The 114658-nt window shown below is 69.1% G+C and carries 106 protein-coding genes and 2 tRNA genes (2 of these 108 running past the window's edge); 41 read left to right on the top strand and 67 right to left on the bottom strand.

Annotated features, from left to right (window positions below; all coding sequences use genetic code 11):
* The 5 genes from DL990_RS15355 to DL990_RS15335 form a co-directional block, all read right to left on the bottom strand.
* Positions 1-2704, bottom strand: partial view of a toxin glutamine deamidase domain-containing protein gene (locus tag DL990_RS15355; RefSeq protein ID WP_125799086.1) — the 5' portion only. It extends 12083 nt beyond the left edge of the window; the window shows 2704 of its 14787 coding nt (coding positions 1-2704); its start codon is at positions 2702-2704; its stop codon lies off the left edge, out of view.
* A 15-nt stretch (positions 2705-2719) separates the two neighbouring features.
* Positions 2720-3046 (bottom strand): hypothetical protein, encoded by a 327-nt coding sequence (locus DL990_RS15350; RefSeq protein WP_125786711.1) that lies wholly within the window; start codon positions 3044-3046, stop codon positions 2720-2722.
* Complete coding sequence (locus tag DL990_RS15345; RefSeq protein ID WP_233598958.1) at positions 3043-3408, bottom strand: YbaB/EbfC family nucleoid-associated protein; 366 nt, start codon at positions 3406-3408, stop codon at positions 3043-3045. Before DL990_RS15345 ends, DL990_RS15350 begins: the two co-directional genes overlap by 4 nt.
* Positions 3409-3554: 146 nt before the next feature.
* Complete coding sequence (locus tag DL990_RS15340) at positions 3555-3857, bottom strand: hypothetical protein (RefSeq protein WP_125786712.1); 303 nt, start codon at positions 3855-3857, stop codon at positions 3555-3557.
* Positions 3858-3872: 15 nt separating this feature from the next.
* Positions 3873-4190 carry a hypothetical protein gene (locus tag DL990_RS15335; RefSeq protein WP_125786713.1) on the bottom strand — a complete coding sequence of 106 codons (318 nt, stop codon included), beginning with the start codon at positions 4188-4190 and terminating at the stop codon, positions 3873-3875.
* Positions 4191-4320: 130 nt separating this feature from the next.
* Between DL990_RS15335 and eccCa the strand changes: the two genes are divergently transcribed.
* The 6 genes from eccCa (at position 4321) to mycP (ending at position 13281) form a co-directional block, all read left to right on the top strand.
* Positions 4321-8283, top strand: a complete 3963-nt coding sequence (gene eccCa / locus DL990_RS15330; protein ID WP_125799085.1) for a type VII secretion protein EccCa — start codon at positions 4321-4323, stop codon at positions 8281-8283.
* Between the two features lie 99 nt (positions 8284-8382).
* A complete protein-coding gene (locus DL990_RS15325; protein ID WP_125799084.1) occupies positions 8383-8757 on the top strand; it encodes a hypothetical protein in 375 nt (124 codons plus the stop codon).
* Positions 8758-8798: 41 nt separating this feature from the next.
* A complete protein-coding gene (locus tag DL990_RS15320) occupies positions 8799-10178 on the top strand; it encodes a hypothetical protein (protein WP_125799083.1) in 1380 nt (459 codons plus the stop codon).
* A gap of 10 nt (positions 10179-10188) precedes the next feature.
* Entirely contained in the window at positions 10189-10623 is a 435-nt protein-coding gene (locus DL990_RS15315) for a hypothetical protein (protein ID WP_125799082.1), read from the top strand.
* A gap of 10 nt (positions 10624-10633) precedes the next feature.
* Positions 10634-11857 (top strand): hypothetical protein, encoded by a 1224-nt coding sequence (locus tag DL990_RS15310; protein ID WP_233620483.1) that lies wholly within the window; start codon positions 10634-10636, stop codon positions 11855-11857.
* 137 nt (positions 11858-11994) lie between these two features.
* On the top strand, positions 11995-13281 hold the full coding sequence (mycP, locus tag DL990_RS15305; protein ID WP_233620482.1) for a type VII secretion-associated serine protease mycosin: 1287 nt from the start codon (positions 11995-11997) through the stop codon (positions 13279-13281).
* 940 nt (positions 13282-14221) lie between these two features.
* Here mycP and eccB read toward each other — a convergent pair.
* Together eccB and eccD are read right to left on the bottom strand one after the other, a co-directional pair.
* Entirely contained in the window at positions 14222-15655 is a 1434-nt protein-coding gene (eccB, locus tag DL990_RS15300; protein ID WP_125786718.1) for a type VII secretion protein EccB, read from the bottom strand.
* Positions 15656-15659: 4 nt separating this feature from the next.
* The gene (eccD, locus tag DL990_RS15295) at positions 15660-17036 is read right to left on the bottom strand and encodes a type VII secretion integral membrane protein EccD (RefSeq protein WP_125799081.1); all 1377 of its coding nucleotides are present in this window, start codon (positions 17034-17036) and stop codon (positions 15660-15662) included.
* 101 nt (positions 17037-17137) lie between these two features.
* Between eccD and DL990_RS15290 the strand changes: the two genes are divergently transcribed.
* Positions 17138-18556, top strand: a complete 1419-nt coding sequence (locus tag DL990_RS15290; RefSeq protein WP_125799080.1) for a protein kinase — start codon at positions 17138-17140, stop codon at positions 18554-18556.
* Positions 18557-18850: 294 nt separating this feature from the next.
* Here the strand turns inward: DL990_RS15290 and DL990_RS15285 are convergent, their stop codons facing one another.
* From DL990_RS15285 to DL990_RS15270, 4 genes are read right to left on the bottom strand one after another with little or no spacing between them, the layout of a single operon-like run.
* The gene (locus DL990_RS15285; RefSeq protein WP_125799079.1) at positions 18851-21022 is read right to left on the bottom strand and encodes a transglutaminaseTgpA domain-containing protein; all 2172 of its coding nucleotides are present in this window, start codon (positions 21020-21022) and stop codon (positions 18851-18853) included.
* Entirely contained in the window at positions 21019-22146 is a 1128-nt protein-coding gene (locus DL990_RS15280; protein WP_125786722.1) for a DUF58 domain-containing protein, read from the bottom strand. Before DL990_RS15280 ends, DL990_RS15285 begins: the two co-directional genes overlap by 4 nt.
* 2 nt (positions 22147-22148) lie before the next feature.
* Positions 22149-23102, bottom strand: a complete 954-nt coding sequence (locus DL990_RS15275; protein WP_125786723.1) for a MoxR family ATPase — start codon at positions 23100-23102, stop codon at positions 22149-22151.
* The gene (locus DL990_RS15270) at positions 23099-25231 is read right to left on the bottom strand and encodes a fibronectin type III domain-containing protein (protein WP_125799078.1); all 2133 of its coding nucleotides are present in this window, start codon (positions 25229-25231) and stop codon (positions 23099-23101) included. The genes DL990_RS15275 and DL990_RS15270 overlap by 4 nt, the downstream gene beginning before the upstream one ends.
* Before the next feature lie 238 nt (positions 25232-25469).
* On the opposite strand from DL990_RS15270, the gene DL990_RS15265 reads away from it, so the two are divergent.
* Positions 25470-26786, top strand: a complete 1317-nt coding sequence (locus tag DL990_RS15265) for a type VII secretion protein EccE (protein WP_233620481.1) — start codon at positions 25470-25472, stop codon at positions 26784-26786.
* Here the strand turns inward: DL990_RS15265 and DL990_RS15260 are convergent.
* Positions 26779-27255, bottom strand: a complete 477-nt coding sequence (locus DL990_RS15260) for a TspO/MBR family protein (protein ID WP_125799077.1) — start codon at positions 27253-27255, stop codon at positions 26779-26781. The genes DL990_RS15265 and DL990_RS15260 overlap by 8 nt on opposite strands.
* A gap of 268 nt (positions 27256-27523) precedes the next feature.
* Between DL990_RS15260 and DL990_RS15255 the strand changes: the two genes are divergently transcribed.
* Positions 27524-29662, top strand: a complete 2139-nt coding sequence (locus tag DL990_RS15255) for a tetratricopeptide repeat protein (RefSeq protein WP_125799076.1) — start codon at positions 27524-27526, stop codon at positions 29660-29662.
* On the opposite strand, the gene DL990_RS15250 is transcribed toward DL990_RS15255, so the two are convergent.
* Together DL990_RS15250 and DL990_RS15245 are read right to left on the bottom strand one after the other, a co-directional pair.
* Positions 29563-29940, bottom strand: coding sequence for a hypothetical protein (locus DL990_RS15250; protein WP_125799075.1), 378 nt, complete (start codon positions 29938-29940; stop codon positions 29563-29565). The two genes, DL990_RS15255 and DL990_RS15250, sit on opposite strands and share 100 nt — an antisense overlap.
* Positions 29925-31127: a hypothetical protein gene (locus DL990_RS15245; RefSeq protein WP_125799074.1), complete on the bottom strand. Its 1203-nt coding sequence runs from the start codon at positions 31125-31127 to the stop codon at positions 29925-29927. Before DL990_RS15245 ends, DL990_RS15250 begins: the two co-directional genes overlap by 16 nt.
* Before the next feature lie 318 nt (positions 31128-31445).
* On the opposite strand from DL990_RS15245, the gene DL990_RS15240 reads away from it, so the two are divergent.
* The 4 genes from DL990_RS15240 to DL990_RS42165 all read left to right on the top strand — a co-directional run bounded on the left by DL990_RS15240 (position 31446) and on the right by DL990_RS42165 (position 36190).
* On the top strand, positions 31446-34460 hold the full coding sequence (locus tag DL990_RS15240) for a tetratricopeptide repeat protein (RefSeq protein ID WP_125799073.1): 3015 nt from the start codon (positions 31446-31448) through the stop codon (positions 34458-34460).
* Between the two features lie 347 nt (positions 34461-34807).
* On the top strand, positions 34808-35152 hold the full coding sequence (locus DL990_RS15235; protein WP_125786730.1) for a hypothetical protein: 345 nt from the start codon (positions 34808-34810) through the stop codon (positions 35150-35152).
* A gap of 59 nt (positions 35153-35211) precedes the next feature.
* Positions 35212-35973 (top strand): nucleotidyltransferase domain-containing protein, encoded by a 762-nt coding sequence (locus DL990_RS15230; RefSeq protein WP_125799072.1) that lies wholly within the window; start codon positions 35212-35214, stop codon positions 35971-35973.
* Between the two features lie 91 nt (positions 35974-36064).
* Positions 36065-36190 carry a hypothetical protein gene (locus DL990_RS42165; protein ID WP_007031507.1) on the top strand — a complete coding sequence of 42 codons (126 nt, stop codon included), beginning with the start codon at positions 36065-36067 and terminating at the stop codon, positions 36188-36190.
* 419 nt (positions 36191-36609) lie between these two features.
* On the opposite strand, the gene DL990_RS15225 is transcribed toward DL990_RS42165, so the two are convergent.
* Positions 36610-36789 (bottom strand): hypothetical protein, encoded by a 180-nt coding sequence (locus DL990_RS15225; RefSeq protein ID WP_125799071.1) that lies wholly within the window; start codon positions 36787-36789, stop codon positions 36610-36612.
* Between the two features lie 77 nt (positions 36790-36866).
* On the bottom strand, positions 36867-37472 hold the full coding sequence (locus DL990_RS15220) for an HSP18 transcriptional regulator (RefSeq protein WP_125799070.1): 606 nt from the start codon (positions 37470-37472) through the stop codon (positions 36867-36869).
* 118 nt (positions 37473-37590) lie between these two features.
* Here DL990_RS15220 and DL990_RS15215 point away from each other — a divergent pair, with 118 nt between their 5' ends.
* From DL990_RS15215 to DL990_RS15205, 3 genes are all read left to right on the top strand, one after another.
* A complete protein-coding gene (locus tag DL990_RS15215; RefSeq protein WP_125799069.1) occupies positions 37591-38031 on the top strand; it encodes an Hsp20/alpha crystallin family protein in 441 nt (146 codons plus the stop codon).
* A gap of 78 nt (positions 38032-38109) precedes the next feature.
* Positions 38110-38490 (top strand): DUF6292 family protein, encoded by a 381-nt coding sequence (locus DL990_RS15210; RefSeq protein WP_125799264.1) that lies wholly within the window; start codon positions 38110-38112, stop codon positions 38488-38490.
* 205 nt (positions 38491-38695) lie between these two features.
* Positions 38696-39097: a hypothetical protein gene (locus DL990_RS15205; protein WP_233620480.1), complete on the top strand. Its 402-nt coding sequence runs from the start codon at positions 38696-38698 to the stop codon at positions 39095-39097.
* Here the strand turns inward: DL990_RS15205 and DL990_RS15200 are convergent.
* Positions 39087-39944 carry a SigB/SigF/SigG family RNA polymerase sigma factor gene (locus tag DL990_RS15200; protein WP_125786735.1) on the bottom strand — a complete coding sequence of 286 codons (858 nt, stop codon included), beginning with the start codon at positions 39942-39944 and terminating at the stop codon, positions 39087-39089. The genes DL990_RS15205 and DL990_RS15200 overlap by 11 nt on opposite strands.
* Positions 39945-40116: 172 nt before the next feature.
* On the opposite strand from DL990_RS15200, the gene DL990_RS15195 reads away from it, so the two are divergent.
* Complete coding sequence (locus tag DL990_RS15195; RefSeq protein ID WP_125799068.1) at positions 40117-40449, top strand: plasmid stabilization protein; 333 nt, start codon at positions 40117-40119, stop codon at positions 40447-40449.
* Positions 40450-40587: 138 nt separating this feature from the next.
* On the opposite strand, the gene DL990_RS41835 is transcribed toward DL990_RS15195, so the two are convergent.
* The 3 genes from DL990_RS41835 to DL990_RS15180 form a co-directional block, all read right to left on the bottom strand.
* Positions 40588-40806 carry a hypothetical protein gene (locus tag DL990_RS41835; RefSeq protein WP_233620479.1) on the bottom strand — a complete coding sequence of 73 codons (219 nt, stop codon included), beginning with the start codon at positions 40804-40806 and terminating at the stop codon, positions 40588-40590.
* Between the two features lie 331 nt (positions 40807-41137).
* Positions 41138-41488 (bottom strand): STAS domain-containing protein, encoded by a 351-nt coding sequence (locus tag DL990_RS15185; RefSeq protein ID WP_125799067.1) that lies wholly within the window; start codon positions 41486-41488, stop codon positions 41138-41140.
* Positions 41489-41537: 49 nt separating this feature from the next.
* Positions 41538-42089: a hemerythrin domain-containing protein gene (locus DL990_RS15180; protein WP_125799066.1), complete on the bottom strand. Its 552-nt coding sequence runs from the start codon at positions 42087-42089 to the stop codon at positions 41538-41540.
* A 91-nt stretch (positions 42090-42180) separates the two neighbouring features.
* On the opposite strand from DL990_RS15180, the gene DL990_RS15175 reads away from it, so the two are divergent.
* Positions 42181-42558 carry a VOC family protein gene (locus DL990_RS15175; RefSeq protein WP_125799065.1) on the top strand — a complete coding sequence of 126 codons (378 nt, stop codon included), beginning with the start codon at positions 42181-42183 and terminating at the stop codon, positions 42556-42558.
* Between the two features lie 83 nt (positions 42559-42641).
* On the top strand, positions 42642-43424 hold the full coding sequence (locus DL990_RS15170; protein ID WP_125799064.1) for a GAF and ANTAR domain-containing protein: 783 nt from the start codon (positions 42642-42644) through the stop codon (positions 43422-43424).
* Between the two features lie 72 nt (positions 43425-43496).
* Here the strand turns inward: DL990_RS15170 and katG are convergent, their stop codons facing one another.
* Both katG and DL990_RS15160 read right to left on the bottom strand, forming a co-directional pair.
* Positions 43497-45731, bottom strand: coding sequence for a catalase/peroxidase HPI (gene katG, locus DL990_RS15165; protein ID WP_125799063.1), 2235 nt, complete (start codon positions 45729-45731; stop codon positions 43497-43499).
* Between the two features lie 25 nt (positions 45732-45756).
* Positions 45757-46182 carry a Fur family transcriptional regulator gene (locus DL990_RS15160; RefSeq protein WP_125786742.1) on the bottom strand — a complete coding sequence of 142 codons (426 nt, stop codon included), beginning with the start codon at positions 46180-46182 and terminating at the stop codon, positions 45757-45759.
* A gap of 126 nt (positions 46183-46308) precedes the next feature.
* Between DL990_RS15160 and DL990_RS15155 the strand changes: the two genes are divergently transcribed.
* On the top strand, positions 46309-47364 hold the full coding sequence (locus DL990_RS15155) for a hypothetical protein (RefSeq protein ID WP_233598964.1): 1056 nt from the start codon (positions 46309-46311) through the stop codon (positions 47362-47364).
* On the opposite strand, the gene DL990_RS15150 is transcribed toward DL990_RS15155, so the two are convergent.
* The 4 genes from DL990_RS15150 to DL990_RS15135 are packed head-to-tail and all read right to left on the bottom strand — an operon-like array spanning position 47247 to position 52004.
* Positions 47247-48629, bottom strand: coding sequence for an MATE family efflux transporter (locus tag DL990_RS15150; protein ID WP_125786743.1), 1383 nt, complete (start codon positions 48627-48629; stop codon positions 47247-47249). The two genes, DL990_RS15155 and DL990_RS15150, sit on opposite strands and share 118 nt — an antisense overlap.
* Positions 48626-49678, bottom strand: a complete 1053-nt coding sequence (locus tag DL990_RS15145) for a PLP-dependent cysteine synthase family protein (protein ID WP_125786744.1) — start codon at positions 49676-49678, stop codon at positions 48626-48628. Before DL990_RS15145 ends, DL990_RS15150 begins: the two co-directional genes overlap by 4 nt.
* Entirely contained in the window at positions 49675-51030 is a 1356-nt protein-coding gene (locus DL990_RS15140) for an alanine racemase (RefSeq protein WP_125799062.1), read from the bottom strand. Before DL990_RS15140 ends, DL990_RS15145 begins: the two co-directional genes overlap by 4 nt.
* Positions 51021-52004, bottom strand: a complete 984-nt coding sequence (locus tag DL990_RS15135; protein ID WP_125786746.1) for an ornithine cyclodeaminase — start codon at positions 52002-52004, stop codon at positions 51021-51023. The genes DL990_RS15140 and DL990_RS15135 overlap by 10 nt, the downstream gene beginning before the upstream one ends.
* Positions 52005-52295: 291 nt before the next feature.
* On the opposite strand from DL990_RS15135, the gene DL990_RS15130 reads away from it, so the two are divergent.
* On the top strand, positions 52296-53570 hold the full coding sequence (locus DL990_RS15130; RefSeq protein ID WP_125799061.1) for an amidase family protein: 1275 nt from the start codon (positions 52296-52298) through the stop codon (positions 53568-53570).
* An 829-nt stretch (positions 53571-54399) separates the two neighbouring features.
* Complete coding sequence (locus DL990_RS15115) at positions 54400-54915, top strand: DUF4188 domain-containing protein (RefSeq protein WP_199746398.1); 516 nt, start codon at positions 54400-54402, stop codon at positions 54913-54915.
* Here the strand turns inward: DL990_RS15115 and DL990_RS15110 are convergent.
* Together DL990_RS15110 and DL990_RS15105 are read right to left on the bottom strand one after the other, a co-directional pair.
* Positions 54891-55931 (bottom strand): AraC family transcriptional regulator, encoded by a 1041-nt coding sequence (locus tag DL990_RS15110; RefSeq protein WP_125799059.1) that lies wholly within the window; start codon positions 55929-55931, stop codon positions 54891-54893. The two genes, DL990_RS15115 and DL990_RS15110, sit on opposite strands and share 25 nt — an antisense overlap.
* Before the next feature lie 85 nt (positions 55932-56016).
* Positions 56017-57450: an MFS transporter gene (locus DL990_RS15105; RefSeq protein ID WP_125799058.1), complete on the bottom strand. Its 1434-nt coding sequence runs from the start codon at positions 57448-57450 to the stop codon at positions 56017-56019.
* A gap of 209 nt (positions 57451-57659) precedes the next feature.
* Between DL990_RS15105 and DL990_RS15100 the strand changes: the two genes are divergently transcribed.
* The gene (locus DL990_RS15100) at positions 57660-58568 is read left to right on the top strand and encodes a LysR family transcriptional regulator (RefSeq protein WP_158632624.1); all 909 of its coding nucleotides are present in this window, start codon (positions 57660-57662) and stop codon (positions 58566-58568) included.
* Positions 58569-58577: 9 nt separating this feature from the next.
* On the opposite strand, the gene DL990_RS15095 is transcribed toward DL990_RS15100, so the two are convergent.
* The gene (locus tag DL990_RS15095; RefSeq protein ID WP_125799057.1) at positions 58578-59189 is read right to left on the bottom strand and encodes an RNA polymerase sigma factor; all 612 of its coding nucleotides are present in this window, start codon (positions 59187-59189) and stop codon (positions 58578-58580) included.
* Positions 59190-59312: 123 nt separating this feature from the next.
* Between DL990_RS15095 and DL990_RS15090 the strand changes: the two genes are divergently transcribed.
* The 5 genes from DL990_RS15090 (at position 59313) to DL990_RS15070 (ending at position 62100) form a co-directional block, all read left to right on the top strand.
* Positions 59313-60002, top strand: a complete 690-nt coding sequence (locus DL990_RS15090; protein WP_125786753.1) for a TetR/AcrR family transcriptional regulator — start codon at positions 59313-59315, stop codon at positions 60000-60002.
* Between the two features lie 177 nt (positions 60003-60179).
* Entirely contained in the window at positions 60180-60398 is a 219-nt protein-coding gene (locus DL990_RS15085; RefSeq protein ID WP_125799056.1) for a LysR family transcriptional regulator, read from the top strand.
* Positions 60395-60751, top strand: coding sequence for a S9 family peptidase (locus tag DL990_RS15080; protein WP_125786755.1), 357 nt, complete (start codon positions 60395-60397; stop codon positions 60749-60751). The genes DL990_RS15085 and DL990_RS15080 overlap by 4 nt, the downstream gene beginning before the upstream one ends.
* On the top strand, positions 60748-61794 hold the full coding sequence (locus tag DL990_RS15075; protein WP_199746396.1) for a quercetin 2,3-dioxygenase: 1047 nt from the start codon (positions 60748-60750) through the stop codon (positions 61792-61794). Before DL990_RS15080 ends, DL990_RS15075 begins: the two co-directional genes overlap by 4 nt.
* A 90-nt stretch (positions 61795-61884) precedes the next feature.
* Complete coding sequence (locus DL990_RS15070) at positions 61885-62100, top strand: hypothetical protein (protein WP_125786756.1); 216 nt, start codon at positions 61885-61887, stop codon at positions 62098-62100.
* On the opposite strand, the gene DL990_RS15065 is transcribed toward DL990_RS15070, so the two are convergent.
* The 4 genes from DL990_RS15065 to DL990_RS15045 all read right to left on the bottom strand — a co-directional run bounded on the left by DL990_RS15065 (position 62075) and on the right by DL990_RS15045 (position 65971).
* Complete coding sequence (locus tag DL990_RS15065) at positions 62075-63979, bottom strand: P-loop NTPase fold protein (protein WP_125799055.1); 1905 nt, start codon at positions 63977-63979, stop codon at positions 62075-62077. The genes DL990_RS15070 and DL990_RS15065 overlap by 26 nt on opposite strands.
* 205 nt (positions 63980-64184) lie before the next feature.
* On the bottom strand, positions 64185-65108 hold the full coding sequence (locus DL990_RS15055) for an NADP-dependent oxidoreductase (protein WP_125786758.1): 924 nt from the start codon (positions 65106-65108) through the stop codon (positions 64185-64187).
* 106 nt (positions 65109-65214) lie between these two features.
* Positions 65215-65610 carry a MerR family transcriptional regulator gene (locus DL990_RS15050; protein WP_125799054.1) on the bottom strand — a complete coding sequence of 132 codons (396 nt, stop codon included), beginning with the start codon at positions 65608-65610 and terminating at the stop codon, positions 65215-65217.
* 22 nt (positions 65611-65632) lie between these two features.
* The gene (locus DL990_RS15045) at positions 65633-65971 is read right to left on the bottom strand and encodes a helix-turn-helix domain-containing protein (protein ID WP_125786760.1); all 339 of its coding nucleotides are present in this window, start codon (positions 65969-65971) and stop codon (positions 65633-65635) included.
* Positions 65972-66089: 118 nt separating this feature from the next.
* On the opposite strand from DL990_RS15045, the gene DL990_RS15040 reads away from it, so the two are divergent.
* Entirely contained in the window at positions 66090-66788 is a 699-nt protein-coding gene (locus DL990_RS15040; RefSeq protein WP_125786761.1) for an alpha/beta fold hydrolase, read from the top strand.
* A gap of 185 nt (positions 66789-66973) precedes the next feature.
* Here DL990_RS15040 and DL990_RS15035 read toward each other — a convergent pair whose 3' ends face one another.
* From DL990_RS15035 to DL990_RS15000, 9 genes are all read right to left on the bottom strand, one after another.
* A complete protein-coding gene (locus DL990_RS15035) occupies positions 66974-67351 on the bottom strand; it encodes a hypothetical protein (protein WP_125786762.1) in 378 nt (125 codons plus the stop codon).
* 517 nt (positions 67352-67868) lie between these two features.
* Positions 67869-69707 carry a LamG-like jellyroll fold domain-containing protein gene (locus tag DL990_RS15030; protein WP_125799053.1) on the bottom strand — a complete coding sequence of 613 codons (1839 nt, stop codon included), beginning with the start codon at positions 69705-69707 and terminating at the stop codon, positions 67869-67871.
* A gap of 164 nt (positions 69708-69871) precedes the next feature.
* Complete coding sequence (locus DL990_RS15025) at positions 69872-71260, bottom strand: serine hydrolase (protein ID WP_125799052.1); 1389 nt, start codon at positions 71258-71260, stop codon at positions 69872-69874.
* A gap of 87 nt (positions 71261-71347) precedes the next feature.
* Positions 71348-71536, bottom strand: coding sequence for a hypothetical protein (locus DL990_RS41830; RefSeq protein WP_233620495.1), 189 nt, complete (start codon positions 71534-71536; stop codon positions 71348-71350).
* On the bottom strand, positions 71451-71795 hold the full coding sequence (locus tag DL990_RS15020; protein WP_233620478.1) for a TetR/AcrR family transcriptional regulator C-terminal domain-containing protein: 345 nt from the start codon (positions 71793-71795) through the stop codon (positions 71451-71453). The genes DL990_RS41830 and DL990_RS15020 overlap by 86 nt, the downstream gene beginning before the upstream one ends.
* Positions 71796-71816: 21 nt before the next feature.
* Entirely contained in the window at positions 71817-72059 is a 243-nt protein-coding gene (locus DL990_RS41825; protein ID WP_233598965.1) for an alpha/beta hydrolase, read from the bottom strand.
* 380 nt (positions 72060-72439) lie between these two features.
* A tRNA-Glu gene (locus tag DL990_RS15010) sits at positions 72440-72512 on the bottom strand.
* Between the two features lie 131 nt (positions 72513-72643).
* A tRNA-Gln gene (locus tag DL990_RS15005) sits at positions 72644-72715 on the bottom strand.
* A 51-nt stretch (positions 72716-72766) separates the two neighbouring features.
* On the bottom strand, positions 72767-73501 hold the full coding sequence (locus tag DL990_RS15000; RefSeq protein WP_199746437.1) for an HAD family hydrolase: 735 nt from the start codon (positions 73499-73501) through the stop codon (positions 72767-72769).
* Between the two features lie 555 nt (positions 73502-74056).
* On the opposite strand from DL990_RS15000, the gene DL990_RS14995 reads away from it, so the two are divergent.
* A complete protein-coding gene (locus DL990_RS14995) occupies positions 74057-75295 on the top strand; it encodes an FAD-dependent oxidoreductase (RefSeq protein ID WP_199746394.1) in 1239 nt (412 codons plus the stop codon).
* A gap of 69 nt (positions 75296-75364) precedes the next feature.
* Here the strand turns inward: DL990_RS14995 and DL990_RS14990 are convergent, their stop codons facing one another.
* The 6 genes from DL990_RS14990 to DL990_RS14965 form a co-directional block, all read right to left on the bottom strand.
* Positions 75365-76135, bottom strand: a complete 771-nt coding sequence (locus DL990_RS14990; RefSeq protein ID WP_125786767.1) for a fumarylacetoacetate hydrolase family protein — start codon at positions 76133-76135, stop codon at positions 75365-75367.
* A 9-nt stretch (positions 76136-76144) separates the two neighbouring features.
* A complete protein-coding gene (cimA, locus tag DL990_RS14985; protein WP_125799051.1) occupies positions 76145-77779 on the bottom strand; it encodes a citramalate synthase in 1635 nt (544 codons plus the stop codon).
* 375 nt (positions 77780-78154) lie between these two features.
* Positions 78155-79198, bottom strand: coding sequence for a 3-isopropylmalate dehydrogenase (locus tag DL990_RS14980; protein WP_125786769.1), 1044 nt, complete (start codon positions 79196-79198; stop codon positions 78155-78157).
* Between the two features lie 236 nt (positions 79199-79434).
* Positions 79435-82839, bottom strand: a complete 3405-nt coding sequence (locus DL990_RS14975; RefSeq protein ID WP_125786770.1) for a S8 family serine peptidase — start codon at positions 82837-82839, stop codon at positions 79435-79437.
* Between the two features lie 306 nt (positions 82840-83145).
* Positions 83146-84744 (bottom strand): phosphoglycerate dehydrogenase, encoded by a 1599-nt coding sequence (serA, locus tag DL990_RS14970; RefSeq protein ID WP_125799050.1) that lies wholly within the window; start codon positions 84742-84744, stop codon positions 83146-83148.
* Positions 84745-84845: 101 nt separating this feature from the next.
* Positions 84846-85412, bottom strand: a complete 567-nt coding sequence (locus DL990_RS14965) for a TetR/AcrR family transcriptional regulator (protein WP_125799049.1) — start codon at positions 85410-85412, stop codon at positions 84846-84848.
* A gap of 98 nt (positions 85413-85510) precedes the next feature.
* Here DL990_RS14965 and DL990_RS14960 point away from each other — a divergent pair, with 98 nt between their 5' ends.
* The 5 genes from DL990_RS14960 to DL990_RS14940 all read left to right on the top strand — a co-directional run bounded on the left by DL990_RS14960 (position 85511) and on the right by DL990_RS14940 (position 89702).
* Complete coding sequence (locus tag DL990_RS14960; RefSeq protein WP_125799048.1) at positions 85511-86419, top strand: TIGR03620 family F420-dependent LLM class oxidoreductase; 909 nt, start codon at positions 85511-85513, stop codon at positions 86417-86419.
* A complete protein-coding gene (locus DL990_RS14955; protein WP_125799047.1) occupies positions 86416-87252 on the top strand; it encodes a TIGR03620 family F420-dependent LLM class oxidoreductase in 837 nt (278 codons plus the stop codon). The genes DL990_RS14960 and DL990_RS14955 overlap by 4 nt, the downstream gene beginning before the upstream one ends.
* Positions 87236-88192 carry an ankyrin repeat domain-containing protein gene (locus DL990_RS14950; protein WP_125799046.1) on the top strand — a complete coding sequence of 319 codons (957 nt, stop codon included), beginning with the start codon at positions 87236-87238 and terminating at the stop codon, positions 88190-88192. Before DL990_RS14955 ends, DL990_RS14950 begins: the two co-directional genes overlap by 17 nt.
* A gap of 300 nt (positions 88193-88492) precedes the next feature.
* Positions 88493-89434 carry an NADP-dependent oxidoreductase gene (locus tag DL990_RS14945; RefSeq protein WP_125786776.1) on the top strand — a complete coding sequence of 314 codons (942 nt, stop codon included), beginning with the start codon at positions 88493-88495 and terminating at the stop codon, positions 89432-89434.
* 4 nt (positions 89435-89438) lie between these two features.
* On the top strand, positions 89439-89702 hold the full coding sequence (locus tag DL990_RS14940; RefSeq protein ID WP_233598966.1) for a nuclear transport factor 2 family protein: 264 nt from the start codon (positions 89439-89441) through the stop codon (positions 89700-89702).
* Here the strand turns inward: DL990_RS14940 and DL990_RS14935 are convergent.
* Together DL990_RS14935 and DL990_RS14930 are read right to left on the bottom strand one after the other, a co-directional pair.
* Positions 89699-89989, bottom strand: a complete 291-nt coding sequence (locus DL990_RS14935) for a hypothetical protein (RefSeq protein WP_125786777.1) — start codon at positions 89987-89989, stop codon at positions 89699-89701. The two genes, DL990_RS14940 and DL990_RS14935, sit on opposite strands and share 4 nt — an antisense overlap.
* Before the next feature lie 248 nt (positions 89990-90237).
* Positions 90238-91218: a helix-turn-helix transcriptional regulator gene (locus DL990_RS14930; protein ID WP_125799045.1), complete on the bottom strand. Its 981-nt coding sequence runs from the start codon at positions 91216-91218 to the stop codon at positions 90238-90240.
* 117 nt (positions 91219-91335) lie between these two features.
* Here DL990_RS14930 and DL990_RS14925 point away from each other — a divergent pair, with 117 nt between their 5' ends.
* Positions 91336-91800, top strand: coding sequence for a hypothetical protein (locus tag DL990_RS14925; protein WP_125799044.1), 465 nt, complete (start codon positions 91336-91338; stop codon positions 91798-91800).
* A 43-nt stretch (positions 91801-91843) separates the two neighbouring features.
* The gene (locus DL990_RS14920; RefSeq protein WP_125799043.1) at positions 91844-92854 is read left to right on the top strand and encodes a hypothetical protein; all 1011 of its coding nucleotides are present in this window, start codon (positions 91844-91846) and stop codon (positions 92852-92854) included.
* On the opposite strand, the gene DL990_RS14915 is transcribed toward DL990_RS14920, so the two are convergent.
* From DL990_RS14915 to DL990_RS14900, 4 genes are all read right to left on the bottom strand, one after another.
* Complete coding sequence (locus DL990_RS14915) at positions 92848-93123, bottom strand: DUF397 domain-containing protein (protein WP_125786779.1); 276 nt, start codon at positions 93121-93123, stop codon at positions 92848-92850. The two genes, DL990_RS14920 and DL990_RS14915, sit on opposite strands and share 7 nt — an antisense overlap.
* A 75-nt stretch (positions 93124-93198) precedes the next feature.
* Positions 93199-94212 (bottom strand): ketol-acid reductoisomerase, encoded by a 1014-nt coding sequence (ilvC, locus tag DL990_RS14910; RefSeq protein ID WP_125786780.1) that lies wholly within the window; start codon positions 94210-94212, stop codon positions 93199-93201.
* A gap of 43 nt (positions 94213-94255) precedes the next feature.
* Positions 94256-94762, bottom strand: a complete 507-nt coding sequence (ilvN, locus tag DL990_RS14905) for an acetolactate synthase small subunit (RefSeq protein ID WP_076162709.1) — start codon at positions 94760-94762, stop codon at positions 94256-94258.
* Entirely contained in the window at positions 94759-96633 is a 1875-nt protein-coding gene (locus DL990_RS14900) for an acetolactate synthase large subunit (RefSeq protein ID WP_125792445.1), read from the bottom strand. The genes ilvN and DL990_RS14900 overlap by 4 nt, the downstream gene beginning before the upstream one ends.
* Before the next feature lie 321 nt (positions 96634-96954).
* Here DL990_RS14900 and DL990_RS14895 point away from each other — a divergent pair, with 321 nt between their 5' ends.
* Both DL990_RS14895 and ilvD read left to right on the top strand, forming a co-directional pair.
* A complete protein-coding gene (locus tag DL990_RS14895; RefSeq protein ID WP_125799042.1) occupies positions 96955-97425 on the top strand; it encodes a PH domain-containing protein in 471 nt (156 codons plus the stop codon).
* Between the two features lie 63 nt (positions 97426-97488).
* Positions 97489-99333 (top strand): dihydroxy-acid dehydratase, encoded by a 1845-nt coding sequence (gene ilvD, locus DL990_RS14890; RefSeq protein WP_125799041.1) that lies wholly within the window; start codon positions 97489-97491, stop codon positions 99331-99333.
* Between the two features lie 60 nt (positions 99334-99393).
* Here the strand turns inward: ilvD and DL990_RS14885 are convergent, their stop codons facing one another.
* The 3 genes from DL990_RS14885 to DL990_RS14875 form a co-directional block, all read right to left on the bottom strand.
* Complete coding sequence (locus tag DL990_RS14885) at positions 99394-99936, bottom strand: DoxX family protein (RefSeq protein WP_125786961.1); 543 nt, start codon at positions 99934-99936, stop codon at positions 99394-99396.
* 192 nt (positions 99937-100128) lie between these two features.
* Positions 100129-100953, bottom strand: coding sequence for a DUF72 domain-containing protein (locus DL990_RS14880; protein WP_125799261.1), 825 nt, complete (start codon positions 100951-100953; stop codon positions 100129-100131).
* 32 nt (positions 100954-100985) lie between these two features.
* Positions 100986-101891 (bottom strand): 2-hydroxyacid dehydrogenase, encoded by a 906-nt coding sequence (locus DL990_RS14875; protein WP_125799040.1) that lies wholly within the window; start codon positions 101889-101891, stop codon positions 100986-100988.
* 62 nt (positions 101892-101953) lie between these two features.
* On the opposite strand from DL990_RS14875, the gene DL990_RS14870 reads away from it, so the two are divergent.
* Entirely contained in the window at positions 101954-103180 is a 1227-nt protein-coding gene (locus DL990_RS14870; RefSeq protein ID WP_125799039.1) for a sorbosone dehydrogenase family protein, read from the top strand.
* A 113-nt stretch (positions 103181-103293) separates the two neighbouring features.
* Here DL990_RS14870 and DL990_RS14865 read toward each other — a convergent pair whose 3' ends face one another.
* The 6 genes from DL990_RS14865 to gatC all read right to left on the bottom strand — a co-directional run bounded on the left by DL990_RS14865 (position 103294) and on the right by gatC (position 109304).
* Positions 103294-104691, bottom strand: a complete 1398-nt coding sequence (locus DL990_RS14865) for a S9 family peptidase (protein ID WP_125799038.1) — start codon at positions 104689-104691, stop codon at positions 103294-103296.
* A gap of 25 nt (positions 104692-104716) precedes the next feature.
* Entirely contained in the window at positions 104717-105412 is a 696-nt protein-coding gene (locus DL990_RS14860; RefSeq protein ID WP_370451327.1) for a cupin, read from the bottom strand.
* Positions 105413-105486: 74 nt separating this feature from the next.
* A complete protein-coding gene (locus DL990_RS14855; protein ID WP_125799037.1) occupies positions 105487-105996 on the bottom strand; it encodes a hypothetical protein in 510 nt (169 codons plus the stop codon).
* Positions 105989-107494: an Asp-tRNA(Asn)/Glu-tRNA(Gln) amidotransferase subunit GatB gene (gatB, locus tag DL990_RS14850; RefSeq protein ID WP_125799036.1), complete on the bottom strand. Its 1506-nt coding sequence runs from the start codon at positions 107492-107494 to the stop codon at positions 105989-105991. Before gatB ends, DL990_RS14855 begins: the two co-directional genes overlap by 8 nt.
* Positions 107491-109008 carry an Asp-tRNA(Asn)/Glu-tRNA(Gln) amidotransferase subunit GatA gene (gene gatA / locus DL990_RS14845; RefSeq protein WP_125786789.1) on the bottom strand — a complete coding sequence of 506 codons (1518 nt, stop codon included), beginning with the start codon at positions 109006-109008 and terminating at the stop codon, positions 107491-107493. Before gatA ends, gatB begins: the two co-directional genes overlap by 4 nt.
* Entirely contained in the window at positions 109005-109304 is a 300-nt protein-coding gene (gene gatC / locus DL990_RS14840) for an Asp-tRNA(Asn)/Glu-tRNA(Gln) amidotransferase subunit GatC (RefSeq protein ID WP_005162012.1), read from the bottom strand. Before gatC ends, gatA begins: the two co-directional genes overlap by 4 nt.
* 244 nt (positions 109305-109548) lie before the next feature.
* Between gatC and DL990_RS14835 the strand changes: the two genes are divergently transcribed.
* Positions 109549-110202: an amino acid-binding protein gene (locus tag DL990_RS14835; RefSeq protein ID WP_125799035.1), complete on the top strand. Its 654-nt coding sequence runs from the start codon at positions 109549-109551 to the stop codon at positions 110200-110202.
* Between the two features lie 94 nt (positions 110203-110296).
* On the opposite strand, the gene DL990_RS14830 is transcribed toward DL990_RS14835, so the two are convergent.
* The 4 genes in view from DL990_RS14830 to DL990_RS14815 are tightly spaced (at most 22 nt apart) and all read right to left on the bottom strand, a layout consistent with a single transcriptional unit that may run on beyond the window.
* Positions 110297-110794, bottom strand: coding sequence for a GNAT family N-acetyltransferase (locus tag DL990_RS14830; protein ID WP_125799034.1), 498 nt, complete (start codon positions 110792-110794; stop codon positions 110297-110299).
* Complete coding sequence (ligA, locus tag DL990_RS14825) at positions 110787-112919, bottom strand: NAD-dependent DNA ligase LigA (RefSeq protein ID WP_125799033.1); 2133 nt, start codon at positions 112917-112919, stop codon at positions 110787-110789. The genes DL990_RS14830 and ligA overlap by 8 nt, the downstream gene beginning before the upstream one ends.
* A 10-nt stretch (positions 112920-112929) precedes the next feature.
* Positions 112930-113622 carry a hypothetical protein gene (locus tag DL990_RS14820; protein ID WP_125786792.1) on the bottom strand — a complete coding sequence of 231 codons (693 nt, stop codon included), beginning with the start codon at positions 113620-113622 and terminating at the stop codon, positions 112930-112932.
* A gap of 22 nt (positions 113623-113644) precedes the next feature.
* A protein-coding gene (locus tag DL990_RS14815; RefSeq protein WP_125799032.1) for a methionine synthase crosses the window boundary here: on the bottom strand, positions 113645-114658 show its 3' portion. 24 nt of this gene lie beyond the right edge of the window; the window shows 1014 of its 1038 coding nt (coding positions 25-1038); its start codon lies off the right edge, out of view; its stop codon occupies positions 113645-113647.

The raw sequence follows: 114658 nt of genomic DNA, 5'->3' as shown, positions 1-114658 counted from the left end.
CCGCGCCTTTGACCGGTTTCCTGGCAGGGATCCGGTCGGCCAGGGCCGTCACCTGTTCGGCGAACGCGGCGAGCTGGTCGGCACTCATCGCGGTGACACGCTCGCCGAGCGAACGCCCCTTCGGCCCGGCGGACACCCGCCCGGCGAGATCGGTCAGCCGCTTCACCAGCTTGTCCGGATTCATCTTGGCCGCGAGACCCGCGACCGCCTCCCGCGCCGAGGGCGACAACGCGTCCCACGCCTCGGCCAGTTCGGGCGGCCTGGCCAGCAGGGGCGCGAGGCGGGCCAGGGTGGCCGCGGCCTCCGCCGGGTGCAGACGGGCGAGCAGCTCGGACATCGCCTCCCTCGCGGCCGGAACCGCGCCCCACAGCCGGTGCACCGCGGCCTCGGCGACCAGTCGATCACCCAGCTCCTGCCCCGTGAGAGCCGACATCTCGCCGAGGATCTCGCCGAGCGAACGGTCCATCCGGCCCGGCGAAAGGCGCGCCGCGAACTCCTGCGCCTGATCGGCCAGCGCGTCCGGATCGACCGAGCTCATCAGTTCGGTGATCGCTTGCCTCGCGGTCGGCGGCAGCAGGTCCCACACGGCGGCGAGCCGCGGCGGCACGCCGTCCGGGACTTCCGGCGATTCACCGGTGCCGGGCGGCGGGCCGGGCGGCCGCCGGGGCGGGTCGGCGGGCGGGTCGCCCTGCGTGCGCTGGGGCTCGGCGGCACGGCGCATCGTCGTATGGGCGGGCGCCGGGACCGGTTTTGCGGGCTGGGCGGGATTCGGCCGACTGGGCTGCTGCGCCTGCTGGGCCGCCGCGGCGGCCGGTGCGGCGGCGGCCAGGACCTGGCCGGTCCCAGGACCGGGGCCGGTACCGGTACTCCCGCCTGCCTCTCCGACCGGACCGTCCACAGTGGATTCAGGAGCTTCCTCCGGTTCCTGCTGTCGATCCTGTTCCGGGGTTTCGGATTCGGGCGGCCTCGGGCCGTCGTCGGGCTCCGGTGCGGCTTCCGGCTCACCCTTGCCGGGCTTCGCCGCGGTGCCCCGGTTCGGGACCGCGGGCGTCGAGCCCTGGTGCTGAGCCGCACCGGACTGAGGTGCGGTGGGCTGCGCCGAACCCGGTTGTGCCGCACCGGGTTGCGCGCCGGTCTGGGCCGTTACGGAAGGCGTCGACGCGGTCGCGGCCGGAGCGCCCGCCTGTGCCGAGGCGGTCGACGAGTCGGCCGCCGCCGGTGCCGAAGTGGCCTGGGCCGCCGAAGGGGCCGGAGCCGACGTGGCGGTAGCCGACGGCGTCGCACCGGGAGCGGCTGCCGTGGCCGTGGCCGGCGCCGCACCGACGGCGGTCGCCTGCGGCACCGAACCGGCCCCCGCCTGCGATACCGAGGAACCGATCGTGTGTTGCCCCGTCGACGAACCCACTCCGGCGTGCTGTCGCGCACCGGCGACCGACTCATCCATTGTGGACGAAGTGGTCGACTTGCCGTGACCACCACCGTCCGCGCCCGACGTGCCGACCAGTTCCCCGGTGGAGCGGCCGGGTTGGCCGGAGGCTGCCCCGGACTCGCCTTGCCCCAGCCCGACGCCGCTGTCTCCTTGCCCCAATGCGGTGTCGGCGCCCTTCCCCGCGCCGACGTCGGCCGACTCCGGCGCTTTCACCTCGCCCGGCGGGTCGGTCGGTGGCGGACCGCCCGACGAGGTTCCCATATCCGTCATCGGAGCCGGCTTCTGCAGCCCGAGTTTCTCCCTGCCGAATTCCATCACCTGCTCGCCGGCGAGATGCGCGTTCCCCCGGATCGGGCCGATCGCGGCCGAGGTGAGCCAGTTCTCCTTGATGGACTGCCCATAGCCGGCGAGGTCGGTGGGGACCCCGTTCCCGTCCATGATGCTTTGCGCGGCATGGCTGGAGATCGGCGACGACACCGCGTTCGTGCTCGCCGAGCTGACCGCCGTGGTCGCGTGTTTGCCGAGCCCGCTGTCCAGCGCGTTCTTGACGCCCGGATTCTTCCTGGCGAGAGCGCCGATGGCCTTGCCAGGCGCGCCGACGATGCCGCTGACCGGGGCGCCGATGGCACCGCCGAGCGCGTTGGTGGCGCTTTCCTTCCAGCTGAACCCGTCCTGGTTGCCCTGCCAGATGTTCAGGCCTTGCTCGATGCTGTTGGTGAAGACCTCGTCGGCCGCCTCGCGCACGGGAATCGTGGCGAGCTTGCCGAGCTTGCCGAGCTTGTTCCCAGCCTGGGCGATCGACTTGGCGATCTCCACGATCCTGGCGACCCGCTTCGCCATCTTGGCGGCGAACAGCCACTGTCCGCCGGGGATCGCCGCCATGAGGGCGAAATCCAGGCTGGCGTGAATGATCTCCGACCAGATCTGGTTGCGCACCCGCCGGATCTGATCCGCGTAGTTGTGGCAGAACGTCGCCATCTTGCGCATGCTCACGACGAGATCCCGGTGGCCGGACCCGCCACCGCCGTACTCGCCGTCGTTGGCCTCCTTGATCCGCGCCTGGACGAAAGCGCCGTTCGCGTCCGGCCAGGTCTCGCGAAGCCGGTCGTGGACGGTCGACGATCGGAGGATGGCACCTTCCAGCAACGTCGCGGCTTTGTCCCACGCGTCACCGAGGTCGTCGGCCGCGTTCGGGTTGTCCGGCGGCCAGATGTCGTCGACGACGCCGCCCATCCATTCCCACGCCGCGACCGTCATGCTCCACAGATCAGCCATCGTCCGCGTACCCGCTCAGGATCCGAGCTGGTCGGTCGCCTCGGTCTGCGCGCTCTCGTAGATCTTGACGCCGCTCTCCGCGTTGGTGGCCAAGTTGCCGAAGTTGTCGTCGACCCCGTTCGCGCTCTCGACGAGGCCGGGGGTGTTGTCCGCGCAGTCCTGGAACGCCTCGCCCAGCTTCCCGAAACCCAGCAGCGGGGTGATGTCCTCGATGGCCTTGCGGCATTTCGCCCACTCGGTCTCGAAGTCGGTACCCGCGGCCCTCAGATTCGTCAGCTCCTGCCGGGTCGGCTGGAAGAAGATGTCGACCTTGCCATCGTTGTTCCCGTCCATCCCGCTCATCGGCCGTAGCCCCGCTCCGGCCGATCCAACCGGCGCAGCACCGGATCGAACCGGAGATCGACGGCGTCGGCGTCCATACCGGGCGGCAGGAAACCCGCCGCGATCGCCAGTCCCTGTTCGGTCGACGACTCGACCGCCTCGTGGATGGTGTCGGTGATGTCCTTGGCCAGCGCGGCCGAGTCGGCCGTGCGGTAGATGCGCGGATCGAGCGACAGTTCGAGAAGTTCACCGGCGCCACCGACGGTCGCGCTGATCAACCCGTCGTCGGATTCGGCGGTGGCCCGGATCTCGGCCATGCGCCGTTGCATGGTCCGCACGTCTTCGGCCAGCTGTTCGTAGTCCGCGTACATGTCCGGCTCCACGGTTCCTCCCTTGACACGTAAGGCCAGTCTCACCCGGGTGCGGGGACGCCGGGCACGCCTGGCCGCTTCCGGCCAAGCACGAACCCCGCCGCCCAAAAGGAAACCCCGGCGAGCCATGGCCCGCCGGGGTTCCGTCGTCTCGGCCGCTAGATGCCGATGATGTTGCTGACCTGCGTCTCGCACGTCTGCGCGATGTTCACGACATTGCCGTACGAACCGGCGGTACCGTGCGCGTCGTCCGCGTAAGAACCGGTGTTCTTGGCCGTCTGCGCGTACAGGAGGCTCATTTCCTCGCTGTTGCTACCGTTCCAGGCGAAACCCGCGACGTTGCGCATGGCACTCAGATCGTCCTCGGCCGCCTGGCCGAGGTCGGTGGCCATCCTGTTCATATCGTCTTGGGCCGCGCCGACGATGTGGTACACGGTCTTGTAGTGGTCGTCCATCGACATGGGGAAACCTCCTTGCTAAGACGGGTTGATGGCCTTGGCGATCATCGCCTGTTGGGCTTCGGCCGCGAACCCGCCCGAAACCTTGACGACCGAGTTCCCCGAGTCGACGAGTTGCTGGGCGAACGGCTGAACCTGATTGGTGAAGAGGTCCACGCGGCCCATGTTGCCGGTGACACCTGCCTGCTTCACCGCTCCGCCCAGCCCCTCGTTGAGGGCATCGAGATCTCGCGCGGCGTGCGCGCGATGCGCGGCGACCTGTTGCTGGATGCTGTCATCGGTCTTGTTGACCAGGTTCTGCACGACCGGTAACTGAATATCGACGAGACCGCTCATACGTCCCTCTCTTCTCTTCCGAAATGACCCTTGAGCCTCAAGCTAGCCAGCGAACCGGCGCGACCGGCGGGGTTCGGCACGTTCCTGCCATCACGCCCCGCCCGCGCCATGACCGGCGAACGATCGCGGTGTGACGACCATCGTGGTGAAGAGACCGGCCAGGAGGCCCGCCCCGGAGTTGCCGGCAGGCGAGCTGATCCTGCAAGCACCTCCGGAGATCCCGCCGCCGCCCGCGCGGCAATGGCTGCAGGTGCTGACGGTGATACCGATGGTGGCCATGATGGCCGCGATGATGCTGATGTTCTCCGGCAGCATGACCGGATCGATCCGGTTCGTCGTGTACGGCCTGATGGGCGTCGGCATGCTCGGCATGGTGGTGACCGGTTTCCTGCAGGGCGGCGGCCCGAGCAAGCGGGAGATGGGGCATGCCCGGCGCAAGTACCTTCGCCAGCTGGCCCAGCATCGGCTGCGACTGCGGCGCTCGGTGCGCGGGCAACGCGACGCGATGGAGTATCTGCACCCGGATCCGGAGTCGCTGTGGTCGCTGGCCGCCAGCTACCGGCTGTGGGAGCGGCGCAAGGACGACCCGGACTTCGGCATCGCCCGGATCGGCACCGGTCCGCAGGCCCCGGCGACCACCCTGGTCTCGCCGGACACCAAACCGCTCGAAGAGCTGGAACCGTTGTCCGCGTTGGCTTTACGCCGGTTCATCACCACGTACACGACGGTCGACGGACTGCCGCTGGGAATCGCGATCAACGGCTTCAGCCGGATCTATCTGCGTGGTGACCGGGCGCGGCATCTCGGCATGCTGCGCGCGATGCTTGCCCAGCTGTCCACCTTCCACTCGCCCGACGACCTGCGGATCGCGGTGTGCGTCGGCGAGCGGGAGCGCGAGGAGTGGGAATGGATCAAGTGGCTACCGCACGCGCTGCACCCGGAACGCACCGACGCGCTCGGTCCGCTTCGCCTTGTCGCACCGACGATTCCGGCCCTGGAGGCGATGCTCGAAGAGGAGCTGGCCAGGCGCCCGAGGTTCGACCCCGAGGTGGACACCAGGGTCTCCGGCCCGCAGCTCGTGGTCGTGCTGGACGGCGGCTCGATGGCAGGGTCGGACCACCTGATGACCGGCGGCGGCGTCGAGGGCGTGACGGTGGTCGACCTGACCACGATGCCGCCGAGGGCCCTGGACCGGACCACCGTGGTGCTGGCCGTGGCCGAGGACGGCGATCTGGTCAGCGAGACGATCGACGGCGAGATCCCGCTCGGCAAGGCGGACGCGCTCGGCGCGGTGGCCGCCGAAGGGCTCGCCCGGCAGCTCGCCCCGCTGCGGCTCACCGCGGGCGTGCGCGGTGACGCGCCGATGACCAGCGAACTCGGCCTCGCCGAGCTGCTCGAACTCGGCGACCCGTACGAGTTCGATCCGGCCGACACCTGGACGCCCCGGCCGAACCGCGACCGGCTGCGGGTCAAGATCGGGATCCACCCGGACGGGGCACCGATCGAGCTCGACCTCAAGGAATCCGCGCAGGACGGCATGGGCCCCCACGGCCTGCTGATCGGCGCGACCGGTGCGGGCAAGTCCGAACTGCTGCGGACGCTGGTGCTGGCGCTGGCCGCGACACATCCACCGAGCTCGCTGAACTTCGCGCTGGTCGACTTCAAGGGCGGCGCCACCTTCACCCGGCTGGACTCGCTGCCGCACACCAGCGCGGTGATCACCAACCTCGCCGAGGAACTGCATCTCGTCGACCGGATGACCGACGCCATCAACGGTGAACTGATCCGCAGGCAGGAACTGCTGCGCGCGGCCGGGAACTTCGACTCGCTCCGCGACTACGAGAAGGCCCGCGCGGCGGGCGCGCCGCTGCCCGAGGTGCCGACCCTGCTGGTGATCTGCGACGAGTTCTCCGAATTGCTGTCCGCCAAACCGGATTTCATCGACATGTTCGTCCAGATCGGCCGGTTGGGCCGGTCGCTCGGGGTGCATCTGCTGCTCGCCTCGCAACGACTGGACGAGGGCAGGCTGCGCGGCCTCGAAGGACATCTCTCCTACCGGATCGGGCTGCGGACCTTCTCGGAGATGGAGAGCCGGACGGTGCTCGGCATGCCGGACGCGTTCCGGCTGCCGAGGGCGCCCGGCCACGGTTTCCTCAAAGTGGGCACCGAACAGCTCGACCGGTTCCGCTCGGCCTACGTTTCCGGCGTTTACCAGCGTCAGACCGGACGCGCGGCTTCCCTTACCTCGCAAGAACAACTGGTGTTACGCGAGTACACCACGCACTATCTGGCCGCCGAGCTGGACACCGGCGACGAACCGGAGACACCCGAACCGGATCAGGACGCCGCGGTCGGCGAAACCCTGCTGGACATCCTGGTGGATCGGTTGCAGGGCCAGGGCACACCGGCACATCAGGTGTGGCTGCCGCCGCTCGACGAGTCGCCGACGCTCGACGCGATCCGGCCCGCGCTCACCACCGACCCAGTGCGCGGGCTGACCACCGAGCGGCCCGGCGGGCTGCGGCCGGTGATCGGCATCGTGGACCGGCCGTACGAGCAGCGCCGCGATCCGCTGCGGCTCGACCTGTCCGGCGCGGCCGGGCACGTGCTGGTGATCGGCGCGCCGCAGACCGGCAAGAGCACCACGCTGCGCACGCTGATCAGCAGCCTCGCGCTCACCCACACCCCGCGCGAGGTGCAGTTCTTCTGCCTCGACTTCGGCGGCGGCACGCTCGCTTCGATCGCCGGCCTTCCCCATGTCTCCGGGGTGTCCGGGCGGCTGGACACCGGCGCGGTGCGCCGTACCGTCGCCGAGGTGGCCACCGTGCTGGCGCAGCGGGAACGGCTGTTCGCCGAGCACGGGATCGACAGCATCGTCACCTATCGCAAGCTGCGTGCCGAGGGCCGGTTCGCCGACCAGCCCCACGGCGACGTGTTCCTGGTCGTCGACGGCTGGCAGACCCTGCGCAGCGAGTTCGACCAACTGGAAGAGACGGTCGGGGACATCGCCGCACGTGGCCTCTCCTACGGCGTGCACCTGTTGGTGAGCTGTGCTCGTTCGTTCGACCTCCGCATGAACGTCCGGGACCTGTTCGCCAGCAAGCTGGAACTGAAGGTCGGCGACCCGATCGACTCGCTGATCGACCGGCGCGCCGCCATGGGGGTGCCCTCGGGCGCCCCCGGCCGGGGCATTTCGATGAGCAAGCACCAGATGCTGGTGGCGCTCCCCCGGATCGACGGGTCCGCGAGTACCGAGGACCTGGTCGGTGGGATCGGCGCTCTCGTCGACGCGGTCCGGTCGGCCTGGCCTGGCGAGTCCGCGCCGCCGGTCCGGCTGCTTCCGGGAACGTTCCCGTTCGAGGAGCTGCCCGAGGCCGACGAGCTGACCGGCGCCGACGCCGGGCTCGCGGTCGGCATCCACGAGAAGGACCTTTCCCCGATGCGGCTGGACTTCACCGCCGATCCGCACTTCTTCCTGCTGGCCGACACCCAGTCCGGCAAGACGACGTTCCTGCGCGCGCTGGCGCGCCGGATCGAGGGCGCGTACACGCCGAGCGAAGCCAGGATCATCCTGATCGATCATCGACGCGCGCTGCTCGGCGAGGTCGGCGAGGACTACCTGCTCGGATACGGCACCAACGACGCGCAGAGCGGCGAACTGCTGGCCGAGGTGGCCGCGTCGATGGCGAAGCGGCTACCCGGCGCGGACGTCACGCCGGAACAGCTACGGGCGCGGAACTGGTGGCACGGACCGGAGATCTTCGTGCTCGTCGACGACTACGACATGGTGGCCACGCACGAGAAGCATCCGCTGATGCCGCTGCTGTCGCTGGCGGCGCAGGGCTCGGACATCGGCCTGCACGTGGTACTCGCCCGCCGCTCCGGCGGCGCGGGCCGAGGGCTGTTCGAACCGTTCCTTTCCCGGCTGCGGGAGGTCGGCACGCCCGGGCTGATGATGTCCGGTGACCGGGACGAGGGTCCGCTGCTCGGTGGTATGCGCGCCCAGGTACTCCCGCCCGGCCGCGGCTGGCTGGTGGATCGCCGTGGCCACAAGGGTTTGGTCCAGCTCGCCTGGCTCCCGCCCAAGGTGTAGCCGTCCGTGGCCGGAAGCTGCCGGAGCCGCCATCGCGGCCGCTGTCGCTGGTTGGCTTGGGAAAACACGAATATCCGAGGAACGGCACTGGAGGTGTTCATGGGCGGCAAGGTCGACGTGTGGATTCCCGCGCTGGAAAAGTTCGCGACCGAGGCGCAGAGAATCCTGCCCGCTCCGGCGATCGATCGGGAGCCGATCAAGGAATGCGGTGGCATGCCGGAATGTGCGGCACTGGCCGGCGCCGATCAGTTCGTCACCGACGCGCTGAAGTCCTTTCTGGAGAAGGCCGGCCCCGGCGTGCAGCTCTTCGGCGTCATGGCGGGCAAGAGCGCGAGCGCCTACCGGGCCGCGGGCGAGGCGGCACAGTCGGCGGTGCTGGCGGCCACCAGCCGCCCGCCGCAGACGGAAACGGGCCCCGCGGTGGTGCCGCCGGACATCCCGTACCTGGGGAACCCGTCGGGACCACTCGTGTGACCGGACATGCCGCCCCAAGACACCCCGACAGGACTTGACCGATGGAATACGAAAAAGTCAATTTCGACGTGCAAGTGAAAATGTTCCAAGCGGAGCTGCAGTACACCTACCCCGCGCTGATCGCGGCCAAGGCCATGTGGGAGCAGGCGCGGACGTGGGTCGACGACGCCCAAGGATTGCTCCAAACGGCCAACAACAATCTCCGGGGCCCCAACTGGGACGATGAGGTGGGGCGGTCGTTCGTCAACTGGGTGGATGAGGTCAGCAAGGCAGGGCTCGGTTCTTGGGGAGGGCTGGAACAGGCACCGGCACCGGCACCGGCGGACGCGCCGAAGAGGCCCACCGGCAGCATCACCGAATCCGCCCTCTTCCTGAAGATGGACGCGCTGCAGGCCGAGATGGATGCGACCCGGTCGATCATGAACGCGTGGATCGGGAGGGTGAACGCCAAGACCGACCCGGACGAGCGAACGAAGGAAGCCGAACTGGCCCGGGCGGAGGTAGGCGGACGGCTGAACCAGGTCGCGAAGCAATACGTGTTCACCGGGCACGCCATGCTCGCCGCCCGGGGCCGTCCCTGGAACGGGCCGACCCAGCTCGGCTCGGGACCGGGCTACAACCAGGATTCCGGGCTCGGCAACGGCTCCGGTACGCCGAACGCCGGCGACCTTCCCGGGGAGGATCCGGGAACACCGGACCCCACGACGCCCGAGCAGCCGAGCGAACAGAATCCCACCAGCAGCCCGGTGGAAGACGCCACGGAAACCCTCAGCGCGCTGAGTGACGCGTTGTCGGCGGCCGAGCAACTGCTCGGCGGATCGGGCGCCGGAACTCCCGAGCTCCCCGACCTTTCCGGCATCGACCCATCGAAACTGGGCGACTATGCGGATTACGCCGGTTACGCCGACGGCGGCACGTCCGGCCTTCCCTCGCTGGCCGGGATGCCGGACACCGCGGGGCTTTCCGGTACGGGCGGTGCCGGTGCGGGCGGCGGAACCGGTGTGGGCGGTGGTGCCGGAGCGATCCCCGGCCCGGGCAGCTCGATGCCAGGAGCCGGGCTGAACGCGGGTGCCGCACCGATGGTGTCCGGACTGGGCCGCGGTTCGGCCTCCGCCGCGGGTGCGGCAGGCGCGGGCGGGATGCCACCGCCGATGATGCCGAACAACGGGGCCGGGAAAGGTGAGAACGGCGGCATCAAACCCGGCGACGCGGAACGACCCGTCGGACGGCAACGCGGCAAACCCGCGGGAACGCCGGGGGTGCCGCTGCTCGGGCGGGCGGTCAACGGGAAACGGAAGTCGCCGCCCGCCGCGCCGCAACGCCAGTGGGACCCGGAGAGCAACACGGTGCAGCTGCTCGACGAGGAGCTGTGGCAAGTGAACCAACAGGACAACGCGGCGAAATTCCGCTCCGGACACTGAGGAGGGGCACATGCCCGGAACAGAGATCAACGGCGATCCCGTCGCGATGAGTGCGTTCTCCCAGCATCTCACCGCGCCCACGATGCCACCGTCACTGATGCAACGGCTGGGCACGATGCCCAGCCTGGCCGGTTTGTTCGAGGGCGTCGCGATGTCCTTGCTGGACAAGGCGGCGACCGCGAGCATGCTCGCGCTGCTGACCAAGATGACCGAGGAGATGGTGACCTACTCGGGAAAGGTCGGCGCGGCCGCGAGCGCCTACTCCGCCGCCGAGGTGGCCAGCGCGCTGGAACTGGCGAGCGCGACGGTCAAGGTCGCGAACCAGGGGATGTCGATCCTCAAGCAGACCGCGAGCTCGCTCAACCAGGCGGACTCCGCCGCCGGTGCCACCGATGACACCGGCGCGGCCGCGCAGCCGTCCACCGTCCAGCCCGACTCGGTCTGAGGAGCGAACCGTGATCCCCTACAACATGCTGCCCATCGAGATGCACGTGGAGATGATCAAGGCCGAAAACGGCAACATCTCGGTGCTCACCGACGCGGCACGGATGTGGACAGAAGTGCGCGGCTGGATCGACGCAGCCCAGGTGGAGTTGCACACCAGAGTGGCCGAGCTTTCTCCACAGTGGACGGACGAGAACGGCCGGGCGATGGAGGAGAAGACCCAGCGGACCCTTGCCGAGCTGAAGATGTGGGGCGAGCGGATCGACGCGGCGCAGCCCGCCGCGGCGCTGAACACGCTCGCCACCTCGATCCCGGCGACCGCCGCGGCCGTCGCCGGTTTCTACAGCAGCTACCTCGCGGCGATCGGGATCCCGGTCGGCCTCGGCGCCGCGGCCGCGGCGGGCTTCCAGCAGTTGTCGGCCACCGCGATGAACACGCTCGCCGCCGAATTCGACATGTCGATCGGACAGGTGGTCGCCGCGTCCGGCGTGCGGAACCCGGCCGAAGTGCTGCCCGCGCAGCAGGTTTCCGCGGAGGGCAACTCTCCGACCGATGTGCTCAAGGCGGCCACCGCCGGGATGACGACGCTGCAGGAGCTGCAGGACCTCAGCTCGTCGCTGACCTCAGGCGGTTCCGGCGGGGCGACGGGACTCGATTCGTCGGCGCTGGGCCAGAATATTCCCGGCTGGTCCGCGGACGGCGGCCCGTCCCTGGCAGGACTCACGTCCACCGTGCCACCGGTCAACCCCGGTCTGCCCGCCGGTCTTCCCGGCGCGGGCCTGCCGCCGGTCTCCGGCGCGCCGGTCGCTTCGGGGCTCGGCCTGCTCGGCGCCGCCGGGACGGGCGCCGGCGGCCTGCCGATGTCGAAAGCGGCCGTGTCGAAACGCGCCGCGCAGAGCATCGCCGAAGGTGCCCCCACCGCGGCCGGGACGAACACCGGCGCGACCGCCAAACCGGCCACCGGTGGCGGCACACCACCGATGATGCCGCCCGCCTCCGGTCACGCTTCCCCTCCCGGAACCCTCCAGCCCGGGGCCGCGAACCAGCCGACCGGCCGCGCCGGCTCGTCGAGGAAGACGGCCGAGGGAACCGAGGGCGTGCCTGCCGAACTCCGCGGCCGTTCCGGCAGCGGAGATCAGGCTTTCGGCCGCCGGCAACCGAAACGCCCGCGCACCGGCGAATCGGAGTCCACCTCGGTGCAACTCCTCGACAAGGAGTTGTGGCACACCACGTGATGAGCTGATCGGGATCGGCGACGGCCGAGGGACGACGGGGCACCGGAAACGCCCGTCGCCCTCGGCCGTCGTCGTTCGGGTGGCCGGTTGCGGCCACGAACCTGTCTCCGAGCGGTATCCGCCCGGACGATTGCCTCATGAGACGACTCCGGATGTCCGCCGTCGCCGCCGTGATGGCCGCGGCGGCCGTTCAGGCCCTCAGCGGCGGGGGGATGGCGCACGCGGCGCCGCCGCCCGGCGTCTGCCACGATCCGGACCCGGCGCGGCCCCCCGTACGAGCACAACCGTGGGCCCAGCAATTGCTGAGCCCACAACGGGTGTGGCCGTACAGCAAGGGTTCCGGGGTCCTGGTCGCGGTGGTCGACTCCGGCGTCGACGCCGATCACCCACAGCTCGCCAGGCCGGGCAAGGTCCGCGCCGGCCGCGACTTCCATCAGGCGGGCTCCCTTCCCGGAGCGTTCGACTGTGTGTCGCACGGCACCGGCGTCGCCGGCGTCTTCGCCGCCGATCCGGCGGCCGGTATCGGTTTCCACGGGGTGGCCCCGGACGCGGAGATCCTCCCGGTACGGATCAGTGACCGCGACTTCGACGACCGGGGCGGATCGCTCCGGATCGATCCGCAGGTCGTGGCCAACGGCATCCGCTACGCGACGGATCAGGGGGCAAAGGTGATCAATCTTTCCCTTGCCGGTCAAGACGACTTCGCCGTCATCCGGGACGCGGTCGCCTACGCGGTGTCCAGGGACGCGTTGGTGATCGCCGCGGCAGGTAACACACAGCGCGAATCGACCACCGAACTTCCGTCCTACCCGGCCGCGTACGACGGGGTCCTCGGTGTCGGCGCCATCGACATCGACGGGGCGTTGATGCCCGGTTCCCAGATCGGCCGCTACGTGGACATCGTCGCCCCTGGCGCCAAGGTGCTCGCTCCGACGCGGGCGGGCGGGCACGTGTACACCGATGGCACCAGCTACGCCGCGCCGTTCGTTTCCGGCACCGCGGCACTGGTCCGGTCGGCTTGGCCGCGGCTGACCGCTCCGGAAGTGGCGCGCCGCTTGATGGCGACCGCGAACCCGGCGCGCGGCGGTCTGCACAGTCAGGCGTTCGGGGCCGGTGTGGTCGACCCTTACCGGGCGGTGACCGACAGCATGGACACCGACGCCCCTGGAGCGTTGCCTGCCCTCGTTCCCACCCCACCGGACCAGGGACAGCTCGATCGCGCCGCGGCCCGTGAGAACAGCGCGACGGCGGCGAAATGGCTCACCGTCGTCGCGGGCGTCGCGATGGTGCTCGCGCTCCTGGTGGCGGTGCTCCGGCCGCGGGGACGCAGACGCGGCTGGCGTCCGGGCCGCGCGGCGGCGGTGGCCGCCGAACCGGCCGTCATCGAACCTCCAGAACAGATCTTCCTGCTCTCCAGGGAGTGACCGGACCGCCAGGTGTCGATGACGCCTGGCGTTTCTTGGCCGCACCCGCGGTGCGCGAGTTCCGCCTCCAAGCACGCGAGTTCGCGCGTGGGGTCGTGAGTGAGAAAAAGGGTTATCGAGGGGTAGGGCAAAAGTGTCGGGTCGCGGGGAGTCGCTCGCGGCCGTGGGCACCCAGGTGTCGCGAAAGCCACTTCCGGGACCGCAGGCGTCGCGAAAGTGGCTTTCGCGACGCGTCTCGGCCCTGAGTTCAGCGAAGGCACCGGAGTAGCGAAGGCGCCCTTCTTCACTACCGCACCCCTGCACCCGACGTTGCGAAAGCCACTTTCGCAACGTTGAACGTTGCCAAAGTGGCTTTCGCAACACAACCCAACCACGAGTTCCGCGAAGCCACCGCAGTAGCAAAGCCCCCTTCATCGCCACCGCACCCCTCCACCCGACGCTGCGAAAGCCACTTTCGCAACGTTGAACGTTGCCAAAGTGGCTTTCGCAACACAACCCAACCACGAGTTCCGCGAAGCCACCGCAGTAGCAAAGGCCCCTTCATCGCCACCGCACCCCTCCACCCGACGCTGCGAAAGCCACTTTCGCAACGTTGAACGTTGCCAAAGTGGCTTTCGCAACACAACCCAACCACGAGTTCCGCGAAGCCACCGCAGTAGCAAAGGCCCCTTCATCGCCACCGCACCCCTCCACCCGACGCTGCGAAAGCCACTTTCGCAACGTTGAACGTTGCCAAAGTGGCTTTCGCAACACAACCCAACCACGAGTTCCGCGAAGGCACCGCAGTAGCAAAGCCCCCTTCATCGCCACCGCACCCCTCCACCCGACGCTGCGAAAGCCACTTTCGCAACGTTGAACGTTGCCAAAGTGGCTTTCGCAACCCGCCACCTTCGCCTTACCCCCAGTAGACAGAAGATGTCCCTTGTGGACGCTCAGGGCCTCAGCCGCCCAGGGTCTGGCGCCGGGCGGCGGCGGGATCGAGGCTCGGGCCTTCGGGCAGTCGCGCGACCAGGCCGGCGGGGAGCCGCACCGGACGTGCCGACGGGTAGCCAAGCATCTTCAGCACGTCGGGTGAAGCCAGCGGATAGCGGCGCCCCAAGTCGGTCACGACCGTCAGCGTCCCGGCGGGAGCCTGCGCCGAAGGCATCGCCTCGACGACGATCGCGCTGCCGGGCGGCACGTGGACGCGGTCCGCGAGCGGGGTCCCGGACGCGGTCCGGCGGGCGGTGGTCGACATCGGATCCGCGGGCGGCAGCGTGGGATCGACGGTCAGCGAAGGGGCAGTGGAACCGTCGCCGAAGGTGGCGCACACGGTGGTGTCCTGGTCGCGCAGGCGCGCGATGGCCGGACGGGTGGCGGGTGCCGAGCCCGCTTCGGCCTGGACCGGGTCCAGTTGCCGGGACATGGTCGCCAGCGAAGGCGGCAGCGGCACGGTTTTCGGCTCCGTGCCGGGATAGGCGGCCATCATCTGGGCGCTCGCGCGCTGGACGTCGTACTGCAGTTCGGTGATGGGCCGCAGGGCGTCCCGTTCGGCGAGGTAGTGCTGCTGTCCGCCGCCGGAGGTCTGCACCATCAGCAGCATCCCGTTCCGGATGTCGGTCCGGCCCGGCACCGCGGTGGACACCTCGCCCGCCGCCGCCACCGGGAGCGGGCCGATCGGCGTGCCTTCCGGGAGTACGTCGAGCCACGCCCGGCCGACCCGCGCCCACGGCTCGGCGGTGAGCGCTAGTCCGGTGCCGACGGCGCCGTAGTCGTTGATCCGGTGCCGGTGCCCGCGCCATACGACGAACCGGTCGCCGGTCGACGTCGATTCCACCAGCAGCGCCTGGTCCCCCAGCGCCGCGCCGCCCGAAGGCGAGGCGCCCGCCAGCAGCACCGACTCCTCGATCCGGCTGCCCGCCAGGTCGCTCGCGGGCGCTGAGCACAGCGACCACGATCCGGTGAGCAGCTTTCCGGGGCCGGGCAAGCCGTCCGGTGCGTCGGCGATGCCGATGCGGGGCCCTCGCGGGACTCCGGCGAGCGAGTCGCGCGAAACCCGTTCCGTCGTGCCGTGTTCCCCGAGCAGCAGCAGCGCGGACGCGTAGTTGGCGACGGGATGCAGCCGTTCACCGAGGTAGACGTAGCGGGTCCCGCTCTCCTTCTCCACGATGACGGCGGCGTTCTTGCGCCAGGCGTTGTTGCCGCCGGGCACGATCATCCCGTAGACCCCGACGCAGGCCAGCGCCACGATCGCCAGCGCGACACCGGCGAAGGCGGCACCGGACGGACGGCGGAACGGCGGCTGCTCCGGGTCGGTCTCCCTGGTCACAAGCGCGGAAATGGCTCGCTGCACCAGGAATTGGTACGCCTGCAGTTGATCTCGTTTGGACGCCATGGTTTCAGCCCCCCAGTCCGCGCACGTAGCCGTACAGGCCGAGCACCGAACACGCCACCGGGACGACGGCGATCGTCACCAGGATCTCGAAGTACTCGGCGATCCTGCCGAGGTACGGGTTGGCGGCGCGGGTGCTCAACACGACGCCGGAGGCGATCACGCCCGCGGCCACCGCCAGTGACAGCGGACCGGCGAGGACGAGCAGCAGCGAGCGATCCGCCATGAGCGGCCCCGCCAGCAGGCATCCGGCGCCGAAGATCCCGGTCACCAGTAGCGGCACCCGCTGCCGCAGGATCGGGTACAACCGAGCCCGCACCAGGAACCCGGCCGCGAGCAGGGCGACGAGGACGACCGCGGCCTCGCTGTCGCTGCGGATCAGCTGCATTTGGCAGTACATGACGACGATCGCCGCACCGCCCAGCATCCCGGTGAGCAACGCGTCCGCTCTGGCCACGGCGGCGTGCACGAGTTCGAGTGGTGGCTGGGGATCGTCGCGGACGAGGTCCGCGGTCGACCGCGGCAGCACCGGCATCGGCACCCGGCCGAGCCGCAGCGCCAGCGGAGCGAACGTGGTCGAGAGCATGAGCACGCCGCCGCCGATCACCGCCGCCGACCGGTAGCCTGCCAGATCGTCGAAGGTGGCCAGCCAGCCGCCGAGCACCCCGAGCAGCCCGACGGTGGCCGCCCCGGTGAACAGTTCCGGCGCGGCGACCACCCCGAGCCGGCCGACGACGGCCGTGAGCAGCAGCGCCGCGCTTGCCAGCAGCAGATGACCGGCGGACAACGCGCCGATCGGGTCGTCGCCCGCCAGCAACAGGCCGCCGCCGGCGAAGGCGAACGGCAGCGCGACGGCGGCGACGACCGCCCCTGCCCCGGCGTCACGCAGTGCCCGCGCGAGCAGGACACCCGCGGTCAGGAGCAGCGCGGAAACCGCGAGGGCCCACGCCGCCGGCGTCGTCCACGGCGGTCCCGCGCGCACCACCGCGACCAACCCGAACAGGGCGGCCGCGGCACCGGCCGCCAGCCCCGCACGGCGCGTATGCCGCGGCCCCCAGGCCCGGCCGCCCGATCCGGTGGCGATCGCGTCCACGAGGTCGTCGTACTCGAGCTCCGGCCATTCGGCGCGGCGCGGCGTCAGATGGAGGATCTCCCCGTCCCGGACCCGGTGCGCGCCCAGCGTCCGGTCCGGATCGAAGGCGGATCCGTCGGCGCGGCGCAACTGCCAGCCGCCGCCGGCGACCCCGTCGTCGGCCATCCCCTCGCCCGCCCGCGCGAGCAGGCCGGGGAGGATTTCGGCGACGGACGCGTGTTCCGGCAGCGCCATGTCGATGCGCCGGTGCGGAGTGGTGATGGTGACCCTGACCAGGCCGGCAGTCTGCATGGGAGAAGGGTCGGCCAGCGGACGGGCCACCGGGCCCCGGCGGCAGGAACCTGCCGCCGGGAAAGTACGCCGAATCGGGCTTCTTGCGCGACAATGGGGTCATGAGCATCGAGACAGGCGTCGGCGGACCGCGGCTACTCGCCCAGGGTCCCATCGCCACCGTCTACGCGGGCCGGGATCCCGTCACGGGCAACGACTTCGCGGTCAAGATGTTCCCCGGCACCTTCGACCGCGAGACCTCCGCGTGGCTCGAGCGCGAGCGGAAGGCGCTGACCGCCGTACGGGCGACGCGTTCGGTCCTGCAGATCGACGAGGTCCTGACCCGGTCGGGCCGGTCCGGTATCCGCCGCGAACTGTGTCCCGGTTCACTCGCCGGTCTGCTGGATTCCGGTGCGCGGCTGGGTGTTCCCGACGTGCTCGCCCTCGGCGCCTCGATCGCGTCGGCACTCGCCGCGGCGCACGGAGCGGACGTCCTGCACGGCGGGGTGAGCCCGCACAACGTGCTGTATCGCGCGTCCGGCGAATTCGTGCTCGCCGACTTCGGCGTGGCTCTGCGGCGGCGATTCCCGCGCGATCCGATGTACGCGGTCGAGTACACCGCGCCGGAAACCCTGCGCGACGACACACTTTCCCCCGCGTCCGACCTTTATGGACTCGGCGCGGTGCTCTACGCCGCGCTGACCGGAACGCCGCCCTTTCCCCGGTACACCGGGCAGCAGCCCGGCGAGCGGATCCTCCAGGTGCTGCGGGAACCGGTGGCGCCGATCAAGGAGACGGGCGTCCCTAGGGAACTCTCCGCGACGATCCTCCGGTTGCTGGCCAAGGAGCCGGCCGACCGCCCGCGCGACGTCGCGTCGCTGGCACGGCTGTTCACGAAGCTGCGCTCGCCCGGCGGCGAGGTCGTCACCGGGGAATCCTTCGACGTGCCAAGCGAAGAAGAACCTGTCGACGTCGAATTCGACGACTTCGCCGAGGCGCACCGGCCCGTCGCCGCGCCGGTGCACGCGGCTCCGGCGCCGGTCCAGGTGGTGCAGGCGCCGCCGCCGGGTGGCCGCACCCTGATCCGGGAGTTCAGCGGTCCGCTCAAAACCGAACGCAAGCTCCCTTGGAAGACCGTCGCGCTGGCGGGCGCGGGCGTGCTCGCCGCCGGGCTGGCCGTGGTGCCGCTGGTCCTCGACCCGGCGGAGATCGGCGGGCAGGCCGTCCCCGTGGCGGCCGCGATCCCGCCGCCCTCACCGGTTTCCGCGCCGGCGCCGGACGTGAAGCTGGCCCTCGCGCCGCCGAAGGACCAGAGCGATCACGTGCAGCTGACCTGGACCGCGGAAGGCGAACTGGACTTCGTCGTGATCATGGCGGGCGAGCGGATCGAGACGAAACAGCTCGTCGCCCACCGCCAGCGCAGCCTCGACGTCCCGGTCGACCCCGCGCGCCGGTACTGCTTCCAGCTCAGGGCGACCGACGGCCGCCACATCTACACCACCGAACCGGTCGCGATCCGCGGCGCCCGCTGCAACCCGTGAGCGACCTGGCCGCGGCCAGTACCGAATCGACGGTTTCGCGTGATTGAACGGACGGCACACGTGATCCGACGGACGACACACGTGATTGGACGGACGACACGCGCGCGGCCGTGCTCCGCCTCGAGTCGTCCGTCCAATCACGCGTGTCGTCCGTCCCGACACGTGTGTCGTCCGTCCGATCACGCGATACCGCCATCCGCACTCGCCGGAACGACCGAACTCGCGTGATCGGAGGCGTAACTCGCGTGATCGGGGGCGTAACTCGCGTGATTGGGGGCGTAACTCGCGTGAGCGTCAGCGATCTTCGCGGGACTTGATCGGCACCAGGGTCCGCGGCTCGAGTGCCGCCAGCACCCGAGCCGCGAACGGTCTGGTGGCCAGGCCCCGGCGTACCTCGCCGACCTCCTGCCACGCCCGCCGGACGGCGCCGTCGCCCACCGGGACGCCGGACCACAGCGTCACGTCCAGCACCTTGGCCAGCCGGGCGACCGGCTCGCGGATCCCGTCCCCGGCAAGCGATCCGGCCGATTCGGCGAGGTCGCGCGGGGTCATCCCGATCCGGAACGGCACACCGTGCGCGCGCAACCGGTCGCGGATCTCGTCCCAGGCGCCGAGCACCCCTTCGGCACCGGAGCGGCGGCGTCGCCGTCGCGCACGGAAGACCTTCGCGGCCGGAACCCCGATGAGCCACATGAGTCCGAAAAGGACGACCCCCGCGGCGACGGCGATCCACCACCGGCTCGCACCCGCGTCGGCGGTCTGGTCCTCGGCGTCCTCCGACGGCGTTCCCGGCGGGAGCTGAGGCGGCCGCAGTTGCTGTTCGGCGGGCAGCTGGGCCCTCGCCTTGGCGACCGCTTTGCCGGGGCCCGCCGAACTCTGGGCGGCCTTGCCCGCCTTGGCGGTCGGGTCGAGCGCCACCCAGCCCGCCCCGGCGACCGCGACTTCCGGCCACGCAAGGACGTCGCGGTTGCGGACGACGTGCATCCCGCCGTCGATCTCGGACGGACCGCGGAACCCGACGACGAGCCTGGCCGGGATGCCGTTCATCCGCGCCAGCGCCACGTACGCGGCGGCGAACTGCTCACTCGTCCCCCGCTTGCTCTCCAGCAGGAAGTGCCGCAGCTGCGGCCAGCCGTGCCCGGTCGGCAGCTCGTCGGTACCCGCCGCGACCTGATAGTTCGTGCTGAGGAAGCGTTCCAGCTGCAACGCGGTCTGGAACGTCGGGCGCAGACCGCGTACGGCGTCCTTGGCCACCTGCTCGACGTCCGGCGGCACCGCACCGAGACCGCCGAGACCGCCAGGGGCCCGCGCGTCGACCTCGCCCGAACCGAGATCGATCTCGGGCGAAGACCAGCTCAGCCGGTAGTTCCGTTCGCGGTCCGCCGACGGCGACTCCAACATCAGGGTGCCCGCGGACTGGTCCACCAGCGGTGTCACACCGTCCACACCGGTCAGTCCCTGATGACTCGGCAGCCAAGGCCCCGAGAGTCCGCGCACCTTCAGTTCGGCGGTGCCACCCATGCCACCGGGAGCTCCGTCGAGGCCCGCGCCGAGCCGCTGGAACCGGGAATCGGGCAGCCAGTTCACACCGTCGAAACCGTTCAGCACGATCAGCCGCCACTGCTCGACCGGGGTGTCACCGCGGTAGCGGAACACCTCCTCGTCCGGCCGGACGAGTCGCTGGGCGATCTCGTTCAGCGGGTTGCCGAGCCTGCCGCGCGGCGGCGGCGCGGCCTGGGTGTCCTTGAGCGTCAACGGATCACGGCCGATCGGATCGAGCGCGGCGAACGCGACCGCTCCGGCGACGAGTGCGACCACAGTGGACAGTGCGGGCCAGATCGCCGATCCCGTCACCCGCCAGGACCGCGACACCCCCGGTGCCCGGCTTGCGGACCGGACGCGGCGACCCGACCACAACAGGAGTCCGGCGGGCAGCGCGTATCCGAGCGCCGCCGTCATCGCGACGACACCCGTCAACGCCTGGTACGCCTGCGCGAGCCCGGCGACGGCCAGGCTCGGCACGAGCGCGACCAGCGGCTTCTTGAGCCGCAGCACCAGTTCCAGCCCGAGCACCACGGCCAGCAGCACCGACAGCGGGACGAACAGCAGCTGTTCGGGGATCGGCCGCGCGGGCCAGGTGGACTGAAGGGTGAGCTGCCAGCCTTCGGTGAAGCCGCGCGCGATCCCTTGCAAAGAGGCGCCCGTGGGAAGGAACGCGAACGTGGTCGAGGTCAGCACCGTCTCGATCAACCCGAGCAGGCCGAACAGCGCGACGAGCAAAGGCCGGTAGGGCACGAGTTTCGGGAACTTCGCGGTCAGCTCGGCGCAGCCGTAGCCGACGAGGACGACCACGAGCACCGGGACGAGCAGCGGCGCCCAGCCGAACACGGGCGCGAACAGCAGTCCGGCGACGCCCGTCGCGCCGAGCAGCCCGGCGACCGCGATCCGATCGAATCCGGCGCTCATGCCTTCGCCACCAAGGAATTCCATTGAGCGGCCGCGCCGGCGGCGTCGACCGCGATGATCACGCCGCCGGACCCCGCAGACGGCCTGAGGTCACCGAGCCGGACCACGGTGTCGGGCCGCCAGCGGGCCGCGTGGCCGAGATCGGCGTCCGGGCCGGTGATCACCACCAGCACTCCGCCAGGGCGTTCGGCGGCCGCCAGCACCGAGGGCAGCAGCGGCGCGTCGTCCGCCGCGTCCTGGGTGACGAGCGCGAGTTCGTCCAGCAACGTCCTCGCCGCGCGCACGCCGCTGTCGGTCAGCGTGTCCGCGCCGGCGGCGGTGATCAGACGGCAGTGCTGTCCCGCCGACGCCGACGCGTAGAACAGGGACGCCGCCACCTCGACGGCCTCTTCGAAAACGGCCGGGCTCATCGACGCGGGCCGCGTGTCGAGCACCGCGGTGAACCGGGGCTGGGCGGGGTCGGCGTACTCGCGCACCATGAGCCGGCCGGTCCTGGCTGTCGCCTTCCAATGCAGATGCCGGACCTCGTCTCCGACCACGTACTCCCGCACCGCGCGCAGATCCGCCGAACCGCGCAGCGGCGGGTCGGTGATCGGACCTTCGTGGTGGTGGCGTGGATGACCCGCCTGCGCCGCGCGCACCGAATGCCGTCGCGGATGCACCCACAACCACGCGGTACCGCCGACGGTCTGGTCGCCGCGGGCGAGGTCGAACAGGTCGGGCCGATGCACCACGAGCGGGCCGACCCGCAGTTTCCCGCGGGTCGTCGTCGGCAGTTCGTAGTGGTACGTCGCTTCCGCGCCGGGGGCGAGCGGGCGGACCCGCAGGCGATGCGTTTCGCTCCCGATCCCGTCGCCGGCGGCGAAACCGCCGTGCCGTCGCGCACCGGTGTTGCGCACGACGAGCGAGGCCAGCGCGGGTTTCCCGCGCTCGACCCTGTCCGGCTGGACGGTGCGGCCGATCTCCACCCGAGGCCGGAATCTGGTGGTGGCCAACGCGATCAGCACCGCGCCCGCCGCGATCCCCGCGAAGGCACGGAAGAAGGTGTACCCGGCCAGTTCGCCGAGGGCGTAGAACCCGGCGGCGAAGGCCAGCACGATGACGCCGCGGCGGGTGAGCCGCACGCCTACCTCCCCATCGCGGCCATGGGAGCGGCCGTCGCGCCCAGGAGTTCGTCGACGATGTCGGCGGTCCGGCGCTGGTTGAGTTCCGCGTCGGGGCTCAGCACGAGCCGGTGGTCGAGCACCGGATGCGCGACGTCCTTGACGTCGTCCGGGGTGACGAAGTCGCGGCCGAAGGTGGCGGCGAGCCCCTGTGCGGCCCGGATCAGCGCGATGCTGCCACGCGGGCTGGCGCCGTAGCGGACGTCCGGATGCGAACGGCTCGCCGCGGCGAGGCGCACCGCGTAGTTGACGATTTCCGGTGCCAGATGGGACTTCCGGACCTCGTCGATGACGGACTGGACGTCGGCGATGGTCAGCACCGGCTTCAGTTCGTCCGGCGTCACCCCGGCGCAGTCCCCCATCACCACGCGCATCTCGGATTCCAGATCCGGGTAGCCGACCGAAATGCGCATGAGGAACCGGTCCAGCTGCGCTTCGGGCAGCCGGTAGGTGCCCTCCAGTTCGATCGGGTTCTGCGTGGCGACCACGAGGAACGGCCGCGGCACCGCCTGGCCGACCGAATCCACGGTGACGCGGCGTTCGGCCATCACTTCGAGCAGCGCGGCCTGCGTCTTCGGCGTACCCCGGTTGATCTCGTCCGCCAGCACCACGTTGGCGAAGATCCCGCCGGGGTGGAACTGGAACCGCTCGTTGTTCTGGTGGTAGACCATCACGCCGGTGATGTCGCCGGGGAGCAGGTCCGGGGTGAACTGGATGCGGTTCCACCGGCCGCCGATGCTCGCGGCGAGGCAGCGCGCGATCGTCGTCTTCCCGACGCCGGGCACGTCCTCCATCAGCAGGTGTCCTTCGGCGAACAGCGCCGCCACGGTGAGCCGGACGACCTCCGGTTTGCCGCGCACCACCGATTGCACGTTCTCGGCGATCTGCTCGAAGGCGACCCTGGGTGTGAGCGTCACAGAACTTCCTTTTCCTTTCGTCGGCGCAAGCCGACCAGTGCCAGCGGGCCGAGCCAGAGCAGTGCGCCACCGGACACCGTCGGCACTCCCCGCCAGGTGTCCGTGGCGGTGCCCGCGGACGTCTTGATGGTCGCGGTGACCGTGATGGTGCCGATCCACGTGACACTGGCGATGGTCAGGGTCGTCGCGCCGGAACACGGTACCGGCTTGGTCTCGGCGAAGAATTCGGCGGTGCAGGTCGCGGAACCGCCCTTCCCGTCGGCTATCACGGAAACCAGCAGCTTGTCGTCCTTGCCCCGCACCTGGGTGATCGTGATCGTCGGCGGTCCCGAGACGACCGGCACCGTGACCTTCCTGCTGCCGGTGGTCCCGGTGAGGTTGGCCCCGGAACCGAACTTCGTGACCGCGCGGACCGTGACGGTCGCCGTGCCGGTGACCCCGGTGAATTCCGCGGACCTTGCCGTGACCGTGCGCTCACCCTTGCCCGTCACACTCACCAGATAGTGCACCAGTGTGCCGCCGCGCAGGTCGGGCTGGGTCCAGCTGACCGAAACCTTCCCGGCCGCGGTGGCGTTCGCGGTGACGACCGGTGCCCCGGCGGGCCGGTTCGCGGGTCCCGGGATGACCACCTTGGCGCTCACGCCAGGCCCGATCCCCGCCGAGTTCTCCGCGACCACCGTGATCACGTACGGGGTTCCGTTGCGCAGCCCGGAAATCGTCGTCCCTCGTGACGATCCGCCGACCCGGGTAGACCCGCCGGTCCAGGTCAGCCGGTAGCCGGTGATCCGCGCGCCGTTGTCCGCGGCCGGGCTCCACGAGACCTTGATCGAGCCGTCCCCGGACGACGCGCTCACCTTCCTCGGCGCACCGGGCGGGGTCGCCTTCGCCACCGGCGGGGGTGCCTGCTGGGTGTTCGGAGGTGCCTGCTGTCGCTGTTCCTGCTGCGGCGGGGGCTGGTCGCCGGACGGTTCCGGTTCGGCCGACGGCGCGCCCGCGGTCTGGCTGTTCGCCGCCTTGTCGACGTCGACGTCGACCACCGAGCCGTCGTCGCCGTTGACGACCAGCACGTGCGAGCCGTCGGAACTGTCGACGTAGATCCGGTTGTCCTCGCCCTTGGCGAGCCTCGGTGCCGTTCCCTGGCCCGGCACCTTCGCGGTGGACTTGAGCTTGCCGGCGACGTCGTAGGTCAGCACCTCCCCTCGCGTCTCGTCGACCATGGCGACGACGTTCGACGAGGAGAGCGGGCCGTTGAACCGGCTGCCCTTGGTCAGCTCGACCGAAATCGGCTTCGCGGCGGGGCGGTCCTGGTCGAGTCCGCTGATGTCGATGAGGTGCAGCTGGTTGCGCTCCGGGTCGGCGATGGCCAGCCGGTCGCCGACGGCGCTGTTGGCGACCTGCGCCGACGGCGAGAGCTTGATGCCGAGGGGAAGGGCTTCGCCGAGGCCGTCCAGGCCGACGCGGTGGAGGCTGTCGCCGGTGGTGTCGAGCACGACCGGCCGGTCGCCGACCAGGGTCAGCCCGCCACCGTGCCCGGGCGGGAGCTGCGCGGGGCAGGTCATGACGGCGGCGCCCTTGGGCAGCTCGCAGATCGCGCCGTTGTCGACGCGGTGCGCCCACACCGTGCCGTCGTTCGTCGCGACCGGCCGGGACAGTGGTCCCCCTGCGGGCACTGTCGCGGCCGGGTCACCGAGCCGCACGATCTGGCCGGCGTTGCGGTAGACCAGGTACGGGCCGCCCGCGATCTCCATCACGAACGGGGTCTCCGGCGCGGGCGGCGGCGTGGACTCCTCGACGCTCAGCGTCGCCTTGTCGAACTGCGTGACGCGGTTCCGCTCGACCACGTAACCGGAATCGTCGCCCTGCACGACCTGGCTGCCGTTCGCGGCGCCGGGCACGTCCGCGCGCGCGTCGACCCGGTTCGTCGAGCCGTCGACGTGGAACGCGGACTGGGCGGCGTCGTTGTAGACCCAGTGGCCGACCTGGACGAACTCCAGCCGTTCCGGGGTCGACGCCTGTCCGGTGACGGCCAGGCCGACCAGCGCCAGGCAGCCCGCGACCACCAGCGCCACGGCCATCCTCGTTCTGGCCACCACGCTGAACCGCTTCGTGCCGCGCTCATCGGTGTTCACGCGATCAAGCTAGAGAGTGACCATGAAATTTCGATGAAACAGCCTGTCTCCGGCTCGCGGCCGCTTGTCATCGAAACCTCATGTTCACCCGGCAGGCTCGGTTGCACACGGCTATGAGTGCCGGTCGGCGGAGCCGAGATGGGATCGAAAGACACCAGACGCGTGGAAGACCAGGCCGCGCCCTGCCGACGTCGATCGCGGACGCGGGTTCACCAACGGACTCTGAGGAGGCACGACGATGACCGATCTCGGCGCGGCCAGGACGGACGGGCGTTACCAGGCGCCGCCTCCGCCGCTTCCCCAAGCGGGGCCTGCCGTATCGCGGGCGGCGACCATTCCCGACTCGCTCGCCTACGCGGCGCCTGCCGCGCGGGCGGCCGCACGTGAGGCGGCGCTGGCCGCGCTCACCGCCGCTCGCCAGGCGGAGCAGCAGCCGCGTTGGTCCGCGGCGGTACCCGTACCCGCTCCGGCGCCCGGTCCGCCGCGGCCGAATCCGCCGGTGCCCGTCACCGGCCGCCGGCCCCGCCGGTTCGGCGGGATCGGGATGACACAGATCGTCTGCTGGCAACTCGTCCTCGTCGCGCTCGTCCTGGTGGCTGGGCGGCCCTGGCCGCTGGTGGCCGCTGTGCTCACCGCCGCCGCGGTGGCCCTCGCGCTGACCTCCGTGCGGATTCGCGGACGCTGGCTCTACTCCTGGCTCGGTTCGGCGTCGGGTTACCTGACGCGCGACCGCGACCGGGATCTCCGGCACGCGGGTGAAGCGGGCCGGTCGCTGCTGCACCTGCTGTCGCCGGAAGCGACGGGGATCACCGGCGAGATCGGCGACGAGACGGTGTTCATGGTCAGCCGCGCCGACGGGATCACCGCTGTACTGCAACCGAAGTCGGCCGTCCGTGAGCGGCCGATGCCGTCACCGCTGACCTTGCTGCCGCCGTCGCGGGAACAGGCCTTGGACGTCGCCGCGCAGGTCATCCACCACGTCGGCGCGGACCGCTCACGGCCGCCGCGCGGCTGGGTCGCGCTGCAGGCGCTGCGCACCGTCGACGTCCACCGGGACGCCGACGTGCGGCAGGCACTCGGGAACACGATCCGGCGCGTACGGCGCCAGCTTCGGCGCGACGGGCTACCGGTGCGGGCGCTCGCCGAAAACGAGGTCCTCGGCGCGCTCGCGTCGCTGGCGCACGTCACGGCGGGCCGGGCGCGGATCCGGGAGGACTGGCGGTTCTGGCACAGCGGCCCGATCTGCCAGGCGACCTTCCACCTCGACGGCTGGGACGCGCTTTCACCGGCGCTCGCGGCGGATCTGACGCACCGTCTGCTCGCCGCCGCGCCCGGCACGGCGGTGACCCTCGCCGTGACCGCCCACCGCGGTGCCGCCGATTCCGAACCCCGGGTCAGCGCGTCGATCCGGATCGCCGCCGCGGGTGCCCATCCGGTGGAACACGCGGTGCGGGACCTGGAACTCGCCGCACGCCGGGGCGGAGTGACCCTGGACCGGCTCGACGGCAGGCACGCCAAAGGGGTGGCCGCCACCCTGCCGATCGGCGTCAGTTGAGCACGACGATCGCGACGGTGAGCGCGGTCGCGTACAGCGTCCAGGCGAGGTACGGCAGCAGCAATGCGGCGGCGACCCGGGAAGACCGGCGGAAGTACAGCGCGGTGACGACGATGGCGACGTCGAGCACGAGGATGTCGGCCAGTGCGAGGCCGTACGCGCCGGCCGCGAAGAACAGCGGCGTCCAGGCGGCGTTGAGGACCAATTGTGCCGCGTACCAGACCAACCCGCGCCGTTCGCCGCCGGATTTCCAGTACAGCCAGCCCGCCACCGCGATCCCGAGGTACAGGACCGTCCACACCAGACCGAACAGCCAGGCGGGCGGCGCGAACGGCGGCAAGTCCAGTCCACTGTAGACAGACCGGGCGCCGGACGCGGCCAGGCCGCCGACGAGCGCGACCGCCGCGACCGCGACCAGGAACGGAAGGAACGCCAGCGGCGCGCGGAGTCGTCCTGGCATCGTGGTCATTCCCGGCTCCTGTCTTCGGCTCGTTCGAGCGTAAGTCAGGGAGCACGTCCTCGCAGCGCCGATCCGCGCCGCACCAGTCGATTACCTACACCGTTCGGGTGGCCTGGGCACGGAGTGCAATACCCGCCGTGATCTACCCGGACGATAGCTCGACACGAGCCCGATCCGCGCCGATCAGTAAGTCGAACATCACATTCAGCTTCGCTGTGAAAGCGGTACCGCGGCGGGCCTCGTGTGACCAGACTCGGTGCAGGGGGTGCTGCTCGGAATGGACTCAGGTGACAGACGCGAGAACACGATAACCGGAGACGTCTCCGGAACCGCGGTACAGGTCGGCGCCGTTCACGGCGACATCTTCCTCCAACAGGGGGTCAAGCCGGTCATTCCGCGTCAATTGCTTCCGGTGTCCTCGTCGTTCACCGACCGGGAACGGGAACTGACCGCACTGACCCGGTTGCTCGACGACGACCAGCGGCAGGGGCCGGCGCTGGCGGTGATCACCGGATCCGGCGGAATGGGGAAGACGGCGCTCGCGTCGCGCTGGATCACGAATCACGTCGACCGTTTTCCCGATGGCCAGCTCTACGTGAATCTGGGGGCTTTCAGCGCCGACGGGCCGACGACTCCCGACGACGTGCTCGGCGGTTTTCTCCGCGCGCTCGGCGTGCCCGCGGAGCAGGTGCCCGCCGAGATGGCGGAACAGTCGGCCATGTACCGGTCGGTCACCGCCGGGAAGAGGTTCGCCGTCCTCGCCGACGACGCCGACTCCGCCGCGCAGGTCCGGCCGCTGCTGCCCGCGTCGCCGGACAGCGTCGTCGTCGTGACCAGCCGGTGGCGGCTCGGCGCACTGGCCATGGACGGCGCGCGGGCGCTCGTCGTCTCCCCGCTCGACGAAGACGCGGGTTTGCGGCTGCTCGAAAGAACCGTCGGCACGCAACGGGTAACGACCGAACCCGAACGCGCCCGGGAATTGGTCTCGCTCTGCGGTGGTATGCCGATCGCCCTGTGCGTGGCGGCAGCCCGGCTCTCGACCCGGCCCCAATGGCCGATTTCCCGGTTGGTGGGCGTGCTTTCCGACGAAAAACGCCGTCTGTCGGGCCTCAAGATCGCCGACGAAGCGGTGGTGCAGGCGAGTTTCGACCTTTCCTTCGACGGACTGGACGCGGAGACGGCGCGGGTCTACCGCCTGCTCGGTCTCCACCCTGGCCGCGAGTTCGGGCTCGGTCTCGCCGCGGCCGCGATCGACCGGCCCGCGACCGAGACCGAGGACGCGCTGGACTCCTTGGTCGTTTCGAGCCTGCTGACCGACATCGGGCCCGACCGGTTCCAGTTCCACGATCTGACGCGGGTGCACGCACGGCAGAAGGCGACCAAGACAGAAGACCAGTCGACCCGATCCGACGCGCTGCGGAGAATGCTGAACTGGTATCTCGACCACGTCGCCGAAGCCGATCTCGCCATCATCCCGCACCGCCATCGGCTCAGCCCGCGACACGAACACGCGGAGCCATCACGGTTCTCCGATTCCCGGGGCGCCTTGGACTGGGTGGAGCAGGAACTCGCGAACGTCGTCGCGACCATGCACACGGCCGTCGAAGAGGGCTGGTGGCAGGAAGTCTGGCAGTTCTGCGAAGGTTTGTGGGGTTTCTTCCTCTACCGCAAGCATTATCGCCAGTGGGAGACGACGCACAAATGGGCGGTGGACGCGGCGCGGCACTGCGCGGACCCCGCCGCGGAAGCGCGCATGCACATCCAGCTCGGCTACGCCTATCTCAACACCGAGAAGTTCGAAGACGCGCGGACACAATTCGCGGCCGCCATGGAGGCTTCTCGAACGATCGACGACCCGGCCGGTGAGGCGACCGCGTGGGAGCACCTCGGCGTCGTCGCGCAAAGCACCGGCGACCACCAGCGTGCGCTGGAGTACTTCACCCGTGCCCTGCGGCTCGCGGAGCGGGCGGGACAGCACCGCGGTGTGGTGCTGCATCTGAGACGGATAGGAGAAGCCAGCGCGGCTTTGGGGCGGACGCAGGAGGCGATCGGTCACCTGGAGCGCTCCGCCGCCGAAGCACTGGCGATCGGCGACGTCGTCCTCCACGCACGGGCACAGACGCGGCTCGGCAACGCCCACCTCACCCTGGGGCGGGCCGGCGAAGCCTCCCGGCTGCTGGAGGAAGCGGCGGCGACGTTGCACAGTTCCGGCGCCGATCCGTATTACGCCGAAGCGCTCGAAAGTCTCGCGGAATGCGGGCTGCGCGAGGGCGACACTCACGCGGCCCGCACCCATCTCCAGCTGGCGCTGGAGATCTACCGTCGTTCGAGGGATCCCAAGGCACATCGGGTGGAAGCGCGGATAGCGGCGATCGCGGACGACACCGAAAGCCCTTCCTGGCCACTGCCGGAATAGCGGGGCCAGCCATCGATACCGGACCCGGCCGGGCCAGGGACGAACCGGTGATCCCGGAAGCGGACCAAGCCCCCGGCGATGACCGCCAGCGCCCCGGGCAACGCACCCAGCACGTCGTCCGGCGCGGCGGCGCAGATCACCAGGTCCGCGCGGCGCAGCCAGGCTTCGGATGTCTTGCCCGCCCAGGCGACCAGCACGTGGTCCGGCAGCCCGCATTCGTCTGTCCACCGCACTTCGACGACGGCGCCGCGCACCCGCGCCCTCATCTCTCCGGCCATTCTCTGGTGAGCAGCGGAACCGGCGTGACCTCGGCCGGACGGTCCGGCTCGGGCATCGCGAGGATCCGGTAGATCTCCTCGCGCAGCCGCGCCGCCGCTTCCCCCGGCATCGAGGTGATCCGTTTCTCGATGGCTGTACGCCGCGGACCCCCGGCGACGAGTTCGTCCACCTGCCCTCGCAAGGACCGCGCGGGGTCGAGAACGGACGCGGACTTCCAGAGCAGGTCGGCGAGACTCCCCTTCCGGACGTCGAGTACGGAGCCGGGATTGAGCAGGACCGGCTTCCCCAGCCCCGCCGCGTACTGCGTCACCGAGCCGTGGTCGCCGATCACGCAGTCCGACGCCACCAGCGCGGCCCGCCAGCCTTCCTCCGGGGGCAGGAGCCGGATCCCGGCTTCGAGCGCCTCGGCGAGCCACGCGCGCACCTGGCGGGTCCCGTGGGCCGACCACGTCAGCGGGTGCAGGGCCACCATCACCCGGTACTCCGGACCTCGCAGCACCGAGGCCAGCCGGGTGATCAGGTCCAGGTTCCCGCCGAACAGGGAATGCGGGGACCAGGTCGAACTGATCATCACCAGCTTCCGGTGCGCCTCGATTCCGGCCGAGTCCCGATACCTCAGTCGCAGCGGCATGCTCGCCCGGATCCTGTCGTAGCAGACGTCGCCGGCGACGACGACCCGCGAAGCAGCCTCGGGAAAAGCCCGGCACATCCGCCTGGCGTCGTCCTCGTGGGCGAACACCATCGCTTCCGGGACCACCCTGCCGTCGCGGACGAGCAGATCCCTGGGATGTCCCGCGATCCCCGTCCCGTGCGGACTGACCCGCGACCGGATCCCGCCGGTGCCGTGCGGCAGCACCAGCACCGGCGCCTCCAGTTCGTCGATGCCCACATGACTGGACGCGAGGGCCAAATCGAAGCGCATCCGCGATGCCTGATGCCATGGCAGAACGAGGCCTCCCGAACGACGCAGGTACTCGTCGACCCCTGGCCACGTGTCCGGGCCGTCGGGCGTGGTGAAGGCGATCTGCACCCGGGCGTCCGCCTCCAAAAGCGGCAGTACGTCCGCCAGCCGGGTACCCGCCGTCATATGCGGCACCACCGCGAGCACCCGGCGGCACCCCGTCCTGGTCAGCCATCGCTCCGCCGTCCTGCTTCCCGGCACACGCGCCCACGAGATCCCGGTCATCGTCGCCCCCGTCCCGCCGCCGACGAAATCCGCAGTCGTCCCGCCATTCCCGCCTCCACTCGTTTCAGTGATTCATCGTCACTGCGGAAAAGAGTGGCGGCCCGATCGTTCAGCCTCCTGTTCCGGGAATAACACCGCCCTTTCACGGGATGCCAGAGACATGACAGATTCCTGTCAGGCGTGCTTTGACCTGGTCAGATCCGGATCCACCTGCGAAACTCGACCGTGGGAGCGCGGTCACTCCGGTGACACCTTGGGAGGGGAGGCGCCGTGGAGCAGCACATTTCGCTCGGCTTTCTCGGCAAGACAATCGTTCGGATGCACGGTCGTTTGACCGTGCAATGGGGAAGAGCGCAAGAACACGCGGTCCTCGCCGTCCTGCTCGCACAGGCGGGGCGGCACATTCCCATCCAGACGCTCGTCAGGCAGGCATGGCCGGAGGACCGAAGACCACGGAATCCCGCTGCCACACTGCATACCTACGCCAATCGGGTGCGCTCGATCCTTCAGGACAGCGACACGGACGCGAGACTCGACAATACCGGCGGCGGTTACCAGCTCCTTGTCGACCGTAAGTCGATCGACTACTTCCGGCTCACCGAATCGATCACTTCCGCGCACCAGGCGTTCCGCGAACACGATCACGAACGAATACGCTCGCTGCTCGAAGGCGCCCTTCCGCTCTGGCGCGACATTCCGCTCGCCGAAGTGCACACGGAATGGGCGGAGAACTGGCGGAATTCCGTCATCTTCGACGAATGGATACCTGCCAACGGCCTGCTGATCGACGCGTACATCGGCCTCGAAAAGTTCGATCCGGCGCTTCGCAGGCTCAACGATCTCCAACGCGAGCACGGTTTCATCACCGGTCTCGCCCGCCGCCGGTTGACCCTCCTGCACAAACTCCGGCGGCACAATGACGCCACCGAATACTATTTCGCCGCGCGGCGGCAGCTACTGGCCGACGGCGACGACCGAGGCGCCGAGGAACTCCGTCGTTTCCAGGATTCCCTCGCCGAAGCCGATCCGCTGCCGTCGGCCACCGGGCTCACGGCGCCCCGCCGGGAACCGAACGTCCCTCTGCTGCTGCGCCGATTGCCCCGCGACATCACCGACTTCACAGGGCGCGAAGCGATCCTGGCGTCGCTCGACCGGCTCACCGGAGCGCACGAAGGATCACCCCATCCCGCGGTGATCGCGCTCGTCGGCGCGGCCGGGGTCGGCAAGACGGCCACCGCGCTGAGATGGACCCATCGCACGAGCGCCCGGCATGCCTGGGGAACCTTCTTCATCGACCTCCACGGCGACGGCACCGCGCCGCGGGTCGAGACCACCCAGGTCATCGACGACCTCCTCGACGCCTTGGGTTACGAGATCACCTCCATCACCGGCACCGCCGGACGTGAGACGAAACTCCGCTCACTGCTCGCCGAACGCCGGATGCTGATCGTCCTCGACAACGCGGCCGACAGCGCGCACGTCCGCCCGCTGCTCACCGCGCTGGCCGACTGCGTCGTCGTCATCACCTCACGCCGCCGCCTCACCGCGCTGTCGGTCCGCCACGACGTCCCGAACCTCACCCTTGGCACCTTGCCGCCGGACGATTCGGCGGAATTCCTGGCCCGGCGCATCGGCGCCCGGACGACGCGGGAACCGGAGGCCGTGGCACAACTGGCGCGGATCGGCGCAGGACTCCCGCTCGCCCTCACCCTCATCGCCGAACGCGCCGCCAACCGGGCAGGCACCACCTTGACGACCCTCGTCGGCCAGTTGCGGGATTCCGACCTCCTGCTGCACATCGGCGATGACGGCGACAGCGCGGACGCCAGCCTCAGTTCGGCGTTCTCCTGGGTCTATCGCGCACTGCCTCCGGCCTACGCCCGCGTCTTCCGGCTGCTGGGCATCCACCCCGGCGCGGAGATCAGCGTCGAAGCACTGGGTGCGATGGCCGCCGCCGGCCACCTGGAAACCCAGCGAGCCCTGGATTCGCTCGTTTCGGCGCATCTCGTCTCCCAGCCCGCCGACATCGACCGCTACCGCGTCCACGACCTCCTGCACCGGTTCGCGGCGGTCCTCGTCCGGGACGATCACGAATTCGTGCCGGCCAGGAACCGTATGTTCTCCTATTACCTGCACAGTGCGGACGCGGCGCAGCGGACCGCTTCCCCGCATCGTCAGGCGCCGCCGATGCCGCCACTCGAACCGGGCTGCGTTCCCCACCGCTTCGACGACGTGTCCGAGGCGCTGCGCTGGACTCTCCTCGAGCGTTCGAATCTCGTGTCCATGGTCCGCCGCGCCGCGGAGGACGGCCTGCACGGCTACGCCTGGCGGCTACCGCATTGCCTGATCGACACGCTGAAGCGCTATGGGCTGTACGAAGACTGCGTCAGCACGATGACCACCGCGGTCTCGTCCGCCGCCGCGGACGGGAACATCCACGCGGAAGCGTCCTCCAGCAATGACCTTGGCGAGATCCACCTGATCACCGGCGCGTACGACCTCGCGGACCGCTACCTCGGCCGGGCGCTGGAACTGTCCCGGCGTCACGGGATCGCGGTGGGGGAATTGTCGGTGACGCTGAACCTCGCGCGCCGCCACCAGTACGCCGGGCGGCTCCCCGAGGCCGTCACCCTCTACCGGGAAGGCCTGCGGCTCGCGGAATCCCTCGGCGACCGGGAGCGGCACGCCAAGGCCGCCCACCGGCTGGGCGACGCGCTCGTCGAACTCGACCTCCATCATCACGCGCTGCCCCACTATCAGCTCGCCCTCGACCTGCGCCGAAAGGCCAACGACGTGGCCGGCACGGTGGCCACCCACACGGCGCTCGTCGACGCCTACACCAAACTCGGGAACCTGGACGCCGCGGACGCGCACCAACGTCCCGCGCACGAACTCCTCGACCAGGTCGGGCTGACGGTCGCGACACGGCTGTACACCGTGATGGCGGAACTGGCCCACGCGCGCCGCCAGGACCGCGAGGCGCTCCGTCACGCGCAGCACGCCCTCGAACTGGCCGAAAGAGCGAACCATGTCAACGGGAGGGCGCGAGCGTACGTCGCGCTTGGTTCGATACTGGCCGATCACGGGAATCGCGAAGACGCGCGGTGGGTGTGGCGAAAGGCCGCCGGGCTCTACCGGGATACGGGCAGGGACCGGAAAGCCGAGAAAATCGACGGGCTCCTCGCCGAGATCGACGAGCCCGATCCGGTCGTGCCGCCGGCGAGGTCGGGGCAAGAGGACACCGTGGCTCTCCCACCTCCTCGTCGCCCGATAGGTCCACGCACTCCTCGAAAGAGTGATCAATTGCGTCACGGCACGCCACCGACTACTTGATTTCTCCCGAATGCGCATGTCGGACGAGTATCACCCGAATGGCCGAACAACTCTGAGTAGAGCGTGAAACTTGCACACGCGGAACCGGCCTCTTTAAGATCCACTGGCCGGATGGGGCAACCGGAATAAGGCCCCGCCAACCCCGCATTCACAAGGAGCACGTTGCTTACTCCCACGATTCTCGCTGCGCTGACGGCCGTCCCTGCGCTTTTCGCAGTGGCCAAAAGCTGGTGGAACTGCTGACACACCCCGGGTAGCCCGGACTTCGGTCCGGGCACCATCAAGCTCCCGCAAAACCGGTACCGTGAGGTGACCGTGCCCTACCGGACCCGACGGGGAGCGAGCCGATGCCAGAACCGGTCCTCATTTCTCTCGCCGCCGCACTCGCGGCCCGATCCGTGGCCGGTTTGTACAAACTGGTGAAGGAAAAATTCTCCGAAGACCCCGAGGCGACGGCGGCACTCGAAGCCGCCGAAGGCGCCGCGGAGGATTCCGCCGAAGTGCGCGCGCTCGCGACGCGGCTGTCCACGGCCGAAGCCGAAGACCCCGATTTCTCGGAACGGCTTCACCGCGAGTGGGACAAGGCCGGCGGGAACAGGGCCGAGACCGGCGGCGTGGTGAACACGGTCTCGGGCACGGTATCCGGGAAGGTCGTGCAGGCCCGCGACGTCCACGGGAACATCTCGTTCTGATCCGGGGCCACGGAAAACGCGTCGCGTTCACTTTGGCGCGTCACTAAGATCATCGCGCGATGAACGACGAGACTTTCCTCGCCCACGTGGCGGACGGCCTGGCCGCGTTGCCCGCCGTGCACGCCGTCACGCTCGGCGGATCACGCGCCCAGGAAACCCACGGCCCCGGCAGCGACTGGGATTTCGCCGTCTACTACCGGGGCGGTTTCGCCCCGGCGGAGCTACGCGCCCTCGGCTGGGAGGGCGAGGTGTCCGAGATCGGCGCCTGGGGCGGCGGCGTGTTCAACGGCGGCGCCTGGCTCACGATCGACGGCAGGCAGGCCGACGTCCACTACCGCGACCTCGACGCCGTCGAGCGGCACCTCGCCGAAGCCAGGGAAGGCCGGTTCCACTGGGAGCCGCTGATGTTCCACCTCGCGGGTGTGCCCAGTTACCTGCCGGTCGCCGAACTCGCCGTCAACCGCGTGCTGCGCGGCGACCTGCCGCGGCCGGACTACCCGGAAGCGTTGCGGGAAACGGCTCCGGCGATGTGGCGGGGCCGCGCGGAACTGACCCTGCGCTACACCCGCGGTGCCTTCGTCCCGCGCGGGCAGGCCACGGAGGTCGCCGGCGCGCTGGCCACCGCCGCCATGGAGACGGCACACGCGGTCCTCGCGGCCCGCGGCGAGTGGGTCACCAACGAGAAGCGGCTGCTATGGCGGGCGGGACTGCGCGAGGTCGACGCGATCATCGCCGGTCTGCGGGCGGACGCGGACGTCCTCACCAAGGCTGTCGACGACGCGGAGACGCTGTTCCGCGCGGCGGATTCCGCCACCGGGTAGCCGCGACCGCCCCTGTGGCGCGCGTCACGGAATGACCGGCGATCTTCAGCGCTACAGAGAGATGAGACCCGTTCCGTACCAAGGGAGTGACATGTCCGCCACCGCCACGCCGGAAGAGACCGCTCTGGCCGTCCCCGCCCTCGACGACTTCGACTTCCCGCTCACCGACGGCGCGGCCTGCCGCATCGACGACCCGGACTGCGAAGCCTGCCAGTAAGCCGCCTGCCGATTCAGCGGCCGAAGGGGTCTTTCCCTTCGTCTCACGCAGTGAAGGCGCCTCCCCCGCCTGTGGCGATACTGTCGGTTCAGGCGGCGAGGGGCGCCCTGCGGCGCGGCCTTGCCGCGACGCAGGAAGCCTCTTTACTTGCGTGAGCGTGTCGCACGCTCCTGCCGGCAGACCGACCACACGTGCACCTGACCGGAAGTCACGTGCGTGAAGCCGGATCACGCGTGTCTCCAGCCGGAAGACACGGCGCGGGCCCGGCCCCAGCGTGTTCCGTCTCCAATCACGCGAGTCCCGTGTCTGAACACGCGAATCGCGCCCTTCGCCGAAGGAGGGCAAGGCAAGCAAGGTCGCCACTCGCCGAACAGACCAACAGGACGTCCGACGCGGGGAAAGCGTCCTTCGGTCCGGGCTCAGTTCACTCGCCCGTCGACGGCCGCCACGATGAGCGCCGCGCACCGCTTGACCGGCAGACGCCGTTCCCGCGCCATCGTCTCGAGGGCGACACGGGCGGCCTGCCCACGCAATCCTTGCGCGGCAAGCACTTTCAGCGCCAGGCTGATGACGTCGGCGGAAGGTGGCGCTTCAAGCATGAGGGACCTCCGGCTCGCTCTGCGGACTGGCGAACGGCGGCGGATACCCGCTCCGGACCGAGTTCACACCTCCCGTTTCACCGTGAAGACCGCCGGTCGTCGACGGCGTCCCGCCGGACCTGCTCGGCGTACACACCGATCTCCCCGAGCCGTTCGGCGAATCCGGTGTGCTCGCGGGGAAGCTGTGTGCGCAGGTCGGCCAGCGGCGCCAGCAGACCGGTGACGTCGTCCTCGCCGAGCACCGCGCTCACCCGGTCCGCGCTTTCCCTCGCCCTGGCGTTCAGCCCGTCCAGCGCGCCTGCCTGACCGGCCAGCTGCCGCAGGATCGCCGAGTTGCGCCGGGCCCAGTCCGCCACCGCGCGATCACCGGCCCGCCGATCGCGTTCCGCGTCGACCCGTGCCTCCCCGGTGTGCTCGCCGCCGATGGAGGGCCGCAACCGCAGAAATCGCCGCTCCGCCGCCTGACGGCTCGCGACCCCGAGTGCCGGGGCGAGCGCCGTCCAGCTGGTGCCGCCCTCGCGTGCGGCCGCGATCAGCTCCGGCTCCCACGCGGCCAGCTGTTCGCGCACCGTCTTCAGTGCGACCAAGGCCTCCAGGAGCCGCTCCGGTTGCGAGGCGCCGGAGCGGGCCTCGGCCACGATGTCGTGCACGGAACGCACTGTTCGAGCGGGGTCTTCGTCCATTCTTTGCCATCCCGTCCGTCATCCGATCGACGACTTGGCAGTTGTCATCGTTTCGATGACATGCTACAACAGTAGTGCGTGTTGACACCAGAGACAACGAGCCAGGAGGTGGAACCCGATGTTGATGCGCACCGACCCGTTCCGTGAGCTGGACCGGTTCACCCAGCAGATGTTCGGCGCCACGACGCCCGGAACGTGGTCCAAGCCGACCACGATGCCGATGGACGCGTACCGCGACGGTGACGAATTCGTCGTCTGCTTCGACCTTCCCGGTGTCGCGGCCGACGCCATCGAGCTGGACGTCGAGCGCAACGTCCTGACGGTCAAGGCGGAGCGTCGGCCTGCCCCGGGTAAAGACGTCCAGATGCAGGTTTCCGAACGTCCGCTGGGTGTCTTCTCCCGTCAGTTGTTCCTCGGCGACGCCCTCGACACCGACCGCATCGCCGCCGGGTACGAGGCCGGCGTGCTGACCTTGCGCATCCCGATCGCCGAGAAGGCCAAGCCGCGGCGCATCGAAATCAAGGGGGCCGAGTCCGACCGCAAGGAGATCCAGGCCTGAGTGTCCCTTCCGGTGCGGGGCCCGCTCGGGCCCCGCACCGGCTGAGACCGGGGAGAAAGGAAGTCCTCGTTGCTCACCATGCCTGTCCGGCACCCCCACACCCGCGAAGCCGTGTGGGGCTACCTCGCCGACGTCACGGATGCCCTCGGCGTCGGCCTCGAATCCTGCACCGTCGACCACGACAGCCCGGTCTCGGCCTACGTCGCGCTCGACGGACGCCTCCCCACCCATCCGGACCGCGACGTCGCCCTGCTGTGGGACGAAATCCACGGCTGGGCCGTGGCGATCGAGACCCATTCCGGCGAAGACCTCATCGTGCTCCGTTATCTGGGCGGGAAGACCGCCACCCCGGAGCCCGCCAGGGTCGCGCGCTTCGTCAAGGCCGTACGCGAAGACGACCACCGCTTCGGACAACTCACCCCGCCGGATTTCGGCATGCCGTCCGCTGTGCACGAGTGACCGCGGCGCGCGTCGAGTACCTCTGAAGGGCTTGGGCTGTGTCCGGCGAGTATCGCCGGGCGTGCTGACCTGCGGAAAGGGAGCGGGGGACCTTTGGTGTCGCGGGAGGGGTGTGTGGATATTGGGACGTTGAGTGTCCCTATATCCACACACCCCTCACTCGCTGTCAGGGCCATCGCTGACCGTGTGGATTTTGGTGCGTTGGATGACCCGAAATCCACACCGTCACCGGGAGGGGACCGCGAAACTGGATCCGGACCTCGTCGTGGACTTCGCGTACGTCCCGTGGGGAGAGAAGAGCCGCGTACTCGGCGAGCGGCTCGACCTGCCCGCGCGCAGCACTTCCTTGGCGTACCTCACCGCGCTCGCCCGTCTTGGCGCCGATCGCGTCGCGCTCGCCTCGATCTATCACCGCGACACGACCGCGACTTTCGCGGATTTCCTCGCCGAAGCGGGGGTCACCACCGTTCACTCGGTCTCCGCCGACGCCCCCTCGGACCGCGCCCCGGCCACCGCGGTCACGCTCTGGGATTCCTTGCACGCACTGGGTACCCCGCCGACCCGGCCGGGGCTCGGCAAGCTGTTCGCGGCGGCCTCTACGCCTTGAACCTGCCGCGCAACTCTTGCAGCGTCTTCGTGAGCAGACGGGAGACGTGCATTTGGGAAATCCCGACACGCTCGGCGATCTGAGACTGCGTCAGCCCCTCGAAGAACCGCATCGCGAGGATCGCCCGTTCGCGTTCCGGCAGCTTTTCGAGCAGGGGGACCACGGTGTGCCGGTCTTCGATGTGCTCGAACCGGGAATCCAGCTCCCCCACCACGTCCGACAGGGGAAGCGAGCCCTCGCCGTCGTTGACCGGCCTATCCAGTGACGAGGTCTGGTAGCTGTTCGCGGCGAGCAAGCCTTCTCGGACGGTGTCGACCGCCACGTCGAGGTGACCGGCGAGTTCGGTGGGGGTCGGCGCGCGGCCGAGGGTCTGGGTCAGTTCCGTGGTCGCCCGCGAAAGCCGGGTGCGCAGCTCCTGCATCCCGCGCGGGACGTGCACCGCCCAGCCGGTGTCGCGGAAGAACCGCCGCACCTCGCCCATGACGGTCGGCACCGCGAAGGCGAGGAAATCCCCGCCCATTCCGGGATCGAACCGGTCGACGGCCTTCATCAACCCGATCCGCGCCACCTGGACCAGGTCTTCCCTCGGCTGGCCTCGTCCGCTGAAGCGGGCGGCGATGTGCTCGGCTATCGGCAGCAGTTCGAGGATCAGACGTTCGCGCAGACGGCGCCGATCCGGGTGACCGTCGGGCAAGGAGGCCATCTCGTCGAACAAGGGGCGGCAATGCGAATAGTCGTCTTTCCGTGCCCTGCCGCTTGGGCGGTCACGCGGGGACGGCACCACCTGCTCCCGCTCTTCCCGCAGGACGGAGTGGTCGAGGTCTTCCATGAGCGACGGCGCGTTCATCAAAGTCACATTCGTCCCTGGTGAACTGGCATTGGTCCGCTCCCCTCGTCTTCACCGGATTACCCGGCAGACGGACACGACAAACATCGACCACCCTGGCCTGGACGAGTGATCTCACGATTCGTCCGTGATCCGAGGGGGTATTCGCAGGTCACGAACCCAAGGAGGAGCCGTGCCTGAACAGAGCTGGAGCGACAAACGCGAACGTCAGTACGAGCACATCAAGTCCTCCCAGAAGAAACGCGGCACGAGCACCGACCGCGCCGAGGAGATCGCCGCGCGCACGGTCAACAAGAATCGCGCGCAATCCGGTGAATCCAAGACCGCGAGCAAGAGTTCGACCAGGGACACCTCACCGCAGGAGCGCGGCGGCCAGCGGTCCGGTAACCGGAAGGGCCCCGGCGGGCCGACCAAGGACCAGCTCTACAACGAGGCGAAGAAGCGCAACATCAAGGGCCGCTCGAACATGACGAAGAAGGAACTGCAGGACGCCCTCGGCCGCTGATCGGAGCAGGATGGACCACTCGCGCGCACCGGTGCTGGAAGCCATCGACGCCGACCCGGCCTGTCCGATCACCGGCGGATCGCGGTGCAGATCACCCACGCCGACGACCAAGACACGGTCTCCGCCCTGCTGCACGGCTTACGCGGGCTGGTCGACCACGACTTCGAGCGGCGGCCGCCGGTCGACCTGCCCTCCGGCGCCGAACTGACGCTGGAAATGCGGATGCTGCCTCGCGACGCGTTCTTCGCCGAAGCCGAGCACGTGCCGCTGGACAAGGCCGAAGGGCGCGTGAGCGCGGAGATGATCAGCCCCCTGTCCGCCAGGGGGCCCGGCGATCGCTCCGGGCAAGGTGTTCACCGAGGCGATCGTGGGCTACCTCCACACCGGTGTCCGGACGGGCATGTTCGCCTACGACGCCGCGGATCCGGAGCTGGGCACGGTACGGGTCGTCACCTGAGGGCGTGGATTTGCCTCCCGTGCCCGACCTGCCCCGGCGCTGACGATGGAGGAATCGGGACGTTCAGTGTCCCGATTCCTCCATCGTCAGAGAGTTCGCCTCGGTCTCGTTCCCTCCGTCGATCACACCCAGATCAGTCGAGTTCGGTTTTCGACAGGGCCGCTGTGACCAGTCCGCCTCCGCGCCCACCGCCCACTTGACCAGCGGTTATGCGACTTCACCCCAAAACACTCACGACCCGGGCGTGACGACCTTCAGGGTCGGCAGCAGCCCGGTGAGCTCAAGGGCGCGGAGCAGGACCTTGGACGGCGCCAAACTCAGGTCGATGCCGGCCTCCACGCACTGACGGTTCGCCTGCACCAGCACGGAAAGGCCCGACGAGTCACAGAAGCTGACTCTGGTCAGGTCGAGCACCACGGCAGCGGGACGCCGCTCCAGCAACTCCTGGAGCTCGGCCCGGAGCCGGGAACTGGTCGCGATGTCGATATCACCCGCCACCTCGACGGTGATCGCGTCTTCCGAGCGCACCGTCTCGGCCATGACGAGAGGAGCGGCCTGCCCGGCTTCGGTGTCGATCGCCATGCATCGACGGTAAAAGGCCTCGGTCCGGACCGCAACCGTCGTCTCCCGCTCAGGACGATTGGGCGACCTGCCACGCGATCTCGTCCTTGCCCATCTTCGAAGCGCCCGTCACACCGGCGTTGCGCGCCTGGGTCAGGAGTTCTTCCTTCGTGGCCTCACCGGGGCGGTCGCCGAGGTGTGAAGTGCGGCTCGTCACGAAGGCTTCACCGAGCTCGCGCCGCCGTGCCTCGTTCAGTTCGCGACGCATCTTCGGCAGGATGGTGGATTCCTCCTCCTTCACGTGATGCGTGACGGCCTCGACGAGGTCGGAAAGCACCTTGTCGAACTGCTTCGATCCGGGATCGGTGTCGTTCAGCTTCACCAGCAGCTGCTCGGCCTCGGCGTGCTCCTTCTGGCCGTGCGCGACCTCGTCGGACTCGTCCGCCTCGCCTTTGGCCGCCGGGTACACCTCGGCCTCCTCGGCCCGGCTGTGCGCGGTGAGCAGCGACGAAAGCACCGGGACGAGCAGCGGTCGTTTCTCCGGATGCCGTTCGAGTTCGCCGAACAGCCGCTCCACCTCGCGATGGTCCTGCATGATCAAGTCCACTACGTCGCCCGCCACAGCCGCCTCCTCGGTCCGGGATCACTTCGACGCCACCGGATACCCGGGCGGAGCCGATTCATTCCTCTTGGCGCGGGGATATCCTCAGCGCATGGCTTGCCGTATCACCGAACTCATCCTCGACTGCGCCGATCCGGTCCGGATGGCGGCGTTCTGGTGCGAAGTGCTCGGGTACGTCGAGATCGGCAAGGATGGCGACGACATCGAGATCGGCCCGCCAGGGACCGGCTTCGGCGGTCCGCAGCCCACGTTGATCCTGAGTCGCAGCGACGATCCGAAACCCGGCAAACTCCCCCTGCACATCGACGTGAACCCCACCGACCGTGATCAGGACGCGGAACTGGAGCGGCTGCTCGCCGCCGGGGCGGTGCCCGCCGACGTCGGCCAGACGGGGAAAGAATCGTGGAAGGTGCTCGCCGACCCCGAAGGAAACGTGTTCTGCCTCCTTCGCAACCGGGTCGATCCCTGAGCACCGTCCACATCGGACTTTCGATTGGCGGATGACACCACTGGGTACCCGTGAAGGACCCGAACCCGACTGGATGGTCAGTGATGGCGGACGAACGACTGTGGCAGCGCGACAGGGCCGGTTTCGGCTCCGCCGAGGACATCTCGGCAGGTCCGCTGGCCGAGCAGTTCGTCGAGCTCACGCGCCTGTTGCTGACCGCGTCGACTCCCGCGCAGGTCCTCCAGCAGGTCGTCGACGCCGCGTACCGGGTGGTGCCGGGCGCGGATCTGGTGTCGGTCACGCTCCGTGCCCCGGACGGGACCTTCCACACGCCGGTCTCGACCGGTGAGGTGGCGTTGGAACTCGACGAGGTGCAGTATCGCGCCGGGACGGGGCCCTGCGTCGACGCCGCCGACAGCGGAAGCCCCGGTCACGTCCGAAGCGACGACCTGGCGACCGAGAAGCGGTGGCCGGACTTCTCCCGGGCCGCCGCGGGCCACGGGTACACCGCGATCCTGTCCACCGTGCTGGTTCCCCACGCGGCTCCGCCGAAGCTGCCCGGGGCGCTGAACATCTACAGCCGCCGCCCCGACGCCCTCGACGCCGTCTCGGAGGACACCGCGCTGCTGCTGGCCACTCACGGCTCACTCGCCTTGGCCAGCACCAACGCCGTGAGCCGGATCGAGCTGGAAGCACACCACCTTCGCCGGGCCGTCGAATCGCGCGACGTCATCGGGCAGGCGAAAGGGATCCTCATGCAACGACGCGGCCTGACCGCCGACGAGGCCTTCGACCTGCTGCGCCACACCTCCCAGGACCTCAACGTCAAACTCGCCGAACTCGCCCGCACCCTCGCCACCCGGCACACCGAACTCGACCTCCCCTGAAGCGCGTGAAGGCCCCTTCCCGCGGCTGAGCCGTGGGAAGGGGCCTTCACGCGCAACGGCGGACCGCGACGATCAGGCGAGGTCGAACCGGTCCAGCTCCATGACCTTGGTCCAGGCGGCGGCGAAGTCGGCGGCGAACCGCTCGCGCGCGGCCTGGCCCGCGTAGACCTCGGACAGCGCCCGCAACTGGGAGTTGGAGCCGAAGACGAGGTCGACGGCGGTGGCCGTCCACCTCACCGCGTCCGTGGCGACGTCACGGATCTCGTAGACGTTCTCCTCGGCCTCCGACACCTTCCACCGGGTGCCCGGCGAGAGCAGGTTGGTGAAGAAGTCGTTGGTGAGCACGCCGGGCCGGTCGGTGAGGACACCGTGCCGGGTGCCACCGGTGTTGATCCCGAGTGAACGCAGGCCGCCGACGAGGACGGTCATCTCGGGCGCGGTCAGGTCGAGCATGTAGGCGCGCTCGACGAGCAGGACCTCCGGCTGCAGCTTCTCCTCGGGACGCAGGTAGTTGCGGAACCCGTCGGCGCGCGGTTCGAGCAGCGCGAACGACTCGACGTCGGTGTCCTCCTGCGTGGCGTCGGTACGGCCGGGGTGGAACGCCACGCTCACCTCGGTGCCGGCGTCGCGCGCGGCCTTCTCGACGGCGGCGGTGCCCGCCAGCACGATCAGGTCGGCCAGCGAGATCTTGGCGCCGCCGGCGTCGTTGAACTCGCGCCGGATGCCTTCCAGGGTCTCCAGGACGGTCCTGAGCTGCTCCGGCTGGTTGACCTCCCAGCCACGCTGCGGTTCCAGGCGGATCCGGGCACCGTTGGCGCCACCGCGTTTGTCGGTGGACCGGAAGCTCGCGGCGGACGCCCAGGCGGTGCCGACCAGCTGACCGACCGTGAGCCCGGACTCGAGCACCGTCCGCTTGAGCGTGGCGATGTCGGTGTCCCCCACGAGTTCGTGGTCGACCTCCGGCACCGGGTCCTGCCACAGCTGCGGTTCGGGCACCCACGGTCCCAGGAAGCGGCTGACCGGGCCCATGTCACGGTGCAGCAGCTTGTACCAGGCCTTGGCGAAGGCGAGGGCGAACTCGTCCGGGTTCTCCAGGAAGCGGCGCGAGATCTTCTCGTACGTCGGGTCGACGCGCAGCGCCAGATCCGTGGTGAGCATGGTCGGCTTGTGCTTCTTGGCCGGGTCGTGGGCGTCCGGGATGATCGACTCGGCGTCCTTGGCGACGTACTGCTTCGCGCCGCCGGGGCTCGTGGTGAGCTCCCATTCATAGCCGAAGAGGATCTCGAAGAACCGGTTGCTCCACTGCGTCGGCTTGTCGGTCCAGGTGACCTCGAGACCGCTGGTGATCGCGTCGGCGCCCTTGCCGCTGCCGTGGTCGCTCAGCCAGCCGAGACCCTGCGTCTCGATCGGGGCGGCTTCGGGCTCCGGGCCCACGTGGTCGTCGGCGATGCCCGCGCCGTGGGTCTTGCCGAAGGTGTGGCCACCGGCGATGAGCGCGACGGTCTCCTCGTCGTTCATCGCCATCCGGGCGAAGGTCTCCCGGATGAAATGGGCCGCCGCGGCCGGGTCCGCGCTGCCGCGGGGTCCCTCGGGGTTGACGTAGATGAGGCCCATCTCGGTCGCGCCGACGTCGGGCACCATCTCGGTGTCGGTGGCGTAGCGCTCGTCACCCAGCCAGGTGTCTTCCGGACCCCAGAAGATCTCCTCGGGCTCCCAGGTGTCCTCGCGGCCGAAGCCGAAACCGAACGTCTTGAAGCCCATCGACTCCAGCGCGACGTTGCCCGCGAGCACGAGCAGGTCGGACCACGAGATCCGCTGGCCGTACTTCTCCTTGACCGGCCACAGCAGCCGCCGCGCCTTGTCGAGGTTGGCGTTGTCGGGCCAGCTGTTGAGCGGGGCGAAGCGCTGCGCGCCGTCACCGGCCCCGCCGCGGCCGTCGTGGATGCGGTAGGTGCCCGCGGCGTGCCAGCTCATCCGGATCATCAGGCCGCCGTAGTGGCCGAAGTCTGCGGGCCACCAGTCCTGCGAGGTGGTGAGCACCTCGACGATGTCCCGTTTGAGGGCATCGACATCGAGTGCGGCGAACTCGTCGGCGTAGCTGAAATTCGCGCCGAGCGGGTTGGATTTGGACGAGTGGGCGTGCAGCACCGAAAGGTCGAGCTGGTTGGGCCACCAGTCCTTGTTGGTGCGCGGGCGGCCGCCGGACTTCGGCGTCGGCGAGTCGATCGCCGGGTTCTCGCTCTCGCTACCGTGCGCGGTCACGGAGTCGTGGGCCACCGGGCAGCCCTTCTCCGGGGTGTCACTCATTTCTTTCCTTCCGTGGCAGGCGAATTCATCGCTGGACGGGTTCGGCCGCGCAGTCGGGGCAGACGCCCCAGTAGACGACCTCCGCCTCGTCGATCACGAAACCGTGGTCGGCGGAGGCGGTGAGGCAAGGGGTATGGCCGACGGCGCAGTCGACATCCGCGATCGCGCCACAGGACCGGCACACGACATGGTGATGGTTGTCCCCCACCCGGGTCTCGTAGCGGGCGAGTGTGCCCGCCGGCTGGATGCGGCGGATCAGGCCGGTTTCGGTCAGTGCTCGCAGCACGTCGTAGACCGCCTGGTGCGAGACCGTCGGCAGGCCGGCCCGCACCAGCGCGATCACCGTTTCGGTGTCCACGTGCGGGTGATCGCGCAGCGCGGCGAGCACGGCCAGCCGGGGCCGAGTCACGCGCAGCGAAACCGCTCGCAGCTGTGCCTCGAAGTCGGACATCACCAAGGACGATAAGAGCGTCTCTGGAACGGGTCAAATCAAGACCCCTGGGGAGTGACGTCCGGTTTCGACCGGATCGACCCCGGGTAGCCGGTGGGCGAGCCATGACTTGCGTGAGGTGAGTTCATGACAACGACCGGAAAAGGCAAGCCGCCGGACCGCATCGAGATCGCCGACGTCGAGTGCCTCGAAAACGCGGTCGACGTCTTGCGTGCGTTGGATTACCGGCAGGGTGGTGCCTTTTCCCACGACGCGGTGCACGTCGTGAAAAGGGTCAGCCTCCTGCTTCATTGGGGCGCGGTCCCCGGCGCGCTCCGGTCACGGCTGCTCACCGTGCTCGCCGATCTGCACAATCTGCTCGGCTGGACGGAATTCGACATCGGCCGCCGGATTCCGGCACGGCTCCGGTTCGACCGCGCGCTCGCTCTCGCCGGCGAGGCCGGGAACGACGGTCTCGTGGCCAACATCTGCTACCGCCTCGGCAGGCTGGAACTGCACCATGACGACGTCGAAGCCGGGCTGGGCCACTTCCGCCGGGGGCAGGCCGCCGCCCACCGGTCCGGTTCCGGGCGGGCGCGGGCGATCCTGACCGTCAACGAGGCGTGGGCCTTGGCGAAGGCCGGGGACGAGCGTGCCGCCCTCGACGGCCTCGCGCGGGCGGAGTCCCGGTTCGAGCGGGCGGACACGTGGCCTGCCGCGCGGCCATGGGAAGCCTTCTTCGGCACCACGGACATGGAAGCGATGCGAGGCACCGTCCTCACCGAACTGGCTCAGACGGTCACCGCACGGCACAGCGAGGAGGCGATCGCGCGGCTTCGCGACGCGACCGGCCACTACGGCGCGGAAATGTCCCGCAGCCTGGCGCTCACCCTGATCATGCTCGCCCAGAACCACGCACTCCAAGGTGATTTCGACGAGGCCGTCCGCATCGGCACCGAGGCGGTGGACCTCGCGCGTGGCCTCGGTTCCGCCCGCACCAAGGACCGGCTCGCGCCGCTGGCGGCACTGCTGCGAACACACGCGGCCGACCCCGCCTCCCGCGCTCTGCTCGCCAGGATCGACGCCTACCGCGCCGAACCGGTCCCGGCTCCGGCGAACCGCCGCGCGAGCAGTGCCGCGGTCGCCGCGAAACCCACGCACAATCCGGCCCAGACACCCCAGCCGCCCCAAGCGAACACGTAGGCGCACAGGACCATGGCCGGTACACCGACCGCCCAGTACCCGACGAGGGTGCAGCGGAGCCCGGAAACGGTGTCGCCGAGCCCGCGCAGCAGGCCGACGAGGATGTTCTGCGTTCCCTTGCTGTACTGCTGCGCGATGGCGAACACCAGCAGGGTCGACGCGGTGCCGAGCACCACCGCGTCGGCCTCGTCGTGCAGGAAAGGCCACAACAACACCTGCGGTATCACCAGGTACGCCAGGCTCACCACCGCCATGAAGGACCATGAAAGGGTGAGTGCCTGCCGGGCGATCACCGGCGCCCGCCGACGTTCGCCGTGGGCGACCGCTCGACTGACCAAAATGGACGATCCCTGCGACAGTCCGATGTTGACCTGGTAGACGATGTAGGCCAGCTGGTTCGCGACGTTCGACGCGGCGAGCATCGCCGGGCCGAAGGCTCCCATCAGGACCGTCGCGATCGAGGTGATCGCGGCCTCCGACCCGTAGGTGAAACAGATCGGGGTCCCGTGCCGGACGATATGCCGGACCACCGCCGGATCCGCGCGCCAGAGCGCGAGCGACACCATGGGGCGCAGCCGCGGGTCCCGCCGGACGGCCGAGGCGAACACGGCGAGGGTGAAGAACTGGACCAGTGTCGTCGCCAAACCGATCCCGGCGATGCCCAGTGCCGGCAGGCCAGCCCAGCCGTAGACGAACGCGGCGTTGAGGGCGGCGTTGACCGCGATCGACACCAGCGTGACGGCGAGCAGGGAACCCGGGCGCCGCAGCCCGACGGCGAACTGGCGCAGCACGTTAAGCCACACCATCGGGAACAGCCCACCGGCCAGCGCGAACATCATTGCCTTGGCGAGTGCGACGATCTCCGGTTTCTGGCCGAGCAAAGGCAAAGCGGCCGCGAGTCCACAAAGGACTGCCGCGCCGATCGCCGCGGTCACGGTCGCGACGAGCAGCGCGGACCGCAGGAGCGCCCGGATCTCGTCCCGCGCGCGTTCGTCGAGTTCGCCGGTGCCGGTGCGGAGTTCGCCCGCACCGGCGGCCGTGGCCACGAGGTTCCCGACGCCGGTGACCATGCCGACGCACATGGTGCGGATCTGGTTGTAGAGCAGGATCGCCAGCCCGCCCGCCGCCACCGCCGTCACCCCGAGCAGGCCCAGCATGGCCAGGTCGACGCTGGTGAGCGCCACCTGTGCCAGCTGGATTCCCGCGATCGGCGCGGCCAGCGCGACGAGTGCCCGGTATCCGCGCGTGGCCACCATCGTGGTCATACGCCCACCGCCACCGGACGAGCCGTCCTGTCGCGGATGGCCACTCGCACGGACGCGGCGTAGGCGGCGAACCAGCGATCCATCCGCCGGTGGGCGAGTTCGTCGAGCACTCCCCTGGCACGCAGCCATTCGTCGTCGTAGACCGAGTCGAGGTACTTCTCGCCCGCGTCGTTGCACAGCACCACCACGGTACTTCCGGCCGGATACGCGTAGAGCCGCCGGAGCGCGACCTGGATCGCGCCGCCGGTGGTCCCGCCGACCAGCACACCGGTGCGCCGCCCGACGACGCGTGCCCCGGCGAAGGCGTCGCCGTCGGACACGCGGTGGGCTTCGTCGATCACCGATCGGTCCACGTTGTCCCCGACCGGGAAACCGGCCGGGCTGCCCGCCCCGGTCTGGTGGTAGATCCCCGGCGCGCCACCGAAGATGATCGAGCCGACTGGTTCGACCGCCACCGCGTGCGTGCCCGATCCAGCCGCGCGCAGGGCACGGGCCGTGCCGCACAGCGAACCGCCGGTGCCGATCGCCGCGACGAGCACGTCGACGGCGCCGAGCTGCTCGAGAAGTTCCCGCGCCAATCCGGTGTAGCCGTTGCCGTTCCCCGGATGGTTGTGCTGATCGGGATGATAGGCACCGGTTTCCGCGGCGATCCGGGCCGCGACCCGCCTCCGCTGGACCGAACTGACGCCGCCGTCCGCCGGGGCTTCGACGAACACCAGCTCCGCGCCGAGCGCGCGCAGCATCCGGAGTTTTTCACGGGCGGCGTGATGGTCGACCACGGCGGTGAACCGGTAGCCGCGTTCCAGCGCCACCAACGCGAGCCCGTTGCCGGTGTTGCCGGAGGTGGGCTCGATGATGTGCCCGCCCGGCCGCAGCCGTCCTTCGAGTTCCGCCTCGTCGATCATCTGCCTCGCCATGCGCACCTTGCACGAGCCGGTCGGGTTGAGGTGGTCGAGTTTGAGCAGGAGGCGCGTGCCGGTGCCGGTGCGCGCGAGCTCCAGCAGCGGCGTGTTCCCGATCAGATCGGACGCGCGCTGGACGATGGTCATCGGATCTCCTGGATCGGATAGTCGGTGTCGACGTGCCAGTGATCGCCGTCGACCACCACCTTCGGCGGCAGGGGAAGCTGGTGGAAACCGCTCTCGTTCTTGTCCATCTGGTAGCCGGCCGTGTTGGGGTACACGAGGAGATCGCCGGTCCTCGGCCGGGCGGGCAGCTCCACCGCGCGCCACGTGAGCACGTCGTACTCCATGCAGCTCGAACCCCCGACGACGGTGCGCACCGGTGTGCCGTCCGTGGCTTCCCTGGCTTCTCTGGGCACGAGGAGCGGATCGGGCAGGAACTCGCTGCCCTTCCACTGCTCGGACAGGCTCATCGACAGGCCCGCGACCGTGGTGATCAGGTGACCTTCGGCCGGTTTGCAGCCCAGCACCGGGAACACCGAGAACCCGGCGCCGTCGACGAGCGCTCGGCCCGGTTCGAGCAGCAGCTCGATCCCGGCCGCGCGCAGCAGATCAGCCAGCGGCTTCCCGGCGATCTGGTGCCGCAGGATGGCGGTGACCATGGCCGCACCGGTCGGTGACTGGTGGTACGGATAGGTCCGCACCGGGTTGCGGCCGGCGTGGAACCAGCCGTCATGCCTGCCGGACTCGAACCGCGCCCAATCTTCGGCGTCCACATAGGACACGGCGATTCCGCCACCGATACTGATCTTCGACGCGGGATGCCCGAGTGCACGGGCGTCCTGGCAGAGATCGATCAGGTACGCGGCGAGTTCCGCCCGCGGCACCGGGTCGTAGCCGTCCAGGTGGAATGAGAAACCCCGCAGGACGACCGGTTCGGCACACTGCCGCACAGCCTCCTTCAAGGCGCCGGGCGCGAAGCCGAACCGGCTCTCCGGCGCGGACGGCGGCCTCACCCGCAGCAGCACCTGGGCCGTCTCCCCGAGTTCGGCGGCCATGCGCGCGACGCGTTCCAGTTCGTCGGCCGCGTCCACCGCGATGAGACAGCGGTGCCGCAGGGCGAGCCAGAGGAGGCCATCCGGTTTGGCGGCCCCGGTGACGCCGATCGTCTCCCCGCGCAGGCCGTTGCCGAGGGCGTGCACCAGTTCGGGCACGCTCGCGACGTCGACACCGGTGCCCGGACGGGTGCATTCCCGCAGCCACGCCGCCGCCTTGTTCGCCTTCTTCCCGTAGTAGACGGTGCCCTCGACGCGCTCGGCCGCGAGCGCCGCGACCATTCCCCCGAGGTTCTCGGAGAAAGTGGCCGGATGGATCACGTGGAAGGGGCCGCCGCCGATCCCGCGGGCGATCTCCCACAAGGTCTCCGAGCCACGCAGCCGGTGCGCCCAGGGACGTTCGAGCGCGGGCAAGGGCGGGGACAGGGTGTCGATCAGGTCCACAGGGCCACCTCACGGCCGCGGCCCGCCGCGATGGCGCGGGCGGCCAGCGCGTGCGCCACCGGGATGTCGGTGATGATCATGCCGCTGCTGAAGGCGAACACCCGGTCTTCGTCACCGCGACGCCCGGGTGCGCGACCGGCGAGGATGTCGGGAAGTTCGGCGTCGATACGGAACACGCCGTCCGGGCCCGCCATCCGCTGCCCGGTCACCTCGACCTGCGCGCCGTTGGTCGCCACGGTGTAGTCGGCCTCGGCGAGCGTGCCCTCCTGGACTCCCTTGCTGGCGACCGAGATCAGCAGTCCGCCCGGCGGCAGCCAGCCGAGGCGGATCTTCGGATGCGCGGCCCGGCCCGACGCGGCGACCACGATGTCGGACTCGCGCGCCGCTGCCTCCACGTCGTCGACGAGTTCGACCGCGCGGTCCGGGAACCGCTCTTCGAGTGCGGCGACGCTGTCGCGCAGACCGTCGGGATGCGTGCCGAACAGCCGCAACCGTTCGAGGTCCGGCAACGCGGTGAGCAGGTACGGCAGCGTCCGGATCCCCTGCGCGCCGGTGCCGACCATGAGCGCGGATCGCGCCCCCGGCCGGGCGCACGAACGCGCGATCAGCGCGGTGCTGGCAGGCGTGCGGGTGGCGCCGACGCGGTGGCAGTCCATGAGCGCGAACGGCAGGCCGGTGGTGTCGTCGTAAAGGGTGATCGTCGTGTAGTACTTCTCGGCCGAGGTGCTGCCCTGCCGGTAGCTCGTCTTGAACGCGGCCTGCTCGAGGGAGCCGTCGTAGCCGAGCATCGAGTACGCGACGGCGTCCCGCGCGGGATCCGGCATCGGCACCATCAGCTTCGCCGGATTCCGCGAGGCTCCGGACGCGTAGGCCAGATAGCCGTCTTCGACCATGGTGATCGCCTCGTCCGGCGTGAGTTCGAGGTTGTGCAGATCCGTGCGCGTGAGAATGTGCAGCGAGGGACCGGAGCTCATGAACGTTCGGCCTTTCTGGTGGACGGGGTGACAGGCGCGTCCCGGATCTCGGGAGCACGACAGAGGAAAGCCCGGCCGCAGCTTAATGAAAACGATTGTCTTTATCAGTAAGTGTGGCCTTTGTCACGCCTTGGGCGACATGTCGCGAAAGCCAGTTGTCACCGCGAGTTCCGCCTTCAATCACGCGAGTTCCGCCTTCAATCACGCGAGTCTCGTGCGTGGACACGCGAATCACGCCTTGGCTTTCGCCTTCCTCGCTAAGCTGGCCGCCCTCGACCCCAGGAGTTGCCGGTGAGTGGAACTCGAAGTGCCGCCGAATGCCGCGCCCGGGCGGAAGAGGTCCAGGACCTCCATGCGCTCAGCCACCTCGCGCCGGAGCCGATCGGCCCGCCCTCGGGCCTTCCGCTGGTTGTCAAGGACAACATCCACGTCGCGGGCATGCCGAACGCCGCGGGCACCCCGGCACTCGCGCACCACGTTCCGCGTGCGCACGCGGGCGTGGTCCGGCGCCTGCTCGACGCGGGCGCCACCGTCATCGGCAAGGCGGCCATGCACGAACTCGCGCTCGGCATCACCTGCGACACGACTCCGCTGGGTCCGGTGCGCAACGCCTGCGACCCGTCCCGCTTCGCCGGCGGCAGCAGCGGCGGGACCGCCGTGGCCGTCGCGGCGGGCATCGTCCCGGCGGGCCTCGGCACCGACACCGGGGGTTCGGTGCGCGTGCAGGCCGCGCTCAACGGGGTCTGTGGTTTCCGGCCGACCACCGGCCGCTACCCGTCCGACGGCATCACGCCGTTGAGCAGCACCCGGGACACGGTGGGGCCGATCGCCCGAACGGTCACCGATCTCGCTTTTCTCGACGCCGTCCTCGCGGCGGAGGAACCGGGCCCCCTGGTCGGACTCCCGCCGATCCGGCTGGGCGTGCCACACGGTTTCCTGACCGGCGACCTGGCGGACGACGTCGAAGAACTGTGGGCGTCCGCGCTGATCCGCCTGCGCGCGGCCGGGGCCACGCTGGTGCCGGTCGACGACACGCCCCTCGCCGAACTCGTCACCGATCAGGGCATGCCGCTGGTGATCCACGAAGCGGGCACCGGGCTACGGGCGTACCTGGCCGAGTACCTGCCCGAGGTCTCGTTCGAGCGACTCGTCGACGAGATCGCCGCGGCCGACGTCCGGGCGATCTTCACCGAGTCGGTCGTGCCGGGCGTCGCACCTGCCGTCTACGAGGCCGCCCTCGTCAACCGCTCGGCCTTACGCCGCGCCTACGCGAAGATCTTCGGCGAGACCGGAATCGACGCACTGGGATTCCCCACGACACCGGCGACGGCACAGGACTTCTCCGCCGTCGAGAAGTTCGTCCATCGTGGACGCGCGGTCCCGACCTTCCCCACCTTCATCCGCAACTGCCAGCCCGGCAGCATCGCGGGCGTCCCCGGCTTGACCGTCCCGATGGGACACGGCCAAGGCGGCCTGCCCGCCGGGCTGGCGCTCGACGGCGCCGTCGGCGGAGACCGGAAACTGTTGGCGGCCGGGGCTTTCGTCGAACGGGTCCTGACCGCCTAGGTCCTGGTGTATTGAGAGGTAAGTCGAATGTGGCGTGCTCGAGTCGGCGGTGGGAGCGGGTCGTTCTCTTAAGGGGTAGGGCAAAAGTGGCAGGTTGCGAAAGCCACTTTGGCAACGTTCAACGTTGCGAAAGTGGCTTTCGCAACGTCGGGGGCAGGGGTGCGGCAGCAAAGAAGAGGCCTTCGCAACCCCAGTACCATCCCGGAACCCACAGCCGAGACGCGTCGCGAAAGCCACTTTCGCGACGCCTGAGGTCCCGAAAGTGGCTTTCGCGACACAGCCGCACCACGGCCGCGAGCGAATCCCCGCGACCCGGCACCTTTGCGCTACCCCCTGCCCGCCAAGAGCTGGCCGGTTCGCGGGCACACTCCGATTCAAGCCGAGACGGCGCCGGTGTAGCGGTCCAGCAGTTTCTCGTCCAGTTCGGCGAAACCGTGTCCGTGGCTGGAGTAACAGCCGTCGCCGGCCACCAGAGGCGCGGAGAGGAAGCTGCCGAACCCGGCCTTGTCCGCGCCATGGGCGAAGAGCGGCCATCGCGTTCCTCGCCCGGCCCGCCGCCGGATACCTCACCGGTGCCTCACTGGTCGTGGACAGCGGCCTGATGTTGATGGACGCCCAGGCCGGGACGTCCTACCCCGCGCACGACTGGCGCTCGCCCTGAGCTTCCGGCGCCGGCTGTCCATTGTGGAGCGTCGAGCCCGTACTCCGGGAACCGGCGCGGAACGTGTCCGGTTCGCCCCCCTTGGTGGCCGTCGCCGCCCTCCACGTGAAGCCCTGCCACACGGTGAACTGATCCCCGTTCGGAGTCATGTTCACAAAGGAGAAAACCGTGAAGATCATCCCAGGCAGGGTCACGCATCAGTACGACGGGGAGCTGGTGGTGTTCCACATCGGCATGACGTTCAACAAATGGTGGCGGCCCGATCTCTATCTGCCGGTCTTCTTCGCCATGCCGGCGATGATGCGCGAGCTCGCCGACGACCCGGACTCGGGACTGCTCAGCTACGAGTTCCTGTTCAACCGCAGAGGACCGTTCGCCGTGCAGTACTGGTCCTCGGCCGAGAAGCTCTACGCCTACGCGTCCGCCGGATCGCTGAGTCACCGGCCGGCGTGGACCAGGTTCAACGCGATGGCGAGGAAGCACCCCACGGCGGTGGGAGTCTGGCACGAGACCTTCGTCGTCGAGCGTGCCGAGAGCATGTTCGTCGGGACGCCGTCCATGGGGCTGCCCAAGGCGACGAAGACCGTATCCGTCGAGAAACGACATCACCAGGCACGCACACGCCTGGCGGAGGGCGCCACCACGCTGCCCGCGAGCCTTCAGACCGCCGAGAGCCCGGCCTGAGACCCGTCATCCGAGGTGCGGGCGGCAAGTGGGGTCCGGCCGGTCCAACGACGATAAGCACGGCGGAACTCGCGGCCGTCGCTGAAGCCGACTTCGGCGGCCACAGCCGAGATCGCCAGGGTGGAGTGCCGGAGCAACGCGGTCGCGTGTCGCTCGCGGACGCGGTCGCGGATGGCGCCGAACTGGTCGCCCGCCTCGGCGAGCTGCCGGCGCAACGTGCGTTCGCTGATGTGCATCTGCGCGGCGATCTCGGCCATGGTGAGCGGGCGGTGGAGGTGCGCGTTCAGCATGGCCTCCACCGCGGCGACGACTCCGGGCCTGATCCGCGCCGGAGCGATCAGGCTCCGGCACACCGCGAGCGCCGTCCGCAGCGTCGGTTCGTGGTGAGTGGGGATCCGCGATCCCAGCACGTCGGAACTGATCACGAGCCGGTCGGCGTCGGCGGCGAAGTGCACCGGGCAACGGAAGAACCGCTCGTACCGGGCGGCATACACCGGCGACGGGTAGGACAGGAAGAGCCGGGTGGGCGTCCAGGTCTCACCGAGGACGGAGCGCAGGAACGCGATGGTGCTGGCGAAGGCCTCCTCCGCGAGGAACGGAAGCAGGGCTGGATCCGGCCAGCGCTCCCGGAGATACAGTTCGATCTCGTCCCCGTCCAGCCCTTCCGCGATGAAGTCGGCGAGGCTGCCGGAAGCCCGATGCAGTTCGTCGAGCACCCCCAACGCGTCGCCGACGGTCGCGGACGATCTCATCGCGACGCCGACGAAGCCGAAGGACAGCAACGCGTCGCGGGCTCCGACCTCGATGCCGAGGGGCCGTTCGGGCAGCGCCGCGACGGCTCTGCGGAGCACCGTTCTCGCTTGGTCCAGCGACACGCGGACATCGACGTCTTCGAGGAGCCCGGGCTCCAGCCCCGTCCCCGAGAACCAGGCCGAGACCGGCAGCCCGGCCTGGCGGCCGATCGCCACGACCGCGCTCAGCAGCGTCGGCGGAATGGCCGCGTCAGCGGGTGTCATCGACGAAACCAGACCATCACCCGATTCTAGGAGAAATCCGCCTCGGAATACCCGTCCCCGCGGAACCGCGGGGACGGGCCGGAACTCAGGCCGCGGTCTTCTTCCGCTGGAGCAGCAGGAGAAGTGCGGTAACCAGGCCGATCGCGGCGAAGATCGCGCAGGCGAGGAAGGCGGCGCTGAAACCGTCGGTGAGGGCTGCCTTGTCGGTGGAGCCGCCGGTCACCGCGAAGGCCACCGAGGAGGTGATCGCCACGCCCAGTGCCGCGCCGACCTGGAAGGTGGCGTTGTTGAGACCCGAAACCAGGCCGGACTCCTCAGGCCGAGCGCCCGACAGCGAGGCGATGGACGCCGCCACGTTGGTGCTGCCGATACCCGAACCGAAGACCACGAGCCCGATGAACAGGTCGGTCCAGTAGCCGCCCTGCGGCGAGATGGCGGTCAACAGCAGCAGGCCGGTGCCCAGCAGCGTCATGCCGACGATGGCGATCGCCTTGTAGCCGATCTTCGCCGCCAGGCGGGCGGCGACGTTGGCCCCGATGATGGACATGACCGCGTAGACGGCGGTGCTCAGCCCGAAGCGGACCGCGCTGTAGCCGAGGACCTGCTGCGCGTACAGCGAGGTCACGAAGGCTCCGCCGTAGACGCACATCGCCACGAGAAGCATCAGGATGTTCCCGCCGACCAGCGAGCCGGAACGGAAGATCCGCAGCGGCACCAGCGGCGACTTCCCCCGGCTCTCGACGACGACGAACAGGGCCAGCAGGACCACCGCGCCCGCCAGCATCCACAGCGTGCGGCCGGACAGCCAGCCGGCCTCCGGCGCGACCACGACGGCGTACACCAGCAGCCCGATCGCGGCGGTGATCGTGAGTGCGCCCAGCGGGTCGAAGGACTTGCGGCCATGGCGGACCGGCGTCTCCCGCAGCAGGCGCGGCCCGAGGAACAGCACCGCCAGCACGACGGGGATGTTGATGTAGAAGATCCACTCCCAGCCGAGCCCGTCGGTGATGGGGCCACCGATCAGCAGGGCGGCGGTGGCGCCGAACGCGCCGATGCCGGTCCAGATGCCCAAGGCCTTGTTGCGTTCGGCGCCCTCGCCGAAGGTGTTCATCAGAACGGCCATCGCCGTGGGCGTCATGATCGCCGACGAGAGGCCCTGGAGCAGGCGGGCACCGATGAGCACCTCTCCGGTCCAGGCGAGTCCACAAAGGATGGACGCGACGCCGAAGAGGGCGGCGCCGACCAGGAACATCCGGCGGCCGCCGAGCAGGTCGGCGGCCCGGCCGCCGAACATCAGCAGGCCACCGAAGGCCAGCAGGTAGGCGCTCATCACCCACTGGGCGTTGCCAGGGTCGAAACCGAACTCGGTCTCGATCGCCGGAAGCGCCAGCAGGACGATCTGAGAGTCGACGATGACCATGAAGAAGGCCGCGCACAGCAGCGCGAGGGCCTTCCAGCGTCTGGGGTCGGGGGTGGACGGCGCCGGGGCCGAGGCGTCGGGGAGATGGGTGGTACTCATCGCTTCTCGCTTCGTTCAGGATTCTGTGACGGATCACCGGGGCATGACGGCATGGCCTCCACCACCCGGTGCGGGCGGTGGAGGCCCGTCGGATCACGGATTCGTGCAGGAGCCCCAGTGCTGCCGAGTCTTGGTCACCCGACGTGCGGGAACAACGGCGAAACCTGCAACAATCGGTAACCCGCGCTTACCGATCGGAGGACACCGCCGTGGAGTGGAGGGAGCTCGAATGCTTCCTGACCTTGGCCGAGGAGCTCCACTTCGGCCGCACCGCCGAGCGGCTGTACACCTCTCGCGCCCGGGTCAGCCAGAACATCCAGGCGTTCGAGCGACGCATCGGAGCCCGCCTGTTCGACCGCACCAGCCGCAAGGTCGTGCTGACCGCGATCGGACGCCGTCTGTCCGATGAGCTCGAGGCCCACCACCGGGCGATCGTGGAAGCGATCGAGGACGCCCGCGAGGTGGCACGGGGACGCGGGAAACCGCTGCGTGCCGGATTCTCCGCCCCCTGGTGCGCCGAGCTGCTGAATCTGGCGGGCGATGACCTGCACACCGAGCACCCCGGCACGTTCGTCGACGTCCGGGAAATCCACCTGTCCGACCCGCTGGGGCCGCTGCGCGCCAGGGAGGTCGAGGTGCAACTGACCGAGTTCCCGGTGTCCGAGCCGGATCTGCGCACGTCGGCGCCGCTGATCGCCCAGCAGCGCTTCCTGGCGGTTTCCACCCGGCACCGCTTCGCCGAACGCGCCGCGGTCACCCTGGAGGATCTGGCAGGCGAGGAGATGATCGTGTTCGGGGACCTGATGCCGGTCTATCAGCGCGAGCATTTCTTCCCGCATCGAACGCCCGGGGGCAGACCGATCCGCCACACCCACGGCGTCCGGTACTGGCAGGACGCGATGTCCCTGGTCGCCGCGGGCAGAGGAGTGTGCGTCGCCGGCGGCGACGCCCGCCGGTACTACTTCCGGCCCGACATCACCTACCTGCCCATCAGCGACGCCCCGCCGATCCGGTACGGCCTCGTCTGGCGCCTCGACACGGAGAACGTCCGGCTGATGGACTTCATCGCCACCGTCGAGCGCCTCGCCGCCGGCCGCGGCGGCGAGCCGCAACCCTGACGCCTTTGCTCACAGCAGCGAAGTGACTACGCGGCTCGGGCACGCGCGCCTCTCGGTTTCGCCGTGCGCCTGGGCCTGGAGGTACGCCTGTCGCAGTCCTGCGCGGGCGCGGTGGGCCAGGGCGGCGACCCCGTTCGGCGACACCCCCAGAACCGGTGCCAGCTCGGCCGGCGTGCGGCCTTCGGCGACGGTGCTCCACAGCACCGCACGCCACCGTACGGGCAACGTGTGAAAAGCGGATCTGACCAGCTGATCGGTCGACGCCTGCAGCGCCGGCCCGTCGGCTCCTTCGACGTCCTCGGTCGCCGGGACCACCGCGTGGGGCTGGACGCGTAGCCGGTGACGGCTCCACTGGGCGGCGACGTGCCGCATCGTGACGACCAGGTACGGCCGCAGCTCATCGCGCGGTCCACCGCCGTCGCGGACCGCGGCGAGCACCCGCGTGAACGCTTCGGCCACGAGATCCTCCCGTTCGGCGGGCTGGTCGACCCAGCACGCGGCGATCCGGCGCAGCGGCCCGGAATGCCGCCGGAACAGCAGATCACCCGCCTCGAGGTCCCCGTCCCGGAGCCTCCCGAGCAGTCTCGCGTCCGGTGGGGCGTCGTCCACGGCATCCCACATCGCATTCTCCAGATTCCTGTTGATCAACAAGGGATTCGCGGCACGCACCCTCCGCAACGGAGTGACCGACAAAGTAACAGATACAACGGCGTATCCCCTACCCGTGACGGTAGGCTCGCGGAAGTGACCTCCCCTTCCGCGACCTCACGCTCCGGCGACGGCCGCGCGACCCGCTGGGTGGGGCAGCGGGAGCGCCGTCGTCGTGAGTTCGTCGAGGCGGCCTTGCGTGCGATCGCCGAACACGGACCGCGAGCGTCGACGGCACACATCGCCGACGAGGCCGGTGTCGCACGGCCACAGCTGTACAAGCACTTCGACGGCGCGACCGACCTGAAGCAGGCCATCGCCGACGAAGCCGCGCTACGCATCACCACCGCACTGCGGCCTGTATGGGAGCTGCGGGGAAGCGCGATGCAGCTGATCACCGTGGCGGTCGACGCGCACACCGGCTGGCTCGCCGAGAACGGCAACCTCTACCGGTACCTGAGCCTGCGCTCGCACGGCGACCGGAACGCGGTCGCCGACGTCAGGACCGTCATCGCCCGGCAACTCACCCAGCTGTTCGAGCACTACATGACGATGTTCGGAATGGACACCCGAATCGCGGAATCCGTCGCTTTCGGTGTCGTCGGACTCGTCGATTCCTGCGCCGCGCAATGGCTCGAGAACCCCCGCGACGTACCGAGAACCGAACTCGCCGCCCTGCTCATTCGCTGGATATGGCGGTTGCTCGACGACACCCTCCGCGCGGGCGGTGTCGAACTCGACCCCCACCTCACGCTGCCGCCGCCCCCGCCGCAACCCGCGCTCTGACCCGATGCCGCTCAGCTTAACTTGATCAACTCGTTGACCTGCGGTTTTCTTGGCGATGGCGATGGACTCCCCAGCCGCGCCACCCTGGTCACGACCGCAACGACGCGAAGCAGGCACCCATGATCAACCTAAGCTGAGCGGGCATTGCGCTCTGACCGGCCTGGACAGGCAGGAAACGTGGACCTCACCATTCATCACCTCCGGTGCTTCATCGCCGTGGCGGAGGAACGTCATTTCGGCCGCGCCGCGGCCCGGCTGCATCTGAGCCCTTCCGCGATGAGCGAGCAGATCGCTTCACTCGAACGAGGACTTGCCCGCACGCTGTTCCGGCGCACCTCACGCAGCGTCGAACTCCGGCGCATCTGCCGGAGCTCGCCCGGCAGGCCGGTCCCTTGACCTGGGTCGGCGCCGAGGCACCGCCGTTCCAGCTCTCCCACGGCACCGGGGACGTGCTCGTGCCACACCGGCAGAGCGAACGCCTGCACGCGGCACTCGTGGCCGCCGGTGTGCCGAGCGAGCTGTACCTCCTGGACGGGTACCGGCACGGTTTCCTCAATCCGCCCGGCCGCCTCGACGTCGCGCTCGCCGGGGTGATGGACGACGGCAGGCTGGCGGCGGAAGGCACCGCGTCCGCCCTGCGGCGGACTTCGGCCGCCGACGGCGAACCGGCCGCGTTCGGGTTCTCCGACATCCACGACTTCTTCCGCAGGCACCTCACGACCCGTTCCACGACAGGAGAAGCCCGGTGACAACGCCCGATCCGGAGACCATGCACGGACTCGCTCCGGTCGTCAACGCCCTGCCCGGCGAACCGGTCCCCTACTACCTCGCCACCGGTGAGGGCCTCCGGTACGAAACCGGCGGTCTACTGTGGACGGTCGTCGCCCGGACCGAGGACACCGGAGGCCTTTTCGACGCGGCGTTCGTACTCGGCCCGCGCGGAGCGGAGATCCCTTTCCACAGCTTCGCCGTCCACCAGCGGTCCTATTACGTCTTCGAAGGCTGCGCCCAGTTCTGGCTGCCGGGCGAGAGCCGGATCCTGGTGCCCGGCGACTCGGTACACGTCCCGCCGGGCACACCGGTGGCCTGCCGCATGCTGAGTCACCTGACCAAGGTGTTGCAGTACTCCGCCCCCGGCGGGGTCCTGGACGGACTCCCCGGGGCGACGGCAGACGTCGAGCGGCACCTCTACGCCGCGGGAGCGGTGATCGGGGGCGAAGTCCCGCCGGGGGCGACGCCGCACGACCTGCCGCAGGTGGCCCCCGGTGACGCGTGGGACGACACTTTGCCCTCCGGCACCGAGGGTTACTTCCTGCGAGCCCGCACCGGCGACCGGCGGGGCTGGCCGGACGCGGTGAACTCGTTCCTGGCCAGGGGCCGCAACACCGGAGGCCGGTACTTCGCGGTGAACACCCTCGCCGCGCCGCAGCCGTACATCATCCGGCACTTCCACCGGCGGCACACCGAGAACTTCCTGTGCCTTTCCGGCCGGATCTGGCTGTGGGTCAACGGCGAGGAGCTCCTCCTGACCCCAGGAGACTTCCTGCACGCCCCACCCGGCACCGTGCACAGCTTCGCCGTCACCGCGCACAACACCCAGCTGCTCGGCCTGCTCACTTCGGACGTCTTCGAACCGTTCTTCGACGTGACCGGCGTGCCGACCGAAGACCACGTGCACACCGAGGGGCTCATCGACCCGTCGGTGGTGATGGGTGGCATGCGAGTCAACCAGGACCTCGACGTCGTCGTGGCCGGTGGCCCGCCGGAGCGCGTCCGGGCGGCCGGCAGCTGAAAAGCGGTAGCGTGTGCCGAACGAACCGAAGGGAATCCGGGCACTGTGACTCGTCGATTGTCAGCAGGCGACCGCCCCGGGATCAAAGGCTTGCTCGGTCCCATCTGCCTCGTGCTCAGCCTGCTCGGCTGGCTGCTCCCCTACGGCGAAGTGGCCTCGGCACTGGCCTTGGCCGCCGGAGCGCTGTCGATACTGACCGACCGCCAGTATCGACTGGACGGCCTTGTCATCGCAGGCGTCTGCATCGCCGCACTCCAGCTCTTCTTCGGGCTGCTGCTGTTCACGATGGATCTGGCCGGCCACTGACGACTGACCGCGAGGACGCCGTGCTGCTGCCTGAATCGGGTGTGACGGCCGACCATTCGAGGTAGGCGCCGCAGCTCGGGCAGAACGCGTCGCTGAGATGGCCTGATGAGCCGCAGGCTGAACACACGACGACGCGATCGTTGTTCGTCCCGCCTCCCGGCGGGCCCGACAACCCCATCGGCGCCAATGAGGGGAGGCGTTCGCGGGTGCGTCGCAGCAGGTCCGCGCGTTGGTGCGGAGCACCGAGGCTCCAGGCGAGGGAGAACAGGCCGTTGTCGCGGGACAAGGCGATCACGCCTTCGGGGACGTTCTTTTCCAGCCGGGTCAACACGTCCTCCGCCGACTCGCCGTCGACCGGCGCGGCGAGACCGGTGATCCGGCAGAGCCATTCGACTTGCTCACGATCCATGTCGCTGCCGGCGCGAACGGCCGCGCGGAGGCGGGCGAGTTCGATGAGCTGGCCGAGCATGTCCTGTTCGGGCTCGACGAGGATCAGCCGGAACAGACTGGGAAAGTACATGCGCAGCAACAGGATCTTGATGTGCTCGTCCGAGCGTAGCCGGGAGGAGTGGCCGTCGATCTGGTGTGAGAGCACGAAAGTGTTGAGGAACCGCTTGAGCCGCCGTGGATTGCGTTCACTGCGCTGGACGAGCAGAGACAGGTCTTCGTCGGCGAGCAGATGCGCGATGCCGGAGGCGTGGGCGCAGGCACGCGCCAGGTCAAGCGACCGTTCGGGGTCCGGGACGGGAACGACGTAGTCGACCTGGATGATCTTTTCCAGGTAGGCACGGCTGAGGTCGGCGGAGGAGGCGTGTTCGCTTTGGGCGAGCGCGTCGCCGACGATCGCCGGGTCGTAACCGATGACGAAGGTCAGCCCCGGGGCGTCGAGATAGAGACGGATCGCTTCGAAGACCTGGACGATGTTCTCCGGGGAGCATCGGTCGAGGTCGTCGATGAAGACCACGAGCATCCGCCGCTGGTCGAGGGGGCGGTTCTTGTCGGACCAGGCGGCGACGGCGTCCTGGATCTCCTTGCGGATCCGGTTGCGCTGTGCGGCGTCGACCCGGAAGCGTTGCCACAGGTCGTCGGCCAGTGCCCGCAGGCCGACCCAGGAGGCCAGGACGACGAACGGGGTGGCGAGCCACGAGGAACGCCGGGTGCGACGGAGGATCCGGCGGAGCACACTGGGATCGAGCTGGTCGAGCACCGACCGGATGAGGCCGGTGAGCGCGTTGGTGCCTTCCGCGGTCCAGGCGTTGAACCAAGCGACGCGGATCCGCCCGCGATGTTCCTCGGCCCGGTCTTCGATGGCGTGGCGCAGCAACTGCATCAGGCTGCTTTTGCCGACGCCCCAACCGCCCTGGATGCCGATCGTGAACGGCGTGACGGCACGCGCGTCGAGAAGAAACCCGGCCATGCGTTCGGCGATGACGCGATGCTCGAACATGTCCTCATCGGGGTCGATCGGATGGTCGCTGAGCAACGCGAACCGTGGCGGTGCGGGCTTCGAGGCCTGGACGCGCGCAGCCCTGTCCTCACCGGAGTCGACCTCGGACTCGCTCGGGACGGTCAGCTCGATACGCCGATGTGATTTCGTGTACTCGCCGCGGGCCTCGACCACCAACCGGGCCTGCGTCTGCTCGTTGAGCAGTACCGGGATCGTCCAGACGTGATCGCCGCGGGGATACACGGCCTGGCTCACTCGCTGAAGTGACTCGGGGATCGAACCGCCGTCGGCGCGGAAGGTCACATCGAACAGCTCCACGATGTCGCTCGTGTTGAGCAGCCGCACTTCGACCGGATACGGCTGGTCGTACTCCCGCGGGCCACCGACCACCCGCGCGGTCAGCCGCGGCGGATTCGGATCTTCGGCACTCATCACGCTCCCGATTCTGAAAGCTCATCCCCCGCAACGATGGAGCATGCGGCCCCCTGATGTCCGGCCGGCGAGTGGCCACCGCAAGGGTATCCGGGATGCGGTGGGCCACGGTGGACCTCGCGACGGTGCGGGACACCAAGTCGTATCTGGCGCGGCTGGTGACCCGTCAGGCGCTCAACGCGTCGAGAGCGCACCATGACGACCGTCATGCCACTTTGATGACGACCTTGCCCGAAGCGTGGCCGTTCTCGACGGTGGCGAGGGCGGCTGGGGCGTCGGAGAGCGAGTGGACCGCGGTGATCACGGGTGCGAGGACTCCATCGAGGGCCAGGCGGGCGGATCGCTCCAGGTTCCCGCGATCGAGGCGGCGCTCGACGAAACGCCCACCGAGCTCGGGTACCGACATGTCACCCACGGAGATGACGTTGCGGGGATCCCGGGCCAGCGGAGCGACCGCCCGCAGTGAGATTCCCCCGACCAGGTCGACGATCCCGCCGAAACCGTCCGGAACCAGCTCGCGTGCCACGGCGACGACGTCCTCGGCGGCGTAGTCGATGAACCGCACCCCGATGGCTTCGGCGTGCTCGCGCTTGGCGGCACTCCCGGTGCCGATCACCAGCAGCTCGCGGCCGATGGCCAGCCGGGCGACGGCGAGGCCGACGCCGCCCCCGACCCCGTTGACCAGGACCGTGGCACCGGCCGGGAGGCCGAGCTGGTCGAGCACGTCCACCGCGGTCGTCCCGGCCACCGGCAGCGTTGCCGCGACGGTCGCGGACAGGCCCACCGGGATGCGCGCGGTATTCGGCGCGGACAGCACCGTCGTCTCGGCGTAAGTACCGCCACCAGTGAGGGCGAAGCCGAAAACCGTGTCACCAACCTCGAGCCCGTCGACGTCCTCGCCCAGGGCAAGCACGGTTCCCGCTGCCTCCATGCCCAGCACACGGGGGAACGGACGCCCGCCGTCGAGCCCGGGGACCAGACCCGAGCGCACCGCGTGGTCGAGAGGGTTCACACCGGCGGCATCGACCCGGATCAGCACCTCGCCGCGACCGGGGACGGGATCGGGACGATCGAAGAACTCCTGCACCTCGGGCCCGCCATGCTTGCCGAAACCCCACGCCTGTCCCATTTTTCGCCGTCTCCTGGGTGACCGGCCCGGTGGTTCCGGGCGCTGTCACCATCCTCACCGCTGACATCGGTGTAAGGGGCAAGCGGCTGAGGTGCGGGTCACAGCGTCAGGTCGGCTGTGCCACCGGTTCCGGGGCCGTGGACAGCGTCGCCCGGTGCCGGCTGTTGGCTTTGATCAGCACGTCCAGTGCGTTCCGGGTTTCGATCAGGTGCGCGATGTCGGCGTCGATCCGGTCGCGCTGGAGCATCATCAGCGTGAACGTCTCCTCGGCGACGCCGAGGTCACCGGGGATGTCCACGCACGGCAGCACGGTCGCGATCACCTGGCTGGACATACCCGCGTCGAACAGTTGCCGGATGAGCGACACGCGCTGGACCTCGGCGTCGGAATAGTGACGCTGCCCCGTGCCGGAGCGTGTGCTGGTCAGCAGGCCCTGCTCTTCGTAGTACCGCAGAGAGCGCGGACTCACGCCCGTGCGCTGGGACACCTCGCCGATCCGCATTCCCGCGAGCCTACGGCCTCCGTCAGCGGTTGTCGTATGCCGCGCGGGCGGCGTCGATATGCGGCAGGTGCGTGATGCTCCAGTCGAGCAGCGGTGCTGTGGCCTCGCGCAGGGTCCGGCCCATCGTGGTCAGCTCGTAGCTGACGTGTGGCGGCATGACGTTGTGGACCGTGCGTGTCAGGATCCCGTCGCGTTCCAGGTCGCGCAGTGTCACGGTGAGCATGCGCTGGCTGATGCCCTCGATGGCACGTTTGAGTTCGGTGAAGCGTCGCGGCCCGTCCTTGAGCATGCGCACGATCAGCAGCGCCCACTTGTCCCCGACGATCCCGAGCACTTCGCGGGCCTGACACGGGTCCTGCATGGTTACCTCCAGAGAACCGAGGCACTCGAAAGTGCCGTATTGCCCGGTGCTCGTCGTGGGGATCATGATGCTTCCGGTTACCAAAGGGTACCGAGGCACGAGGAGGAACCACACGCGCATGGCCACATTCCTGCTGATACACGGCGCCTGGCACAGCGGACAGGTCTGGAACCGGGTGTCCCCGCTGCTCGAGTCGGCCGGCCACCGGGTATTCGCGCCGTCCCTGACCGGCTACGGAGACAAAGCACACCTACTGGGCCCCGAGGTCGGGCTCCACACGCACATCGACGACGTCACCGGCCTGATCGAACACGAACGTCTCGACGACGTCGTGCTCGTCGGACACAGCTACGCCGGGATGGTCATATCGGGAGTCGCCAACCGGCTCCCGGAGCGGATCGCGCATCTTGTGTTCCTCGACGCGATGGTGCCCGAGGACGGCGAAACCGCGGTCGATGTCCTTCCGGTCACCAAACAACTCGTCGACCTCGCCGTGGACGGCTGGCGGGTTCCGCCGATGCCGGAGCAACCACCGCCGCTGGGCTTGTTCGGGGTCACCGATCCCGACGACATCGCCTGGGTGCGCTCGATGCTGTCGGATCAACCGGTCCGTTGTCTTGTGGAGTCCGTCCGGCTGGACAACCCGGCCGCGCGCACGATCCCGCGTACGCACATCCACTGCGTCGGAGGTCGTCCGGCGGGCATCACCCGGAGACCTGTCCCCGCGGGTGAGCGGATCCGGGAACTGCCGACCGGCCACGACTGCATGGTCACGACACCCGTCGAGCTCGCCGAGCTTCTGCGCGACACAGCCTGAGTCGCTGGCCACTGTGGACGAAACAGCCGCTACAACGAGCTGGCAGCAAATCAGGTGACCCTGAACCACGTCGAACACGCGAAACACCGGAGAACGAGAACTCGTCGAAGATCTCTCTGCCAAGCGCACGCGCGAGGCGGATCGCCCCGAGCTGTGCGGCATTCCCCAGCTGATGCCTGGTCTCCTCAGTCAGAGGCGTAGGCGGTGGGCTGCTTGATGCAATCGATGGTCCAATCCAGGGTGTCATCCGTCGGCGCAGGGTCCGGGGAGCGAGTAAGTGCCTGCTCACGTCCGGTGTGGACCTGCTCACCGAGGGCCTCGGTGAGCAGGCCGCCCTTGGGCCGGGGAGCGCCGAATTGCGGCAGGTGACGCGTGTCCGCTCGAAGGCGTCGACGGCGGTGTCCCAGTCCGCTATCCGCTCCGCGCGCGCGTCCGGCTTGCGCGTCGTTGTCGATTCTCAAGGGGACAGAGACCCCGGCAGCGAGAGCAACCAGTGCCACGAACACGCCCGGCGCCGCGATGTACAGGTCGTACCACGGTGAGTGCTCGCGACTTTTCAGCATACGCGCTCGATCTCGATAGCCGACTTCTGCGAATTGCAGCCGTTCTTCGTGTCCACGGCGGCTTCACCGACTACTTGATGGACACCACACCTCAGCCTGTCCGCATCACTGACTCGGACGGAGAAATGAACGTACATACCTGCGTTGGGGGTATATTTCCCGATGTCGATGCCGTCTCCGGAGATAGCATCACTTTCCATTGCTCGCCATTTACTCGGTCGCACACCGGTGATGGGCTACGTCCATCACGAGAACCACGACGGGCTCGGCCTGCTCGTCCATCGCCTCGGATTCGTCGCGACCGGCCAAACGGTCCGTCTCGGCCCAGATGAGGCCCCGGGCTATCTCCGCCGCGACAGCGCGGGATACGCGACCGCCCGCGTTCTCAGCCTTCCTGACCCGGCGATGGCGCGTATCGCCAACGAACAGCAGCGCCTCCGTGACGGTTCGGGTGCACCTTCGCAGCGGTTCTCGGTTCGGCTCGTTGATCGAGAGACGCTTCCACCCGCGTCCGCGATCAGGTAGTGGTGAGGAACTGGTGCGGCCGCAGAGCACGAGCGACGATCCGGGTGTCCCCGATCCAACCGTGGAAACCCTGCCCGTAACGTCCGGCGAATTGCGTGGCACCGATGGCGAACGGCTTGCCCAACGTCGTGATCCCGCGGGAGGGCTCGCTCGCGTTCCTCGCGATCCTCGACCCGTCGACGTACATGGTCGTGTGACGGCCGTCGTTGACCACGGCCACGTGTGTCCAGCGCCCCAGCGGCAACGCGTGGCTCCAGGACGTCGGATCCGCGTCACGATCGGTCGGGTAGACCACGAACTGGAGGAAGTACTCGCCTGAGAGGTTGAGGCTGCAGGTCGGCTCGTCCGGCGACCAACCGCTGTGCTTGCCCGCGTCGCCGCTGCGACCCTCCCAGCTGAGGATGCCCATGAAGGCGTGATCGCCCACGAACGGCTCCGGGAGCTTGATGAACGTCTCGATGGTGTAGCCGTCCTCGAAACGCAGGCCGTTCACCGGCGCGGTCGCTCCCGCCCGCAGCACGGCACCGCGGTCCGGGTTCTTGCCGCCACCGAAGCGCAGGCTGGCGTGTGCGGGCTGGCCGAGATGATGGTCGGCGGAAAAAGTCAAGGCTTCCGGGCCACTCGCACCCAGCCGTTGAACGAAGAGATCGTTGCCATGTCCGGTGAGGTCACGGGCGACCGCTCCGGTGGCGACCGCCTCGCCGTCGCGACCACCAGAGAACCCTTCGGCGTCGAAGCGCCAGTACGCCACGGTATCCCGCGTCAGCACCGCGTTCGCGGGCCGGGACGGCGGCACCGCGGGCGGGGCGAACCCGGCGAACCGCTGTGCGAAGTCGATCTCCACGGTGAAGCGATCGGCGTCGCCGCTGAGCTCCAGTGTCTCCTCAACCAGCTTCGTGCGTTCCCGCGTTGGCAGACCGAGCAACCACGGGGAGAACGTCTCGACGTCGATCACGTTGCGGGCCAGGTCGAACGAGTAGTAACGGATCATCCCGGCGCCGCCGTAGTAACGGTCCTGATAATTGGTCAGGTGCAGGTGTACCGGGTGGCCCGCGTCATTGGTCAGTGTGGTGCGCCCGACGGGCCACCAATGTCCGTTGAGGGTCAAGAAGATCTGGTCGTTGCGCCGGATCAGCTTGTCCCACAGGTGTTTCCCGTGGTCGGACAGTTCCGCCCCACCGGCGCCGACCGGGGCGACCAGATCGTGGGTGGTGAGGATGACCGGTACGTCCCGGTGCTCGTCGATGACCCGTTGAGCCCAGGCGATCCCGCGATCGGACACCCGCCAATCCAGTGCCAGCACCAGCCAGGAACGTCCGGCCGCCTGGAATACGTGGAAGCTGTTGTACCCGTCGGGCGACGACCCGCCGTAAGTGGCCGATCGGGAGAACCGCCTCGGCCCGAAGGTGGCCAGGTACGGCGAGGCGCCTCGCTGGTCATCGCCCGACCGCACATCGTGATTGCCGGCGAGAACGCTGTAGGGCAGACGCCCGTCGATCGCGGAGAACACCCGGTCGGCCTGCCGCATCTCGGTGTCGGTGCCGTGCTCGGTCACGTCGCCGAGATGCGCCATGAAGGCGATGGTGTCTTCGCGGCGATGCCGCAACAGATGGGTGAGCGTCGCGCGCACCGGTGTGTCGTCGGTACCGCCTTCGTCGAACAGGTACTGGGTGTCCGGGAACACCGCGAGCACGAACCGCGGAGCCGAGCCGGCCGCGTCGACCTCGTCGGCCGCGGCCGTCTCCGGAATCGCCGCCGCTCCGGCGACGGCCACCGGGGTGGCCAGAGCGACCTGCAGCAGTCTCCGGCGGTTGACACCAACCTGGTCCATGACACTCCTTCGTTCGCTTTGCTAAGCACGTTCGTCCGAACAAGAGGACTGACGATGACCGGGAGCTGAACACCGGGGACCTGATTCCCGAATTGCTTCCACCTCTCGACTCCGCTGTCAGGGGCGCAGGCGGCACCATCACCGCGAAGCGCTCGCCCGGCAAGTCAAGTGCCGGCGCGGCGAACGGCGCGGCCGACATGCAGATAGAGCGCACGACCGGTGCCATCGTCACCGAGGAACGCGTGGGGCATGTGCATCCCACGATCGGCTTCGACCGGGATCAGCATGTCCCTGCGGTAGAAGACGAGTTCGGTACGTTCCGGCTTCTCGCCCATCTCCGCGAGCACACCCTTCGGCACCTGCTCGAGCCAGATCCGCCGATCGTCGTCCTGGCTAACCGTGAGATCGAAGACCTGAGCGGAATAGGTGCCGATGAACCGTTCGGCGTCGATCTTCCGCGGGGCGGAAGGCGGGGCGGGCAGCGCGGGCAGCCGCCTGCCGGTCAGCGCGTCGAGGACTCGGCCGACGACATCCCGGTAAAGCGACACGGTGTCCCCACCGTTGGTCAGCAGAGCGATGGCCACCCCGGCCTCCGGGACCATGCGCAGGAAAGCGCTTTGGCCGATGGTGGTTCCGTCATGGCCGATGATCGCGCCGGCGGGCGTGTCGAACCGTTCGAAGCCGAGGCCCCACGACGTTCCCATCAGGCCGAGATCGGGCAGGCTGACTTCGTGATCGTGCATCCAGGCGGCAGTTTCCGAAGCCAGCACCTGGGTCCCATCGGCAGCGCGGCCGTCCTCGATGTGCATACGCGCGAAGGCGACCAAATCCCGCGGCCGCATCGCGAACATCGAACCGGCGGGCGCGTTCGACCTCGCCATGGCCCACACCGGGGCGGGCAGGTAGCCCGAGCCCGGTTCCCTCTCGATATGCCCTATCGCGGCACGGAACTTGATCGCTTCGTAGGGATCGGTGGCCGCATGCGCGAGTCCGAGCGGCGCGATCAGGTGCTCGCGCAGGCACGCGTCGTACGGCTTCCCGCGCAGGACCTCGACGAGCCGTCCTAGTACGCAGTATCCGGCGTTATTGTAGGAGAATTGTTCACCAGGAGAAAAGAGCTGCGGCACGTCCCGCAGAAGCGCGACGTATTTCTCGACACAGTCGTCGCCGACTCCGGTGTCGGTGAAGATGTCTCCTTCGAAACCGGCGGTGTGATTCAGGAGTTCCCGCGCGGTGATCTGCTCCGCCGCATCCCGATCGGCGACACCGAACTCAGGCAGGTAAGTCCGGATCGGCCGGTCGAGCTCGATCTTTCCCTCGTCCACCAGCTGCATGACCAGCGTGCTGGTCCACAGCTTCGTGATCGATCCGATCTGGAAAAGGGAGTCCGCCGTCGCCTTGACCCCGGTCGCCTTGTTGAGCAGACCGGCCGCACCGTCGATGATCCGGTCACCCTGGAGCAGGGCCCACGCCGCGCCGGGAACGTCGTACTTCTCGAGTAACGACGGAAGCTGCTCGGTGAGCCATGCGCTCGTCTCGTCAAAGTCGCTCATACCTGACGATGATAGGAATCCGATTCCCCGGCGTGTTCGTCATCACCGACCAGTATGCCCAGGTGTTTTGGTCGGCTTCGACGAGCGTCAGCGCAAATCGGTGGTCATCAACTGAATCCCGCGCTCGAAGAGATCAGCGTAGTTCATCGTCGTGAAATGTTCACCGACTTCGGAAAGGTGCGAATAGGCCTCACCACCGGTCGTCGCCTGCTCCTCGAGCACATGTCCGGTCGTGAAATGCATGAGCAGCAACGCCTTCCAGCGCGGCCACCGCATCGAACCCCGCTTCGCGCAGCGCGCCCACGAGGGAGTCGGCCAGCCCCAGGGTGTTCGGACCGGTCGCATGCGTCCCCGCGTACACCCGCGCACCGTCGCGGTGCGTCAGGAGCGCCTCGCGAAACGCCCGCACCAAGGCCAGAACCCTTTCCCGAGGCGGCGCTTCGGGAACGACGGAGCAAACGCCCAGCCGGCGCGGGCCATCGAATCCGGACGTCGTCGACGATGAACAGGGCTGATCGACCGGTATGCGACGCATGAGGTTTCGGCGCGCGAATTACTACTGGTTCACTGACCCGTTCCGCGCGGCAGTGGTCCGGCCGAGCCAGTCCCGAGCTCGCGCGACGAAGCCTTCGGAGATGGGCGACTTCGACGCCCAGGACTCGAATCCGTGAGGCGCTCCAGGGACGATGTCGAGCTCACAGTCGACGCCCGCGTCGCGAAGGCGTCGCGCGTAGTCGGCGTTCTCGTCGTGGAACAGATCGATGTCGCCGACACCGATCCAGGCCGGCGAGATTCTCACGCCGGGCGGCGACCGAATAGGCCTCCGCGGACTGTCCGGGTTCGTGTCCGAGGTACGCGGACCATCCGAATCGGTTGTCGGGGTTGTCCCAGATCCAGTGCCGCACGTCGTCGAGCCCGGTCCTGGCGGCGGTCCGGTCGTCGAGCATCGGAGAGAACAGGGCTCCCCAAGCCCTGCTCCAGACACTCTTCGAGGTGACACAGCTCACCGTGCAGTTGAACGGCCTCGGCGACGTCGTGACGATCGGGGTTGAACTGCCAGCAGATCAAGTGCCCGCGATAGCGGAAGCAGGAGAAAGGATCACAGACGCCATGTCGGCTACCGAAATAGCAAAAAGCGCCGATCGGAATGATCGACGCTCTTTGCGTGGTAGCTGTACGTACCCCCGATGGGATTCGAACCCACGCTACCGGCGTGAGAGGCCGGCGTCCTAGGCCGCTAGACGACGGGGGCTAGGATCTTTCTCCTCTAGGAGGAGGTTTTCAGTTGTTCACCTGCTGTGTTGCTGCGGAGAAACTTACCAGACCGGGTTTCCCTCCTTCGCAGGGGGGTCACTCTGTGTTTCACTCCGGAGAGCTCTCCAGCTGGGGTACCAGGACTCGAACCTAGACTAACTGGACCAGAACCAGTCGTGCTGCCAATTACACCATACCCCAGTGAGGTACCGTTCCGATCTTGACCGGCTCGGTGCCGCACGAGAAAGAATACTAGAGCACGCTGTTCCGCACCGTGAAAGCGGGGGTCTCCGTAGCCCGCTGGGCCGGGACGCCGAGCTTGGCGAACTCGGAAACGAGCAGCTCAGGCAGCTCGTCGAGGCCGGAGATGGTGTGCACGCCCGCCGGGGCGCGCTCGGCGATGCCGTCCCGATCGAGCCAGACGGCACCCAGTCCGGCGTCGCGTGCGCCGATGGCGTCGGTGTCGAGCTTGTCGCCGACGTGGACGGCCTGCGCCGGGTCGCAGCCGAGGCCGAGGCAGACCGAGTGGAACATCGCCGGGTCCGGTTTGGCTACTCCGAGTTCACCGGCGATGGCCACGTGGTCGAAGAACCGGGCGAGTCCGAGGTCGGCGATCTTCTTGCGCTGATGCGTGCCCGAGGCGTTCGTGACGGCAGCGACGAGGACGCCGGCGGCCCGCAGCCATTCCAGGCACGGGAGGACATCTTCGAACAATTGCCACGAACGGGTGAGAATTTCACGACGGCGTCTTTCGAAGCCGTTGACCTGGTCTTCGTCGGCCAGAATGCCGATCTCGGCGAGGAAACATTCAGTACGCTTGTGATGCATGGTCGCGTAATCGATTTCGCCCGCGACCACCAGGGCGACGTGCTCTTCGGTGATGAGATCCCACAGTGGCCAGAGATCGTTCTGGCCGGTGAGCGCGCGCAGACTGAGGCGGATCGCCGCCGTGCAGTCGATCAGCGTGTCATCGATGTCGAGGCACACCAACCGTAACTCCGGAGGCTCCCACGGGGCTCCCTCCGGAGCGTCCGGCGTGGTTCGTGACGGGGTCCGGGGCACGAGAGCGAAATCCACCAAGTGAGGCTAGGGCACTCAGCGCGATCGCGACTCTGCCGATGAGGTGATTAAGGCTGGTCTGTTCCGGCGCGGGCACTCTACTCCCAGTTGGTGAGATGACGTGTTTTAGTTACCGGACAACGAGTAACGCGAGCGGGCGGGTGAATTGCCGATACCCGTGCTCCCGTCCGATTCACAACGCGCACACCCTGTGACGACAACGAAATCCTTACGCCGCTTGAGACGCGGACCGTCCACAAGGGCATTTGCCCGATCGTCGTCCTTCCTGGACTGTCACGCGACCTTTCGAGTCCTTTTTGGACAGTCATTGCCCACGGCCGGGAAGCTCCCGCGAACCGGTGAGACGCAGGCCATAGGCCGAACAGGGCATCCGCTCGGATGGCGCTTGACGCACCCGTCGGACAGGTGCATGCTGAGCTTATTCAACAAGTGATGAATAAGGGTTTCGAAGGGGTGGGACGGATGAGCGAACGCACGAACTGCGTGGTCGTCGGCGGTGGCCCCGCCGGCATGGTCGCCGGATTGCTGCTGGCCAGGGCCGGGGTCGAGGTCACCGTGCTGGAGAAGCACAAGGACTTCCTGAGGGATTTCCGCGGCGACACCGTGCACCCGTCGACGTTGACGTTGCTCGACGAACTGGGCCTCGGGGAGAAGTTCCTCAGCCTGCCGCACAGCGAGATCTCCTACGCCGGGTTTCCCGCCGAGGACGGCACGATGATGCGCCTGGCCGATCTGACCAGGCTGAAGGTGGCGCATCCGTACATCGCGATGGTCCCGCAGTGGGACTTCCTGGACCTGCTCGCCGACGCCGGCGCGAAGGAGCCCACGTTCACGCTGCGGCAGAGCACCGAGATGACCGGGCTGATCCTGGACCGGGGCCGGGTGAGCGGGGTCCGCTACCGCGACGCCGACGGGAAGACCGGCGAACTGCGCGCCGACCTGGTGATCGCCGCCGACGGCCGCTGGTCGCTGGCCCGGCGCGAGGCCGGGCTGACGACGAAGGATTACGCCATCCCGTTCGACGCGTGGTGGTTCCGGATCTCGCGGCGGGACGGCGAACTCGAAGGCGTGCTGACCCCGAAGATGCGGGACCGCCGCTTCGCCGTGCCGCTACCGCGCAAGGGCTACTTCCAGATCGCCTACCTCAGCCCCAAGGGTGGCGACCTGCGTGAGGAGGGCATCGAAGCGTTCCGGGAGAACGTGGCCGCGATCCTTCCCGACCTGGCCGACCGCGTGGACGAGCTGAAGACGACCGACGACGTCAAGTTCCTCGATGTCAAGATGAACCTGCTGCGGAAGTGGCACCTCGACGGGCTGCTGTGCATCGGTGACGCGGCGCACGCGATGTCACCGGTCGGCGGCGTCGGCATCAACCTCGCGGTGCAGGACGCGGTCGCGGCCGCCACCCTGCTCGCCGAACCGTTGCGCCGGGGCAGGCCGTCGGTGACGGACCTGGCGAAGGTCCGCAGGCGCCGTCTCGCGCCCACGATGCTGGTGCAGGGGCTGCAACGGATGTTGCACAAGAACGTCATGGGGCCGGTCATGGCGGGCAGGCGCAACGGCCCGCCCGCGGTGATGGTGAAGCTGTTCAGCCGGTTCCCGGTGCTGTCCTACGTCCCCGCACGGCTGCTGGGCCTGGGCCTGCGGCCCGAGCACGCCCCCGCCTTCGCGCGGCGGGCGATGGAGCCTGCGGAAAGCTAGGTCCCGAATGCCATGAAAGGTCCTTTCCTTGCAAATTTTGCAAGGAAAGGACCTTTCATGGCACGGGGGTCAAATCTCCTGCACCGGGTTGGTCAGCGTGCCGATGCCTTCGATGGTGATCGAGACCGACTGGCCGTCCTCGATCGGGCCGACGCCCTCGGGCGTGCCGGTCAGGATGACGTCGCCGGGCAGCAGGGTCATCACGCCGGACACGAACTCGACGAGCTCGGGGATCTTGTGCACCAGGTCCGAGGTCCGGCCGTCCTGCTTGAGCACACCGTCCACCTCTGACCTGAGCGCGAGGTCGGCCGCGTCGAGCGAGGTCTCGATCCACGGGCCCAGCGGGCAAAAGGTGTCGAACCCCTTCGCCCTGCCCCACTGGCCGTCGGACTTCTGCAGGTCACGAGCACTGACGTCGTTCGCCACGGTGTAGCCGAGGATCGCGCTCGCCGCGCGGGCGGCGGGCACGTTCTTGACCGGCTGGCCGATGACGATCGCCAGTTCGCCCTCGAAGTCGACGCGGCCGATGCCGCGCGGACTGCGAATGGGCGCGTTGGGGCCGATCACCGTGGTCGACGGCTTGATGAACAGCATCGGGTCCTGCGGGACCTCGTTGCCGAACTCGGCGGCGTGCTTGGCGTAGTTCCGGCCGACCGCGATCACCTTCGACGGCAGGATCGGCGCGAGCAGCCGGACGTCGGCGAGCGGCCAGCGCTTGCCGGTGAAGTTGGGGTTGCCGAAGGGGTGCTCGGCGATTTCCAGTACCTGGGCGTCGTCGCCGTCCCCTTCGATCGAAGCGAACGCGACACCACCGGGATGAGCAATTCGGGCTAGGCGCACTCCCCCACTCTACGACCTGTGCGCGGGTGCCTCGCTGAGGGACTTGTGCACGAGCGCGTCGCACAGCGCGAGCCAGCTCGCCTCGACGATGTTGCCGTGCACGCCGACGGTCGTCCATTCCCGTTCACCGTCGCTGGTCTCGACGAGCACGCGGGTCACGGCGTCGGTGCCCGGATGGCCGGGCAGGATCCGCACCTTGTAGTCGGCCAGCTCGACACTGTCCAACCAGGACAGATGCGGGCTGAGCGCCTCGCGCAGGGCGGCGTCGAGCGCGTGCACGGGGCCGTTGCCCTCGGCGGTCGCGATCACGCGCTGCCCGGCGACGTGCACCTTCACCGTCGCCTCGGAGACGACCTCGCCGTCGGACCGGTGGTCCAGCACGACCCGGTACGACTCGAGCTCGAACGGCGGTTCGTCGAGGACGTCGCTCTGCGGGCCGTCGACCTCCCGCCGCAGCAAAAGTTCCAGCGAAGCGTCCGCGGCCTCGAAGGACCAGCCTTCGGATTCGAGGCGCTTCACCTTGCGGATGGCGCTCGTCAGCGCCTCGGGCTGGCCGGCAAGGTCGACCCCGAGCTCACGTCCCTTGAGCTCCAGGCTGGCCCTGCCGGCCATCTCGGTGACCAGTACCCGCATGTCGTTGCCGACAGAAGCTGGATCGATGTGGTTGTACAGCAACGGATCCACCTTGATCGCGCTCGCGTGCAGTCCCGCCTTGTGGGCGAAGGCCGACGCCCCTACGTACGCCTGGTGGGTGTAGGGGGCGATGTTCGCGATTTCGGCAAGGGCATGGGAGACCCGGGTGAGCTCGGTGGCGCCTCCGGTCGGGAGCACCTCCATGCCGAGCTTGGTCACCAGATTTCCCGTCACGGCGAACAGATCGGCGTTACCCGCTCGTTCGCCGTAACCATTGGCGGTGCACTGGACGTGCGTCACGCCGGCCTGCACGGCGGCGACGGAATTCGCCACCGCGCAGGAAGTGTCGTCCTGGCAATGGATTCCGAGCCGGAATCCGGTCCGTTCCTTGACCTCGCGGACGGTTTCCGCGAGGCCGAGCGGCAGCTGACCGCCGTTGGTGTCGCACAGCACGGCGACGTCGGCGCCCGCGTTCACTCCCGCGTCGAGCACCTTCAAAGCGGTGTCCGGGGAGAACGCGTAGCCGTCGAAAAAGTGTTCCGCGTCAAGGAAGACGCGACGTCCTTCGCCGACGAGGAATGCGACGGTGTCTCGCACCATCTCGCACGCCTCGTCGACATCGACCCGCAGCGCCCGCTCGATGTGGCGCAAGTCCGATTTGGCCACCAGCGTGACCACCGGCGCCTGGGCCTCGAGCAGGGCCCGCACCTGCGGATCCTGTTCGGCCTTGGCGCCCGCCTTCCGCGTCGCGCCGAACGCGACGAGCGCGGCGTGGCGGAGTTTCAGTTCACCCGAAGCCGCGCGGGCGAAGAATTCCGTGTCCTTGGGCAGCGCGCCCGGCCATCCGCCTTCGATGAACCCGACCCCGAGATCGTCGAGCAGCCTCGTCACCGCGAGTTTGTCCGTGACGGAGTAGGAGATCCCCTCGCGCTGCGCACCGTCGCGCAACGTCGTGTCGTAGAGGTGGAAGGCGTCGCCGAGCGGCGTATCGGCGGGCTCCGTGCGAGTCACGGGGAACTCCTCATGATGGTGGCAAAACGTGTTCAGGCAACAAAAAAACCTCCCGCATGGGTGCGAGAGGTTGCGCGCCGGGGGCTCTTGTGGAGCTGTTATCCGGCGCGCTCGGCGATAATGATGGTGCAGGAGGTCACGGACGCATCATGGCACACGCTCCGAGGGGCGTCCACAAGCCGGTCAGAAATTCCCATGTGCTGGGATCACGCCGAGCGGCCGGCCCGCGTGGGTCGTGAGTGGCGTTTCGGGTTCTAACCCGAAACGCCACTCACGACCCACGCGACCACGCCCCCCCGGACGCAATGAAGGGGCCTTTCATAGCAAAATTTGCTATGAAAGGCCCCTTCATTGCAGAGCTCGGAGCCCGAACGACTACTGAGTGACCGGGCGCACGTTCGACGACACCAGCGCCGCCAGCCGGTCACCGATCGCGTGCGTCGCACCCGGCGACGCCTGGTCGCGGGTCGCGAGGTCGAAGGCCACCGAGGCCTCGATCCGCCGCGCCGATTCCTTCTGTCCCAGGTGGTCCAGCAGCAGCGCGACCGAAAGCACCGCGGCGGTCGGGTCGGCGAGACCCTGGCCCGCGATGTCCGGGGCACTACCGTGCACCGGCTCGAACATGCTCGGGTTCCGCCGGGTGATGTCGAGGTTCCCGCTCGCCGCCAGCCCGATGCCGCCGGTCACGGCGGCCGCGAGGTCGGTGATGATGTCGCCGAACAGGTTGTCGGTCACCACGACGTCGAAGCGCGACGGGTCGGTCACCAGGTGGATGGTCGCGGCGTCCACATGGGAGTACGCGACGGTCACCTCCGGGTGCTCCAACGAGACCTCTTCGACGATCCGCGACCACAGCGAGCCCGCGTACTCCAGCACGTTCGTCTTGTGCAGGAGCGTCAGGTGCTTACGAGGCCGCGCCTCGGCACGGTTGAACGCGTCGGTCACCACTCGCCGGACGCCGAACGCCGTGTTGACGCTGACCTCCGTCGCGATCTCATGGTCGGTGTCCTTGCGCAGCAAGCCACCGTTGCCCGCGTACGGGCCTTCGGTGCCTTCACGCACGACGACCATGTCGATCTCGCTCGAATCGGCGAGCGGGCCGCGCACGCCCGGGTACAACCGGGCGGGCCGCAGGTTCACGTGGTGGTCGAGCTCGAACCGGAGGCGCAGCAGAAGACCGCGCTCCAGAATGCCGCTCGGCACCGTCGGGTCGCCCACCGCGCCCAGCAGGATCGCATCGTGCTGACGGAGTTCACCGAGTACCGACTCCGGAAGCAGCTCGCCGGTGGAGTGCCACCGGGCGGCGCCGAGGTCGTAGTTCGTGATCTCCGCCGTCGGTACGACCTCACCGAGCACCTTGAGCGCCTCGGAGACCACTTCGGGCCCGATCCCGTCTCCTGGGATCACCGCGAGCCGCATCCACACACCTCCGTAGACCAGGCCACCGGCAGTCCGGATGGCCCATCCGCAAGAAAACGCCAGCAGCGGAAGGTTACCGGCCGTAGCCCGGTAGCCGTAGCCGCACCACCCTTATGCCGGAATCTCCCACAGAGCGAGACAGCCGAAAGGGTGAATACAAGAAGGGACGCCCTGGCGGAAAGCTTGCTGCCAGGGCGTCCCTCACCTCATCGAACGCGGATCACCGCACTACCGCGTCAGCCCACACCGATCGGCTGACGTCCGGTGTGCCGCCCGCCGTTGCCCGGCCGGTCGACACCGGCGTCGCCGCCACCGGCGTTCGTCTGGATCTTCACCACGTTGGCCCGGTTGCCCGAGGCGTTGTGGTGCTCGATCGCCAGCAGGCCCAGCACGGTGTCCTGCGCGGCCGCGTTGCGGTTGACCACCAGCGCCGTGCCCGGCTTCGCGACGTAGCCCAGCGCGGAGTCGCCGCCGCCCTGGACGGTGTACGCGGGAGCCAAGGCGTCGAACGAAAGCGGCGTGCCGACGTAGTCGATCGTCGACGAGTCCGCACCCGGCGCCGCGTAGAACCCGGAGGTCCCGACCGTGTAGCTGATCTTGTGCGACGCGGCGTTCGGGTCGATGCCCAGCGCCGCGATGCTCACCGGCAGCACGACGACGTTGGTGTCGTACACGTTCGTGTCGACGTCGCCGAGCTGGCCGTTGATCGGCTGGATGTCCACCTGCGGGAAGCCCGGCTTCAGCGCCACGGTGACCGCCACGAGGACGTCGGTGGCCGTCACCTTGGTCACATAGGTCTCGAAGTCCGGCTGTCCGTCGCCCGTGGTGTCGATGTCCACGAACGGCGAGGTGTTGCTGCCCAGGTTGGCCAGGTCGCTCCAGGTGGTGAGACCGAAGGCCAGCAACGCGTTCTCCGGCTCACCCTGCGCCTTGGCCAGCGGGGCCGTGGACGCCGCGCCGATGTAACGCAGGTCGGCGCCCTTGGCGGTCTGGTTCAGGGTGCAGTCGGTGGTGACGTCGCCGTCGCACTCGGGCAGCTGCGGGGACTCCGCCTGCAGCTCGAGCACGCTGATCAGCGAGCGGTACCGCTGCGGACCGGTGCCCTGGTCCACGCCCTTGCCGGTCAGGTTCAACACGGCCTGGTTCTGGCCCGCGCCGAAGTTGACGTTGCCCGGGGTGTTGATGGACGAGACGGGCTTCGGCGCGGAGTACACCGAAAGCCGCAGCGGAACGGTCGTGCCGCTCTTCGGGGTGAACGCGATCCGGCCGGAGGCGTCCGCCACGAACTGCCGGGCGAGCCCGACCTGCGAGGCCGCCATGGTCGGGTCCATGACCTTGCGGAGCGCCTTGGGGTCGGCGATCTTCAGGGTCACCTTCACCAGCGCGACACCGCGCGGGCTCAGCTTCACCGTCGGCTTGTCCACTGTGTACTCGACACCGGGGAGCGAGTTCACGGCTTCGTAGCCCACCGAGTACTCGACCGGCTTGATGCCCTTGTTGACCACCTTGACCGTCTTGGTCAGCGTGACCGGGCCGCCCGCTTCGACGACACCGAAGTTCACCGAGACGAAGCCGGGGTTGTCGACGACGTAGGCCAGGACCTGGTTGTCCAGCGCGGCCTTCGCGTCGATCCGGCCGCTGCCGACACGCTGCGGACCGTAGGTGCGGCCGGAGGCGTCGCGGATGTCGTGGCCGGCGGTGTTGATGACCGAGGCCTTGACCTCCTCGACCGACCAGTCGGGGTGCGCCTGACGGATCAGGGCGGTGATACCCGACGTGTGCGGAGCCGCCATCGACGTCCCGGAGATGACCAGGCGACCGGATCCGCTTCCGCTCAGCGCGGACGAGATCGAGTCACCGGGCGCCGCGACGTCCGGCTTGACGGCCGGGCCGCGCCCGCCACGCGAGGTGAACGAGCTCGGGGTGTCCACAATGGACTGGTCGGTGGTCGGCACGGACACGCGGCCCTTGCCGGTCATGCGGACCTGCAGCGTGCCGGCGGCCAGCGCCGGGCGGACCGAGGCGGTCGCGCTGCCGGTCAGCTGGAACGTCGGCAGAGCCGCGTTGCCCGCGATTCCGGCCGAGAAGTGCTCCAGCGTGGACGAGAACAGCGCACCCTTGGCGCCGGCGGCCTGCGCGTTGTTCGAACGGGCACCGGAACCGCAGGCGCGGGTCGCGTCGTTGTCGTCCCATTCGAGGAACACGATCTTGCCCGCGGCCTTGGCCTTGTCGGCTTCGGAGTACGGCTTGCAGCCGGCGGCGTTGTCGGCCGACAGCGTGACCACCGGCGCGGTGACGTCGAGCGTGTCGTAGGCCGCGTAGTTCTGGCTGAACTGCCCGGTCTTCGCACCCTTGACACCGTCGGGAGCGACGGCTTCGACGGCGTCGCGAAGGACGGACGCGTCACGGCTGCTGGCGACGGTCAGCGCCTCGGGCGTGTTGCCCGGCGCGCCGCCGACGTCGTTGAGGTCGCCGCCGTTGCCCGCGGAGAACACCGGCACGACGTTGTTCGCGGCGATCTTGCGCACGAACAGCGAGTCCGGGTCGTCCGGGGTGGCGAAGTCGCCGCCCAGCGACAGGTTGACCACGTCGAGGTGGTCGGTGAAGTCGCCGTCACCGTCCGGGTCGAGCGACCAGTCGAGTGCCTGGGAGGTGACGTTGGTCGAGCCGTCGCAGCCGAAGACCTTGATCGCGTACAGCAGGGCCTTGGGCGCGGTGCCCGGGCCGATCTGCATCGCTTCGATCTTCTTCTTGTTGAGCTTCTTGTAGTCGCCCGTGAAGGTCTTGCCCGCTTCGTCCACACCGAATCCGGCGACCGTGCCCGCGACGTGCGTGCCGTGGTGGCCGCAGGAGATCGGGTTGGGGTCGGGCTTCGGGGTCTTGAGGGCCGGGTCGTCGCTGCCCGAGTCGTAGGCGTCGCCGACCAGGTCGATACCGCCGACGACCTTGTCGGTCGGGAAGGCGGGGGTTGCCTGGTCGCGGTTGATGGCCTTGTACGCCTCGGCCGTACCCGGACCGCCGAAGGTGGCGTGGGTGTAGTCGATGCCGTCGTCGATCACGCCGACGCGGATGCCGTCGCCGTAGCGGCCGGTCTGCTGCCACGACGCGAGCGTGTTGGTCAGCTGGACCGCACTGGAGTTCGTGCGGGTCTTCGGCACCACCTTCTTGACCGAGACGACGTCCGGCCGCTTCGCCAGCTCGCGGATCTTCGCCGCGTCGGCGGTGACGACCGCGCCCGCGACCGCGTTCGAGGTCTGGGTGACCAGCTGGGTGCCGGCGTCGGCGGCCTTGAGCTGCCCGACGACGGAGTCCACCGTCGCCGCTGCGGCGGCCTTGGCGTCCTTCGCGGCCTTCTTCGCCTTTTCCTTGCCTGCGCCCTTGTTCTGCTCGGCGTTGAAGGCGTCGACGGCGGGCTGCTTGGCCAGCTCGACGAAGGCGGTGATCTGGCCCTGTGCGGCCTTGAGCTTCGGCTCGACCTTCCCCTGGAATCCGTTACGGTCGATCTTCGCCGGCGTGACGCCGTCCGCGAGCGGGACATCCTGTGCGGCTGCCGTCGCCCCGGTCACGGACGTCGCGAGCAGTGCGGCGAAGACCGCGGCCGATGAGCGGATGGCCCATCGGGGTACGCGGGATCTGTTCATGAGTACGTGCCCTCACTCGAGGCCTTGACTTCGAACCTGCCTGCCTCTCGAACACACCCCCGACGGTGAGCCCCGGCGCCGCGCCGTGCCCTTGACGACGCGATGGTTCGGCCTCGCCGGAAAAACCTATCGGCCCATCCGCCCGACTTCAGTAGGCAATTTTCACCGTTATTGAATCTTGCTCTGCGTTTTCGCGAACCCCGCACACACAACGATCGCAGTTGGTCGGCTAATTGCGGGAATACGCGTGAAGGCCCCCTTCCCTCGGCTGAGCCGAGGGAAGGGGGCCTTCACGCGCTTGGGAGGTCAGCCGAAGTTGACCGCGCGAATCGTGTGCGCGCCCACGGTGGCGCCGATCGGCTCAAGCAGGTGCGAGTCGACGGAACGGTCCACACGCAGCAGCATGACCGCGTCCGCGCCGTCGGTGGTCTGGCTGATCTGCGCGGCCTCGATGTTGAGCCCCGCCTCGCCGAGCAGCGTGCCGACGCGGCCCATGATGCCCGGGCGGTCCGGGTACTCGAGGAGCAGCACATTGCCCTCGGCACGCAGGTCGAAGTGGCGGCCGTTGACCTCGACCAGCTTCTCGACCTCGTCCTTGCCGGTGACCGAACCGGACACCGAAAGGGTCGTGCCGTCGGCGTGGACCGCGCGAAGGGTGACCAGGCTGCGGAACTTGGGGCTTTCGGGCTCGATGACCAGATCGACCTGGACACCCAGCTCTTCGGCCACGCGCGGCGCGTTCACGAAGGTGACCTGGTCTTCGACGACACCGGAGAACACGCCGCGTTCGGCCGCGAGCGGCAGCACGCTGACGTCCTCGTTGGACAGTTCGCCCTTGACCACGACGGTGACCGAGGCCGGCGCCTTCGGGTTGAGCGCGGTCAGCACGGTGCCGAGCTTCTGGGTGAGCGAGAGGTACGGCCGCACGTGCTCGCCGACGGTGCCCCCACCGGCGACGTTCACCGCGTCCGGCACGAAGTCGCCGCGCAGCGCGAGCAGCACGGACTTCGCGACGTCGGTGCCCGCGCGGTCCTGCGCCTCGGCCGTCGACGCGCCGAGGTGCGGGGTGACGACGACGTTCGGCAGGCCGAACAGCGGGCTCTCGGTGGTGGGCTCCGTGACGAACACGTCGACACCGGCGCCGCCGACGTGACCGGAGCTGACCGCGTCCGCCAGCGCCTGCTCGTCGATGAGGCCGCCGCGCGCGGCGTTGACGATGATGACGCCCTGCTTGGTCTTCTTGAGCGCCTCGGCGCCGATCAGGCCCTTGGTCTCGGGGGTCTTAGGCAGGTGGATCGAGATCGCGTCGGCGCGCTCCAGCAGCTCGTCCAGCGTGACCAGCTCGATGCCGAGCTGCGCGGCGCGGGCGGCCGAGACGTAGGGGTCGTACGCGATGAGCTTGGTGTCGAACGCGGCGAGCCGCTGCGCGAACAGCTGGCCGATCTTGCCGAGGCCGACCACACCGATGGTCTTGCCCTGGATCTCGACGCCGGAGTAGGCGCTGCGCTTCCACGCGCCACCCTGGAGGCTCTGGTCCGCGGCCGGGACCCGCCGCTCGACCGCGAGCAGCAGCGCGACGGCGTGCTCGGCGGCGGAAACGATGTTCGAGGTCGGCGCGTTGACGACCAGCACACCGCGTTCGGTGGCGGCGGGGACCTCGACGTTGTCCAGTCCGACGCCGGCGCGGGCGACGACCTTGAGCGAGGTGGTGGCACCGAGGACCTCGGCGTCGACCTTGGTGGCGGACCGCACGAGCAGCGCGTCCGCCGTCTTCACGGCTTCGAGCAGCGCGGGGCGGTCCGTGCCGTCCACATGCTGGACCTCGACCTCGTCGGAGAAGACACTCAGCACGGAAGGCGCGAGCTTCTCGGCGATGAGGACGACGGGCTTGTTCGGCTTGGTCACGATACGGCTCCCACTATCTGGTCTGTGCCTGCGACTCACTGTTGACGGTCACGCCGTTGTGCCCGGTTGCGCCGCAGTTTAGACCTGGTGACAGGGGATTGTTAACTCGCCCGTAATCCCGCGAAAACGAGATCGAGGAGGCGTTCGAGGGACTTGTCACCCGAAAGGTGTTCGCTGGCCCAGGAAAGCGCGTGCAGCACCACCAGGATTTCGGGCACTGTGACGTCCGCCCGGAGCTCCCCCGCGGCCTTCGCCCTTTCCACCAGTTGGGACACCTGGTCTCGCATGGCGTGACAGGACGCGTAGAGCGGCGAGGTCTCGTCGTTGAGGACGTCGACCATCAGTTCGGGTAGTCCGCGGTAGCGGGCCGACTGTTCACCCATCCCGGCGAGCCAGGCCTTCAGCGCGTTCAGCGGCTCCGCGGAGTCCAGGAGTTCGCGGGCCGCGGCGGCCTGCGTGTCGAAGCCTTCGCGAAGCACCGTCTCGACGAGGGCCTCCCGGGTCGGGAAGTGCCGATAGAGCGTCCCGATGCCGACACCGGCCCGGCGAGCGATCTCTTCCAGTGACGCCTCGACGCCGTGCGCGGCGAAGGCGCGCCTCGCCTCTTCGAGGAGGCGCTCGTAGTTGCGCCGGGCGTCCGCCCGCAGCGGCTTCTTCTCGGTGTCCATCGCACTCCCGAGCCTAGTCTCGACAAATCGGAGGCAGCCTCCGTATAGTCGGACGACGTAAGCGGAGGCTGCCTCATGTTAGCGGAGAGACTGTTGCGATGAACCTGATCGAAGAAACCCGGAACCAGCTGGGAGCGGTGGGGGTCTGGCTGCCGGTCGGCATGTTCGTGCCGACACCCGACGAGGAACGGCGGGCGATACAACGGCTGGAAGAGCTGGGTTACCGCACCGTGTGGGGCGGCGAAGGACCGGGGAACCGGGAGCTGTTCGCGTACAGCGCCATCACGCTCGCCGCCACCGAACGGGTGGTGGTCGGCACCGGGATCGCCAACATGTGGTCCCGGCCCGCGTACACCGCCCAAAGCGGCGGGCGGACCCTCGCGCAGGCCTTCCCCGGCCGGTTCGTGCTCGGCGTCGGGATCGGGCACAGCCACCAGGCGGCGAAGACCGGGTCGGACTACCGGCCGCTCGAACAGACCCGTGACTACCTCGCGGCGATGACCGCGGCGGAGAAGGAATTCCCTTCACCGGTGCCGTTCCCACGTGTCCTCGCCGCCGTCGGCCCGAAGATGCTCGAACTCGCGCGGGAGCTGGCGGACGGCGCGCATCCGTTCGCCCAGCCCTTCGAGCACACGCCGTACTCCCGGGAAATCCTCGGCGAGGACAAACTGCTCGTTCCCACCCATTCGGTCCTGCTCGGCGATCGCGAGCAGGCGCGGGCGAGCGTGACCAGGGATATCGAACTGATGAAACGGTACGACGTCCCGCATTACTTCAAGGGCTGGAAGCGGCTCGGCTACACCGACGCCGACATCGACGGCGTCAGCGACCGGCTCGTGGACGGGCTGACCGCGTGGGGCGACGAAGAGCGGATCGCCGGACGGATCAAGGAACTCGTCGACGCGGGCGCGGACACCGTGCTCGTCAATCCGGTCGGGGACGATCTCCCGTCCATAGTGGACCAGCTGGAACGGCTCGCCCCGGCACTGGCGGAGGTGACCCGATGAGCGTCGGAGTCTGGACGTTCTCGTTCGACGGCAAGGAAATCGGCGAACTCCGCCAGGCGGCCGCGGAGGTCGAGGAACTCGGCTTCGACATGTTGTGGTTCGGCGAGTACCTGGGGCGGGAGGCGTTCACGCAGGCGGGGCTGCTGCTGGCGGCGACGTCCCGGCTGACCGTCGCCAGCGGCATCGCGCGGTTCTCCCACCGGGCACCGGTCGCCGCGGCCGCCGCCGAACGAACCCTCGCCGAGGCCTATCCGGGCCGGTTCGTCCTCGGGCTGGGCGGGCACTTGCCCGGCGCGAAACCGCTGGAGGCGATGCGCGGCTATCTCGACGAAATGGACGGGACCGAACTGTCCACACCGGACTCTCCGCGTCGGCGTGTGCTGGCCGCACTGGGGCCGAAGATGCTCGCCTTGGCCGCCGAACGCACCGATGGGGCGCATTCGTACTTCGTCCCCGTCGAGCACACCGCGCTGGCGCGGGAGACCATGGGACCTTCGGCCTTCCTCGCCGTCGAGCAGGCCGTCGTCCTCGGGCCGGACCGGGAGATCGCGCGGCGGCACGTGTCGCTGTATCTGGACCTGGCCGCCCACCATCGGGCGAATCTGCGGCGGTTCGGGTTCACCGAGGAGGACTACGGCTCCGACCGGCTGGTGGACGCGCTGGTCGCCGTCGGGGAGGACGAGATCGACGCCCGGGTGCGGGCGCATCTGGACGCGGGCGCGGACCACGTCTGCCTGCAGGTCCTGACCGGCGACGACCGGATCCCGCTGGCCGAATGGCGGGTTCTGTCGGGGGTCGGGGGTAGCGTGCGGGAGCGTGACGTCACCGGCTGAACTCGCTTTCGAACGGGCACGGGAACTGATCGACGCGCGGGACCTCGCCGGGCTCGCGCGCCTGATCGGCGACCTGCCCACGCTCGTCCACGCGCACGGGAAGAACGGGAACGACCTGCTCGGCATGGCCGCCGCGACCTGCGACGAGCGGCTGTGCCGGATCCTGCTCGACCATGGCGCCGATCCGGCGTCGGCCAACGTCCACGGCTGGACGGCGTTGCACCAGGCCGGGTACGCCGGGCTGCCGCTGCTGGTCACGATGCTGCTCGACGCGGGCGCCCCGGTCGACGTTCCCGCCCGCGGCGACGGCGGGACACCACTGGTGGTCGCGTTGTTCTGGGGCCATCGTGAGGCCGCGGAGCTGCTCGCCGCGCGTGACCTCTCCCCCGGCAACCTCCGGGTGGCGGCGGGACTCGGCCGCGCCGACCTTCTCGATTCGCTGCTCGCGCCGGACGGCACGCTCTCCCCCGCGGCGGGCGCGCATCGCGAGTTCCACCGGCCGCACAGCGGTTTCCCGGAATGGCGGCCGAGCGACGTTCCCGCCGAGGTCGTCGACGAGGCACTCGCGTGGGCGGCGCGGAACGACCGGTCCTCGGCTGTACGCACCCTCGTGGAGCGGGGAGCGGCGGTGGACGCCGACGTCTACCGGGGCACGGCACTGACCTGGGCCGCGGCTCAGGGCAAGGCTTCGGCGATCAGGACCTTGGCGGAACTCGGCGCTTCGGTCGACCATCGGGGGACGTTCGGCGGGTTCTCCCACGGGGAGGGCGTCACGGCGCTGCACCTGGCCGTGCAGGGCGGGCACGTGGACGCGGTCCGGGCTTTGCTCGAGGTGGGGGCGGATCCCTCGGTGGAGGATTCCTTGTACTCCTCGTCGGCTTTGGGGTGGGCCGAGCACTTCGAGCAGAGGGAGATCCTGGCGGTCTTGCGAGGCGCCTGAGCTCGCGCCACGGCGTGCACGCGGCCGAGCGGGTGTTGCGAAAGCCACTTTCGCAACGTTGAAGGTTGCGAAAGTGGCTTTCGCAACGCCCCCGCCGTCGAGACGGCAACGGAGGCGCACGACCCGGCCGCACCGACCCCACGGCGTGCAATGAAAGGTCCTTTCCTTGCAAATTTTGCTAGGAAAGGACCTTTCATTGCACGACCAGCACCCGCTACGCGCCACAGCTGTCCCGATCCTGACGCCCCCTGGCTCGTCCGCGCCTCGCCGAAAGTACGACGAGCACCGAACAATGGCCTCATGCGAGCGATCAGCCAAAACCGCCTGGGCGGCCCCGAAGTCCTCGAACTCGTCGACGTCGAAAGACCTGTCCCCGGCCCGACCCAGATCCTGGTCCGGGTACATGCCGCCGGCGTCAACCCGGTCGACTGGAAGACCCGCAAGACCGGGGGCATCGGCCCGATGGGCGATCCGCCGTTCATCCTCGGCTGGGACGTGTCCGGCGTCGTCGAGGAGGTCGGCGCGGGCGCGTCCCTGTTCTCCCCCGGCGACGAGGTCTTCGGCATGCCGTCGTTCCCGTTCCAGGCCGGCGCGTACGCCGAGTACGTCGCCGCGCCGAGCCGTCACTTCGCGCGCAAACCGTCCACTTTGGACCATGTGCACGCGGCCGCGGTCCCGCTCGCGGGGCTGACCGTCTGGCAGAGCCTCGTCGACACCGCGGACATTCAGCCGGGGCAACGGGTTCTGATCCACGCGGCAGCTGGCGGGGTCGGGCATCTCGCGGTCCAGATCGCCAAGGCGCGCGGCGCGTACGTGATCGGGACGGCCAGCGCGGCCAAGCACGAATTCCTCCGCGGTCTCGGCGCGGACGAGCTCGTCGACTACCGCACGACGGACTTCGCCGAGGAGGTCCGTGACGTCGACGTCGTCCTCGACACGATCGGCCAGGAGTACGGCCCGCGGTCGCTCAAGACGCTTCGCCGCGGCGGCAGGCTCGTCCAGCTCACCCGCACGAACGACGAACGGATGCCGGAGCTGGCCGAAGCCGCTGGAGTCACCGCCGGGTTCACCCTCGCCGAGCCGGATCGCACCGGCCTGCTCGCGCTGGCCGGACTCGTCGACAGCGGACGCCTCAAGCCGACGATCGACACGGTGTTCCCACTGGAAGAGGCCGCGAAAGCCCAAGAACTCGTGGCCGCAGGGAAGACCACGGGAAAGGTCGTGCTGTCCGTCGCGGAGTGACCAGGTGGACAAGCGGAGTCTGCATTTCAAGTTCGGCGAACAGGGCGAGGTCCGGTTCCGGGTGATCCACGAAACCCTCGATCCGGAGGTCGTGATCGGCGAGTTCGACTACCAGGGCACGGCGAGCGACAGCGCGGAATTCCGCGTCACCACCATCTTCGTGCTGCGCGTGCGCGACGGGCTGATCGTCGAATCGCGTGACTACGCCGACCATCTCGCCATCTCCGCCGCGACCGGACGGCTCGACGACCTGTTCGCGCGGCTTTAGGCGGACTCCATCCGGGTGATCAGCCGGCCGGGTGGCAACGGCCTCGTCGGCGAGCGCGTGAACCCGGTGGCGAGTCCGGATCCGCCGGATCTCGCCACCATGAGGGAGGAACCGATGACGAGCATCCGGTCGAAAGCACGCGGAGGGGTCGCGGCGGCGGTGATGGCGATCGCCGCGGGCACGCTGGTGTCGATGGCACCGGCCGCCTCCGCGTCGACCCAGGCCATCCCACCCGACTGCAGCGTGTGGCGGAGCACGGGCTCCTGGGCGGTTTCGTCGAAGTGCACCCAGCGCGCGCACCGAGCCGCGGCGGAGTGCCGTACCTACACCCAGCCCACGTACCGGTGGTACTTCGGCGCGTGGGCGAACAGGAACGAGGTGTCCACAGTGAACTGTCCTCAGGACACGACGGGTCTTCGACGAATGAGCGTGGATTACCCGGACTGATCATGGGCGAAGGCCGCGGGGCCATCCGAATGTCCACAGTCGACGGTCGTCAGCTGTGGACATCTCGGGCCGGCTGTCGACCGACTGGCTAATCGCGGGCTTCCAGCAGGCCTGCCGCCCGCGCGGTCCGCTGGTACAGCACGTAGCGCCCGTCTCTGACCTTGGTGACGAGACGGGCGCGGTGCAGCGCGCCGAGGTGATAGGAGACGGTGCCCGGGGTGTATCCGAGCCGGGCGGCGAGTTCCGCCGTGGACCGGGCGGTTTCGAGGTCCGCCAGTATGGCCGCTCGGGCGTTGCCGACCACTTGCGCGAGGTTTCCGGACCTGTGGTCCCGGCCGGTTCCGACCCGCTGGGCGGGGTAGTAGAGGACGAGCTGCCCGGGGGTGTCGACCTGGATGATGACGTCGGGCCAGTTGAGCACTCCGGGTGCGAGGACCAGGTCCCGGCCGGTGCCATCGATTTCGCCGTCCCACGTCTTCTCGATGGTGACCGCGTCGCCGGACCAAGCGATGTCGGGGTGGAGCGTTCCGAGCATCCGGCCGACGCCGTGGGCGGCGATGCCCGTCGCGCGATGGGCGATGTCCTGATCGATGATCGAGCGCAGGTCGGGCCAGCCCTCGGAGAGGGTGTCCCGCCAGAACCGGGCGAGACCGTTGGCGAGACGTCGCTGCATCCGTCCCGATTCGGCGATCCGGCGGGTCTCGGCCTCCATCGGCCTGCGCCAGTGGGTCCGGGTGTAGTGGAAGACCTGGCTTTCGAGGTCGTCCTGCGCAACCGCCTCGATCTGCGCGATCTGTTCGTCGAGCAGGTCGCGGCGCTGCGTGTCCGTGCCCGGCTGCGGGGTGAGCAGGTCGGGCGTGTAGGTGTCGCCGTCCCGCGGCAACAGGTCCGCGAGCAGGGCGACGTCCGGATGGGCGAGTGACGCGCGGGCGAGTGGTCCGGGGTCGCCGAACACCGGGTGCCGTCCTGACGCGGCGGCGAGTTTCAGCCACGCCAGGGATTCCGCTGCGGGGGAAGGGGAAAACCGCGTTCTGGACACCGTATCGGCGTCGACACGCAACGTGAGCACCGCGTCGACGCTAGCAGTCTTCGCGACGGATTTGAACGGGCTCGAATCCTTTCCGGTGCGAGGCCCACCCGGGGTTGAGTGGTGTCTCCGAACAAAACGAACCGGGGAGTGATCGTCATGGGCACAACGAAGGCGAAGAGCCGCTTGAGAAAGGTCGGTGCCGCCGTCGCCGCGGTCGCATCGGCGGGCGGGATGGTCTTCGCGGCGACACCCGCCACCGCCGCCGACTACCCCACCAGCAAGTTCCGGATCGAGGTCGGCGAGAGCTACTACATCGGCACGGTCACCTGGTACAACCGGTCGGTCGGCGTCAACGGGGCGTTCAAGGCCTCCGGTTGCCGACGGGTCTACGCGGAGGCCAGGGCGGGCACGAGATGGCTGGGCTGGCAGAGCTCCAGCACCTGGTGCGACGAATCCGGGCCGGCGCCCCTCACCGTCAGCGCGGACATCGACGGCGGAGCCACCAAGGTCTACGTCTGGATGACCACCGAGGACCCCAAAAAGGGTCTCGAATACTTCACCTGCTTCCGCACCTTGAGCGCTTGCGCCGGTCCTTCCGTGGGAACGCCGCCGGACAACTGACCGGTCGGATCCACACCGAGAAGCACCGACAAGGAGGGTCCACTTGAACGTCCGTTCCCTGGCCACGGCAGCGGTTTTCGCACTGATCGCCTGTCTGCTGGCCGCCACCCCCGCGCAAGCGGCGACATCCGTCACCTTCACCCCGCAAACGATCTCGGTACCCAAGCAGGTCCGGCCTGTCGTGCACAGCGTCACTCCCGTAGGCACCATTTCGCTGGACATGACCGCCACGCAGACCGCATACGTGGTCTCGAAGATGCGGGTCAACGACGCCACCATCCGCAGCCTCTTCGACAACGAAATCGTCTGCCGGGGCCCGGGCGGCTGGAGCAAGAACATGGTGATCGGGCAGAACGTCTACGACACGAACTCGGGCTCCCCGAACCAGGACGTGACGCTCTACACCCGCTTCCTCGTCCACCCCGGCGTCGCGGGCACGGTCACCTGCACCGCGAACGTGCGGGGCAACTCGCTCAGCCGGGACAGCGCCGCCACCTACCGCTTGGTCAGCGGGTACCTCACGTTCGCCGACACCTCGGTCACCAACGCCACCGACGGGCAACCGGTGCAGTCCAGCGTGAGCACGGGAGTCCGTGGTCTCCACGCCGATTCCCCGAAGGTGTGGGAGCCCACGCTCGACTACTTCACCCTCCCCTCGACCGTGCAGGGCCTCAACGTGGTGGGCGACGTCGAGCTGCAGGTCTGCCTACGGGGTATCACCTGTGACGAATACAAGACCACAAAGGTGAAGTTCACGCTTTTCGTCAACCAGTGGAAGGCGGACGGCACACTCTGCAAGACCGACAGCAGCATCCAGGTCACGCATGAGGTGCCGTACTGGGTGCACCACAAATACGTGCCACTCAACAAAGCGGACTTCACCGTGAGCAAGGCACCGGGCTGCGTCCCCCGGTTCAACGCCTACGTCAAGGCCGAGTGGCTGGGCGGCGAGGCGGCAGGCATCCAGGGAACGGCCACCGGACTCACCGACTCGGAAGGCTCGACCACCACGCACGACTCCGACATGAGCCACGCGTACGTCTTGCCTTATTGATCCGGCTGGGCGGGAAGGTCGAATTCGCCGTCCCGCACGCCTTTCACGAAGGCGTCCCATTCCGTCGGCGTGAACACGAGGACATGGCCGTCCGGATCCGACGCCTGGCGCATGGCGGTATAGGTGACGCCGTCGGTGTGCGGGATCAGCGCGTACTCGGCGCGGTCTTCGAGGTTCGCGCCTTCCGGTTCCGCCCGGATCCACACCGCGTCGCTCAGGTCCAGATCGGGCCTGACCTGAGCCTTGTCGTCCACCGGCTGCTCACTCATGGTGTCCACGCTATCGCTTTCCGATACGCAAAACGAAGGGGCCCTTCGCGATGAAGGGCCCCTTCGTGGTGACGACTAGGCGGTCTCGGTGATCGGCCGGTCCACCCACGACATCAGGTCGCGCAGCTTCTTGCCGGTCTCCTCGATCGGGTGCTGGTTGCCCTGCTCCTCGAGCTTGGTGAAGTTCGGCCGCCCGGCCTCGTCCTCGGCGACCCATTCGCGGGCGAAGGTGCCGTCCTGGATCTCGCCGAGGATCTTCTTCATCTCTTCCTTGACCGCCGGCGAGATGACGCGCGGGCCGCGGGTCAGGTCGCCGTACTCGGCGGTGTCGGAGATCGAGTAACGCTGACGCGCGATACCGCCCTCGTACATGAGGTCGACGATCAGCTTCAGCTCGTGCAGCACCTCGAAGTAGGCGATCTCCGGGGCGTAGCCGGCCTCGGTGAGCACCTCGAAACCGGTCTGCACCAGCGCGGAGGCGCCACCGCAGAGCACGGCCTGCTCGCCGAAGAGATCGGTCTCGGTCTCCTCGGTGAAGGTCGTCTTGATGACACCGGCGCGGGCACCACCGATGGCGGCCGCGTAGGAGAGCGCGAGCGCCTGCGCGTTGCCGGAAGCGTCCTGCTCGACCGCGATGAGCGCCGGGACGCCCTTGCCGTCGACGAACTGGCGGCGGACCAGGTGGCCCGGGCCCTTCGGCGCGACCATGGCGACGTCCACATTCGACGGCGGCTTGATCAGGTCGTAGCGGATGTTGAAGCCGTGGCCGAAGAACAGCGCGTCGCCGTCCTTGAGGTGCGGCTCGATGTCCTTCTCGTAGATGGCGCGCTGCTTGGTGTCCGGCGCGAGGATCATGATCAGGTCGGCCTCGGCGCTGGCCTCGGCCGGGGTGAGCACGCGGAGACCCTGCTCCTCGGCCTTGGCCCGCGACTTCGAGCCCTCGGGCAGACCGATGCGGACATCGACACCGGAGTCGCGCAGGCTCAGCGAGTGCGCGTGACCCTGGCTGCCGTAGCCGATCACGGCGACCTTGCGACCCTGGATGATCGAAAGGTCCGCGTCGTCGTCGTAAAAGATTTCCACTGCCATGAGGGGTACTACTTCCTTTCCTGACTTACAGATTTAAGAAGATCTAGCGGGCGGAGGTGGCGGTGATGGATCGGGCGCCCCTGCCGACCGCGACCATTCCGGACTGGACCAGTTCGCGGATGCCATAGGGCTCCAGCATCCGCAGCAGGGCACCGATCTTGTCCGAGGTCCCGGTGGCTTCGACGGTGAGCGCCTCGGGGGACACATCCACCACTTTCGCGCGGAAAAGCTGGACTGTCTCGAGGACCTGGCTGCGCACGGTGGCGTCGGCCCGGACCTTGACCAGCAGCAGTTCACGCTGCACGGCTGTGGACTTTTCCAATTCCACGATCTTGATGACGTTGACCAGCTTGTTGAGCTGTTTGGTCACCTGTTCGAGCGGTAGCTCTTCGACGGCGACCACGATCGTCATCCGGGACACCTCGGGATTCTCCGTGGGCCCGACGGCGAGGGATTCGATGTTGAAACCACGCCGGGAGAACAGTCCGGAAACCCGCGCGAGGACACCGGGCTTGTTCTCGACCAGAACGCTCAGGGTGTGCACGCTCATCGGGCGTCTCCTTCTGCCGCCGCGTTGATCTCCGCCTCGGCGGCGACTTCGTCGTCGTCGAAGAGCGGGCGGATCCCGCGCACGGCCATGATTTCGTCGTTACCGGTGCCCGCGGCCACCATGGGCCACACCTGGGCATCCTTCCCCACCACGAAATCGATCACGACGGGGCGGTCGTTGATCTCCATGGCGCGCCGGATGGTGGCGTCGACGTCCTCCTTGGTCTCGCAGCGGAGCCCGGCGCAGCCGAGCGCCTCCGCGAGCAGGGTGAAGTCGGGGATGCGGTGTTTGTGCGTACCGAGATCGGTGTTGGAGTACCGCTCGGAGTAGAAGAGGTTCTGCCACTGGCGGACCATGCCCAGGTTGCCGTTGTTGATGACGGCGACCTTGATCGGCGCGCCTTCGATGGCGCAGGTGGCCAGTTCCTGGTTCGTCATCTGGAAACAGCCGTCGCCGTCGATGGCCCAGACCTGCTTGTCCGGCATGCCGAACTTGGCGCCCATCGCGGCGGGGACGGCGAAGCCCATCGTGCCGAGACCGCCGGAGTTGATCCAGGTGCGCGGGTTCTCGTACTTCACGAACTGCGCGGCCCACATCTGGTGCTGGCCGACGCCCGCGGTGTAGACCGCGTCCGGGCCGACGAGCGAACCGATGCGCTCGATGACGTACTGCGGGGAAAGCGTTCCGTCGTCGGGCCACTCGTAGCCGGCCGGGTAGTCGTCACGCCAGGCGCTCGCCTGCGTCCACCAGTCCGTCAGATCCGGCTTCGCGGACTTGTCGGTCTCGGCGCGGACGGCCTCGATCAGCTCGGTGATGATCTCCGCGCAGTCGCCGACGATCGGCACGTCCGCCTTGCGGTTCTTGGAGATCTCGGCCGGGTCGATGTCGGCGTGGACGATGGCGGCGTCCGGCGCGAACGACGACAGCTGCCCGGTGACGCGGTCGTCGAAGCGGGCGCCGAGGGCGATCAGCAGATCCGCCCGCTGCATCGCGGCGACCGCGGCGACCGAACCGTGCATTCCCGGCATGCCGAGGTGCTGCGGGTGCGAGTCGGGGAAGGCGCCGCGGGCCATCAGCGTGGTGACGACCGGGATCCCGGTCAGCTCCGCCAGTTCCATCAGCTGGCGCGAGGCGTCGGCCTTGATCACGCCACCGCCGACGTAGAGGACAGGGCGGCGCGACTTGCTGATCAGCCTGGCGGCCTCGCGGACCTGCTTGCCGTGCGGGCGCAGCGTGGGCCGGTAGCCCGGCAGCCGCATCTCCGTCGGCCAGGAGAAGGAGGTCATCTCCTGCAGGACGTCCTTGGGGATGTCCACCAGGACCGGACCGGGGCGGCCGGTCGACGCGAGGTGGAAGGCCTCCGCGATCGTGCGCGGGATGTCCGCCGGGTCGGTGACCAGGAAGTTGTGCTTGGTGATCGGCATCGTGATGCCGCAGATGTCGGCTTCCTGGAAGGCGTCCGTGCCGATCAGCGCGCGGGACTGCTGACCGGTGATGGCGACCACCGGGACCGAGTCCATGTTCGCGTCGGCCAGCGGGGTGACCAGGTTGGTCGCGCCGGGACCCGAGGTGGCCATGCACACACCGACCTTGCCGGTCGCCTGCGCGTATCCGGTGGCGGCGTGGCCGGCGCCCTGTTCGTGGCGGACCAGGACGTGGCGGACCTTCGTCGAATCGAGCAACGGGTCGTACGCCGGGAGAATGGTGCCGCCGGGAATACCGAACACGACTTCCGCGCCCACCGCCTCGAGCGAACGGACGAGCGACTGCGCGCCCGTGACCCGCACCGGGGTCCCGGCGGGCGGCGCCGGCTTGGGTCGGGCTCCAGAGGTTCCCGCATTCGCTTCAGCTCGCGAGGTGGCACTAGTCATCGCTGTTTGCCTCGTCTTGTCTAGTCACTCGTTCGGGTATTCATCGACTGGTCGGGCTGGTGAAATTGTTCCAGGCAACAAAAAACCCCCGCCGACCGGAGTGGTCGCACGAGGGTCGCGCGTCGACGCAGCGGAGACTTCCCTAAGCGTCGACGCGCTTGGGAAGTACGAGGCCGGTCTGCGTTGTCACGAGAGTGAAGCTAGCCGGTCGCCGTCAAGAGTGTCAACTCTGCGGGATGGCGATTCCGCATGCTGGACACCATCGGCGGATGGCGCGACCCGCGTTCGGGGCTCCGAAGGCGGCGGTGCACCATCTTTGACGTGGCAGAAGAAAAGCAGCAGGAACAGGCGAACGAGGACCGCAAGGCCGTCTTCAAAATCCCGAACACGGCGTTGCTGGCGATCGCTTTCCTTGTCGTCTGTGTGACGCCTGTCGCGTTCGGCGACGTGCCGTACCTCCAGTGGCTCTATCTCTTCCCGATCGCGCTGGCGGTGTTCGTCATCCGGACCCGCACGACGGCGACGGCGAAGGGCTTGGAAGTCCGCACGATGTTCGGGCGGCGGGACCTGCCGTGGGCCTCGCTCAAGGGCCTCGCCATCACCGAGAAGGCGAAGGTGCAGGCGGTGCTGAAGGACGACACCAAGATCGCCCTCCCCGCCGTGCGCACTCGTCATCTTCCGGTGATCTCGCTGGTCAGCGCGGGTCGCGTGGCCGACCCTTCCGGACTGACCGACGACGTGGCCAAGGCCGAGGAGAAGGCTCCGGAGAAGAGCGAGAATTCCGGGGAGTAGGATTGGTAGGACCAGTTTGGCGCCAGTTCGCCCTGGTCCTCATCCCGAACCTTGGAGTCCGCCGTGCCTCAACTCCGTTCCCGGACCACCACCCACGGCCGCAACGCGGCGGGCGCGCGCTCGCTCTGGCGCGCCACCGGAATGACCGACAGCGACTTCGGCAAGCCGATCGTCGCCATCGCGAACTCCTACACCCAGTTCGTGCCGGGCCACGTGCACCTCAAGGACCTCGGCGAGATCGTGGCGGGCGCGGTGAAGGAGGCGGGCGGTGTCGCCCGCGAGTTCCACACGATCGCCGTGGACGACGGGATCGCCATGGGGCACAGCGGAATGCTGTACTCGCTGCCCTCGCGCGAGATCATCGCCGACTCGGTCGAGTACATGGTGAACGCGCACCAGGCCGACGCGCTGGTCTGCATCTCCAACTGCGACAAGATCACCCCTGGCATGCTGAACGCCGCCATGCGGCTGAACATCCCCGTGGTGTTCGTCTCCGGCGGGCCGATGGAGGCCGGGAAGGCCGTGGTCGTCGGCGGGGTCGCGCAGGCGCCGACCGACCTGATCACCGCGATCGCCGCGTCGGCCAGCAGCGAGGTCGACGAGGACGGGCTGTCCATTGTGGAGCGTTCGGCCTGCCCGACCTGCGGTTCGTGCTCGGGCATGTTCACCGCGAACTCGATGAACTGCCTCACCGAGGCCCTTGGGCTCTCCTTGCCGGGCAACGGTTCCACCCTCGCCACGCACGCCGCCCGCAAGGCGCTCTTCGAGGATGCCGGGCGCACCGTCGTCGAACTGTGCAAGCGCTGGTACGAACAAGACGACGAGTCCGCGCTCCCGCGTTCGATCGCGTCGAAGAAGGCGTTCGAGAACGCGATGGCCCTCGACATGGCGATGGGCGGTTCGACCAACACGGTGCTGCACATCCTCGCCGCCGCGCAGGAGGGCGAGGTCGACTTCACCATCGACGACATCGACGCCATCGGCCGCCGCGTGCCATGCCTGTCGAAGGTCGCGCCGAACTCGGACTACCACATGGAGGACGTCCACCGCGCGGGCGGAATCCCGGCCATCCTCGGCGAGCTGTACCGCGGCGGCCTGCTGAACACCGACGTCCACTCCGTGCACTCGCCGGATCTGCAGTCCTGGCTGTCCACTTGGGACATCCGCGCCGAGGCCCCCTCGGACAGGGCGGTGGAGCTGTTCCACGCGGCGCCGGGCGGGGTCCGGACCACGGAGGCGTTCTCCACCGAGAACCGCTGGTCCTCTTTGGACACCGATGCCGCGGACGGCTGCATCCACAACGTCGAACACGCCTACACCAAGGACGGCGGGCTCGCGATCCTGCGCGGCAACCTCGCCGAAAACGGCGCCGTCATCAAGTCGGCGGGCATCGACGAGGAACTCTGGCACTTCGAGGGCCCGGCGCGCGTGCTGGAAAGCCAGGAGGAGGCGGTTTCGGCCATCCTCAAGAAGGAGATCCAGCCTGGTGAGGTGCTGGTGATCCGCTACGAAGGCCCGGCGGGCGGCCCCGGCATGCAGGAGATGCTGCACCCGACCGCGTTCCTCAAGGGTTCCGGCCTCGGCAAGAAATGCGCGCTGATCACCGACGGCCGGTTCTCCGGCGGCTCGTCGGGCATCTCGGTCGGGCACATCTCGCCGGAGGCGGCCGCGGGCGGGACGATCGGCCTGGTCCAGAACGGCGACCGGATCCTGCTCGACGTCCACGAACGCCGTCTCGAACTGCTCGTCGACGCGGACGTCCTCGCCGAGCGGCGCGCGAAGATGGAAGCGAGCGAGCGGCCGTGGCAGCCGGTCTCGCGGGACCGGAAGGTGACCGCCGCGCTGCGGGCCTACGCGCGGATGGCGACTTCGGCCGACACGGGCGCGGTGCGGGACCCGAGCAAGTAGTCACCTACTTGCGCCCCCTCGCGTGCAATGAAGGGGCCTTTCATTGCACGCGAGGGGCGGTCAGCGGCAGAGGACGAGCACCACGACCGAGGCGGCCGCCGTCAGCAGTAGTCCGATCAGCCCGAACGAGAGCGGCCGCTTCCGCCACGGGGTGTTGACGTCCAGCGCGATCCGCCCCGAGCCCGCGAGCAGGACGGTCAGCGAAGCCGCGGCCAGCAGGAGTTCGAACTCGAAGCCCTGCCCTTCCTTCTGGAAGAACCCGCCGCCGAACTTCACGTACACGATGTTCGCGCAGACACCCAGCAGCGCGGCGGCGCCGACGGGGGTGAACAGGCCCACCAGCACGAGTGCGCCGCCGACCACCTCGCTGATCCCGGTGATCCACGAAAGCAGTGTGGTCTGGGTGGTGTAGCCGAAGTTGCCGAGCACCCTGGCAAAGCCGCCGACCCCGGGCCCGCCGAAGGCGCCGAAGAGGTGCTGCAGCCCGTGCGCGCCCATGGTCACGCCGAGCACCACTCGCAGGACGAGCAGACCGAGGTCGATCCCGCCCCTGGTCTCCGCCGGGTTCGGGCCGCTGTCGGGCTCGGCCACGTCCGAGATCATGCTGGTCTGGTAGTCATCGCTCACGCGCGAAGGGTAGGCGAAACCTGCCCGTCAGGCGACCGAACCGCCGGACCTGTTCGAGTACGCCGTGACAGGAGGGACATCACGCGTGTCCAGCCGGACGACACACGTGACTGGACGGACGACACACGTGATCGGACGGACGACACGCCGGACCGGCGGCGGAGCGGCTCAGAACAGGGTCGCCGGCTCGATCGGTTCGGGCTCGGGCAGCGGGGCGAGGCCGGGCACCAGGGCGCGCACGTCGTCGTGGAACCGGCGGGCGAGCGCCGGGGCGTCGTCGTTGTCGGGGGTGTGCACGAAGATCGTCGGCGATCGGCCCTCACGCAGCCACTCGGCGACCACCTCGGTCCACGGCCGCCACCCCTCGACGGTCACCTCGGCCGAGTCCCGGCCCAGGTAGCGGACGATCGGCCGGTCGGTCAGCGCCCGCGTCCGCCGCGGCAGCCGCGGTTTCTTGCCCCAGGCATCCTGCTCGGCCTCGCTGGCGGGCGGTCGCCGGAAGAAGACCGTGGTGTCGAACGGCACCCACTCGGCGTTCGCGTCGGCGAGTGCCCTCTCCAGCGACGACGTCGAGCGGGCGTCGGTGTGGAAGTCGGGATGCCGCACCTCCACGGCGCGACGGCGGCCGGCGGGGAGCCTGCGCAGGAAGCGGCCGAGGGCGTCGACGTCCGACGGGCCGAACGAGCCGGGCAGCTGGGTCCACAGGACCGCCCGGTCACCGAGCGGTTCGATCGCGTCCAGGAACGCCCGCATCTCGGTCTCGACCCCGGTGAGCCGTCGCTCGTGCGTGACGATCTTGGGCAGTTTCACCACGAACCGGAAGCCGGGATCGGTCTGCCGTGCCCACGTCGCGACGGTGTCCCGGGCCGGGGTCGCGTAGAAGGTGGTGTTGCCCTCGACCGCGTTGCACCAGCCGGCGTAGGCCCGCAGCCGCTCCCCCGCGGGCAGCGACCGCGGCACGAACCGCCCGGCCCACGCCTTGTGCGTCCACATCGCGCAGCCGACATGAAGATTCGCCACGGTACTCAGTATTCGCCGTGGACCAGGTTCTTCGGCAACTCCCCACCCAGATAGTGGCTCAGTTCCCTGGCCACCACCGCGTACGCGCGCTGCCGCCGCCCGCTCACCGCGCCCGCGACGTGCGGCGTGAGCAGCAGTCCCGGCACGTCCCACAGCGGATGCCCGGCGGGCAGCGGCTCGGGATCGGTGACGTCGAGGGCGGCACGCAGCCGTCCGGACGTGAGTTCCGCGACGAGCGCGTCGGTGTCCACGACCGGCCCCCTCGAGACGTTGACGAGGATCGCGTCGTCCGGCATCGCGGCCAGGAACTCCGCGTCGACCATGCCGCGCGTGTGCTGGGTGAGCGGCACCATCAGGACCGCGACGTCGTGCTCGGACAGCAGGGCGGGGAGTTCGTCGACGCCGTGGACACCCTCACGGGCGCTCGCGCCGACCATCGTGCAGCGCACGTCGAACGTCTCCAGCCGACGGCGCAGATGCCTGCCGAGGTCGCCCGCGCCGATGATGAGGACCCGTTTGCCCTGCAGGGTGTCGGTGGTCCGCCGTTCCCAGTGCCTCCGTCGCAGGCCGTCGGCGAAGCCGTCGAGACCGCGGTAAATCGCCAGCAGGACCGCGACGACCCACTCGGCCGAGCTTCCGCCGTGCGCGCCGCGGCAGGTCGAGAGCAGGACTCCGTCCGGCACCTTGCCGATCCAGTCCTCGGCGCCTGCCAGCAGCAGCTGCACGAGTTTGACGTTCGGCAGTTCGCGCCAGAGTGCCTCGGTCGGCCGGTCACCGGTCACGAGGACCTCGGCCTCGGCTGCCTCGGCGGGCACCGGCTCGCCGTGGCGGTACACCACCGGACGCACGCCGTCGATCTCCGAAAGCGCGGCCACTCCCTCTTCGTCGGGCACGAGAACGGTCACAGTCATGATCTCCACGGTATCCAGTGCCGCTTACCTGTGGCTCACGCACGCCCACCTAGGCTTGCCCCGTGCGTACCCGGTACCGGCGGAAATGGACCGCGCCGCTGGCCATCCTGGCCTGCGGTGCGCTGATGCTCTCCGGCTGCGCCGAATTCGACAACACCGCCGCCGGGCAGAAGTTCACCCCGGTCAACCCGCCGTCCCCCGAGGTCCCGCCGCAGATCGGGCCCGGCGGTGAAGCGGGCGACCCCGGCCCCGGCCGCGGCGGCAACGGGCGAAATCAGACGCCGACGCCGATCCCGCCGCCGCAGGGCTGCAAGGACTTCGACAAGGCCGTCATCGCGACCTGCCTGGACACCGTCGCCGCCGTGGCCGCGATCCCCGGCGACGGCATCGCGCCCAGCGCGCTCGCCGGAGAACGCAAGAGCGGCCGGATCGTGCTCGCCGCCTCGGAGAAGGATCCGGCGGACTGGGCGACCATCCCCGTGGACGGCTCCGGAGACGGCGGCCTCACCTCGCTCGCCCTCTCCCCCGGTTTCGCCGAAGACCAGCTCGTCTTCGCCTACATCACCACGCCGACCGACAACCGGGTCGTCCGGCTGGCGAAGGGCCAGGCGCCGAAACCGGTGCTGACCGGCATCCCCAAGGGCGCCACCGGCAATCGCGGCGCGCTCGGCACCGACGCCAAGGGCGCCCTCCTGGTCGCCACCGGCGACGCGGGCAATGCCGGGCTCGCCGCCGATCCCGCGTCTCTCGCCGGGAAGGTGCTGCGCATCGACACCTCGGGCAAGCCGGCGGCGGGCAACCCCACACCGGGTTCGGCGGTCTTCTCGACCGGCGTGCACTCCCCCGGTGGGATCTGCCGTGACCAGACCGGTTCGCGCCTGTGGCTGACCGACAGGCTGGCCGACAAGGACGTGCTGTACCGGCTCCGGGGTGGCCAGCCGCTGACCACCCCGGCGTGGAGCTGGACCGACAAACCCGGCGTGGCGGGCTGCGCGGATTTCGTCGGTGCCACCGGCTATCTCTCCATCACGACCTCGATCGCGGGCAACCTGCAGAACCTGCCGGTCACCCCGGACGGCGCGGTGACCGGGAAACCCAGCGTCGCCATGGACGGCAAGGTCGGCAAGCCGCCGAAGACCTTCGGCAGGCTTTCCGCGATGAGCATGATCAACCCGCAGGTCGCGATCACCGGGACGATCAACAAGGACGGCGGCTCACCGGTTTCGAGCGACGACCGCGTCGTCATCATCACGCCGTCGGCCAGCGCCGGCGGGGGCGGCAAGGACTGAGTGTCTCTCGGTGAACCCGCACCGCGATAGCGGGGCCTTCGGCCAGGCGGGTTCACGCGTTATGTCCGGTTCACGAGGCCGTCCTCAGCTTCCGCCAACAGGACTGAGCGGCCTTACCTGGACGGCCTCGGCTGAGCGGGCGGCGTGAACCAGGTGAACGCCGGCGCCATGGCCTTCTCCTTGCCCAGCGGATCGAACAGTTCCGGCACGAGCCGATATGCGGATCCGAGCGCGGTCGCGGCGGCGGTGAGCCGGCGCGGATCGGTGGACGGCCAGTGGCCGGTGTCCACTCGGGACAGCAGGGTGCGGAGCAGGACGATCTCCTCGGCCGCGTTGAACGAGCAGTGACCGCCCCGGCTGACGTAGGTCTGTCGCAGCAGAGCGGGATCACCGTTGCGCCGGACCTGATCGCCGTACCACCGGGCCTGCCCCGCGACGGCGCCGCCGTCTCCGGTGGTGTGCGCGGTCAGCACTGGTGACGGTGTGCTCCCGCGCGCCACCGTGTAGCGGTGCATGTAGGCCTGCGCCTTCGGATCCGCCGAGATCCGCGGGGCCGCGGCGAGCCGGTCGAGATCGGCTTCCAGATCCACGCCTCCCGCCCGGTACGCATGCCGCACCAGGTCGAGCCCGGCCGAGCGGGCGAGCTGACTCCGGTAGTCGATGCCGGTGTTGAAGGAAGGGTTCCCACCGGCCCGGCGTTCGATTTCGGGGCGTGCGGACGGTCCGTAGCCGGGCAGGTAGGCCCCGGTGACCCACAGCGCCTGCTGCGCGAGGCGGTCGGCGGGAGCCGTCGGCTCCGGTTCGTGCGCGAGCGCCCAGCCCGGGATGGTGCCCAGTGCTCCGGCCAGCGCGATCCGCGCCCTGCCCGCCTCGGTCTTCTGGGCTTCGGCGACGACGGCTTCGAGTGCCGCCTTCGCGGCCTGCGGATCGCGGGGCCGGACCAGGTCGATGTCCGCGTCCGGCGCCAGCAGGGTCTTGAGCGCGAAAAGCATGTCCAGAGCGCTGTTCCACGTGCCGTTGGTGTCGTACTCGCCGCACTGCGTCAGGACGCCGTCGAACCGGCCTGGGTTGTTCTCAGCCAGCTTCAAGGAGATCACGGCGCCCATGGACATCCCGCTGGTGATGGTCCGCCGCGGTTTCCCCACCTTGGCCTGGAACCAGTCCAGCAGTGCGATCTGGTCGGTCAAGGCCTCCTCGATCGCGTGCCCGAAAACTCCCTTGTAGTTCGACGCGGCCAGCGCGTAACCCTGGTCGAGCAGCCAGGACTCGGTCTCGGGTCTGGTGGCCAGCATGATCTGTGCCGGCTTCCACGGGTCCACGTAGAGCCCGTGGCTGTAGAGCACCAGCGTGCCGTTCCAGCGTTTCGGCACTTTGACCAGGAAGTCCGCACCGTCGATCGTTCCCTCGTGGACGCGCGGGCGTTCTTCGGCGGCCGCTGGCGCAGCGGTGAACAGCGCGCCGAAGAGGAGCGCGACGAGCACGGTGACGAGTGTCCTGCGTGAGTGGGTCATACAAGAAAAATAGGTGACCATATGGTCACATGTCAAGCCGGTACTCCGTCCGGTGCCCGCACATGCCGTAACCGTCCTCTTTGGACGGAGCGATCACCCGGACGCCGGACCGCTCCAGGTGGCTCACGTCGCCGTTCGCGAGCGCTTCCAGGTGCTCCCCGGTCAACTCGGCGGCGGCCAGCGCACCGGCGCGCCAGCGGGGGAACCAGGCGTCGACCTTCGGCGCGACCAGCGCGGCGGCCGCACGGTGGAAATCCCTCAGCGGGCCGGGGTTTCCCGACACGAGGGCGTCGCGGATCGGCAGATAGCCCTCGATCGCGAGATCGCGGCGACGGCGAGCGGCGTCGTCGTCCACGGGCATCGCGGCGGCCTCCGCGTACGCGTCCGGGTCGGCGAGGATCGGCGGCGGGAAGGTGAAGACCGCGTCCCCCGCTTCGGGCAGCCCGCTGTTCTGCATGAGCACGGTGATCCGCAGGTCTTCGCGCTGCACCATCCGATGGACCGTGCCGGGCGCGAACCACGCGACGACACCGGGTTCGAGTTCGATCTCCCGGTAGCCACCGACGTCGAGCGTCTGCACCGCGCCACGTCCACCGGTGACGACGTAGGCCTCGGTGCAGGCCAGATGCAGATGTGGACTGCCGCCACACACCCCGTCCGCGGCTTCCCATTCGTAGGCGCACAGATGGGAGAGGCCGATGCCTCCAGGCAGGGGGAACACGATGATCTCCTCGAAAGAAAGCGCTTTCTCATAGCCCGCTTCCGCAAGTAGGTGACTAATTGCGGAAAGGGGGGTTATGGGCGGCGGACGCGGGTTTCCGCGCGCAGGCGCCGGACGTCGAAGAACGCGACGACCGCGGAGACGACAGCGGCGAGCAGACCGAGGTAGCGGCCGAGGCCGGACCCGATCTCGATGCCGGCGGCGGAAAGGATCCCGCGCTGGTCGGCGTCGAACTGCCAGTCGAGGCTGATCCAGCCGAGCAGCGTCAGCAGCAGCGCGCCGATGGCCGCCATCAGCCACAGATGCGGCAGGCCCGCGCGGCGGACGGCGTCGACTCGGCCGAACAGCACGACGGCGAGGCCGGGCAGGAACAGCAGGAACACCGGCGCCCAGGCGAGGAAACCCGAACGCCACGCGTCACGCGTGACGTCGTCGGCGGGCAACGTCGTCAGGACGTCCTCGATCTCCGGGCGCGACGCGGTCAGCGTCGTCCACGGCAGGAACAAGGCCACCAGCGCGAGCAGCCCGGCCGCGAGGCCGAGCCACTCACGCCAGGTGACCTTCTTCAAAGCGAGATCAGGCACCGACTCGCTCGACGATCAGTTCGCGTACGCGTTTGGCGTCGGCCTGACCCTTGGTGGCCTTCATGACCGCGCCGACGATCGCCCCGGCCGCGGCCACCTTGCCGCCGCGGATCTTCTCGGCGACGTCGGGCTGCGCTGCCAGCGCCTCGTCGACCGCCGCGATGAGCGCGGAGTCGTCGGAGACGACCTTCAGGCCGCGCTTCTCGACGACCTCGGACGGTGAACCCTCGCCGGCGAGGACGCCCTGCACGACCTCCTTGGCCAGCTTGTTGGTCAGCTCACCGGAGTTGACCAACGCGATGACCTCGGCCAGCTGCGCCGGGGAGATCGCCAGCTCCGCCAGTTCGATCTCGCGGGAGTTGGCCTCCTGCGCCAGCGTGTTGACCCACCAGCTGCGGGCCTCATCCGGCGTTGCGCCCGCCTCGACGGTGGCGGCGACCAGGTCGACCGCGCCGACGTTGAGCAGGTCGCGCAGCGCCTCGTCGGTCAGGTTCCACTCGCGCTGGATGCGCTTGCGGCGCTCCGACGGCATCTCCGGGAGCGTCTTGCGCAGCTCCTCGACCCATTCGCGCGACGGCGCGATCGGCACCAGGTCGGGCTCCGGGAAGTACCGGTAGTCCTCGGCGGTCTCCTTGGTGCGGCCCGGCGACGTGGTGCCGTCGGCCTCCTGGAAGTGCCGTGTCTCCTGCTTGATCGTGCCGCCCTCGGCGAGAATCGCCGCCTGGCGGGTCATCTCGTACCGCACGGCGCGCTCGACACTGCGCAGCGAGTTGACGTTCTTGGTCTCGGTGCGCGTGCCGAACTCGGTCGCGTCCTTGGCCATCAGCGAAACGTTCGCGTCGCAGCGCAGGGAACCCTGGTCCATGCGGACGTCGGAGACGTCCAGCGCGCTCAGCAGATCCCGCAGGGCGCTCACGTACGCGCGGGCGACCTCGGGGGCGCGGCCGCCGGTGTGCTCGATCGTCTTGGTGACGATCTCGATCAGCGGGACCCCCGCGCGGTTGTAGTCGAGCAGCGAGTGTTCGGCGCCGTGGATCCGGCCGGTCGCGCCGCCGACGTGCAGCGACTTGCCGGTGTCCTCCTCCATGTGCGCGCGCTCGATCTCGACGCGGACGACCTCGCCGTCGTCCAGCGTCACGTCGAGGTAGCCGTTGAAGGCGATCGGCTCGTCGTACTGCGAGGTCTGGAAGTTCTTCGGCATGTCCGGGTAGAAGTAGTTCTTCCGGGCGAACCGGCACCATTCCGCGATCTCGCAGTTGAGCGCGAGACCGATGCGGATCGCGCCTTCGATCGCCTTGGCGTTCACGACCGGCAGCGCACCGGGCATGCCGAGACAGGTCGGGCACACCTTGGTGTTCGGCTCGCCGCCGAACTCGTTGGCGCAGCCGCAGAACATCTTGGTGTTCGTGTTCAGCTCGACGTGCACCTCGAGGCCCAGCACCGGGTCGAACCGCTCGATGACGTCGGCGTAGTCCATGAGTTCCACCACGGCGGTCACTTCTTTCCTCCCAGCTCCGGAACCTCGTGCACCAGCGAGCCACCGTTGGCGGCGTCGCGTGCGACCTCGTAGGCGGCGCCGACGCGGTACAGCCGGTCGTCGGCCATCGCGGGGGCCATGATCTGCAGGCCGACCGGCAGGCCGTCCTCATGCGACAGTCCACTCGGGACACTCATCGCGGCGTTGCCCGCGAGGTTCGACGGAATGGTGCAGAGGTCCGCCAGGTACATCGCCATCGGGTCGTCGACGCGCTCGCCGATCTTGAACGCGGTGGTCGGTGTGGTCGGCGAGACCAGCACGTCCACCTTTTCGTAGGCGGCTTCGAAGTCGCGCGTGATGAGCGTGCGGACCTTCTGCGCCGAGCCGTAGTAGGCGTCGTAATAGCCAGAGGACAGCGCGTACGTGCCGAGCATGATGCGGCGCTTGACCTCGGGGCCGAAGCCCTTCTCGCGGGTCAGCGACATGACCTCTTCGGCGCTGTGCGCGCCGTCGTCGGACACGCGCAGGCCGTAGCGCATGGCGTCGAACCGGGCGAGGTTCGACGAGCACTCGCTCGGCGCGATCAGGTAGTACGCGGGCAGCGCGTAGGTGAAGTTCGGGCACGAGACCTCGACGACCTCGGCACCGAGCGCGCGCAGCTGCTCGACGGCGGCCTCGAACGACCGCAACACGCCCGGCTGGTAGCCGTCGCCGGCGAATTCCTTCACCACGCCGACGCGGACGCCCTTGAGGTCACCGGTGAGGCCCTGGCGGGCCGCGGCGACCACCGGCGGGACCGGCGCGTCGATCGAGGTCGAGTCCATCGGGTCGTATCCGGCGATGACCTCGTGCAGCAGGGCGGCGTCGAGCACCGTCCGCGCGCAGGGACCGGCCTGGTCGAGCGACGACGAGAAGGCGACGAGACCGTAGCGGGAGACACCGCCGTACGTCGGCTTCACGCCGACGGTGCCGGTGACGGCGCCGGGCTGGCGGATCGAACCGCCGGTGTCGGTGCCGATCGCGATCGCGGCCTCGAACGCCGCGATGGACGCCGAGGAGCCACCGCCGGAACCGCCGGGGATACGGGCGTGGTCCCACGGGTTGTGCGTCGGGCCGAACGCGGAGTTCTCCGTGGAGGAGCCCATCGCGAACTCGTCCATGTTGGTCTTGCCGAGCACCACGACACCGGCTTCGCGCAGCTTGCGCGTCACGGTGGCGTCGTACGGCGGGATCCAGTTCTCCAGGGTCTTCGAACCGACCGTGGTCGGGATGCCCTTGGTGGTCAGCACGTCCTTGAGCGCCAGCGGCACGCCGGCGAGCGGCGACTTCGGCGCCTTGCCCTCGGCGACGTCGGCGTCCACCGCGCGGGCCGCGTCGAGCGCGCCCTCGGTGTCCACGTGCAGGAACGCGTGGATGTGGTCGTCGACCTCGGCGATCCGGTCCAGGTGGGCCTTGGCGACCTCGACGGCCGAGACCTCACGGGACTGGATCTTCTCCGCCAGCTCGGCGGCGGTCAGCTTGATGAGTTCGGTCACTGTTCTTCTCCCAGAATCCGCGGCACCCGGAAACGACCCTCTTCGCTGGCAGGCGCACCGGCCAGCGCCTGCTGCTGGGTCAGGCCCGGTCGGACCGTGTCCTCACGGAACACGTTGGTCAGCGGCACGGCGTGCGATGTGGGCGGGACATCCTCGCCTGCGACCTCGCTCACCTTGGCCACCGAGTCCAGGATCTGGTCGAGCTGGCCTGCGAAGACGTCCAGCTCCTCTTCGGTGACGGCAAGCCTGGCCAGCTTGGCGAGGTGTGCGACCTCGTCGCGGGAAATGTTGGGCACGCGGGTGACTCCCGGGGTGTGCTGTGCGGGTTCTGTCGGAAGCTGCAAGTCTATGGTGGCGGCGTCGGCGTACTCGACTGGGTTATGCCGCGGCCTGCGCTCCCATGTCGGGTAAGGAGTGCTTGGTTCGTTATCCCGCGCCCCGGACGTCGGGTCCCATTACCTCGTCCGGTCTGTCACAATCGGCGCCCGGCGTAGCGCGTTCCACGGCGAGGCTGGGACGCCTGAGGCGAGAGGGGCGCGTGTGTCGTTCCTGATCCGGGTCCAATTACCGGACACCCCGGGGACCCTCGGCGCGGTCGCCACCGCGCTCGGCACCGTCGGCGCCGACATCCTGAGCGTGGATGTGGTCGAACGCGGCGGCGGTGTCGCCATCGACGACCTCGTCGTCGAGATCCCCTCCGGCAGGCTGCCGGACGCGCTCATCACCGCCGCCGAAAGCGTCGACGGTGTCGAGGTCGACGCCGTCCGCGCGTACGCCGGGGTGCTCGACACGCACCGCGAACTCGAACTGGTCGAGGAGATCGCCGCGAAGCCCGCTTCGGGGCTGGAGATCCTCGCCGAGGGTGTGCCGCGGATCATCCGCGCGGGCTGGGCCGTCGTCGTCGAGCACGCGGAGTCGGGCGCGGTGCGCCTGGCGTCGTCCAACGCCGCGCCCGAGACGCCGATCACCGACCTGCCGTGGCTGCCGCTGGAACGCGCCACCATCCTCGACGCCGAGGAGGCGTGGGTGCCGGAGACGTGGAAGGAACTGGGGACCGAACTCGCGGCAACGCCGCTGGGGAAGCCCGGCAAGGCGCTGCTGGTCGCGCGGCCGGGCGGGCCGAACTTCCGGGCCGCCGAGGTGGCGCGGCTGGCGCACTTCGCGGGCATCGTCGCCGTCGTGCTGGACAGCTGAGCGCTCGCTCCCTTGGCCCAGGGCGTGCAATGAAGGGGCCTTTCATTGCAAATTTTGCTATGAAAGGCCCCTTCATTGCACGGGCGGAGGGGGCTTAGGCGAGCTCCAGGCCGTAGGCGATCAGGGTCACGCCGGGATGCGGCTCCCAGTCCCGGTCGGGCAGCCGCACGAAGCCCAGCCGCTCGTAGAGCCGATGTGCCCGCGTCATCGTGACCAGGCTGCACAGCACCACCCTTGCCACGGCCAGTTCCCGCGCCCGCGCGAGGACCGCCCTGGTCAGGGCCTCGCCGATGCCGCGCCCGGTCGCCGAGGGCAGCACCCCGAGCATGCGGAACTCCAGTTCGCCCTCGCGGGACAGTTCGGCGAACGGCGTGCCCGGCCGGGCGATGGTGACCGTGCCGACCGGCGTGCCGTCCCCGTCCACCGCGACCAGGAGTTCCGCCAGTTCCGCCCGGCGGGCGGCGTCGAGGAGTTCGGCGGCGTAGCCCACGCCGTCGACGAGGCTCCGTTCCGCGGAGTACGCGGCCAGGGTGAGCTCCCCGACCGCCGTCAGCTCCTCGGGGCGGGCGGGCCGGATCTCCAGGTCACTCACCGTTTTCCTCCTCTGTCGGCAGCGCGAGTTCGGCTGCGGCCTCGGGACCGCTTTCGAGCAGCACCCGGAAGCCGTTCTCGTCGAGCACCGGCACCTTCAGCTGGACGGCCTTGTCGTACTTCGTGCCCGGCGCGTCGCCGACGACCACGAACGCCGTCTTCTTCGACACCGAACCGGCCGCCTTCCCGCCGCGGGCCATGATGTATTCCTTGGCCTCGTCACGGGAGTAGTCGTTCAGCGAACCGGTGACGACGATCGACAGGCCTTCGAGGTTGCGCGGGATGGACTCGTCGCGCTCCTCCTCCATCCGCACGCCGGCCGCGCGCCACTTCTCGACGATCTCGCGGTGCCAGTCGACCTCGAACCACTCTTTCGCCGCGCGGGCGATGGTCGGGCCGACGCCGTCGACGCTGGAGAGCTCCTCCTCCGAGGCGTTCTCGATCCGTTCGAGCGAGCCGAATTCCCGCGCGAGCGCCTGCGCCGCCGTCGGGCCGACGTGCCGGATCGACAGGCCGACGATGACCTTCCACAGTGGACGGTCCTTCACCGTCTCCAGGTTGTCCAGCAGCTTGCGCCCGTTGGCGGACAGCTCCCCCGCCTTGGTGCGGAACAGCTCCACCTGGAGCAGCTTTTCCTCGTCCAGATCGAAGATGTCGCCCTCGTCGTGCACGACACCGGCGTCCAGGATCGCCACCGCGGCCTCGTAGCCGAGCACCTCGATGTCGAACGCGCCCCGGCCGCCGAGATGGAACAGTCGCTCCCGCAGCTGCGCCGGGCACGACCGCGAATTCGGGCAACGGATGTCGATGTCGCCCTCCTTCTGGTACGCCAGTTCGGTGTCGCAGTTGGGGCAGCGCAACGGCATGACGAACTCGCGCTCTTCGCCGGTGCGCGCGTCGGCGACCGGGCCGAGCACCTCGGGGATGACGTCGCCCGCCTTGCGGATGACGACCTTGTCCCCGATCAGCACGCCCTTGCGTTTGACCTCTTCCTGGTTGTGCAGCGTCGCCATCGCCACCGTGGACCCGGCCACCTTCACCGGCTCCATCACCGCGAACGGGGTGACCCGCCCGGTGCGGCCGACGTTGACCTGGATGTCCAGCAGGGTCGTGATCGCCTCTTCCGGCGGGTACTTGTAGGCGATCGCCCAGCGCGGCGCCCGCGAGGTCGTCCCGAGACGGCGTTGCAGCACGACCTCGTCGACCTTGATGACGACGCCGTCGATCTCGTGCTCGGCGTCGTGCCGGTGCTCGCCCCAGTATTCGATGTGCGCCAGCAGTTCCTTGCCCGAACCGAGCACCTTGCTGTGCGGCGAGACCGGCAGCCCCCACGCGGCCAGCGCGTCGTACGCCTCGGACTGCCGCTTCGGCTCGAAGCCCTCACGTTTGCCGAGACCGTGGCAGATCAGCCGCAGGTTGCGGGACTTCGTGATCTTGGGATCCTTCTGCCGCAACGATCCGGCGGCGGTGTTGCGCGGGTTCGCGTACGGATCCTTGCCCGCCTCGACCATCTTCGCGTTGAGCGCGAGGAAGTCCTCGACGCGGAAGTACACCTCGCCGCGGACCTCGACCAGCGCGGGCACCGGGAACTCGTCCGTCGCCGTCAGCCGCTCAGGCACCTGCTCGAGGGTGCGGACGTTGAGCGTGACGTCCTCTCCGGTGCGGCCGTCGCCCCTGGTCAGCGCCCGGGTCAGGCGGCCGTTCTCGTACAGCAGGTTGATCGCGAGCCCGTCGATCTTCAGTTCGGCGAGGTACTTCGTCGCGCCGATCTCCTTCTGGACCCGCTCGACCCAGGCTTCGAACTCCTCGGTGTCGAACACGTTGTCCAGGCTGAGCATGCGCTCGAGGTGGTCGTGCGCGACGAACTCGGTGGAGAAGGTGCCGCCGACGTTCTGCGTCGGCGACTCCGGCGTCACCAGCCCGGGATGCTCGTCCTCGATGGCCTGGAGTTCGTTGAGCAGTTCGTCGAACTGGCCGTCGGACACGATCGGTGAATCCAGCACGTAGTACCGGAACTGGTGACCGCGGATCTCCTCCGCCAGTTCGGCATGCCTTTCACGGACGTCGGCCGGCACGTCCGTGACGTCCTGCGCCGGCTCGGGGTTTTCGGGAAGTTCGCTGCTCACGGAGGTGACTCTAGTCGGGGGTACCGACATTTCCGGACAGCCTGCCGACCACCTCGCGCAGTTCCAGCAGGGTCAGCTGCCCGTCCTGGGCCTCGGTCACCAGCTCGACCTTGCGCAGCCGTTCGGCCGCGACCCGCTCACCCAGCGTGGCGTCCAGCGGGAGGAAGGTCATGGTCGTCCGGGTCTCCGGCGCGAGCTCGTCGATCAGCGGATGGAACACGGTCACGTCCACCCGTCCGGCTGATTCGTCCACCTTCGCGGTCACCCGCACGTCTGCGAGCGCGATGCGGGTCTCGCCGAGGTTGACGGTGACCTCACTCGGATCGGGGACCGGCGGCACGGAGTCGTGGTACTCCCAGATGGCGTCCTCCGGCGGCGCCGCGGCCTTCCACGCGTCGGTGTACGGGCGCAGTTCCGGATCCTCCTGGCCGGTCAGCACCAGCGAGTAGATCGCCCGGTGCCCCCGATCGAGCGAGAAGTGCAGCCGGGGATGCAGCGCCTCGACGATGGTGCAGAGGTCGTGTTCCACCCGGTGCGGTTCACGGTCGCCGAGGGCGGCGCTGACCTCCGGCAGGAGGGCCAACCACGCCTCCCAGAAGGCCGCCGCCGCGGCGGCGGCGTCCTCGGGGACCGGCTGCTCCGGCCAGGCGGTGCGGGGGTCGGGAACGTCCTCGGACTTACGAGGTCGGCGGAACAAACGCATGAGAGGCACGCTACCGCGCCGTTCACCAGCCTTCAGGCGGTTCGGTGAAAGCCTTGCCCGCCTCCCGGCTGAGCGTGAGCGCGCGGCGCATCCAGTCGGGGGTGGCCCCAGCGAGGCCGCACGCCGGGGTCGGCACGACCCGTTCGGCGAGGATCTCGCGGCGGAAACCCAGCCGGTCGACGAGTTTGAACACGGGCGTGACCAAGTCACGCAGCTCCACCGGCACGCCGGGATCGGTCGTGGGGACGAGCCCGAGCATCAACGTCGTCCCGGAGTCCAGCGTCTCGCCGATCTCGTCGAGCTGCGCGGGCGAAGCACCTTTCAGCAAGGTGAAGTCGAAGGCGATCGCCTGCGCCCCCGCCGCGCGCAGCAACGAGATCGGTGGCTTCGCCGCGCAGCAGTGCACCGCGACCGGCTGTCCGGTGATGCGCTCCGCACCGGCGATCACCGTCGAAAGCAGGTCGCGTGCCTCCGGCGCGGGCACGGCGGGAACGGTGCCGTATCCGGACGCCGTCGGGAGGTCACCGGCGAGGACGTCGGGCAGCGACGGTTCGTCGAACTGGATCACCACCGGCGCGCCGATACGCGACTTCAGTTCCGCGACGTGCTCGACCAGTCCGTCGAGCAGCGACGCGGCGAAATCGCGCAGCGCGCCCTTGTCGGTGAGGATCCGGTGCCCGCGCGGGAGTTCGACGTTCGCGGCGAGTGTCCACGGCCCGGCGACCTGGATCTTGAAGGCGGGCGGCGCGGCGCCTGCCTTCTCCCTCACCTCCTGGACGGCGTCGAGGTCCCAGTTCATCAGGTCGACGGCCCGGCGGTGGTCGTGCCCCGGACGGGCGGCGACCCGGTACCCGCTCGGCACCACCTCGACGGCGAGGTCGACCAGCAACGCCGCCGTCCGGCCGATCATGTCGGCCCCGACACCGCGGGCGGGAAGTTCGGGCATACAGGGGAATTCGGGCAGTTCGCCGAACACAATCGAAGCGGCCTCGACCGGGTCGGTACCGGGCAGGGAACCGATCGCGGTGGCCGCGCC

It is taken from the genome of Amycolatopsis sp. WAC 01416, assembly GCF_003947485.1.
Lineage (GTDB): Bacteria > Actinomycetota > Actinomycetes > Mycobacteriales > Pseudonocardiaceae > Amycolatopsis.
This window is presented reverse-complemented; position numbering and strand designations above follow the sequence as displayed.

Bases quoted from the DNA above. Each gene is read 5' to 3' on its own strand.
- DL990_RS15245 (WP_125799074.1), bottom strand. From the start codon at position 31,127: ATGACCGGGATCTCGTGGGCGCGTGTGCCGGGAAGCAGGACGGCGGAG.
- DL990_RS14975 (WP_125786770.1), bottom strand. From the start codon at position 82,839: ATGAACAGATCCCGCGTACCCCGATGGGCCATCCGCTCATCGGCCGCG.
- DL990_RS14880 (WP_125799261.1), bottom strand. From the start codon at position 100,953: ATGTGGACGCACAAGGCGTGGGCCGGGCGGTTCGTGCCGCGGTCGCTG.
- DL990_RS15320 (WP_125799083.1), top strand. From the start codon at position 8,799: ATGGAATACGAAAAAGTCAATTTCGACGTGCAAGTGAAAATGTTCCAA.
- ilvN (WP_076162709.1), bottom strand. From the start codon at position 94,762: ATGAGCGTGCACACCCTGAGCGTTCTGGTCGAGAACAAGCCCGGTGTC.
- DL990_RS14900 (WP_125792445.1), bottom strand. From the start codon at position 96,633: ATGACTAGTGCCACCTCGCGAGCTGAAGCGAATGCGGGAACCTCTGGA.
- DL990_RS15175 (WP_125799065.1), top strand. From the start codon at position 42,181: ATGGCTTGCCGTATCACCGAACTCATCCTCGACTGCGCCGATCCGGTC.
- DL990_RS15105 (WP_125799058.1), bottom strand. From the start codon at position 57,450: ATGAGTACCACCCATCTCCCCGACGCCTCGGCCCCGGCGCCGTCCACC.
- eccD (WP_125799081.1), bottom strand. From the start codon at position 17,036: ATGCAGACTGCCGGCCTGGTCAGGGTCACCATCACCACTCCGCACCGG.
- DL990_RS15315 (WP_125799082.1), top strand. From the start codon at position 10,189: ATGCCCGGAACAGAGATCAACGGCGATCCCGTCGCGATGAGTGCGTTC.
- DL990_RS15240 (WP_125799073.1), top strand. From the start codon at position 31,446: ATGCACGGTCGTTTGACCGTGCAATGGGGAAGAGCGCAAGAACACGCG.
- DL990_RS15285 (WP_125799079.1), bottom strand. From the start codon at position 21,022: ATGAGCGCCGGATTCGATCGGATCGCGGTCGCCGGGCTGCTCGGCGCG.
- DL990_RS14945 (WP_125786776.1), top strand. From the start codon at position 88,493: ATGCGAGCGATCAGCCAAAACCGCCTGGGCGGCCCCGAAGTCCTCGAA.
- DL990_RS15220 (WP_125799070.1), bottom strand. From the start codon at position 37,472: ATGGACGAAGACCCCGCTCGAACAGTGCGTTCCGTGCACGACATCGTG.
- DL990_RS15020 (WP_233620478.1), bottom strand. From the start codon at position 71,795: ATGCGTCGCATACCGGTCGATCAGCCCTGTTCATCGTCGACGACGTCC.
- DL990_RS15110 (WP_125799059.1), bottom strand. From the start codon at position 55,931: ATGACACCCGCTGACGCGGCCATTCCGCCGACGCTGCTGAGCGCGGTC.
- DL990_RS14875 (WP_125799040.1), bottom strand. From the start codon at position 101,891: ATGACTGTGACCGTTCTCGTGCCCGACGAAGAGGGAGTGGCCGCGCTT.
- DL990_RS15230 (WP_125799072.1), top strand. From the start codon at position 35,212: ATGAACGACGAGACTTTCCTCGCCCACGTGGCGGACGGCCTGGCCGCG.
- DL990_RS14965 (WP_125799049.1), bottom strand. From the start codon at position 85,412: ATGGACACCGAGAAGAAGCCGCTGCGGGCGGACGCCCGGCGCAACTAC.
- DL990_RS42165 (WP_007031507.1), top strand. From the start codon at position 36,065: ATGTCCGCCACCGCCACGCCGGAAGAGACCGCTCTGGCCGTCCCCGCC.
- DL990_RS15350 (WP_125786711.1), bottom strand. From the start codon at position 3,046: ATGAGCGGGATGGACGGGAACAACGATGGCAAGGTCGACATCTTCTTC.
- DL990_RS15150 (WP_125786743.1), bottom strand. From the start codon at position 48,629: ATGACCACGATGGTGGCCACGCGCGGATACCGGGCACTCGTCGCGCTG.
- mycP (WP_233620482.1), top strand. From the start codon at position 11,995: ATGAGACGACTCCGGATGTCCGCCGTCGCCGCCGTGATGGCCGCGGCG.
- DL990_RS15235 (WP_125786730.1), top strand. From the start codon at position 34,808: ATGCCAGAACCGGTCCTCATTTCTCTCGCCGCCGCACTCGCGGCCCGA.
- DL990_RS15225 (WP_125799071.1), bottom strand. From the start codon at position 36,789: ATGCTTGAAGCGCCACCTTCCGCCGACGTCATCAGCCTGGCGCTGAAA.
- DL990_RS14885 (WP_125786961.1), bottom strand. From the start codon at position 99,936: ATGATCTCGGACGTGGCCGAGCCCGACAGCGGCCCGAACCCGGCGGAG.
- DL990_RS15215 (WP_125799069.1), top strand. From the start codon at position 37,591: ATGTTGATGCGCACCGACCCGTTCCGTGAGCTGGACCGGTTCACCCAG.
- DL990_RS14980 (WP_125786769.1), bottom strand. From the start codon at position 79,198: ATGCGGCTCGCGGTGATCCCAGGAGACGGGATCGGGCCCGAAGTGGTC.
- DL990_RS15155 (WP_233598964.1), top strand. From the start codon at position 46,309: ATGACAACGACCGGAAAAGGCAAGCCGCCGGACCGCATCGAGATCGCC.
- DL990_RS15145 (WP_125786744.1), bottom strand. From the start codon at position 49,678: ATGACCATCGTCCAGCGCGCGTCCGATCTGATCGGGAACACGCCGCTG.
- DL990_RS15260 (WP_125799077.1), bottom strand. From the start codon at position 27,255: ATGACCACGATGCCAGGACGACTCCGCGCGCCGCTGGCGTTCCTTCCG.
- DL990_RS15170 (WP_125799064.1), top strand. From the start codon at position 42,642: ATGGCGGACGAACGACTGTGGCAGCGCGACAGGGCCGGTTTCGGCTCC.
- DL990_RS14955 (WP_125799047.1), top strand. From the start codon at position 86,416: ATGAGCGTCGGAGTCTGGACGTTCTCGTTCGACGGCAAGGAAATCGGC.
- DL990_RS41830 (WP_233620495.1), bottom strand. From the start codon at position 71,536: ATGCGGTGGCCGCGCTGGAAGGCGTTGCTGCTCATGCATTTCACGACC.
- DL990_RS15050 (WP_125799054.1), bottom strand. From the start codon at position 65,610: ATGCGGATCGGCGAGGTGTCCCAGCGCACGGGCGTGAGTCCGCGCTCT.
- DL990_RS14915 (WP_125786779.1), bottom strand. From the start codon at position 93,123: ATGAGTGAGCAGCCGGTGGACGACAAGGCTCAGGTCAGGCCCGATCTG.
- DL990_RS15035 (WP_125786762.1), bottom strand. From the start codon at position 67,351: ATGCTGAAAAGTCGCGAGCACTCACCGTGGTACGACCTGTACATCGCG.
- DL990_RS15030 (WP_125799053.1), bottom strand. From the start codon at position 69,707: ATGGACCAGGTTGGTGTCAACCGCCGGAGACTGCTGCAGGTCGCTCTG.
- DL990_RS15025 (WP_125799052.1), bottom strand. From the start codon at position 71,260: ATGAGCGACTTTGACGAGACGAGCGCATGGCTCACCGAGCAGCTTCCG.
- DL990_RS15040 (WP_125786761.1), top strand. From the start codon at position 66,090: ATGGCCACATTCCTGCTGATACACGGCGCCTGGCACAGCGGACAGGTC.
- DL990_RS14820 (WP_125786792.1), bottom strand. From the start codon at position 113,622: ATGCGTTTGTTCCGCCGACCTCGTAAGTCCGAGGACGTTCCCGACCCC.
- DL990_RS15325 (WP_125799084.1), top strand. From the start codon at position 8,383: ATGGGCGGCAAGGTCGACGTGTGGATTCCCGCGCTGGAAAAGTTCGCG.
- DL990_RS15055 (WP_125786758.1), bottom strand. From the start codon at position 65,108: ATGGGACAGGCGTGGGGTTTCGGCAAGCATGGCGGGCCCGAGGTGCAG.
- DL990_RS15135 (WP_125786746.1), bottom strand. From the start codon at position 52,004: ATGAGCTCCGGTCCCTCGCTGCACATTCTCACGCGCACGGATCTGCAC.
- DL990_RS15255 (WP_125799076.1), top strand. From the start codon at position 27,524: ATGGACTCAGGTGACAGACGCGAGAACACGATAACCGGAGACGTCTCC.
- ilvC (WP_125786780.1), bottom strand. From the start codon at position 94,212: ATGGCAGTGGAAATCTTTTACGACGACGACGCGGACCTTTCGATCATC.
- DL990_RS14865 (WP_125799038.1), bottom strand. From the start codon at position 104,691: ATGACCCACTCACGCAGGACACTCGTCACCGTGCTCGTCGCGCTCCTC.
- DL990_RS15265 (WP_233620481.1), top strand. From the start codon at position 25,470: ATGACCGATCTCGGCGCGGCCAGGACGGACGGGCGTTACCAGGCGCCG.
- DL990_RS15045 (WP_125786760.1), bottom strand. From the start codon at position 65,971: ATGCAGGACCCGTGTCAGGCCCGCGAAGTGCTCGGGATCGTCGGGGAC.
- DL990_RS14960 (WP_125799048.1), top strand. From the start codon at position 85,511: ATGAACCTGATCGAAGAAACCCGGAACCAGCTGGGAGCGGTGGGGGTC.
- DL990_RS15160 (WP_125786742.1), bottom strand. From the start codon at position 46,182: ATGTCCGACTTCGAGGCACAGCTGCGAGCGGTTTCGCTGCGCGTGACT.
- DL990_RS15290 (WP_125799080.1), top strand. From the start codon at position 17,138: ATGAGCATCGAGACAGGCGTCGGCGGACCGCGGCTACTCGCCCAGGGT.
- eccB (WP_125786718.1), bottom strand. From the start codon at position 15,655: ATGGCGTCCAAACGAGATCAACTGCAGGCGTACCAATTCCTGGTGCAG.
- DL990_RS14925 (WP_125799044.1), top strand. From the start codon at position 91,336: ATGGGCACAACGAAGGCGAAGAGCCGCTTGAGAAAGGTCGGTGCCGCC.
- DL990_RS15200 (WP_125786735.1), bottom strand. From the start codon at position 39,944: ATGAACGCGCCGTCGCTCATGGAAGACCTCGACCACTCCGTCCTGCGG.
- DL990_RS15095 (WP_125799057.1), bottom strand. From the start codon at position 59,189: ATGTGGGATGCCGTGGACGACGCCCCACCGGACGCGAGACTGCTCGGG.
- DL990_RS15340 (WP_125786712.1), bottom strand. From the start codon at position 3,857: ATGTCGATGGACGACCACTACAAGACCGTGTACCACATCGTCGGCGCG.
- DL990_RS14995 (WP_199746394.1), top strand. From the start codon at position 74,057: ATGAGCGAACGCACGAACTGCGTGGTCGTCGGCGGTGGCCCCGCCGGC.
- katG (WP_125799063.1), bottom strand. From the start codon at position 45,731: ATGAGTGACACCCCGGAGAAGGGCTGCCCGGTGGCCCACGACTCCGTG.
- DL990_RS15335 (WP_125786713.1), bottom strand. From the start codon at position 4,190: ATGAGCGGTCTCGTCGATATTCAGTTACCGGTCGTGCAGAACCTGGTC.
- DL990_RS15210 (WP_125799264.1), top strand. From the start codon at position 38,110: ATGCCTGTCCGGCACCCCCACACCCGCGAAGCCGTGTGGGGCTACCTC.
- DL990_RS15185 (WP_125799067.1), bottom strand. From the start codon at position 41,488: ATGGCGATCGACACCGAAGCCGGGCAGGCCGCTCCTCTCGTCATGGCC.
- DL990_RS15250 (WP_125799075.1), bottom strand. From the start codon at position 29,940: ATGGCCGGAGAGATGAGGGCGCGGGTGCGCGGCGCCGTCGTCGAAGTG.
- DL990_RS15205 (WP_233620480.1), top strand. From the start codon at position 38,696: ATGACCCGAAATCCACACCGTCACCGGGAGGGGACCGCGAAACTGGAT.
- DL990_RS15065 (WP_125799055.1), bottom strand. From the start codon at position 63,979: ATGAGTGCCGAAGATCCGAATCCGCCGCGGCTGACCGCGCGGGTGGTC.